General features: G+C 47.1%; 73 protein-coding genes and 2 riboswitches. Of the genes, 58 read left to right on the forward strand and 15 right to left on the reverse strand.

Annotated elements, in window-relative coordinates; translation table 11 throughout:
* The 3 genes from LQV63_RS23135 to LQV63_RS23145 form a co-directional block, all read left to right on the forward strand.
* A partial coding sequence (locus LQV63_RS23135) for a non-ribosomal peptide synthetase (RefSeq protein WP_233698467.1) occupies positions 1-5,974 on the forward strand: 5,974 nt, incomplete at its 5' end.
* A gap of 137 nt (positions 5,975-6,111) precedes the next feature.
* Positions 6,112-7,902 (forward strand): ABC transporter ATP-binding protein, encoded by a 1,791-nt coding sequence (locus LQV63_RS23140; protein ID WP_233698468.1) that lies wholly within the window; start codon positions 6,112-6,114, stop codon positions 7,900-7,902.
* Positions 7,899-9,662, forward strand: a complete 1,764-nt coding sequence (locus LQV63_RS23145) for an ABC transporter ATP-binding protein (protein WP_019421062.1) — start codon at positions 7,899-7,901, stop codon at positions 9,660-9,662. The genes LQV63_RS23140 and LQV63_RS23145 overlap by 4 nt, the downstream gene beginning before the upstream one ends.
* Before the next feature lie 251 nt (positions 9,663-9,913).
* Here LQV63_RS23145 and LQV63_RS23150 read toward each other — a convergent pair whose 3' ends face one another.
* Positions 9,914-10,678 carry an SDR family NAD(P)-dependent oxidoreductase gene (locus tag LQV63_RS23150; protein WP_233698469.1) on the reverse strand — a complete coding sequence of 255 codons (765 nt, stop codon included), beginning with the start codon at positions 10,676-10,678 and terminating at the stop codon, positions 9,914-9,916.
* 175 nt (positions 10,679-10,853) lie between these two features.
* Here LQV63_RS23150 and LQV63_RS23155 point away from each other — a divergent pair, with 175 nt between their 5' ends.
* Positions 10,854-11,414, forward strand: a complete 561-nt coding sequence (locus LQV63_RS23155) for a TetR/AcrR family transcriptional regulator (RefSeq protein ID WP_233698470.1) — start codon at positions 10,854-10,856, stop codon at positions 11,412-11,414.
* Between the two features lie 328 nt (positions 11,415-11,742).
* On the opposite strand, the gene LQV63_RS23160 is transcribed toward LQV63_RS23155, so the two are convergent.
* Complete coding sequence (locus tag LQV63_RS23160; protein ID WP_019421066.1) at positions 11,743-12,096, reverse strand: YxeA family protein; 354 nt, start codon at positions 12,094-12,096, stop codon at positions 11,743-11,745.
* Positions 12,097-12,340: 244 nt separating this feature from the next.
* Here LQV63_RS23160 and tet point away from each other — a divergent pair, with 244 nt between their 5' ends.
* The 3 genes from tet (at position 12,341) to LQV63_RS23175 (ending at position 16,752) form a co-directional block, all read left to right on the forward strand.
* Positions 12,341-14,320 carry a tetracycline resistance ribosomal protection protein gene (tet, locus tag LQV63_RS23165; protein ID WP_233698471.1) on the forward strand — a complete coding sequence of 660 codons (1,980 nt, stop codon included), beginning with the start codon at positions 12,341-12,343 and terminating at the stop codon, positions 14,318-14,320.
* Positions 14,321-14,522: 202 nt separating this feature from the next.
* On the forward strand, positions 14,523-15,563 hold the full coding sequence (locus LQV63_RS23170) for a hypothetical protein (RefSeq protein WP_233698472.1): 1,041 nt from the start codon (positions 14,523-14,525) through the stop codon (positions 15,561-15,563).
* Positions 15,564-15,678: 115 nt separating this feature from the next.
* Entirely contained in the window at positions 15,679-16,752 is a 1,074-nt protein-coding gene (locus LQV63_RS23175; protein WP_325175914.1) for a sulfite oxidase, read from the forward strand.
* 18 nt (positions 16,753-16,770) lie between these two features.
* Here LQV63_RS23175 and LQV63_RS23180 read toward each other — a convergent pair whose 3' ends face one another.
* From LQV63_RS23180 to LQV63_RS23190, 3 genes are all read right to left on the reverse strand, one after another.
* Positions 16,771-18,249 (reverse strand): aldehyde dehydrogenase family protein, encoded by a 1,479-nt coding sequence (locus tag LQV63_RS23180; RefSeq protein WP_233698474.1) that lies wholly within the window; start codon positions 18,247-18,249, stop codon positions 16,771-16,773.
* Between the two features lie 270 nt (positions 18,250-18,519).
* The gene (gene sleB / locus LQV63_RS23185) at positions 18,520-19,167 is read right to left on the reverse strand and encodes a spore cortex-lytic enzyme (RefSeq protein WP_233698475.1); all 648 of its coding nucleotides are present in this window, start codon (positions 19,165-19,167) and stop codon (positions 18,520-18,522) included.
* A 134-nt stretch (positions 19,168-19,301) separates the two neighbouring features.
* Positions 19,302-19,553, reverse strand: a complete 252-nt coding sequence (locus LQV63_RS23190; RefSeq protein ID WP_233698476.1) for an SRPBCC family protein — start codon at positions 19,551-19,553, stop codon at positions 19,302-19,304.
* A gap of 16 nt (positions 19,554-19,569) precedes the next feature.
* Here LQV63_RS23190 and LQV63_RS23195 point away from each other — a divergent pair, with 16 nt between their 5' ends.
* The 7 genes from LQV63_RS23195 to LQV63_RS23225 all read left to right on the forward strand — a co-directional run bounded on the left by LQV63_RS23195 (position 19,570) and on the right by LQV63_RS23225 (position 25,555).
* On the forward strand, positions 19,570-19,743 hold the full coding sequence (locus LQV63_RS23195; protein ID WP_233698477.1) for a hypothetical protein: 174 nt from the start codon (positions 19,570-19,572) through the stop codon (positions 19,741-19,743).
* A 429-nt stretch (positions 19,744-20,172) separates the two neighbouring features.
* The gene (locus LQV63_RS32135; RefSeq protein WP_407672955.1) at positions 20,173-20,382 is read left to right on the forward strand and encodes a GNAT family N-acetyltransferase; all 210 of its coding nucleotides are present in this window, start codon (positions 20,173-20,175) and stop codon (positions 20,380-20,382) included.
* A 2-nt stretch (positions 20,383-20,384) separates the two neighbouring features.
* Complete coding sequence (locus tag LQV63_RS23200; RefSeq protein ID WP_019421074.1) at positions 20,385-21,773, forward strand: TldD/PmbA family protein; 1,389 nt, start codon at positions 20,385-20,387, stop codon at positions 21,771-21,773.
* 3 nt (positions 21,774-21,776) lie between these two features.
* A complete protein-coding gene (locus tag LQV63_RS23205; RefSeq protein ID WP_233698478.1) occupies positions 21,777-23,120 on the forward strand; it encodes a TldD/PmbA family protein in 1,344 nt (447 codons plus the stop codon).
* A gap of 229 nt (positions 23,121-23,349) precedes the next feature.
* Positions 23,350-23,796: a 6-phosphogluconate dehydrogenase gene (locus tag LQV63_RS23210; protein ID WP_233698479.1), complete on the forward strand. Its 447-nt coding sequence runs from the start codon at positions 23,350-23,352 to the stop codon at positions 23,794-23,796.
* 460 nt (positions 23,797-24,256) lie between these two features.
* A complete protein-coding gene (locus tag LQV63_RS23220) occupies positions 24,257-25,174 on the forward strand; it encodes an IS1595 family transposase (protein WP_267934166.1) in 918 nt (305 codons plus the stop codon).
* 147 nt (positions 25,175-25,321) lie between these two features.
* The gene (locus tag LQV63_RS23225; protein ID WP_233698480.1) at positions 25,322-25,555 is read left to right on the forward strand and encodes a hypothetical protein; all 234 of its coding nucleotides are present in this window, start codon (positions 25,322-25,324) and stop codon (positions 25,553-25,555) included.
* 291 nt (positions 25,556-25,846) lie between these two features.
* Here the strand turns inward: LQV63_RS23225 and LQV63_RS23230 are convergent, their stop codons facing one another.
* On the reverse strand, positions 25,847-26,140 hold the full coding sequence (locus tag LQV63_RS23230; RefSeq protein WP_233698481.1) for a YerC/YecD family TrpR-related protein: 294 nt from the start codon (positions 26,138-26,140) through the stop codon (positions 25,847-25,849).
* A gap of 308 nt (positions 26,141-26,448) precedes the next feature.
* On the opposite strand from LQV63_RS23230, the gene hppD reads away from it, so the two are divergent.
* From hppD to LQV63_RS23285, 11 genes are all read left to right on the forward strand, one after another.
* Entirely contained in the window at positions 26,449-27,561 is a 1,113-nt protein-coding gene (gene hppD, locus LQV63_RS23235; protein ID WP_019421079.1) for a 4-hydroxyphenylpyruvate dioxygenase, read from the forward strand.
* Between the two features lie 27 nt (positions 27,562-27,588).
* Positions 27,589-28,200: a flavin reductase family protein gene (locus LQV63_RS23240; RefSeq protein WP_019421080.1), complete on the forward strand. Its 612-nt coding sequence runs from the start codon at positions 27,589-27,591 to the stop codon at positions 28,198-28,200.
* Between the two features lie 26 nt (positions 28,201-28,226).
* Entirely contained in the window at positions 28,227-29,192 is a 966-nt protein-coding gene (locus tag LQV63_RS23245; RefSeq protein WP_233698482.1) for a fumarylacetoacetate hydrolase family protein, read from the forward strand.
* A 24-nt stretch (positions 29,193-29,216) separates the two neighbouring features.
* Positions 29,217-30,398: a homogentisate 1,2-dioxygenase gene (locus LQV63_RS23250; RefSeq protein WP_233698483.1), complete on the forward strand. Its 1,182-nt coding sequence runs from the start codon at positions 29,217-29,219 to the stop codon at positions 30,396-30,398.
* Between the two features lie 22 nt (positions 30,399-30,420).
* Positions 30,421-31,149 (forward strand): CoA transferase subunit A, encoded by a 729-nt coding sequence (locus tag LQV63_RS23255; RefSeq protein ID WP_019421083.1) that lies wholly within the window; start codon positions 30,421-30,423, stop codon positions 31,147-31,149.
* A complete protein-coding gene (locus tag LQV63_RS23260) occupies positions 31,146-31,805 on the forward strand; it encodes a 3-oxoacid CoA-transferase subunit B (RefSeq protein WP_019421084.1) in 660 nt (219 codons plus the stop codon). Before LQV63_RS23255 ends, LQV63_RS23260 begins: the two co-directional genes overlap by 4 nt.
* Positions 31,806-31,833: 28 nt before the next feature.
* The gene (gene hisC, locus LQV63_RS23265) at positions 31,834-32,952 is read left to right on the forward strand and encodes a histidinol-phosphate transaminase (protein ID WP_233698484.1); all 1,119 of its coding nucleotides are present in this window, start codon (positions 31,834-31,836) and stop codon (positions 32,950-32,952) included.
* Positions 32,953-33,034: 82 nt separating this feature from the next.
* Positions 33,035-34,216, forward strand: coding sequence for an acetyl-CoA C-acetyltransferase (locus tag LQV63_RS23270; protein WP_026011027.1), 1,182 nt, complete (start codon positions 33,035-33,037; stop codon positions 34,214-34,216).
* Complete coding sequence (locus LQV63_RS23275; RefSeq protein ID WP_233698485.1) at positions 34,203-34,433, forward strand: hypothetical protein; 231 nt, start codon at positions 34,203-34,205, stop codon at positions 34,431-34,433. Before LQV63_RS23270 ends, LQV63_RS23275 begins: the two co-directional genes overlap by 14 nt.
* Positions 34,430-35,365, forward strand: coding sequence for a metallophosphoesterase (locus tag LQV63_RS23280; RefSeq protein ID WP_233698486.1), 936 nt, complete (start codon positions 34,430-34,432; stop codon positions 35,363-35,365). The genes LQV63_RS23275 and LQV63_RS23280 overlap by 4 nt, the downstream gene beginning before the upstream one ends.
* A 299-nt stretch (positions 35,366-35,664) precedes the next feature.
* Positions 35,665-35,838 carry a hypothetical protein gene (locus LQV63_RS23285; protein ID WP_233698487.1) on the forward strand — a complete coding sequence of 58 codons (174 nt, stop codon included), beginning with the start codon at positions 35,665-35,667 and terminating at the stop codon, positions 35,836-35,838.
* A 71-nt stretch (positions 35,839-35,909) separates the two neighbouring features.
* On the opposite strand, the gene LQV63_RS23290 is transcribed toward LQV63_RS23285, so the two are convergent.
* Positions 35,910-36,710 carry an alpha/beta hydrolase gene (locus tag LQV63_RS23290; protein ID WP_233698519.1) on the reverse strand — a complete coding sequence of 267 codons (801 nt, stop codon included), beginning with the start codon at positions 36,708-36,710 and terminating at the stop codon, positions 35,910-35,912.
* Positions 36,711-37,000: 290 nt separating this feature from the next.
* On the opposite strand from LQV63_RS23290, the gene LQV63_RS23295 reads away from it, so the two are divergent.
* Positions 37,001-38,437, forward strand: a complete 1,437-nt coding sequence (locus LQV63_RS23295) for an MFS transporter (protein WP_233698488.1) — start codon at positions 37,001-37,003, stop codon at positions 38,435-38,437.
* 140 nt (positions 38,438-38,577) lie between these two features.
* On the opposite strand, the gene LQV63_RS23300 is transcribed toward LQV63_RS23295, so the two are convergent.
* Positions 38,578-39,471, reverse strand: a complete 894-nt coding sequence (locus tag LQV63_RS23300; protein WP_233698489.1) for a LysR family transcriptional regulator — start codon at positions 39,469-39,471, stop codon at positions 38,578-38,580.
* A 117-nt stretch (positions 39,472-39,588) separates the two neighbouring features.
* Between LQV63_RS23300 and aroC the strand changes: the two genes are divergently transcribed.
* Together aroC and LQV63_RS23310 are read left to right on the forward strand one after the other, a co-directional pair.
* Entirely contained in the window at positions 39,589-40,647 is a 1,059-nt protein-coding gene (aroC, locus tag LQV63_RS23305) for a chorismate synthase (RefSeq protein ID WP_233698490.1), read from the forward strand.
* A gap of 277 nt (positions 40,648-40,924) precedes the next feature.
* Positions 40,925-41,395, forward strand: coding sequence for a hypothetical protein (locus LQV63_RS23310; protein WP_233698491.1), 471 nt, complete (start codon positions 40,925-40,927; stop codon positions 41,393-41,395).
* A 93-nt stretch (positions 41,396-41,488) separates the two neighbouring features.
* Here the strand turns inward: LQV63_RS23310 and LQV63_RS23315 are convergent, their stop codons facing one another.
* Entirely contained in the window at positions 41,489-42,883 is a 1,395-nt protein-coding gene (locus tag LQV63_RS23315) for a hypothetical protein (RefSeq protein ID WP_233698492.1), read from the reverse strand.
* A 165-nt stretch (positions 42,884-43,048) separates the two neighbouring features.
* On the reverse strand, positions 43,049-43,630 hold the full coding sequence (locus LQV63_RS23320; protein ID WP_267934168.1) for a histidine phosphatase family protein: 582 nt from the start codon (positions 43,628-43,630) through the stop codon (positions 43,049-43,051).
* 391 nt (positions 43,631-44,021) lie between these two features.
* On the opposite strand from LQV63_RS23320, the gene LQV63_RS23325 reads away from it, so the two are divergent.
* Positions 44,022-45,104 (forward strand): DUF418 domain-containing protein, encoded by a 1,083-nt coding sequence (locus LQV63_RS23325; protein WP_233698494.1) that lies wholly within the window; start codon positions 44,022-44,024, stop codon positions 45,102-45,104.
* 101 nt (positions 45,105-45,205) lie between these two features.
* On the opposite strand, the gene LQV63_RS23330 is transcribed toward LQV63_RS23325, so the two are convergent.
* The gene (locus LQV63_RS23330; protein WP_233698495.1) at positions 45,206-45,787 is read right to left on the reverse strand and encodes a TetR/AcrR family transcriptional regulator; all 582 of its coding nucleotides are present in this window, start codon (positions 45,785-45,787) and stop codon (positions 45,206-45,208) included.
* 408 nt (positions 45,788-46,195) lie between these two features.
* Between LQV63_RS23330 and LQV63_RS23335 the strand changes: the two genes are divergently transcribed.
* From LQV63_RS23335 to LQV63_RS23350, 4 genes are all read left to right on the forward strand, one after another.
* A complete protein-coding gene (locus tag LQV63_RS23335) occupies positions 46,196-47,173 on the forward strand; it encodes an aldo/keto reductase (protein ID WP_233698496.1) in 978 nt (325 codons plus the stop codon).
* Between the two features lie 379 nt (positions 47,174-47,552).
* Positions 47,553-47,651: riboswitch (glycine riboswitch) on the forward strand.
* A 150-nt stretch (positions 47,652-47,801) separates the two neighbouring features.
* Positions 47,802-49,151: an alanine/glycine:cation symporter family protein gene (locus LQV63_RS23340; RefSeq protein ID WP_325175915.1), complete on the forward strand. Its 1,350-nt coding sequence runs from the start codon at positions 47,802-47,804 to the stop codon at positions 49,149-49,151.
* 251 nt (positions 49,152-49,402) lie between these two features.
* A complete protein-coding gene (locus LQV63_RS23345; RefSeq protein WP_233698498.1) occupies positions 49,403-51,022 on the forward strand; it encodes an AraC family transcriptional regulator in 1,620 nt (539 codons plus the stop codon).
* A 117-nt stretch (positions 51,023-51,139) separates the two neighbouring features.
* A complete protein-coding gene (locus LQV63_RS23350) occupies positions 51,140-52,111 on the forward strand; it encodes an ABC transporter substrate-binding protein (RefSeq protein ID WP_233698499.1) in 972 nt (323 codons plus the stop codon).
* Between the two features lie 71 nt (positions 52,112-52,182).
* Here LQV63_RS23350 and LQV63_RS23355 read toward each other — a convergent pair whose 3' ends face one another.
* Complete coding sequence (locus tag LQV63_RS23355; protein WP_019421106.1) at positions 52,183-52,629, reverse strand: hypothetical protein; 447 nt, start codon at positions 52,627-52,629, stop codon at positions 52,183-52,185.
* A gap of 253 nt (positions 52,630-52,882) precedes the next feature.
* Between LQV63_RS23355 and LQV63_RS23360 the strand changes: the two genes are divergently transcribed.
* From LQV63_RS23360 to LQV63_RS23370, 3 genes are all read left to right on the forward strand, one after another.
* Complete coding sequence (locus LQV63_RS23360; RefSeq protein ID WP_233698500.1) at positions 52,883-55,120, forward strand: hypothetical protein; 2,238 nt, start codon at positions 52,883-52,885, stop codon at positions 55,118-55,120.
* Positions 55,113-56,132 carry an NAD(P)/FAD-dependent oxidoreductase gene (locus LQV63_RS23365; RefSeq protein ID WP_019421108.1) on the forward strand — a complete coding sequence of 340 codons (1,020 nt, stop codon included), beginning with the start codon at positions 55,113-55,115 and terminating at the stop codon, positions 56,130-56,132. The genes LQV63_RS23360 and LQV63_RS23365 overlap by 8 nt, the downstream gene beginning before the upstream one ends.
* Before the next feature lie 153 nt (positions 56,133-56,285).
* On the forward strand, positions 56,286-58,295 hold the full coding sequence (locus LQV63_RS23370; RefSeq protein WP_233698501.1) for a M36 family metallopeptidase: 2,010 nt from the start codon (positions 56,286-56,288) through the stop codon (positions 58,293-58,295).
* A 166-nt stretch (positions 58,296-58,461) separates the two neighbouring features.
* On the opposite strand, the gene LQV63_RS23375 is transcribed toward LQV63_RS23370, so the two are convergent.
* Positions 58,462-59,445 carry a DNA-3-methyladenine glycosylase family protein gene (locus tag LQV63_RS23375; protein WP_233698502.1) on the reverse strand — a complete coding sequence of 328 codons (984 nt, stop codon included), beginning with the start codon at positions 59,443-59,445 and terminating at the stop codon, positions 58,462-58,464.
* A gap of 146 nt (positions 59,446-59,591) precedes the next feature.
* Here LQV63_RS23375 and LQV63_RS23380 point away from each other — a divergent pair, with 146 nt between their 5' ends.
* The 4 genes from LQV63_RS23380 to LQV63_RS23395 are packed head-to-tail and all read left to right on the forward strand — an operon-like array spanning position 59,592 to position 62,332.
* Positions 59,592-60,251, forward strand: a complete 660-nt coding sequence (locus LQV63_RS23380) for a bifunctional transcriptional activator/DNA repair enzyme AdaA (RefSeq protein ID WP_407672956.1) — start codon at positions 59,592-59,594, stop codon at positions 60,249-60,251.
* Entirely contained in the window at positions 60,235-60,783 is a 549-nt protein-coding gene (locus tag LQV63_RS23385; RefSeq protein WP_019421113.1) for a methylated-DNA--[protein]-cysteine S-methyltransferase, read from the forward strand. Before LQV63_RS23380 ends, LQV63_RS23385 begins: the two co-directional genes overlap by 17 nt.
* Positions 60,776-61,489, forward strand: coding sequence for a 2OG-Fe(II) oxygenase (locus LQV63_RS23390; protein ID WP_233698503.1), 714 nt, complete (start codon positions 60,776-60,778; stop codon positions 61,487-61,489). Before LQV63_RS23385 ends, LQV63_RS23390 begins: the two co-directional genes overlap by 8 nt.
* A gap of 24 nt (positions 61,490-61,513) precedes the next feature.
* Complete coding sequence (locus LQV63_RS23395; protein ID WP_233698504.1) at positions 61,514-62,332, forward strand: SPL family radical SAM protein; 819 nt, start codon at positions 61,514-61,516, stop codon at positions 62,330-62,332.
* Positions 62,333-62,639: 307 nt separating this feature from the next.
* Here LQV63_RS23395 and LQV63_RS23400 read toward each other — a convergent pair whose 3' ends face one another.
* Positions 62,640-63,173, reverse strand: coding sequence for a ClbS/DfsB family four-helix bundle protein (locus LQV63_RS23400; RefSeq protein WP_233698505.1), 534 nt, complete (start codon positions 63,171-63,173; stop codon positions 62,640-62,642).
* A 269-nt stretch (positions 63,174-63,442) separates the two neighbouring features.
* Here LQV63_RS23400 and LQV63_RS23405 point away from each other — a divergent pair, with 269 nt between their 5' ends.
* The 12 genes from LQV63_RS23405 (at position 63,443) to LQV63_RS23460 (ending at position 75,278) form a co-directional block, all read left to right on the forward strand.
* The gene (locus tag LQV63_RS23405) at positions 63,443-64,015 is read left to right on the forward strand and encodes a hypothetical protein (RefSeq protein ID WP_233698506.1); all 573 of its coding nucleotides are present in this window, start codon (positions 63,443-63,445) and stop codon (positions 64,013-64,015) included.
* A gap of 24 nt (positions 64,016-64,039) precedes the next feature.
* A complete protein-coding gene (locus tag LQV63_RS23410; RefSeq protein WP_019421118.1) occupies positions 64,040-64,486 on the forward strand; it encodes an RlpA-like double-psi beta-barrel domain-containing protein in 447 nt (148 codons plus the stop codon).
* Between the two features lie 313 nt (positions 64,487-64,799).
* Positions 64,800-65,012 carry a Ger(x)C family spore germination C-terminal domain-containing protein gene (locus LQV63_RS23415; RefSeq protein ID WP_267934170.1) on the forward strand — a complete coding sequence of 71 codons (213 nt, stop codon included), beginning with the start codon at positions 64,800-64,802 and terminating at the stop codon, positions 65,010-65,012.
* Positions 65,013-65,292: 280 nt separating this feature from the next.
* Positions 65,293-65,499: a CD3324 family protein gene (locus LQV63_RS23420; protein ID WP_407672957.1), complete on the forward strand. Its 207-nt coding sequence runs from the start codon at positions 65,293-65,295 to the stop codon at positions 65,497-65,499.
* A gap of 177 nt (positions 65,500-65,676) precedes the next feature.
* Positions 65,677-66,486 carry a GNAT family N-acetyltransferase gene (locus tag LQV63_RS23425; RefSeq protein ID WP_233698508.1) on the forward strand — a complete coding sequence of 270 codons (810 nt, stop codon included), beginning with the start codon at positions 65,677-65,679 and terminating at the stop codon, positions 66,484-66,486.
* Positions 66,487-66,645: 159 nt separating this feature from the next.
* On the forward strand, positions 66,646-68,718 hold the full coding sequence (locus LQV63_RS23430) for a serine hydrolase domain-containing protein (RefSeq protein ID WP_233698509.1): 2,073 nt from the start codon (positions 66,646-66,648) through the stop codon (positions 68,716-68,718).
* Between the two features lie 163 nt (positions 68,719-68,881).
* Positions 68,882-69,056: riboswitch (M-box (ykoK) riboswitch) on the forward strand.
* 354 nt (positions 69,057-69,410) lie between these two features.
* Complete coding sequence (locus tag LQV63_RS23435) at positions 69,411-70,115, forward strand: response regulator transcription factor (protein WP_019421131.1); 705 nt, start codon at positions 69,411-69,413, stop codon at positions 70,113-70,115.
* A 4-nt stretch (positions 70,116-70,119) separates the two neighbouring features.
* Positions 70,120-71,505 (forward strand): sensor histidine kinase, encoded by a 1,386-nt coding sequence (locus LQV63_RS23440; protein WP_233698510.1) that lies wholly within the window; start codon positions 70,120-70,122, stop codon positions 71,503-71,505.
* A gap of 92 nt (positions 71,506-71,597) precedes the next feature.
* Positions 71,598-72,149: a hypothetical protein gene (locus LQV63_RS23445; protein ID WP_233698511.1), complete on the forward strand. Its 552-nt coding sequence runs from the start codon at positions 71,598-71,600 to the stop codon at positions 72,147-72,149.
* A 127-nt stretch (positions 72,150-72,276) separates the two neighbouring features.
* Positions 72,277-73,413 carry a putative lipid II flippase FtsW gene (gene ftsW / locus LQV63_RS23450; protein WP_233698512.1) on the forward strand — a complete coding sequence of 379 codons (1,137 nt, stop codon included), beginning with the start codon at positions 72,277-72,279 and terminating at the stop codon, positions 73,411-73,413.
* A 10-nt stretch (positions 73,414-73,423) separates the two neighbouring features.
* Positions 73,424-74,551, forward strand: a complete 1,128-nt coding sequence (locus LQV63_RS23455; protein WP_019421135.1) for an FtsW/RodA/SpoVE family cell cycle protein — start codon at positions 73,424-73,426, stop codon at positions 74,549-74,551.
* A 52-nt stretch (positions 74,552-74,603) separates the two neighbouring features.
* On the forward strand, positions 74,604-75,278 hold the full coding sequence (locus LQV63_RS23460) for a phosphatase PAP2 family protein (protein ID WP_233698513.1): 675 nt from the start codon (positions 74,604-74,606) through the stop codon (positions 75,276-75,278).
* 87 nt (positions 75,279-75,365) lie between these two features.
* Here LQV63_RS23460 and LQV63_RS23465 read toward each other — a convergent pair whose 3' ends face one another.
* Positions 75,366-76,034 carry a DJ-1/PfpI family protein gene (locus LQV63_RS23465; protein WP_233698514.1) on the reverse strand — a complete coding sequence of 223 codons (669 nt, stop codon included), beginning with the start codon at positions 76,032-76,034 and terminating at the stop codon, positions 75,366-75,368.
* A 148-nt stretch (positions 76,035-76,182) separates the two neighbouring features.
* On the opposite strand from LQV63_RS23465, the gene LQV63_RS23470 reads away from it, so the two are divergent.
* The 6 genes from LQV63_RS23470 (at position 76,183) to LQV63_RS23495 (ending at position 81,589) form a co-directional block, all read left to right on the forward strand.
* Positions 76,183-77,079 carry a LysR family transcriptional regulator gene (locus LQV63_RS23470; protein WP_233698515.1) on the forward strand — a complete coding sequence of 299 codons (897 nt, stop codon included), beginning with the start codon at positions 76,183-76,185 and terminating at the stop codon, positions 77,077-77,079.
* A gap of 185 nt (positions 77,080-77,264) precedes the next feature.
* Entirely contained in the window at positions 77,265-77,756 is a 492-nt protein-coding gene (locus tag LQV63_RS23475) for a cation:proton antiporter regulatory subunit (protein WP_019423094.1), read from the forward strand.
* 1 nt (position 77,757) lies between these two features.
* Entirely contained in the window at positions 77,758-78,987 is a 1,230-nt protein-coding gene (locus LQV63_RS23480) for a cation:proton antiporter (protein ID WP_019423095.1), read from the forward strand.
* 433 nt (positions 78,988-79,420) lie between these two features.
* Positions 79,421-80,713 carry a helix-turn-helix domain-containing protein gene (locus LQV63_RS23485; RefSeq protein WP_233698516.1) on the forward strand — a complete coding sequence of 431 codons (1,293 nt, stop codon included), beginning with the start codon at positions 79,421-79,423 and terminating at the stop codon, positions 80,711-80,713.
* Between the two features lie 210 nt (positions 80,714-80,923).
* Entirely contained in the window at positions 80,924-81,208 is a 285-nt protein-coding gene (locus LQV63_RS31850; protein WP_233698517.1) for an aspartyl-phosphate phosphatase Spo0E family protein, read from the forward strand.
* 195 nt (positions 81,209-81,403) lie between these two features.
* Entirely contained in the window at positions 81,404-81,589 is a 186-nt protein-coding gene (locus LQV63_RS23495; protein WP_233698518.1) for a hypothetical protein, read from the forward strand.
* Positions 81,590-81,676: the final 87 nt, after the last annotated feature.

The raw sequence follows: 81,676 nt of genomic DNA on the forward strand, positions 1-81,676 counted from the left end.
AGATTTGAGCCGCAATCCGCTGTTCGATACGATGTTTGCTTTGCAGAATATGGACGACAAGGATCTGGAGCTCGCAGGGCTTCGCTTGAAGCCGTACCCGGCTGAATACAAGGTGGCGAAATTCGACCTGAGCCTGGACGTGGCGGAAGGCGCGGAAGGGATGGCGTGCAGTCTGGAATACGCCACCGCGTTATACCGACCGGAATCGATAGAAAGAATGGCGAAGCATTTCGGGCGGCTGCTTGAAGCCGTTGCGCACGAGCCGGAGGCGCGGCTGGCTTCGCTCGGCATGCTCACGGAGGAGGAAGAGGAGCAGATTCGGCATGTGTTCAACGATGCGGAGGCAGGGCGTTCGCAGCAGAACACGGTGCCGGAACTGTTCGAGGAGCAGGTGGAGCGCACGCCGGATCGGATTGCGGTCGTGCATGAGGACAAGCAGCTGACGTACCGGGAGCTGAACGAACGGGCGAACCGGCTGGCGCGCACGCTGCGGGCCGAGGGCGTGAAGCCCGAACAGCTGGTCGGCATCATGGCCGATCGCTCGCTGGAGATGATCGTGGGCATTATGGCCATCTTGAAATCCGGCGGCGCCTATGTGCCGATTGACCCGCAATATCCGGAGGATCGGATTCACTATATGCTGGACAATTCGAACGCGCAAGTGCTGCTGGCCCAGCGCCATCTGCAAGCGCGGGCCGCATTCTCCGGCAGAAGGATCATGCTGGATGAAGAAGCGTTCTACGGCGCAGACGGTTCCAATCTGGAACGGGTGAATCAGCCGGAGCATCTGAGCTATGTCATCTATACCTCGGGAACGACGGGCAAGCCGAAAGGGGTCATGATCGAGCACAGACAGATGGCAGTCTTGTCGGCCGCGTGGGAGCGCGAATACGGCTTGCAGGAAGAGAGCATGCGCTGGATGCAATGGGCGAGCTTTTCATTCGACGTCTTCTCGGGAGACCTGATCCGCGCGCTGCTGCATGGGGGAGAACTTATTCTATGTCCGGAGGATGCGAGGGCGAACCCGGCTGAAATCTATGAGCTCATTCGCAAGCATCGGATTCAGATGTTCGATGTCACTCCGTCGCTCGTCATTCCGCTGATGGAATATGTATACGAGAACAAGCTGGACATCAGCAGCATGAAGCTGGCAGTCGTGGGGGCGGATCATTGCCCGAAGGAGGAATTCCAGAAGCTGCTGGAACGATTCGGTTCGCAAATGAGGATCGTGAACAGCTACGGGGTAACGGAGACGACCATCGATTCCTGCTACTTCGAGCAGGCGAGCACGGAAGGGCTGCGAACGGTGCCAATTGGCAAACCTCTGCCGGGTGTGACGATGTACATTCTGGATGAACACCATTCTTTGCTGCCGGTCGGAATAACGGGCGAGCTCTATATCGGCGGACCTTGCGTAGGCCGGGGCTATTGGAAGCGGCCGGACCTGACGGCGGAGAAATTCGTCGACAATCCGTTCGCTCCGGGCGAGCGAATGTACCGGACAGGCGACTTGGCCCGGTGGCTGCCGGACGGCAACGTCGAATATTTGGGGCGGATCGACCATCAAGTGAAAATCCGGGGCTACCGGATCGAGATCGGCGAGGTGGAGACCCAACTACTCAAAACGCCGTTCATCCGTGAAGCGGTTGTCGTCGCGCGGGAAGACGTTAGCGGACAGAAGTCATTGTGCGCGTACTTCGTCGCCGAACGCGAGCTGACGGTGAGCGAGCTGCGGAGAGCATTGGCCGCAGAACTTCCGGGGTATATGATCCCATCGTATTTCGTCCAACTGGAGCGGCTGCCATTGACGCCGAACGGCAAAATCGACCGCAAAGCGCTGCCGGCTCCAGAAGGAAGCGCACATACTGGAGCAGAGTTCGTAGCTCCGCGCACGTCGCTGGAAGCGCAGCTGGCCCGAATCTGGCAAGAGGTGCTGGGTCTGCCGGACGTTAGCGTGAAGGATAATTTCTTCGATTTGGGCGGGCACTCCTTGCGCGCGACGACCTTGGCAAGCAAGGTGTTCAAGGAAATGCACATCAATCTGCCGCTGCGGGATGTGTTCAGGTACCCGACGATTGAGGAGCTGGCCGAACTGATAGCCGGGATGAAAAAGCAGGAATATGCCGTGATCCCGCTGGCTGAGGAAAGAGACGTCTACCCGTTGTCTTCGGCCCAGAAACGCCTGTATATCGTGAGCCAATTGGAAGGGGCCGAGCTGAGCTACAACATGCCGGGAGTCATCACCCTCGAAGGACCGCTGGATCGCACTAGATTCGACGGGGCTTTCCAGCAGCTGATTGCGCGGCACGAGGCGCTGCGCACCGGCTTCGAGATGGTGAACGGAGAACCGATCCAGCGGATACATCGGGATGCGCGCTTGACAGTGGAGTACGTGCAGGCGGACGAAGAAGAAGCAGAGAAGCTCGTACAGCGCTTTGTCCGCAGCTTCGATCTGAAGCTGCGGCCTCTATTGCGGGTAGGACTTATCGAAATAGAGCGGGAACGGCATATTCTGATGTTCGATATGCATCATATCATTTCAGATGGCGTTACGATGGGGATATTGGTGGATGAGTTCGCTAGGCTCTATGCGGGCGAGGATTTGCCGCCGCTCCGCATTCAGTATAAGGATTATGCGGTATGGCAGCAATCCGAAGATCGCAGCGGGGAGTTGCGGCGTCAGGAAGCGTACTGGCTGGAGCGTTTACAAGGAGAATTGCCGGTACTAGAGCTGCCGACTGATTATGTGCGCCCCGCTGTTCAAAAATTTGATGGAGACGTCGCGTCATTCACGATCGATCCGCATCTGAGCGAACAATTGCGCCGACTGGCGTCAGACACGGGTTCCACCTTGTACATGGTGCTGCTGGCAGCCTACACTACGCTGCTGCATAAGTATACGGGACAGGAAGACATCATCGTGGGGACACCGATTGCGGGCAGAAGCCATGGCGATCTCGAGCCGCTCATCGGGATGTTCGTCAACACATTGGCGGTTCGCAATTATCCCGCAAGCGAGAAGGCATTTCTGTCGTACCTGGCGGAAGTGAAAGAAACAACCTTGGGCGCCTTCGAGCACCAGGACTATCCATTCGAGGATCTGGTAGAAAAGGTGCGCGTATCGCGGGACTTAAGCCGGAATCCACTGTTCGACACGATGTTCAGTCTCGAGAATGCAGAGCAGGGGGGCATCGAAATCGAAGGCCTCCAATTAAAATCATATCCGAATGAACATATGACGGCCAAATTCGACCTGACTTTCCATGCTGAAGAAGGAGAAGAAGGCATCCTATGCGGCTTGGTGTATGCAACCGCTTTGTACAAGCGCGATACGGTGGAGCGGATGATGCTGCATTTCAAGCAGTTGCTAGCAGCAATTGCACATGACCCCCGCGCGCAACTTTCAACATTGAACATGATGACCGCTCAAGAAAGAGAAGAGATTATCGGGGTGTTCAATGACACGGGGATGAAATATCCGCGCGAGAAGACGATTCAGCATCTATTCGAGGAGCAGGTTGAACGGACTCCTGACGCAGCGGCTATTGTGTACGGAGACGAGCGAATGACGTACCGCGAATTGAACGGGCGGGCGAACCGATTGGCAAGGACATTACGAACCAAGGGAGTGCAAGCAGATCGCTTGGTAGGTCTTATGGCTGAACGTTCTCTGGAAATGATAGTTGGAATTCTGGCGATTCTAAAAGCCGGGGGAGCATACGTGCCGATCGACCCGGAATATCCGGAAGAGCGCGTCCGCTACATGCTGGAGGACTCCGGGACCCAAATCATACTGACGCAACATGAACTGAAGTCGAGAATCCCGGTGCAAGCCTCGTTCGTCCTGTTGGATGACGAACACTCTTACAGTGCGGACGATTCGAATCTGGAACAGAATAACGGTCCTGCCGATTTGGCCTACGTCATTTATACGTCGGGGACGACAGGCAAGCCAAAAGGGAATTTGGCGACGCATCGCAACATCGTGCGGGTCGTGCAAGGCACGAGCTACATTGATTTTAGCGAACGGGACAACGTGCTGCAGTTATCCAATTATGCTTTCGACGGATCGACCTTTGATATGTACGGTGCTTTGTTAAATGGAGCCAAGCTGGTCCTCATCCCGCAGGAGACGCTGTTGGAGGTAGGGAAGTTGGCAGGCTTGATCGAACGCGAGCGCATTTCGGTGATGTTCATCACAACGGCGTACTTCAACATCCTCATTGACATGAAAGCAGACTGCTTGCGCCATATCCGCACCATACTGTTCGGCGGGGAGCGCGTGTCCATCTCTCACGTCCGCAAAGCGCTCTATCAGCTAGGACCGGGCAAAATCAAGCATGTGTACGGGCCAACGGAGAGCACGGTATTTGCCACATGCCACGATGTGAATGAAGTGGCAGAGGATGCCGTGACCGTTCCGATCGGACGCCCGATCAGCAACACGACCATTTATATCGTCAATGCTCAGAACGATCTGCAGCCGATCGGAGTGGCTGGGGAGCTGTGCATAGCAGGAGACGGACTGGCCCGAGGCTACTTGAACCGTCCCGAATTGACGGCAGCGAAGTTCGTCGACAATCCATTCGCGCCGAGGGAGCGGATGTACCGGACGGGCGACCTGGCAAGATGGCTGCCGGATGGGACCATCGAGTACGTGGGGCGGATTGACGATCAGGTGAAAATACGCGGCTACCGGATTGAGCTTGGCGAGGTAGAAACACATCTATTGAGAGTGGAGCCCATTCAGGAGGCGACCGTGATCGCCCGGGAATCCGACAGCGGTGAGAAGCGGTTATGCGCCTACTACGTGGCGGAGCGACCGCTGCCGGCCAACGAGCTGAGAGGCATCCTAGCGCAAGATCTTCCAGGGTACATGATTCCGCTGCACTTCGTTCAACTGGATCGGATGCCGCTGACACCTAACGGTAAGGTAGACCGCAAGGCGCTGCCTGCGCCTGAGGATCACTTGATGACAGGGACGGAATATGTGGCCCCGCGCACAACGCAGGAAGCTCAGTTGGCGCAGATCTGGCAGGAGGTGCTGGGCATCGAGAAAATCGGCGTGCAGGACAATTTCTTTGAGTTGGGCGGACACTCGATTAGCTTGATGCAGCTGATACATCGAATCTACATCGAATTGGGCGCGGAAATCGCTCTCCATAGCGTGTTTCAGCGCCCGACAGTGGAAGCGATGGCCTATGAGATCGTAAAAGTCGAGTACGAGGAGAAAAGCAGCAGCCAGTTCACGAAATTAAATGAAAATGGTCTTGTAAACGTATTTTGCTTGCCTCCCGGCTTCGGGTATGGGTTAAGTTACTTGGAACTGGCGAAGCAAATGGAAAACAGCTGCATCCTATACGGAATTGATTTCATTGATGATGCCGAATCTTACGAGGACATGCTGGACCGGTATGTGGACGCGGTCGTTGCCATTCAGTCTCAGTCCCCTTATGTGCTGCTCGGATATTCGCTGGGAGGCAATCTGACGTTCGAAATTGCCAAAGCAATGGAAAAGAGAGGGTACCGCGTATCGGATATTATTATGCTCGACTCCACGCGGAAGCTGGCCGCTCAGACGGTGGACGAGTTCGAAAGCGATATCGATCAAATGCTTGAAGCGGTGGGTGAACAGGAGATGCAGCTGCTCAGCAATCCTCTGATTCGTGAACGGGTCAAGCATAAGATGCGCGCGTACTGGACGTATGGATCTCAGCTCGTGAATACGGGCGCGGTTGAGGCGAATATTCATGCATTGATTGCGGAGGATTCCGATGCAGACAGACCGGATAATGTTACTTCTGCATTATGGGATGGGGCAACCCGGCAAGCCTATTGCGAGCATCGACTCATTGGTGTCCATGAGGATGTGCTGCTTCCTGGATTCATAGAGCATAACGTGAAAGTGATTCACGCGGTCGTCCATCAAATCATCGAGCAAACGCGCGGCGTCCACGAGGTGTTATCGCGATAGCAGCGATGTTGCTTGTACAACGTAACCTATAATACATGTCATCCTCATATACCGCCTGCACACATGCGCATGTTGATGATGCAGGCGGTTCGTTGGGGAGTTCCGTCACGACTATGGTTTAAAGGGGAGACAAATGAGTGGCACTGCGAAAACGAAAAGATGTGTTGACCCTATGGAAATCAGCCCGCTGGTTATCGTCATTCGTGAAACCCCATATGGGCTGGATGATCGTCGGAATCATCTCTGCTGTTGCGGCCGCGATTATTGAGATATGGACCGGCAGCTTAATCGAACAATTAACGACCAATGCCGGCAACGGGGACGGGCAGTTGGTCGCCCGCATTGTATATACCGTATTTATCGTCATTGCAATTGGAGTTCCCGCGAAATATTTCATGGTGTACGGCATCGAAAAAAGCAGCGCTCAAGCCATGAGGGACCTTCGCAACCAGATGATGAAGCACATCGGCAAATTGCCTGTTCATTATTTGGAAAAGAAACACTCGGGCGATATGGTGTCAAGGGTGACTAATGACCTCCAGATCATCAATCAATTTATGATTCGCGATGTGGCGGAATGGTTTTATCATCCCCTGCTTTTTATTGGCTGCTTTGGCTACTTGCTGTGGATCCGATGGGAGCTTGTGCTGCTCAGCTTGTTGCTTGTTCCCGTTTCCTTGTTCGTCTCGCAATGGGTAGGCAAGCAGCTGCAGCGCCTCACGGAAGAAGCACAGGAAAACATGGGCCAGATGAATGTCATTTTACAGGATACATTGAGTGGCATGCCGCTGGTCAAAAGCTATTTGCTGCAGGGAATCCTGTTCCGATCGTATCAATCCCTGCTTCTGCTGACGCTGAAAAAGAGGTTGGCCGTAAATAAACGCGAGGCGATAGTCACTCCCGTGCTGTTCACGCTCATGATCAGTCCGATCGTATTCGCTATTCTATACGGAAGTTATTTGATATCGAAAGGATTGTTCAGCACGGGAGAGCTGATTGCCTTTCTTTACTTGCTGAATTTGTGTTTGGAGCCATTGCAGAACATCCCGACGCTCATTACGAATACGTTTGAGATGACCGGAGCTTTAAAACGAGCGGCCCAAATCATGAATCAACCCATCGAGAATGAAGAGGGACATTGCATTGTGAGAACTGATCAGCCTCCCATCGCGTTTCACAACGTCAATTTCGCATACGAGAATAGCGGTTCCCCTCTGCTGCGCAATCTGAGCTTCACGGTAGCGGAAGGGCAGACTGTAGCGTTGGTGGGAGCCAGCGGCGGGGGGAAGAGCACCGTGATAAAGCTGCTCTGCGGATTTTATCCACTGCAGGCTGATGGCGGGAAGATCGATGTATTTGGCCAATCGATCCGCGACTGCAATCCGAAGGAGCTGCGTTCCCATTTGTCGGTCGTTACCCAAGATTCCTATTTGTTCAGCGGGACGATTGCAGATAATATTGCTTACGGGCGGGAGAATGCCTCGATGGATGAAGTGATCGAAGCTGCAAAATCAGCCAACGCGCACTCCTTTATTATGGAGCTGCCGGAAGGATATCAGACTGACGTGGGGGAACGGGGAGCGCTGCTATCCGGCGGGCAGCGTCAGCGTATCACCATTGCGCGCGCACTGCTCAAGGATGCCCCCATCCTGCTGTTGGACGAGCCCACTTCCGCATTGGACACGGAGTCTGAATCATTGGTTCAGGAAGCGTTGAACGTTCTTATGAAGGAGAGAACGACCATCGTCATTGCGCATCGGCTGTCTACTATTCAGAATGCGGATGAGATCTGGGTCATGGAGGACGGACGGATCGAAGAGGCAGGGAATCATGCGAAGCTGCTGGAGAAAAAGGGCTCTTATGCCCGTTTGTACCATCAGGAATTCGAAACGGATCGAATGGGAAGCAAGGAGGTGGCCTATACGTGAAAACCGCCGGGATGTTAGCTTATGTGAAGGAAATCAAGTATATGATGGACTTTATGAGCACACGACGCAAAGTTGAGTATTATGTTGGCATGATTGCAGGCGGGCTCGTTAACACCTTGTTTATCCTGTCATTCACCTTGGTTGTCCAGAGTTTAGTAGATTTTGCAGGGTCAAGAGATACTTCCCTTATGTTTCAGGCGCTATATATTTTGGGAGGCTCCATCTTGCTGTTGAACCTGACTTCACCCGGATTCACTTATTTGTTTCGTCGCAGCGTGGAACTGACGATCGTCGACATCAGGGAACGTCTCTATCATAAGCTGTGCAAGCTTCGGGCCGATCATTTGGAGCGGACGCATAATGGAGATTTCCTATCACGGATAAATAACGATGTATCCACCCTGGAAGTGACGTATTGCGGAATCTTTTTTGCTCTGCTGCTGGATATCATGATTAGCATTGGATCCATCATTATGATGTTTATCATTCATTGGCAGTTTGCTTGCGCTTCCCTTTTGATTTTGCTCGTTTCCTTTTATATAAGCACGCGTTTTGTGCGCTCCGTTCGCGCGATGTATGATCAATCTCTTCATTCTATAGCCAAGCTGACAGAGAAATTTTCAGACTTTATCGCGGGCATCCAGCTTGTGAAATTGTTCCACATTAGTCCGGTATATGCTCAGTATGGAGCCATGAACGAGAAGCTGACGCAGCTTTCCCGCCGCATCGCCCACAAAAAAGGCGTACTGGCAGCCGTCAATCATTTTGTAAGCTACATTACATTTTGCGGAATCATTGTCATTGGCAGCTTGCTGTATAGCTATGGCATCATTGGCATGGGGGCCGTTGCAGCCCTGGCCGTCTTGCAAATTCATTTGACGCATTCCTTCATGAACATTGGAACAACCATGTCTTTGATTCAAAATTCGTTGGCAGGAGCGCAGCGGATTCAAGAAATGCTGGAGGAGCAGGAGGAGCCGCAACGGATCGGCTCTGTGGCAAGCGACCGTGATTCGGAGGCAATGGTGGAATTCGATTGCGTTGAGTTTGCCTATCAATCCGACAGCCCGGTGCTGTGCAATTTGTCCCTGCAAGTGCTCCCCGGGCAAGTGGCGGCTGTTGTGGGTGCAAGCGGCAGCGGCAAAAGCACCTTGATTAAATTGTTGCTGGGCTTCTATCCCGTTGACAGCGGCGAGATCTTAATCCAAGGCAAGTCGTTCGGACATTATACCTTGGAAGAGATTCGTCAACGGATTGCTTATGTGCCGCAAGAAGCTTTCTTGTTCAGCGGAACGATTGAAGACAACATCCGTTATGGCAATCCGCAAGCTTCACAGGAGGAAGTGATTGCCGCGGCTCAGGCTGCTTATGCCCACAATTTTATTCAGGAATTGCCCGAGCAATACCAGACGCAAGTGGGTGAGCGCGGAGCGTCTTTGTCCGGCGGACAGCGGCAGCGGATTGCGATTGCCCGGGCATTGCTCAAAAATGCTCCGATATTGCTGCTCGATGAGGCAACATCGGCATTGGATGCCGAATCAGAGTACTGGGTACAGCAAGCCTTGAATCAATTGATGAAAGGCCGCACGACCATTCTGATTGCCCACCGCTTGAGCACCGTTGAGAATGCCGATGTGATATTTGTCATCCAACAAGGATCAGTTGTGGAACAAGGCACCCATCAGAGCTTGCTTGCATGCAGATCCTACTATGCAGGTATGTATGGACAGTCTGGCCTGGCTCTTGCCGAACAAGCTTGACAGAAATTTGACAATGCGGATCATTTTTATATACGATCCCAGCCATCCATGGAAATACTTCAGGCCAAGTGGACGTATGGTTTCACACTCTGGGGAGCTCATCATGAGCTCCCTATTATTTTTGTGATTTGTGCTGACACCTCGACAAGTAAGAGAGGAACTATGCCGTATATCCAGATATTAAAGACTTGGATCTTTTTTATTGAAAAAATGGGGGTGGTGAACCGGTTCTATTTTTAGGGGATTAGATGCTACCTAGCGTTAAATCCACCATCTATGTTTAAAATGGAACCTGTGGTAAAAGATGCTTCATCCGAACACAACCAGACGATACCGTTGGCGATTTCTTGAGGATACCCCATACGCATCATCGGATGCATACGATTAATCATATCTTCATTAAAGGTGCCGTGGTCAATGGATTTCGCGATGATATCCGTCTTAATGGCCCCTGGGGCTACCGCATTCACTCGAATATTATTGGTTGCGTATTCAAGAGCTGCAGTCTTAGTCAGACCGACGACTGCGTGTTTGGTTGCCGTATAGGGACCTGTGTAAGGCATACCATGCAGACCTGCAATAGAAGCCAGATTGACAATGGCCCCTCCTTGGTCTTGCTGTAACATTTGTTGAATTCCATATTTCATGCCATAGAAAACACCCATCACATTCGTCTGCAGCATCTGCTGAAAGTTATTTCCGTCTGCCTGGGCAAGCGGCACAGTTTCTAAGCTGATCCCGGCATTATTGACTAGAATATTCAATTTCCCGTACTGAGAAACCGTTGTTTCTATTAATTTCTGAACTTCTTCTTCCTTGTTGACATCGCAAAGGACAAACAAAGCATCTCCACCCTGAGCAACGATTTCCTCCATGACTTCATTCCCTGATTCAGCCCGACGACCGCTGATGACGACCTGCGCGCCCTTACGTGCCAGTGTCATAGCTGTCGCTTTCCCGATTCCTCCTGTTGCGCCTGTAATTAATGCTACTTTGTTTTTTATCGTGTCTGTCATGCTCTGTTTTCCCCTCTCAAATATAATGAACAACTGTTGATTAATCAATTTATGTCTATTATTATAGATTCATGCATGACATATTCAATCGTCAAATCATTTACTCTTGTTCATTAGGGAACAATACGATGGAAATGTGTTTGTTACTTTTTCTAGGAAGTGTGGTGACCTCGGCATGTCCAAAGTAGATCGAAGAATTCTTAAAACTCGGGAAGCGGTTACGAGCGCATTTATTGAACTGATGTCAGAAAAAAAATTCGAGGACATTACGATCCAAAATATTTCGGACCGGGCGAATATGAACCGAGGAACGATCTATCTTCATTATGTCGATAAATATGATTTATTGGATAAATGTATCGCAGCTCAGCTTGAAGAACTCTTAGAAGTATGTTCAGCGTCAGATCAGGAGCAAGGAAGCATTGAGCTGATGGATTCTTTTCTGCCTGTGTTTCAATACTTCGAAAGGAATTATTTATTCTACTCGACTATGTTAGTGAATCAGGGAACTTCATATTTTCATGAACGATTCCTTCATGTTATCCTCCAAGGGCTGCATGAGGAAGTGAAGATAGACGGTGCAATAAATAAGGGGTTAAACAAAGATATCGTCATTCCATTTGTTGGTTCAGCTTTCGTAGGTTTGGTGGAATGGTGGATTAAGGAAGGAATGCCTTTTCCGCCGCAACTAATGGCTGAGCATGTGAAGATTTTGCTAGGAAGGCATCTGCTATGAACATCCGAGTGGGGGCACATCAACATCCCAACATTTCATAGTGTTTGTTTCCTTTGCGCTTTACTGTAATAAGCAAACAGTTTTCATTGAACTGTAAAACAACTGACGACAAGGAGCAGACGGAATGAAAACACCTGCTGGGCGGACTTCTGGAGACAGCAGAGGACGATATCGAAAATTATTTGAAATCATTTCTTCCGCCGAAATGAAAATGCAGGGATGAGCTTGTATTCACCAAAACGGGGTAGTAATATACAACACTGAAAAGAGACAGTTGGACATACTCTCTAAAGAGTAGACTCACTCTGTCTCTTTGTCGTTCTTTCAACTATTCGGACTCAAGCTTCTCTTTCACTTTTGCAGGCAGATCGTCCTTCTGCACTTCTTCCCAGGAGGTTACGCCCTTCTTGCTAGAGTAGTACACACGCAAATATGCTTCTTTACGCAAGTTTTTTTGCGCCGTAAATTCCATTGTTTTTTCGGTTCCTTCTTCGTCAAAGGCAGGCAGAGAATATTTATAGGTTGTAAATGGATTGTCTTTATCGTCTGTAGTCTCTTCTTTTTGTCCATCCATTGTAATCTGAACATAATAAATATCTTTCCCCATGCGTTGAAAGTTGCAGCCGGCTAAAATGGATGCAAATACGACTAAAATAACTAGCATTGCGATACTTCGTTTCATGTCATCACCTTTTTGTGTTGTATTGTTTGATTCCATTATAGTGGGTTGTTGCTCAAGACAACATTCAATTAGGTGATAGAACTCTTACATCATTGTAAGGGTTCCGTGCAGTCATCTGTGACAACTATAAGTAGTTTGTTATATAATGGGTGTAAATAAACTGATTGGAGCGTGATTGGTATGCGGCAATGCAACATAACACGAGAGGAGCTTACTATGAACAGAGAAAAGAGGATTTTAATTCATGAAAACAATGAATATAGGAATTGTTGCGCACGTAGACGCAGGAAAGACGAGCCTGACTGAACGTTTACTCTATGTAACGAATGTCATAGATGAAGTTGGCCGAGTTGATAAAGGGAATACCCAAACCGATTCGATGGAGCTGGAGAGAAGAAGAGGGATCACGATCAAGGCGTCAGTCGTTTCGTTTTTCGTGAACGATTTGAAGGTCAATCTTATTGATACGCCTGGACATGCGGACTTCATCGCGGAAGTAGAGCGTTCCTTCAGCGTCCTTGATGGAGCGGTTCTGGTCATATCGGCTGTGGAAGGGATTCAAGCCCAGACCAAAATTTTAATGTCGGTGTTAATGAAGCTGCAAATTCCTGCGATACTGTTCGTGAACAAGATAGACCGGAGCGGTGCGCAATCCGACGGGATCATGAAGAGCATTCAAGAAAAACTGACAGCGAACGTGATCCCTTTATACAGAGCTGAAAACATCGGCACGAAGCAGGCGTTCATTGTTGAACACTGCTTTAACAACGATACGGATCCAGATTTTATGGAGCGATGCATCGAGCTGGCTGCTTGGAATGATGAAGCTTTGCTTGAGTCTTGCGTGAACGGGGAGCAAGTATCGGAAGAGCAAGTAAAACTAGCCTTGATGCGGCAAATTAGGGATGCGAAGCTTTATCCGGTCTTTTTCGGATCTGCCATGACGGGAATTGGCGTGTCCGAACTGTTGGCGGGGGTGGCAGAGCTGTTTCCGGTGAATGAAGCCAGAGAAGCTGCGCCCTTATCCGGGGTCGTCTTTAAAATGGAGAAGGAACCATCGGGAGAAAAGATCGCCTACGTCAGAATATTTTCAGGAAGAATGAGCGCAAGAGAATATGTGAATATAAGCCGGAAAAACAAGGATGGCACGATCGAAACGCACGCAGACAAAATCAAAAAGCTGTACCTATTCAGTGAAGGGAAGTCCATTCCGTCACAAACCGTGGAAGCCGGCGATTTTTGCAAAGTATGGGGATTGAAAAATATTAAAATCGGGGATGTTGTGGGTGAGCGGTCTGACAAAATCAAAGATATCCATTTCGCCTCCCCGCAGCTGGAAACCCGCATCGAAGCCATGCAGAATGAACAAGAGCATCGATTATTTCAAGCTCTTGTAGAATTGTCAGAAGAAGATCCGTTAATCGAAGTGTTGAAAGACGACTTCCATCATGAGATCTATATCCGCCTGTTCGGGGAAGTGCAAAAAGAAGTGATTGAGACAACCCTTAAGGAAAAATATCGGGTGGACGTCTCGTTTTCAGAGACAAGAATCGTCTGTATCGAAAAGCCAAAAGGAACGGGACAGGCTGCAGAAGTGATGGGAGCGGCAGAAAATCCTTTTTATGCTACAGTAGGCTTCCAAGTGGAGCCCGGCGTAACTGGTAGCGGAGTGACCTATAGACTGGGCGTGGAACTTGGTTCGCTGCCCTTGGCGTTCCACAAAGCCATCGAAGATACCGTATGTGCAACGCTTGCACAAGGTTTATACGGGTGGGAGGTCACTGATATTGTCGTTACGCTGACACACTCGGGCTACTGCAGTCCGGTAACGGTAGCCGGAGACTTCAGGAAGTTAACGCCGCTTGTGTTAATGGAGGCACTGTCCCAAGCAGGCACTGACGTATATGAACCGATCAACGAGTTCGAACTGAGTGTTCCCGAACATGCGATCAGCAAGGCGATGCATAAATTGTCAGGTCTAAAGGCCATATTCAGGGAACCGCTCCATCATAAGGATACCTTTCTGTTGACAGGGACGCTTCCAGTGGCTGTGACGGAGGATTTCAAGCGAAGTCTTCATTCGTTCACGGAAGGCGAAGGCTTTTTTATGGCGAACCCGTACGGATTTGAAAAAATAGAGGGCGAATATCCAACGAGAAAGCGGGCGGACTACAATCCGTTGAACCGAAAAGAGTATATGCTCCATATCCTGCGTGCTTATTGATTATGAACCGGGCCCTGAGACAGGTATCTGTCCCAGGGCCCTTTGTTATGCGAAAAAGGGCGGAGATTACACCAAGAATAAATCAAATAAGCGAAAAGCGAATGAAAATCCGTATAAAAATATCCAGTTGGACAGGGAACCGGAGGAAGGGTTGCCCAATCTAATCAGGGAATAGGCAATTGCCACAAGGAGGAAGAATCAAATGAAAACGTACAAAACGATGATTGCATCCACTGTTATTGCCGGACTGCTGCTGTCCGCTTTCCCGCTGCTTCCCGGACATGCGCCTGCATATGCGGCCAGTCAAGCAGAGATTGAAAAAGAAATGAAAGAGATGGAGGAGCGGTTCCAGCAGGCCTTCAAGAAGCTGGATTCGAAAATTATCGAGCAAGCGACTCAGGCGCTGCAGAAGTTCGACCCGGGACAAGAAGTGAAATTAGTCAGCATAACGGGAGAAAGTGGTGTTGGTGCAGATAAAGGCGAGTGGACGCTGACTTCCGGGCAAGGGCATCATGTAAAGGTTGACAAGCAAACTGGAGAAATTAAAGGTATGTCAGCAAACAGAACATATAAGTTCGAGGAGTCGGATAAAGCTTTACAGGCAGATATCCAAGAAAAGTGGGCGCTTCTGGAACTGAAGGGTGAATTCACGCCCCCTAACTTTATTTCTTACACGAAAGATGATCGGGGACTTGAAACGTTTAGCTTTTCCGGCGGAGAAACGGAGGACGACGATTACTATGGCAACATCGATCTAAAGACAAAAAAGGTCAGTTCTATGGGGAAACTGATAACGTCCGATCAAGTCGACCAAAAAATTGTCAAAGCGGCGGAAGAAGCGATGAAGAAGCTGCCGGGCGCATCCAAGCTGCGCAAGCAGGTACATGTCAGCCTCTACGATTACAACCAGTTCAACAAGACGATCGATTTTCAGGATCAGGCTGGTTCCCGAGTCGGGATCGACAGTTCGTCAGGGAAGCTGAGATCTGTCACCTATGATAAGCTGCTGAACAAATTTTATGCGCCGAAAGATGTCCAGAAAGCGTTCGCCAAACCATATTACACGAAAGAGAAGGCGATCAGCGCCGCTAAACCGATGGCGAAAAAGCATTTCGATCTGGATCTGACCGGCTATGAAGTGAAAGTCAAGCATTGGGAATATACATTTACGAAAAAGGGACGGCCGACGGTAACTGCTTATATTAATGAAAAGGGACAATTTTGGGAAATGAGAGTCATGTAATAGTAGCTGGCTAGGCACTCTGTCCGAGGGGAACCTCGGACATGGGTGTCTTTTTTTCACGAATAAAACAAGACCTCAAGTCTATATACATGAACACTACCCATATATTTGGAAGGTGATTGCCTTGCGCTGGCCGCATATCGAGCCGCATCTTATTACCCGGTCCTTGGTGCCGGAAAATCAGGAAAGTCCGATCCATTTCTTTTCGTTGGCAGCCGTTACGCCGGAAGGCTTCTTTTATATAAGAAATCATTTTTCTTATCCCATGTTGTCGGAGGAATCGTTTGCGGTTACGATTGACGGAGAAGTCCGGAACTCGCTGACGTTCCATTATCGAGATTTGTTAAGCATGCCGTCTAAAGAGATAGCCGTTACGTTGGAGTGCAGCGGCAACAAACGGGCGCGCTTCAAGCTCAAGGTGTACGGAATCCAGTGGGAAGAGGGGGCGATTAGCCAGGGAGTGTGGAAAGGAGTCCCTTTGAGAGACCTGCTGAATTATGCTGGTTTGAAGCCGACGGCCAGGGAGGTTGTGTTCGCGGGACGAGATTGCGGGACCCGGACAGACATGGCAGGCACGTATCCGTATGCCCGGAGCCTTCCGCTGGATAAGGCATTGCACCCTGATACGTTAGTCGCCTATGAACTTAACGGACAGCCGATTCCTTATAAGCACGGGTATCCGCTAAGGCTAATTGTTCCGCAATGGTACGGGATGGCCTCGGTCAAATGGCTGCGGAGCATTACCGTCCTTGATGCGCGCTTCACCGGGCCTTTTCAGGTTGTCGATTATGTCTATGAACCTGGCACGGACAGCGATGATGGGAAGTCCCCCGTTACGCTGGTCCATGTCAACTCCACCATTCAATTCCCTATGGATCGGAGTCTGCTTGACACCGGAACCATCCAAATCTGCGGAATCGCATGGACGGGAACGGGATTCATTACTGATGTCGAGCTTAGCCTTAATGGCGGGGAAAGCTGGGTCAGTGCGGACGTGCATCGATTGCCCAACCAGCCCTATGCCTGGATCCTGTGGACTTATAGATGGGACGTCTCTCAACAAGGAGAGTACGCGATTCTATGCAGGGCGAGAGATTCGTATGGAAACATCCAGCCTGCGGCAGCAAGCTGGAATAAAAAAGGATATGGCTACAATGCCATATCCAGCATTAATGTGAAGGTGGAATAAGAGTAATAAGTGGAGTGACTAGTCCATATTCACCCACACGGTCTTCACTTCGGTATAGTTGTCAAGCGCGTAGGAGCCCATTTCCCGGCCAAGGCCAGATTGCTTATAGCCGCCGAACGGAGCGGCCGCATCGAACACGTTGTAGCAGTTCACCCAGACCGTGCCCGCTTTCAACTTGCTTGCAAGATAGTGCGCCTGTTTCAGATTTTGCGTCCACACCCCCGCAGCCAAGCCGTAATCAGATTGGTTGGCCTGCTCAATCAGATCGTCGAGCGTATCGTACGGCAACGCAGCCACGACAGGGCCGAAGATTTCTTCGCGAGCGATCGTCATCTTCGGATCGACGTGCGCGAATATCGTCGGTTCGATGAAGTAGCCTTGCTCGCGCGGGACTCTGCCGCCGGTCACCAATTCCGCGCCTGCCGCTTTCCCTGCTTCGATATAACGTTGGACAACGTCATGTTGCTCGGACGATACGAGCGGCCCCATCTCCGTATCCATATCAAGGCCAGTGCCCACTCGGATGCGCTGCGCCTCCGACACCATATCCGCAACCACGTTGTCGTACAATTTCTTCTGCACGTACAGCCGCGAGCCTGCCGAGCACACCTGCCCTTGGTTGAACGTAATGCCGCGCAGGGCGCCAGGCACCGCTCGGGACAGATCGGCGTCTGGGAGGATGATGTTCGGCGATTTTCCGCCCAGTTCAAGCGTCACTTTTTTGACGGTGTCCGCAGCTTGCCGCATGATGGATTTGCCGACGATAGTAGAGCCGGTGAAGGCGATCTTGTCGACTTGCGGATGCCGCACGAGCGGAGCGCCCGCCGTCTCCCCGAAGCCGGGGATGACGTTGATGACGCCTTGCGGGAATCCCGCTTCCTGTGTCAATTGAGCCAGGTACAAGGCTGACAACGGCGTCTGCTCCGCCGGCTTCAGGACGACGGTGCAGCCGGTGGCAAGGGCGGCGCCCAGCTTCCAAGCCGCCATGAGAAGCGGGAAGTTCCACGGTATGATCTGACCGACGACCCCGACGGCCTCATGTCTTGTGTAGGTGAGGAAGTTGCCTGCAGTAGGAATGGTTTGTCCGACAATTTTGGTCGCCCAACCGGCATAATAACGGAAATGCTCGATTGTGAGCGGAAGATCGGCTGCCAACGTTTCCCGCAGCGGTTTGCCATTATCCAGCGTTTCCAGCTCGGCCAGCTCTTGCTTGTTCGCCTCGATCAAGTCGGCTAGCTTATAGATGAGGCGGCTGCGATCCGCGGCGCTCATCCGCGACCATTCGCCTTGATCGAATGCGTCGCGGGCGGCTTTGACCGCCCTGTCCACATCTTCCTCCCGCGCTTCGGAGACAACCGCGAGCACTTCTCCCGTTGCCGGATTGATGGACGAGAATACGTTGCTCTGGACGGACTCGACCCACTCACCATTAATAAACAGCTTCTTGGTGCCTTGCAAAAACGCTTCTACTTTCGGACTGATTTGAACTCGTGACAAAGCGCAATCACTCCTTTGTTAGATTGTCATTTACATCGGCTAAATAGGCCTTAAAGAGATATGTATTCTTATAGGAAACGGATCATTCCCGTTAGGGGACAAGTTGTTGTGCAGAGTCCGACCGGGAAGATGTGCGTAAGGTAAATGGGACAGGTCGGATAAGGTTGAAAAGAAAGGGGCGGGCCGATCCGCCAATAATTCGAACCAGCCCGCCCCCAAGACAAGAGGATGCATCCGTTATGAGAGATGCGGAATCATATATAATCGCACTTAAACGGCGAAGATGTGTTTGCCGATTTTTCCCGTCTGCTGACGGGTCCAGATCCACGCGGAAGTAGCGGTATCCGGGTTGAAATAGTAGAGCGCGCCGTTGGTCGGATCCCAGCCGTGCACGGCATCCCATGCCGCGGCATAGGCGGATTCATCAGGATTCAACCAGTATTGGGCATCGTCAACCGCCGTAAATGCCCGCGGCTGAAAAATGACGCCAGCCACCGAGTCAGGGAACAGGGGAGACTGCATGCGATTCAATACAACCACCGCAACCGCCACTTTACCGGTATAAGGCTCGCCGCGCGCTTCGCCGTGCACGGCTCGGGCCAGCATGGTCAATTCATCGGCATTGACCGACACCTGTTTCAACATCCGCCACGTCTGCGGACCGGCGATGCCATCCGCTTTTAACCCGTAATCTCGTTGAAATTGGCGTACGGCTTGCGTTGTAGCGTTACCGAACCTGCCATCCAACGATTGGTTATAGTAACCTAGCATTTGTAAACGAAACTGGATATCCCATACGTCACCACTATTATTTCCGTATTGGATCGTAGGGGCAGGGGCTGCAACGGCCATCGACGCCGGCAGAACGGCTGTCAAGCCAATTGCGGCCAACAGAAAAGGCAGTAGAATTTTTTTCATTTGCGTTCTCCTCCTTTCCTTTGCCATTATAGAGACGCTTAACAGTGGTTTCAATACCATCATATTGGAAACAAAAATGGAAAACCTTGCTCGGCTTAGTCTGTTTTCTCCGCATGGCACGTCATAGCTTCAATTTATTTGCAACAAAGCACTCCGTTATCTGATTCCATGTTGGATTTTAAGCTTGCTAACATTTGTTCCCAAGCCTGAATGTGCCATTCTTTTGCGGCTAGCCATTCCTCTGAATCTTGCCAACCTGCGTGTTTGAGCGTAACAATCGTGCCATTACTGGCAGGCTCAAGTTCTACGTCGACCATTTCCTTTTTGGGTTTAATAGCCAAGCAGTTGAACCGATCAGGAGAGTATGACGAGACGGAACTTCCCAATGAACAGGCATCTCCCATGGAAGCCGTATTAAAAAAAGGAGTCCGAGGTACTGGCGTCGGTGATGTCTCTGGACATCAATTATCGGTCGGTCATTATTCTTTAGCGGGTGTCTCCAACCTTCGCCGAGTTGGTGAAAACGCGAAATCACATGGCGTGAAGATTAACTCTGCACGGGATGTTTATATTTAACGATGTTTACGAAATATGAAGGAATAACAAAGTTTATAACGAAATTTTATAGAGCTATATGTCAAACGGTGACGATTCCTTATTACGAGTACTAAGATTACTCCGTTCTTCCATGAAGCTGCGACAAGGGAGCTTTGTTTTAATGTCTACGGCAAAAACAAAGGAATCATTAACCATATTAATAGGTTAGGCTTTTCACCGGATTTGGCGGGATTTCATCTTACATACAACAAGGACAAAGAGGCTAGTCAGCCACAAACTATATTTGTGGAAAAGGGATTTACAGACGATATGCTCGAACAGTTTACTCATTTATTCGATAGCGCCTATTACGAGTTAAACAAAGAAAATGGTTGGAGAACTGACTAATATCACAGTCAGCCTGACGAGTTCAGGGGAGAACTTCGTCATTATGATGCGAAGGGAGGGGTGCGTTCATTTTGGCTTGATCAAAATTTAATTGGTGCTTACATTATAAGCGGAACGTACATACGTGATATGGTAGTGGATCCGGATTATCAAAATCGCGGCTATGGAAGCATCATTCTGGACCATTGCATCAATCATTTATTGAAATTTCTTGTTTTGTTGAACATACGTATGTTCCAAAACAGAATCACCATTAAGCTAGGAGGATGAATATGCTGCATCCAGCGTTAATCGAGAATATGTTGACAGCCGCATTGGCAACAGGCGGGGATTTTGCAGAAGTATTTGTGGAGGACAAAACAGCCAACAGCTTGGGCATGATTGGGGGCATTGTGGAAAGCGCCCTATCAGGCCGTGATTATGGTGTAGGCATTCGAATTATTAACGGTTTATTCGCCGTATATGCTTATACGAACGATTGCAGCGAGGACAATCTGATTAAAGTCGCCACATCCGCGGCGCAAGCGATTCGTGGACAGGTGAAGGATATAACGATTGATTTGCGAAGAACGACGATTCCGAATCGGCACGTCATTCAATTCAATCCTAGCGACTTCGCCAAAGCCCGCAAAATAGAGTGGATGAGACGTGCGCATTCTGCAGCGAAGGATTATAGTCCAGTCATTTCGCAAACATCCATCACATTAACAGACTCAGTGCAAAACGTATGCATCGCTAATTCTGAAGGCTTGCTTGTCGAAGATTGCCGTACCTATACACGTATGGGATTCAATGCAATCGCGGAAGCTGGTGCAACGAAGCAATCCGGCTATCTGGGACCTGGCGCATACGCCGGCATGGAGTTTATCGAGACAATGGACATTGAGCGTTATGCTCGGGAAGCGGCCCGTATCGCGACGACGATGGTTAATGCCAAGTACGCGCCAAGCGGCAAGCTGCCGGTCATTATCGACAACGGCTTCGGCGGTGTCATTTTCCATGAGGCGTGTGGACATGGATTGGAAGCGACATCCGTGGCGAAGAAGGCTTCCGTGTTTGCAGATAAGCTGGGTGAGCAGGTGGCGTCGCCGCTCGTGACAGCGATTGATGATGGAACGATACCGAATGCTTGGGGGTCATTAAATATCGATGACGAGGGAGCTCCCACGCAGCGCAATGTGCTGATTGAGAACGGGATTTTGAAGAGCTACTTGATCGATAAATTGGGCGGCCTCAAAATGGGAATGGCATCCACGGGTTCCGGACGGCGCCAGTCCTATCAATTTGCGCCTACCTCTCGAATGAACAATACGTTTATTGCTGCGGGGGACTCCACAACCGAGGAGATTATCGCCAATACCGAATACGGGCTGTATGCGAAGCACATGGGCGGCGGATCTGTAAATACAGCGACCGGCGAATTCAACTTTGCCGTCAATGAAGGGTATATCGTTCGCAACGGGAAGATAGAAGAGCCAGTTAAAGGGGCGACGTTGATTGGAAAAGGAATGGAGACCCTGCAAAAAATCGATATGGTAGGCGATAATTTGGATCACGGACAAGGCATGTGCGGATCATTGAGCGGCAGCATTCCGGTGAATTGCGGTCAACCGATGATACGGGTGTCCGAAATGACCGTTGGCGGCAGAAAGGGGGAGTAGGACATGGACGTTACACAATTTCAACAGCATTTATTTGCAAAAGGAATCGAGTCCGGCTGTTCCAATATGGAAATCTATTATGAGCAAGTCCGTTCTACTACGGTACGGGTGTCAAAAGGGGAAATTGACGCATATACGATTAAAGAGAGCGGCGGTCTATCGTTTCGCGGCGAATTCGCGAGCAAGATGGGCTATGCTTATTCCGAACAGATCGATGAGAGAGTGATTGATTATTTAATAGAAGAAGCGCGCAACAATGCGGAAGTGATGGAGAGTGAAGAGAACGACGAATTGTTCGCAGGCTCCGCAAGCTATCCCGAATTAACCACGTACTCGGAACGTCTGACTCACGTTGCTCCGCAAGCGTTGATAGATGCCGCTCTTGAGATGGAGTCGGTCGCCGTGGAAGCGGATTCGCGCATTGCTATGGTGCGCAGCTCGTCTGTAACGATCTCCGAGAGCGAGGTCCTGATCGCCAATACGCGGGGGCTGGATTGCCGGGCCAAGTACAGCTCAGCAGTCGGCAGCATCTCTGTCGTAGCCAGAGACGCAGCCGACACGACGACGGGCGAGTGGTACGATTTTTCACTGCAAGACTTTGATGAAATCAATTTTGCGGATATCGCACGCAAGTCGGCACACGAAGCTGTGTCGAAGCTGAATGCCGATACGATTGCATCGGATAATTATCCGGTTATTTTCCGCAATGATGCAGCGAGTACGCTTTTGAACGCCTACACCACTATTTTTTCTGCGGAAGCGGTAGATAAGGATTTTTCTCGTTTAAAAGGAAAGCTAGGCGAGCAGGTAGCCGGCAGCAATATTACGATCGTGGACGATCCGCTCATGCCGCACGTTCCTGCCCAATGTGCCTTTGATGCGGAAGGACACGCGACGCGGCGCAATGAAATTATAAAAGAGGGCAAGCTGCTTACCTTTTTGCATAACGGGAAGACTGCGAAAAAGTCCGGAATCGATTCAACAGGACACGCTTCTAAAGGCGGCTACCGCGGCAAAATCGGGATTGCACCACATAACTTATATGTAGAGCCTGGCACAGTCACCTTGGAGGAAATGATTGCAGACACCGGACGAGGATTAATGATTGTGCAGCTTCAGGGACTTCATGCGGGCACCAATGCGGTCTCGGGTGAGTTTTCGTTGTCTTGCATCGGCTTCTTGATTGAAGCCGGGAAAGTGAAGCGGCCGGTCAATCAGGTTACCGTTTCCGGCAATTTATTTAATGTGTTAAATGAAATCGAAGAAGTCGGCAACGATTTGCGCTTCACAGGCAAGTGCAATTCACCATCGCTCAAAATAAAGTCGTTAACGATTTCTGGAGCGTAACAAGCTCTGAAGGAAACATTAAAAATTGTATTTGCTCAGATCCAGCAGTTCTTAGTAACTTGCTGGGTCTTTTTTTTGTTTGAAATCACAGAAATCATAGATATCTAGATAATAAAATGTCTATTATGTGAAAATAATGTGTCAAAATTGTTAATCTATATGGTATAATAAGGAACAAAGGTTCACATGTATCAATTTGTAAATGAAACAGATTGGGGCGGATATGAAAATGAAGTATCGAATTAAATATCCTACGCGAACAAAAATGATTATGGCGGTATCCGTATTATTTAGTGTTGCGATGCTTCAGGTGGCCATGATGGCCGAGCGGACATTTCCTGTTCTGTTTTTCATGCAGCTGGCTGTAATGGCGATACTGGTTGTTTCGCTCGTGATTGAAGCATTCGTGAGATTAGGCAAGCGTACGTTGGAAATACGAGATGGGTCCGAAACATTAAACATTAACGGGTATCAATTGGATGCCAATCAAATTCAAATGATTAAAGTAAAGGGATATCAACACGCCGCCATCGGCTTGCAGCTCAAAGGAAAGAAAGCGGTTTCAGCAAAATGCTGTTTTAAGTTCGTGGACGCTAAGCACACTCAAGAACTACTCAAATGGGCCGAACGCAACAAAATTCAGGTCACAAATACTTATTTCATGACTTGGGTGTAACGAACAGCGAATGAGTATGCGTGTTCATTGCAAGCTTGCTCGGAATCATTGTGGAAGGCATCGCGGTCTGGAAGACGTGATGCCTATTTTTTGTTTTCTCCAATGAATCCCAATCCGTCCCATCGGTATGAGTTTGAATAATGCAGGTTCCCTCTTCCGTGTGCTCCTTCTCAATACTAGCTGGTGTGGTCCTCGCCCAATGACTCAGATTGAGCAAGGAAAGGTTCGTAGAAGTGCTCTTTTGTTCACTCTCCCACTAACTCAGATTGGCAAGGGAAGGTTCGTTGAAATGTTCTTTTGCTCACTCTCCCAATAATTCAGGTTGCGTAATGAAAGGCCCGGTACTGAATGAAATGATAGGATAGATGCAGATGTGAAGCGTCCTACTTGAAACCTCACTATTTGTTTGTTATAATTTGTATATAAAGAACAAACGTTCTCTTTTTGAGGAGGTGGGAATATGACGGGGCAGCTGTCATTTGAGAGTTTGGAGGAATTATTTGCGTATTTTCATTCTGAGGATAGGTGCGTAGAGGAGATATTTCAGAGAAAGTGGCCTCATGGTTTCGTCTGTCCTCGCTGCAACCATGGGGAGGCGTATACGATACGTTCGCGCAGGCTGCCGCTATATGAATGTCGCTCCTGTCGTCATCAATGCTCTCTTATTGCCGGAACTGTGATGGAAGGAAGCCATACGGCTCTCTGGAAGTGGTTGGCTGCCATCTGGCTTATTTCAAGAACCGAAGAGGGGATTAATGCGGTGAAGCTAAGTAGGATCATCCAAGTGACGTACAAGACGGCTTGGGCGATGCTGCATAAGCTTAGAGCGGTCATGGGCGCTGCAGATGCCGAGTGTCCGTTTGATCATGACGTTCGTGCCGCTTTGACATACTATGGGCCGGATCACACTCCTTTATTTGAGCTGCACCCTAAGGAGCATCCTTATCTCATTGCTGCCTCCGTACACGCGGATAACAGCCCCACCTATGTGAAAATGAAGCAAGTATTGCGCAATCATTTGTCGTCCGACAAGAGCCTGTTGACTGCCGGGCGGACGGCCTTTGTTTCACAGCACGTATCTTCGATTACAAGCAAGATCGACATCATGAAGCACCATTTCCGTTTTCGCCGACCAGATGTGCTCCGCTATATCGCCGATCACGTTCAAGCCTGGATAAATAAGACGTTTCACGGCTTGGGCGGAACTTATTTGCAAGCTTATTTGAACGAGTATTGCTACCGCCGCAATCTCGAATCGCAACAGGTATCCATTTGGGAGCGGTTAACTGAACAATGCCTGTCAATGAACACCTTTACAGCATTAGCATGGAGACGCTGCAGAAGAACATGTAGAAAGATAATGCCCCTTGCTGCCTGAGACCGTAGCTTCTTTTCTCTAAACTATCGTTTACGTGGAGGCTGGTTATATTTGAACATGAAGCCACTCTATCACACGGGTACTGTCTGCATTTTTATGGGGGCGTTTACATATTGCAGATAGGAGCAATTCGAAAGAAGACGAGCTATGGCCAAGTGCATGGTGAACAGAGTCAAGTTGACCGGTGTTGCATCGGATGATGCATCGTTGGATCCATACGAAATTCGAGATCATCTTTATTCAGATGGTCTGCTTTTGCAAATGCATAAGCTATGGGAAGCGTGCTGTGTAGTTCAGCAGATACTCGGTGATGACCAGATAGAGCTAGGGAACAAGGTGTGCAAAAAGAACGGTGTTACGGGTGGAGGGCCGATTCTGTAAACGTAAAGTAGGGGCTGAGTCCTCCAAATAAGAGCAATTGGACTCTGCCAAATGGTCGTTCGATAGGGTTCGCAATTTTCTGAATAATGGGGTTAGTGGGCAAAAGGGCTTTTTGACGAACCCTTCTTACATAAAGGTTGTTCAAAGAGCCCCTTTTGAGCACGCAGCTCCCCAAGATGTCATTCGACATCGAATCTTGCTGACACTCTCGCGAACGGAACATTTCGTTCATGACGAAGAGTCAATGTATGGCGAACTGACAGATGGCCCCGGAACGCATTGCATTCCGGGTTATTGCTGTTCCAGCCTGCTCAGCATGAGCCGATAGCTGCCGTTGCCGTGATGCAGGCTTCGCTTGACTCGCGAAATGATGGCCGTGCTCGCGCCGGTTTCCGCTTCAATTTCCATATAGGTGCTTCCATTCAACAGCATTTTGGCGACTTCAAGCCGTTGGGACAACGTCTGCAGTTCTTTCGGAGTCGCCAAGTCCTCAAAGAAACCGTAACACTCATCCATATCTCGTAACTTCATAATAACCCCTAGCAATTGCTCGATCGTCGGATCGCCTGATCGTTTGGCATGCATAACTATCAACTCCAAAAATTAGAAATGAATACCGCGAATGAGTGTGCATCTATCTTTTTTGACATCGTCGGCCAATCTCCTGCTATTTTGTTCAAAAAATATTCACATTTAAGAGGTTGTCATTGCAGTAAAGCAACATTGTATTTATGCATGCCTGCGATAGTGTTCTTATGCGTGTATGTACAAATGCGTTTATACACGCATGCGATTGAGCAGGTTCGCGTTCGAGCACGCTTTTGCTAGTTATTGGTATTCGTCATATACTTTCAATAGTAAGAAGCCAATGATGCCAAGTAGGAGGATGTTCCATGAAAAAACAAGCGATAACCGAACAAACGGCGCAAGAAGTTTTCCCGATTCAGGACATTGATTACATTGAATTTTATGTAGGAAATGCAAAACAAGCGATGCACTTCTTTGTCAAAGCATATGGATTTCGTCCCGTTGCCTATTCCGGGTTGGAAACAGGAAATCGGGAGCAGGTGTCGTATGTGCTGGAGCAAAACAAAATCCGTTTCGTCTTATCCGGCGCACTCTCCGACAGCCATCCGATTGCCGAATTCACCAAATTGCACGGTGACGGCGTCAAAGATGTCGCATTGCGGGTAAATAATGTTGAAAAGGCTTACAAAGATGCGGTGTCGCGCGGAGGAATCGGCATTATGGAACCGGCCGAATATTCGGACGAACACGGCATGGTGAAAAAAGCAGTTATCGGCACTTATGGCGATACGATTCATACCTTAATAGAACGGGACAATTATAGCGGTTTGTTCCTGCCTGGTTATCAGACGGTGGAAGATGTCATTCCTTTCCAACCATCGGGACTCATTGGCATCGATCATGTTGTGGGTAACGTCGAGGAAATGGAAGAATGGGTGACTTACTACGAAAACGTCATGGGCTTCAAACAAATGATTCATTTTGATGATGAAGACATTAGTACGGAATACTCTGCTCTGATGTCCAAAGTGATGCACAACGGAGGAAGAATTAAATTCCCGATCAACGAGCCGGCAACGGCCAAACGAAAGTCGCAAATTCAAGAATATTTGGAGTACTTTAATGGGCCGGGCGTCCAGCACCTTGCCTTGCTCACCAATGATATCGTAACGACGGTAAAGGAATTGCGCGAGAACGGAGTAGAATTTCTCAGCACACCGGATTCCTATTATGAAATGTTGTCAGAGCGGGTAGGACGCATTGATGAAGACATCGAAAAACTGAAAGAATTGAAAATATTAGTTGATCGCGATGATGAAGGATATTTGCTCCAAATCTTCACGAAGCCGCTTGTTGATAGACCAACCTTATTTTTCGAGATTATTCAACGCAAGGGAGCCGTCGGTTTTGGCGAAGGCAATTTCAAAGCGCTGTTCGAGTCGATCGAACGGGAACAGGAGCGCCGCGGCAACTTGTAGCACGGCTGCGGGAAGGAGTAATTCCGAATGCAAATCGCACCGCACGAACTGCACTGGAAAGATGCTTACAAATTGTTAATCGGCTCCATCCTGCCGCGTCCGATTGCCTTCGTCTCTACAATAGACGGGGAGGGCACGGCTAATCTTGCCCCGTTCAGCTTTTTTACGGCCATTTGCGCGGAGCCGATGTTGGTCTGCTTCGCGCCGATGCGCAGAGGGACGGACGGCAGCAAGAAAGACACGCTTGCGAACATCGAAGCGACCGGTGAATTTGTCGTGAACATCGTCGGGGAACGCATCGTTGAGCCGATGAATGAGACTGCCGCCGAATACAGCCCCGACGTCGATGAATTTGAAGCGGCGGGGCTGACGAAGGTTCCTAGTGAGATCGTTCGTCCTTACCGGGTGAAGGAGAGCGACGTCCACATGGAATGCGTGCTCCACGATATCATCACCTTCGGCGAACAGCCGGGCGCGGGCAGTCTGGTCATCGGCCAAGTAGCGTTCATGCATATTAACGACGAGCTGTACGCCGACGGGAAGATCAACGCCGAGAAGCTGCTTCCCATTGGGCGCATGGCGGGCCACGTGTACACCCGGGCCGTGTCCGACACGTTCGTGCTGGAAAGAAAAAAGTAGACCTTGAGCGGGGGACGGAAGAGCCTATGAAGTTTGTGACCTTTGACAACGGCTCAGGGGAACCGCGTTCCGGCTGGCTGAAGGATCATGTCATTATTGATATGCACGCCATAAGCGGAGGCCGGCTTCCTAGAGATTTGCTGGATTTTGTGCGCCAGCAGGAGCATATGGCTGACGTTGTTCGGATTGATCAAGATCTTGGTCATGATGTAGAGGAATTGTCCGCCCATGAAGCCGTTTATGCGTTGAAAGACGTTATATTGTGCGCGCCTATTCCGAAGCCGCCGAGTGTGCGCGACTTTTACGCGTTCGAAGCGCATGTGAGAACGGCAAGACAAAGACGGGGGCTGGATGTCGTTCCAGAGTGGTACCGGTTCCCGGTTTTTTATTTCACCAATCATCAGGCCATCATCGGTCCGGGTGAGCAGGTGAGACGGCCTCTTGCATGCACCTCGTTGGATTATGAATTGGAAGTTGCCTGCGTAATTGGAAAAGAAGGCAAAAACATCTCAACTAGCGAAGCGGAATCCTATATTTTTGGCTATTGCATCATGAATGACTGGAGCGCGCGCGATATTCAAAGGGAAGAAGTGAAGGTGGGACTCGGTCCGGCAAAAGGCAAAGATTTCGCCACGTCGCTCGGCCCGTACCTCGTCACCGTAGACGAGTTGGAACAGCACCGAGCGGGTGAGCGGTACGATCTGACAATGACGGCCCGCGTCAATGGCGTGGAGCTGTCACGCGGCAACTTCCGCGACATCCATTATACCTTCGGGGACATGATAGCAAGGGCGTCGGCGGATGCAACGCTGTACCCTGGTGATGTCATCGGGTCGGGGACAGTCGGAACGGGGTGCATTCTGGAACTTGGGACGGAAGTGCATCGCTGGCTTGAACCCGGTGATGTCGTCGAACTTGAAGTGACGGGACTTGGCGTGCTGCGCAACGTCATCGGAGAATCGTCGGTGTGCGGTTTGTCAGATCGGAGTTGAATGGAAGAGAGGAGGGCGTGTTCGATGGCCTATTATCGTCAGATGGGAGAAATCCCAAAGAAAAGGCATACGATGTTCCGCAAGGAAGACGGCACCTTGTATCGCGAGCAAGTAATGGGTACGAAAGGATTCTCGGGCATCCAATCGATATTGTATCATCATCATCCGCCTACGGCTGTTAGCAAAGCGGAAGTACATGCGAAATTCAACATCGAATTCGAGGAACAAGGAGCACTGCGTCACCGGCATCTGCTGACTGGGGGATGCAAGGAAACGGGCGATGCCGTTGATGGAAGACGCTATATGCTGGGCAACGAAGACGTGCTCATCGCCGTTGCGAATGCGAACCAATCCATGGATTATTACTACCGCAATGGGGACGGGGACGAGCTCTTGTTCGTGCATGAAGGAACAGGGATCGTCGAAACCATGTTCGGAACGCTGCATTACCGTCCAGGGGATTATATTAACATCCCGATAGGAACTATTTACAGGATCATTCCAGATGCAGGAGAATCCAAGCTGCTGGTAGTGGAAACGAACAGTTGGATTACAACCCCCAAGCGCTACCGCAATTCGCATGGACAGCTGCTCGAACACAGTCCTTTCTGCGAACGGGATTTTCGCGGACCCGAGAAGCTCGAAACCCATGTGGAATGCGGAGAGTTCGAGGTAAGAACGAAATCTAGAGGCTTTATTCATGCACATACCTTCAACCATCATCCTTTCGATGTCGTAGGTTGGGACGGTTATTTATATCCATGGATTTTTAATATCGGGGATTTCGAGCCAATTACGGGGCGCATTCATATGCCGCCGCCAATCCATCAGACATTCGAAGGCAACAACTTTGTCATTTGCTCCTTCGTTCCCCGCTTATACGACTACCATCCGGAGGGGATTCCCGCTCCTTATTTTCACAGCAACGTAGACAGCGACGAAGTGCTGTATTATGTCAAAGGCAACTTCATGAGCCGGAAGGGAGTAACGGAGGGATCCATCACTTTGCATCCATCGGGAATTCCCCATGGCCCGCATCCTGGCAAGGTTGAAGATAGCATCGGTAAAAAGGAAACGTTGGAGCTAGCGGTGATGATCGACACCTTCCGCCCGCTTCGTGTCGTGAAACAGGCGCTGCAGTATGAGGATCCCCAATATATGTACAGCTGGTGCGCAGTATCGCCGGAAACAACGCCTACCGTGTAAGCTGATGAAAGGGGCGCATGCAATGAACAAGGGGAAAGTGGTACATTCCGCCGCAGAGGCGATTCAAGACATCCGGGACGGCGCTACCTTGATTGTGGGGGGATTCGGCTTATGCGGAATCCCTGAACAAGCGATATTGACCTTGCGGGACAAGGGAGTGAAGGATTTAACCATCGTCAGCAACAACTGCGGAGTGGATGACTGGGGGCTCGGTCTCCTGCTAGCCAATAACCAAATCAAGAAGATGATCTCCTCCTATGTGGGGGAGAACAAAATCTTTGAACGGCAATTTCTTAGCGGCGAGCTCGAGGTAGAGCTCGTTCCGCAAGGCACGCTGGCCGAGCGGATAAGGGCAGGCGGAGCTGGCATTCCGGCCTTCTATACGGCAACGGGAGTCGGCACATCGGTTGCGGAAGGCAAGGAGCATAAACAATTCAATGGCCGCACATACATTATGGAAGAAGCGATTGTCGGCGATTTTGCGTTTGTAAAAGCGTGGAAGGCAGATACGCTCGGTAATCTAATCTATCGGAATACGGCCCGGAACTTTAACCCTTTGGCTGCGGCCGCAGCCAAAGTTACGATTGCCGAAGCGGAGGAGATAGTCGAGACAGGACAATTGGATCCGAATCACATCCATACGCCTGGCATTTACGTGCAACGGCTGCTGCTCGGAACCGGCTATGAAAAGCGGATCGAACGGCGCACCGTTCTTCGAACCGCCTCACAGGGAACGGAGGGAGTGAGATGAGCGACGCTCGTCTGGTCATCGTCAAGCGTGCCGTGCTGGAAATCGCGGACGGCATGAACGTGAATCTGGGAATCGGCATGCCGACGCTCGTCGCAGGTGAAATTCCGCCGGAGTTCAGCGTCATGCTTCATTCCGAGAACGGCTTGCTCGGAATCGGTCCTTATCCGTTGGAAGGAAGCGAAGATCCGGATCTGATCAATGCGGGCAAAGAAACGGTAACCGCCGTGCAAGGCGCTTCCTACTTCGACAGTGCCGAATCGTTCGCCATGATCCGGGGAGGTCATATCGATGTCGCTATCTTAGGTGGAATGGAAGTATCGGAACAAGGCGATCTCGCGAACTGGATGATACCCGGGAAAATGATTAAAGGCATGGGCGGAGCCATGGATCTGGTGAGCGGCGCCAAGAGAATCGTAGTCATTATGGAGCATGTGAACAAGCACGGCGAACCCAAGATTAAACGTCAGTGCAGTCTGCCGTTAACGGGCAGGCGGGTCGTTAACCGATTAATCACCGATTTGGCCGTATTTGATTTCACGGAGGAAGGCATGGTATTGATTGAAACCCAGCAAGGAGCCAGCGTAGAAGTAATTCGGCAAAAGACCGAAGCTTCATTTACGGTCAGCCCCGATCTGAGGACGGCAAATACGTTGTGACGGTACTATTGTATAGGAGGATGTTCTCATGCATGTTTCGGTCAAAATTCCGACCCGGAAAGAGATTGAGCATCTGGGCGTTTACGTTCCAGGCAAACCGATTGAAGAGGTAAAAAGGGAGTTCGGCCTTACCGACATCGCCAAGCTTGCGTCGAACGAAAATCCATACGGCTGCTCGGATCTGGCGAAACGAGCCGTCATTCGTGAAATGGATAAATCGGCCTTGTACCCGGAAGGAACAGCCCCCGAATTAGCGGCGAAATTATCCGTTCACCTCGGGATCGAGCGGGAGCGCATTATTGTTGGCAACGGCTCTGACGAGATTATCCGATTGCTGACGCGGAGCTACATTTCAGCAGGCGATGAAGCGATTATGGGCAATGTCACCTTTTCGCGCTATGAGACCAACGTGCGCATCGAAGGAGGCGTACCGATAACTGTGCCGCTGATCGACGGCGTGCACGATCTTGCCGGAATGCTGCAGGCCGTCGGTACGAACACCAAAATGATATTCGTGTGCAATCCGAACAATCCCACGGGAACGATTGTCGGGCGCAGCGAGCTGCTTTCTTTTATCAAAGAGGTACCAAGCCACATTTTACTCGTTATCGACGAAGCCTATTGCGAATATGTGTCAGACCCCGCGTTTTTGCAAACCATTCCGCTGCTCGCGAGTCATCCGAACCTGGTCATTCTGCGCACGTTTTCTAAAATATACGGTCTAGCCGCGCTGCGCATAGGTTACGGCTTGATGCATCCGTCCGTTGTTCAAGAACTTATTAAAGTAAAAGAGCCGTTTAATTCGAACCGCTTGGCTCAGGCTGCCGCCATCGCATCACTGGACGACGCTCCATTTGCGGCGGACTGCGCGCGACGCAACGAAGAGGCTAGAAACGGTTTGCAGCACGAACTGGAACAAATGGGGCTGTCCTGTTTTCCTTCGCACGCCAATTTTTTGATGGTGAAGCTAGGAAAATCCGGGGATGATGTGTTTCAAGCTTTACTCGCGCAAGGCGTCATCGTGCGTTCAGGCAGTCTGCTCGGATATCCAGATACCATCCGTGTGTCGGTCGGAACGGACCAAGAGAACCACGCCTTTATTACAGCGCTCCAACGGGTCATCAACGATGGGGATGAACCACGGTGAACCGGGGATAAACGGGGATAGCAAGGATTAGCCCAAGCCCAGGAAAAGTGATTTACGCTAAAAAAGCGGGGGAGGTGATGGTCTGACTGACGTCGTTATTGCGAGCGCCGTGCGAACGCCGATTGGCTCGTTTATGGGAGGATTGAGTCAAGTGCCGGCCGTTGATCTGGGCGCATTGGTCATCAAAGAAACGCTGGAGCGAGCGGGAATCCCCCTTGATGCAGTACAAGAGGTCGTAATGGGGAATGTGCTGCAGTCCGGTCTCGGTCAAGGACCCGCCCGTCAGGCTGCAGTCCGATCAGGCCTATCCTATGAGGTGCCGGCGGTTACGGTTAATAAAATATGCGGTTCAGGCCTGAAAGCGGTCATCATGGCCGCGCAAGCCGTCAAGGCGGGGGACGCCGAACTGATCGTAGCAGGCGGGATGGAAAATATGTCGCTGGCTCCTTACTTATTGCAGCAAGGCAGATCCGGCTACCGCCTAGGAGATGGGACGATTGCGGATAGCATCATGAAAGACGGGCTTACATGCGCCATTTACGACATTCATATGGGGATGACAGCGGAAAACATAGCAGAGAAATATCAAATCACAAGAGAACAGCAAGATGCGTTTGCGTTAACAAGTCAGCAGCGTGCCCAACAGGCATGGAAACAGCAGCGATTTGCCGATGAGATTGTAAATGTGGCGTTGCGGGACAAGAAGGGCCATGTAACCATGATGGAATCGGATGAACACCCTCGACCGGATGTAACGGCGGATGCGTTGGCACGATTGAAGCCTGCGTTCAAGCGAGACGGCACCGTAACGGCCGGGAACGCTTCCGGCATCAATGACGGGGCGGCAGCGGTTGTGGTCTGCTCATCGCGCAAGGCGAAGGAGCTCGGGCTCACCATACTTGCACGCATCCGCTCTTACGCATCCACAGGCATTGATCCGTCGATTATGGGCATGGGGCCGGTCTCTGCTGCGCAGGCGGCTTTACAGAAGGCGGGAATGTCCATACAAGATATTGATCTGGCGGAATTAAACGAAGCCTTCGCCGCACAGTCGATTGCGGTAATGCGCGAACTAGGACTCGATCAGGCTATCGTAAACGTAAACGGTGGCGCCGTTGCGTTAGGACACCCGATTGGAGCAAGTGGAGCGCGCATTCTGGTTACGCTGCTGCATGAAATGAAGAGAAGGCAGGCGGCAGCGGGTCTCGCTGCCCTATGCGTAGGCGGTGGTCACGGAGTCGCTGTCATCGTTGAACAAATATAATGCAACAGATGTCAACTTTATGGCGCTGCAGAACGCGCTTGACGGACAATCTGCTCCTGAATGGATTGCCCACATCTATCTGGGCCTTCGACAGGAAGGTCTATTTATTTTCACTCAGATATGGAAGGCATTGCGGTCTGGAAGCCGCAGTGTCTTCTTTGTTTGTCATACTGGCGTAACAAAGCCGGCTTATGATAAACGCGAGGTGAGAAGATGAATCACAACATCAGCGTTAAACGCACGAAACGCACGCTTATTGGATTGTTGGCAAGCTTGCTGCTTACTGCAGGCACACTATTCTATAGCTATGACATGGAGCCTAAAACCTTAACGGTGACCAGACATCATATAACAAGCCCTACTATTCCTCATGGCTTTGACGGAAAGACAATCCTTCAATTTTCAGATGTTCACTTAGGAAAAAACTATACGCATAACCAGCTCCGTACATTAGTGAATCGAATCAATCAGGAGCAGCCGGATATCGTGGTGTTTACAGGTGACTTGATAGACAACTTCAATCAATACGGCTCTCAAAGAAAAGGCGCCCAGCCAATATTAGCTCAGATTCAAGCCCCATTGGGCAAGTATGCGGTGTTCGGCAATCATGACCGTGGAGGCGGGGGAAGCAGGCTGTACAAGCAGTATATGGAGGGGGCCGGATTTACGGTTCTCGTGAACGAAGCAAGAAAAATTACGGCTGATGACGGGGAGAGCATTACAATCAGCGGTCTGGATGACTTTTTATTGGGCAATCCTGATATTCCCCAAGCCCTTCAACCGCTGCAAATGGAGGATTTTAACCTCCTTCTGGTGCATGAACCGGATATTGCGGACCTTATTATGAGCTATCCAGTTGATCTCCAGCTCTCCGGCCATAGCCACGGCGGACAAGTCCAAATTCCGTGGTTCGGCACGATCTATACGCCGCCGTTGGCCAAAAAATATGTGGAAGGGTGGTATGCTGTAGACGATGCGAACACGCAAAATAAACCGCTACGGCTCTATGTCAACCGCGGTATCGGCACAACGGAATTGCCCTTCCGCTTTCTGAGCGCGCCGGAACTGACGGTAATCCAACTCCAGCACAGGAAGTCTTTAATTGACTCCTCCAATCCCAATTCGTTGCCGGCCATTCCGTCCTATTAATCGAGCATGATCCCTATGTATTGTCCTATTGCGATTATTTGATTGAATTAGGACCGGCCGGAGGTAATCAAGGCGGTGAGATTGTCGCTAGCGGTACGCCAGAGGAACTAAGAAAGGATGCTTGATCGGCGATTGGCTCGTTTTTAGCTGAAGATAAGAACTCATAAAATAAGAATAGGCTGTCAAACTACTCTGCAAATTTTCCATATGTCCATTCTCCCATACCGTCAGGAAGGATGACGACGGGGATGATATCCCTGCCAATTCGTATATACCAGGCCATACAGCGGTCCCTCATAATGACTGATAACGAGAGTCGCCCTTGGGCGCGTCGCCTCCTGAAGGATGGGGAGAATGAAGCAAAGGGGTGGATGAAGCGAATCACCGTCAGTCTGAACGCACTTGCACGAACGGAGCATTTCGTTGATGATGAAGAGTTAATGTATTGCTTGTTGAGAGATGGTACGCCTTAAGGCGTGTCCGTCCCGGCCAGCTGCTCGACCTCGAACAGCAGCGGGGACGGATGTGGATGAGTGCTGAACTTCTAATCGCGGCCTGCTTCAACCAGCTTCTGCGCTACCATCGTCGGATTGGTATGGAAGGGAGTCATATGGTCGCCTTTTGCGGTAATCAAGCGGAACAGACCGAGGCAGCTCGACATGTGCGGATGCCACCCATACTGCTCGCCTTGCGGCACCGCCGTGTCTTCTGTGAGGTAGAAGTAGCTTTTAGGGATGTCGAGACGGTAGAACTTTGTTAAATCAAGTTTCTCGAACAACGGACCAGCTGGCTCGGGCGTAACCGTATTATAAACCTTTTGCGCCAGATCAAGGCTGGCCGTATTCATGAACGTTTCACGCCAGATTGGAAAGGGCAGCATAATCGTGTTGTCTTTCGATTTTTTCGCAAGATCAGCCCATAAAGCTTTGCCTTGCGACGGAATCTCGTCCGCAGCGCTATTTCCGTCTGCAACGACAAACGCATCCATAAACACGAGACGCCTAATGCGGCTAGGAATCCGTTCCGCCACTTTGGAAATGACCGTGCCCCCAAAGCTATGGCCTACAAGGACAATATTGTTCAAATTTCTTTCTGTTATAAAGTTTACGACGGCATCAACGTAATTGGTATGGGTCACTGCTTTGTTCGGATCTTTGCCGTGTCCCGGCAGGTTGGGGGTGTACACTTTGTTGCCTGTATTGCGCAGTCTCTCGGCCGTCATGTTCCAATAGCTGGAGTCGCCCCACGCGCCGTGGACAAGGACAAAGGTAAGCGGCCTTTCTATTCTCACGGCTAGTTCTAGGGATTCTGCATATACGGGCTCGGTTGGGGACGTAACGGCCATGCTCCTCATCGCCAAGTGCGAGCAAGGATGCAGAACGGTTACGGGATAAGGGGAGTAAGTATATGGCCGAAAGTAAGGAGGTTGATACGGGTAATGATACATGTTTCATTCACCTTCTCATCATTTTTGTGCATCTGCCTATACCATATGCCGAAGACGGGAATATTGCGCCGATCTGACGCTGTTGACAGCATTAATGGCTATGATTATAATGGTCGTAGCAACTATGGTCACATCTATTAAAGTGAGGTCTAATCATTTGACAACTATGGTTGCGATAAGTATAGGAGGTGACAAAAACAATAAACTCTAAAAAGATTGGGATTTTCGACGTTCAGTACAGGGCATTGACCATCGGTATTATTTTGACCCTTACTACCGTAGCATTTGAAGGATTGGCCATTACGACGATAGCGCCTAAACTGGCACAAAGTTTACATGGTATCCATTTATATGGATGGATATTTAGTGCCTTTCTGTTATCTCAAATCATAGGCACCATGGTCATGGGACAACAGATTGATAAGCACGGTGTTTTCAAATCGATCATCTCATCTTTTATTATCTTTGTTATAGGTATCATTATTGCGGCTGTTTCATTTCATATGTACATGCTTATTGCAGGAAGAGCCTTCCAAGGTTTTGGTGCAGGCGCCCTCATAACTTGTGTATACTACAGCGTTACATTAAGCTATCCTGACTCTCTCAGAACTAAAATTCTAGCTGCATTTTCAATCGCATTTGTTCTACCTGCATTAATTGGCCCCTATGTGGCAGGACTTATAGCTGCTTATGTGTCATGGAGATTCGTCTTCTGGATTGTTCTTCCTTTGATTGTCCTAGCGTTAAGCTTAACGCTTCCTTCCTTTCGCAACATACCAACTAAAAACACATCAGCTAAAAAAGGCAGTTATAAAGAAATATACGCCATATTACTAGCCATTGGAACGGGCTTGCTGCTATCCGGATTAGGATTTATATCCGATTGGAAAGGAATTGCGCTTTCTGTTGTTGGAGTTATCATCATGATTCAGCCTTTGCGAAAGCTGCTTCCAGCAGGCACCTTTTTAGTTAAAAGGGGTTTGCCGGCAACCATTGTTTCTAGAGGGTTATATGTTGCATGCTACTTTGCTACCGAAAGTTTCGTTGTCTTGGCTCTAACCGAAGTTAAAGGTTTATCGGAAGAACTTGCAGGTTTGATTGTAGCTGCAGGAGCATTAAGTTGGTCAGCCGCAGCGTGGCTGCAATCCCAGCTCGACGAACGAGATCATGGTCAAGGAAGAAAAAAACGGGTGATTTTCGGTATAGGGATTATGATCGTTGGGGTAACACTCGTGATAACAGCCATCGGATTTCCAGGCGGCGGGATTGCAATCGCATTGATTTCACAAATCATTACAGGATTTGGTGTAGGATTAGCCAATCCAACTACGGGAGCGATTGCACTGCAGCATGCTCAGGCAGGGAAGGAAGGAGAGGTATCCGCAACGATTCAATTCATTGATTCGTTTAGTATTGGATTGAGCATTGGATTAAGCGGCGCTCTCATAGCCCTAAGCGAGACATTTCAATGGGGGATATTCACCGGAGTAATGATGGCTTTATCTCTCCAGTTATGTTTCGTGCTTTTAAGCTTGGTGACTTCTTTCCGCATTACAACTCAGATTCACGAAGTGTCTCATCCGCTTTGCGATGTGAAAGGTTCCGATGTAACGGCTTCATCGTAGTTGATGTTTAATTTATCGGAGGTAGAAAATTTTATTGTAAAGCCATATATTCCGCAACTCGAAGTGCTGCAGCGGGCATTGCCGTGGATAAAAACAAGTTGACGCCTGATGCTTTGAGATCTGCACTATTAGAGGTAATGTTATCTCATATCGTCAAGCGACGCGGTGAGCATATTCAGAAAATGATTGGCCGTTATGGATAAAGAAATATCTCGGCGCGTCGCGACCGCGATCGAACGCTCCGGGATCGGGTCTGTCAATCGAAGTTCATATAACTTTTCTTCCTTCAATTCTTGCTTAATGAAGGAGCGCGTCACGAAAGCAGTTCCATAACCGCGATGAGCCAATTCTATTAACATATCCATGCTGCTGAGCTCAATGTCCACTTCGGCAGTGACTCCAAGTGAGAAGAGCCATTCTTCGACGTAGCGTCTGGTGCTGCTTCCCTTAGAGAGCAAAAGCAGCGGTATTTTTATTAATTCCCGGGCAGTAACCGGATGTTCCAGCAGATGTCGATAGGAATGGCCTACAACGAAACAATCTTGAATGGTTGCGAGATGCTTCACATCGAGCTCATGGTCAGACATTGGGAGATGGACAAATCCCAAATCAATTTGACCGTTTTTTAGCTGTTCTCGAATCTCAGCGCTTCTGCCTTGCGAAAGACGAATCCGGACTCCTGCATATTGAGCATGAAACTTATCAAGGGGCGGTACTAAAAGGTGCTTGATGATGGGGCCGCTTGCGCCGATTCGAAGTTCTCCCGCGGAAAGGCGCTTGAGGGAATGCACTTTATCTTCTCCGGCTTGCAGCAACGAGAATGATTGTTCCACATATCCCAGCAATGCCGCACCTTCGGGTGTCAGCTTCACCCCTTTGGAGAGGCGATCGAACAATTTCACTCCCAAGGAGGCTTCCAATTGCTTAATTGCATAGCTAACCGAAGGTTGAGTAATATGAAGCTCTTGCGCTGCCTTTGTTAAATTCCCCGCTCTGGCCGTGTATAGGAATATGCGATACCATTCCATATGCATATGATATTAATCCTCTCTATGACAAGACTAGTATATTTGAATTTCATTTATTTCACTGCAGAAATTATAATGAAATCACATGATGGATGTCAACGTAACTATGGGAGGCTCATTGCTATGTCTGGAAATTCTTTTGGCAATATATTTAAAATCACTACTTTTGGCGAATCGCATGGAGAGGCTGTCGGGGTAGTCGTTGACGGTGTTACTCCTGGCGTGGAAATAGACGAGCATTACATTCAAGCACAAATGGATCGCAGAAAACCAGGGCAATCTTCCGTTACTACTCCAAGGAAGGAATATGATATTATCCAAATTCTATCTGGCGTATTCGAGGGAAAGACAACGGGAACCCCGCTTTTTATTATGCTTCACAATAAAGACATGAGACCCGAAGCCTATGATGATATCAAATATGCATTCCGTCCCGGACACGCTGATTTTACTTACTTAAAGAAGTACGGCATCCGGGATCACCGGGGCAGCGGGCGAGCTTCCGGCCGAGAGACGGCCGGAAGGGTAGCCGCGGGAGCTGTGGCGCGCAAATTGCTCGAACATCGAGGGGTGTCTGTCGTGGCCTACACCAAGGAAATCGGCGGTATCAAATGCGATGCATTTATTGAACGTGAGATTGAACAAAACGCGGTCAGAGCATGCGATCCGGCGGCCGCTCGCAAAATGATCGAGAAAATTCATCATTTGGCCTCCGTTGGCGATAGCTGCGGCGGGATTGTGGAGTGTAGAATTAGAGGGGTGAATCCCGGTATAGGCGAGCCAGCGTTCGATAAATTAGACGCGGAGCTTGCTAAAGCAATGCTATCCATCGGAGCAGTTAAAGGCATAGAGTTCGGCGCCGGTTTTTCAGCCGCGGAAATGCTGGGGAGCGAGCATAACGACCAGATGGACTCCTCCGGTTTTTTGAGCAATCATTCGGGCGGGATTATTGGAGGAATAAGCACGGGCAATGAAATTATTTTTAGAGTCGCCGTGAAACCCACTTCTTCGATCTCTCTTCCCCAAAAAACGATGAATGTGCATGGCGAAGAACAATTGATCGTGACAGAGGGCAGACATGACCCCTGCATATGTCCAAGAATCGTACCTGTTGTGGAAGCAATGGCTTGTCTTGTCGTTGAAGATCAATATAAGCGTCAAGCTGCCTTGATTCATGCATGACAGGATTTATTCCGGAAACTGAACTTGTAATTGTGCAGCAGTAGTCCATACATGCCATCCAGTCAAATGCTGGGTGGCATTTTTGCCGTGACCTTATAAGGTTGATACAGCTCTCAGGCGATGCCACGTCATCCTGTGCATCAAGTCACTGTGATGATGGAGGGACTGCTGCGAATTGTAAGGGGGATATAATATGGAATTGTACATAGACAATCACCCAATTCAATACACAGTGAATAAGATATCTTAGAGTATATTTAAATTGGAGGAATAAGTGATGACTATGTGCAGACATGTATACCCTTATTACGGCGTGAGTCCATCAACAGAACCATATTTATATCCGAGCACCGAACAGATAACTGAAACAGAATCCCGTGTTGCCAGCCTGCCTGTTTTATCATTTAGTGTCGTTGCTAATGGTTATAGAGGCCTTTTGCAAATTCAAAATATTGGCAATGACGGGACTGTTACCGGAACTATATTTGGAGAACCGCTTATTGGTTTTTGGGACGAAAATTCACTTAAGCTCACATTTCAAAGATTGACTACAAGCAGTCCGACTCCCCAAAACCCTTATCAAGTTCTCAATGCTACTGCAATCCAAATCTATACGGGTTACCTGTTTACGGATGTTACAAATCGATCGCTTTACACGCTGGCAGGGTCGTTTGAGGCTTTTCATGGTACTGGAGGCACGGCGTCAAAAACCGTGTTCGGATGGTTTGCTCAAGCCCTACGATCGTAACAGACTTCCAGCACATAGGCCAGAAGTCCCATCAAGCAGAAAGCTCCTCCACCGAGACCAGCTCGGGTGAGGAGCTTCCTATCGTTTTTTGGATCAGTCTTCCTGGTATACGCGATGGCGCACGATATCGCCGGGATGCAAAACAAGCAGAGGTCCCCACGATGGATTCTGATCATGCATCGATTTTAACAGAAGTATCATCCGCTGAAAAATCATGTCGATTTCCGCATGCTGCACCAAGGCGCCCGTCACGGCGGCCGCGACCACGTGAGCTGCGTAGAATCCAGACCGCATATGTTCAGGCAGCGGACCCGCGGTGCTCAACAAAGCTCGTAATTGTGCAGTAAGGGACTCGTCCCGATTTCTCCAATTCTGAATTTGGTCCAAACTGTGATTTTCCAGCGTATGCAGCTTCGTCGTCATGATGGCGGCGGCCACGATCTTTGCAGACAGCTTGGCTTCCTCAGCGCCGACAACTTTTCCTTCCAGACGGATGTGGGTCAGATCTTTGTCCGTTTCTGTCTCGATGAGCTGCTCCCAGATATTAGCCTGGTCGAATTGCAGGATACCTACGGCATAGGCGGCTAAATATCCTCTCAAAATGTCAGCTGGATGGACGTCAGTCTCCGAACCGATATTTTTGAGCGCGGGAATTCCCGAAGTGGCCGCCCGGATTCCACGGAAATAACCAATCAAACCGATCCCTGCCGCAGGTCCCAGATTGAGTACCCCTAGGATGTCTGATGCCGTCTCGTCTATACGATGAGCCCAATATTCAGCCAAATCATCTCCGAGATTGTTCGCAAGAAGAGCCGCTCGTACCGTATCCGCTAATTCTTCAAGCAGTCCCGTATCGGCATGCAAAATATCATGCCCGCCCGTTTCGTGGCCCAAGCTGGACCAGGCCAGCAGGCCCCGTTGGGCATGAGCGGGAGGAAGACTTACGATACCCGTTTTCAAGCCTATCTGGGCTGTTCCGTCAATCGGGATGGTATACGGACCGAATTCCGGCTTCCCCCACTTAACGAGCGGCGGTATCATGCTCAAGTCTGGACGTTTCACTCTCGCTCTGTCTTCAGCGCTTAAAAAACCGTCGTACAGATCGCTTACCATCTCCTGAAAAGCTTCAGTGGCATCCGCATTGTAGCCTTCACCGTTCTGCAGTATGGTTTGTGCGACATCGAACAGCAGAAAGGCTGGTCCTTCGCGACGGGGATCGTGAATTAAAATATCGGTGAACCCTTCTGGACCCAGTTGATCCAGCGCTCTAAGGAATGGTTCGACGACTGCGTCCCGGTACAGAACAGGCAGCTTTCTGCGTACTGCTTCCAATCTGCCGCGCAGTTGGTGGTAATCCGTCGGGTCAGGCGGGCCGGGAATATTGGAAACGACGGCCTTTCTGACATCTTCAACACATTGCGGAAGGTTCCTTATATCGGGTTCGAACGTAACTTCTCCGTTCGTGAGCACATCGTTTCGTTCAAGCATCGTACATCCTCCGTTATATAAGTTTATTTACATATGTAACTTATCCCACATAAATAAAGTTATCCCTAAAAACAGAATACTAGTACAAATATGTAACAGTGAACAAATAGAGTTGTGCAAATCTCATATCGTCTGCAATGAAACGAATAAAAGTTTTCAGCCGTTTTAGGTCCAAATATGCCGTATTTGTTGTACCTCTCCATCTGCAAATTCAATCAAGAAAACATCAGGATTCGTCAGTTCCATGCACGTCTCGAAACCGAATCGAGCATCGTAACGCTGCAGCAGCAGTGTCATTGTAATCTGGTGGGTAACCAATAGATGCGTTTGTTGTTCACCGCCCCGTAAAAGTTGATCTACCAGTTCGCTAACTCGCTGCTGCACCTCGTGATTTGACTCTCCCTGGGGAAATTTCTTTTCCGGGTGTTCGAAATGCACACGTAATTCGGCCAGGATGGCCCCTATATCTTCATTACGGCTGACATTACCCAAATTCAGCTCCTTTAATTTGTCATTGATAGACACCGAAAGCTGTAATTTTTCAGCGATGATGTTCGCCGTTTCACACGCACGACGGTAGGGACTAGAGAGAAGGTTATCTGTACTTCCTACACCTTGGCGCTGTAAAAACTCACCTAGCAGCTTCGCCTGTTGAACACCTTCTCGCGTAAGAGGCGTGTCGGGATCATTCAATGTCAGGCCCTGTTGGGCCCTACAATGGCGTATGACATATAGCTTGGTTGACATCAGGTATTTAGCCACTCCTCTATTTGAAATAAGTATCGTGCTAGACCTATTTTAGACTTGGAGCAGTTATTTATTCACGATATATATGTTCGACAATGAGAAAGACGTCAGCAGCGGACTTGGCATGATTGAGACGGCCAATCCTTCAGTTGTTAAAGGATAATTTCAGATGGCTCATGGCGTTGTTTATGATCGGAGGCATCGGCATGTTTATGCTGTTTGGGCTGTGATTTTGTTGCCGATGATATTGCGAATTCGAATCCGCGGTTGTTGCTGGTTCGTTTTTGGTATTTTCATTATTATGCATGCCACTTGATTTTGCTTTGCTTTGCGTGTAATATTTACTTACCGGTAGGTAAGTGAAATTTGATTCATCAGAAAGAGGGATTACATGAGCGCACCTTCGTCAAGAATTGTTGGATTTGACATAGCAAGGGCATTCGCGATGCTAGGCATGATGATTGTGAATTTTAAGACAGTAATGAATGCAGGCGAAAATGGACCCGGTTGGCTTATTGCCTTTGCAGGCTTGTTTGAAGGAAGGGCATCTGCTGTATTTGTCGTGTTAGCAGGGGTTGGAATTTCATTAATGACTAGGAAAGCAAGAACCTCTAATAATCCTTTACTCATTCAAGATTATAGACAAACCATCTGGAAGCGTTCTTTGTTTTTATTCAGTGTAGGAATGCTGCTGTACCTCTTTGGTTGGAGCGGAGACATTTTACATTATTACGGCCTGTATATGCTGATTGCCTCCTTTTTCATCTTGTCCTCGAACAAGACGATCCTTACAGCTTTTCTGGGTTTTCTGTTCACCGCTCAACTTATGCAGATCGCGCTTAATTATTGGCAAGGCTGGAACCCGTTGCTGCCATTTATGGATTATTTGGATTTTTGGACAATCAAAGGATTCCTTCGCAATTTGCTGTACAACGGATATCATCCGCTGTTTCCATGGTTCTGCTTCTTCCTGCTTGGCATGTGGTTGGGGAGACAGAATGTAATGGACCGTGCTTACCGCAAAAAAATCGTATGTTACTCGATAATAACAGCTGTCGTCTTGGAGGCTCTTGCTTTTTATCTCATCAAGGTTTCCAGCTCGGCCATCGGACTCGATGCAGCACAATTTCTGTTTTCAACCAAGACTTATCCGCCTAATCTATTTTATATATTATCCAGTTCAAGCACAGCGGTAGCAGTGATTGTTGTCTGTATCTATTTCGCCGAAAAATTCACCGATCACTGGTTTACCATCACGATGGTCAGGACTGGTCAGCTGGCGCTGACGCATTATATAAGCCATGTATTTATAGGGATAGGTCTATTGGCACTCCTAGGAAAGTTAGAAAATCAGACACTCGCGTTTTCGATCCTTTATTCGCTCGCATTCTTTTCCGCAAGCGCTTTGTTATCGTACATTTGGAGAAGCAGATTTACACGAGGGCCGCTTGAAGCCTTGATGAGAAAAATCTAACGAAACAAAAAGCGGGGGAGTCCCTTAAGTAGAAAAACTACTTTTGAGACTGCCCCTGCGCTTTGCAAATGACATTTTAAACGATGCTCTGGCTATCGAGATTAATCTTCACTTTTGAGCACATTATGGACGGCTTCAGCCCAAATCTCATTGTAATCGATTTTGAATCCCATGAGCATATAATTGCCGATGTTATCAATAACCATCGAGAGTAATTGTGCCTTGGTTGTCAGCTTCTCATTCGTAACGACTCCGAATTGCGCACCTTTCGTTAATAAGTCAACGAACCCGTTCATGAACCCTTCTGTTATGCTGTAAAACGTTTGGCGATATTTTTCATTTCGGATGGAAACCAAGATATACTCGTTAATGACCCGAGAGAAAAAAGCATCATTCTCTTGATCCTGAATCATTTTAAAGCCATCGGACAACAACTTCGCTTGGAAATTATTTTTCGTATATGCTTCAATCGTAAAACACTTTGCAAAATCGATTTCTTTACATATTTCCTCGAACAGAAAATCCACTAGTTCTTCTTTAGAGCTAAAATAATAATAGACGGCCGGTTTGGTAATACCTACTTCCTTGGCAATCATGGCCATACTTGTCTTATCAATCCCATGCTCGGCAAAAAGGGCGTAGGTGGTGTCTACGATTCTTTTGTAAGTCTCCGTATTGTTCACAGACTGGGCTCCTTCTTCTTCTGTTAATACTTACCGGTAAGTAAAGAATACAAAAAATAAAAAACAAACGCAAGTTCAGAGCAATCCCTTCCTTTATGGAGAAGGTGGCGGATGAGTCCGGATTGGGGAAGCTTTTTATGAGAACGACAGGTCTGACTCCTCTGCAATATTCCAATCAGACAAGATGAAACTAAGGCCGCTTCCCGGAATTTTAACCAGGGAACGGCTTTTTTGCAATCCATACATTTGTCGGGGAATTATAGAAACGCCGTTCGCTCTGCAAGCAACGAATGGTTGCTCAGCCTAAGCAAGTTCAACGTCCTTTCTCCAATCGTAAGTTTGTTCCATTATGGTATAATTGCTACATATAAACAGCACTATGAATATTAAAAAGAGGAGCTGGTTATCATGAATTTTCGCCGCCTTGGCAATAGCGGGTTGAAAGTGTCTGCATTAGGATTAGGGACGAACGCATTCGGGAAACGTTCCGACAAACAGACCTCGATCCGAATTATACATAAGGCTTTGGATCACGGGATCAATTTCATAGACACGGCCAATATTTATGCGAATTCCGAATCAGAGCGAATTATCGGACAGGCATTGGAAGGAAGACGTCATAACGTGGTGTTGGCGACAAAAGCCGGGTTAGTTCGCGGGGAAGGTCCGAATGATCGCGGGTCGTCACGCTACCACTTGCAGCAAGAGCTGGACAACAGTCTGATGCGGTTGAAGACGGATTATGTCGATCTTTATCAAATCCACACGTTCGATCCCCATACACCGCTGGAAGAAACGTTAAGGGCGTTGGACGACATGGTTCGTTCGGGAAAAGTACGTTACATCGGGGCGTCGAATTATGCGGCTTGGGAGTTGATGAAGGCTGTAGGCATGAGCGAGCACCTTGGATTGAACCGCTATGTGTCCATTCAGACAAGCTACTCTCTCGCCGATCGGACTCCAGAGCAAGAGCTCGTCCCTCTATGTCAGGATCAGGGGATTGGAATCATCCCGTATTTTCCGCTTGCCGGTGGTATTTTGAGCGGGAAATACAGTTCTACGGAAGCGGTACCGGAAGGTTCGCGGGCGGAAACCGATCCTAATTTTAGTAAGTTCCTTAATGATGACCGCATTGCTCTGAGCAGAAATATTAGCAGTGTTGCTCACGACTTGGGCTGCACTCCCGGTGCGCTTTCCCTGTCTTGGCTCATTCACAGACCTTCCGTGTCAACCGTTATCGTAGGTGCTACAAAGGTTGAACAACTAGAGGAGAATCTGCACAGCATATCGATAAAGCTGGATGCGAATCAACTGGAAGAGCTGGATCAAATCAGTTATCCTTTCCGCTATGGAGAGCCGTTCGCTGTTTACCGATTGCCAGAGTGAAAAAAATTTCCTAATTCGATAAAATGAATGGCACCGCGGGTTCATCTCGTCTCTTCATGAGACGAGATTTTTTAATTATCCTGGGGGCCCATATCATAATGCTCTATAGGCAGAAAAGGGAGAAATACGCATAATGTACATTTTCATTGCATATATTCATGAACGTGCATAAGTGAAGGCTAAAGAGAGCCTCAGGGGATATATTACCATTTAATCAGCCTTGCGAAATGATAGTCTGTTCTCTATAATGTAGTATAAAACTTTATAGCTGGATGAAGTTTACGGGAGACAGGCAGCAGTCTGGCCGAAGGGGTAAAGCTCTCAGGCGCTTGAATTATCGAATGAAGAATTCGAATGCAATGCAAGCAGGACCGTAGATGGACAGGACTCTGGAGAGACTCCGTCATGGAGCACCGAAGGGGCAATACGGGTGATTTCACACGTTAAAACTCTCAGGTAAAAGGACAGGGATTGCAGAAGTGCAGGCATCGTTTTGCGTTGGAATTGTGACTAATTTCACTTTTTCTCGTATTTGCTATTCTGCAAAAATGTCCCCGGAGTCAAATCAACCGATTTGGCTCTTTTTCATGTCGTTCGGCAATAAATAAAGATCATGAGGGGAATTTCTATGCACATGTTAGAACAATGGTTAGGCAGCGTGAATCGTTTTGTATGGGGGCCGCCGCTTCTTATTTTGTTGGTAGGAACGGGAATTATATTTACATTCCGCCTTGGATTGCTGCAGGTGATTCGTCTGCCTCTTGCCCTGAAGCTTGTGTTCAAAGCTAAAAATGAAGGCGAAGGTGACGTAACCAGCTTTGGTGCGCTGGCTACCGCTTTGGCGGCAACGATCGGTACGGGCAACATTGTCGGGGTAGCTACTGCGATTAAAATAGGTGGACCTGGTGCGTTATTTTGGATGTGGATGGCGGCGTTCTTTGGAATGGCAACCAAGTATGCAGAAGGACTATTGGCCGTAAAATTTCGGAAGATTGACGATAATGGACAGATATCGGGCGGCCCTATGTATTACATTGAAAAAGGTTTGGGCATTAAATTTAAACCGCTTGCCGTTTTCTTCGCCGTGAGCGGAGTATTGGTTGCACTGTTTGGAGTGGGCACCTTCCCGCAAATCAATGCAATCGTGTCTTCCGCGCAGTCAAGCTTGGGCATCCCCGTAGTTGTTACGGCGGGTGTTGTGACTCTGTTGACAGCATTGGTGACAATTGGGGGGCTCAAGAGCATCTCGCATGTAACGACCAAAGTCGTACCTGTGATGGCCATTATTTATTTGATAGCGAGCAGCATTGTCCTTATTGTTTTTGCGGATCAGATTCCTCATGCGCTGTCGCTCATATTACATGGCGCCTTTAACGCGACAGCAGCAGGGGGCGGATTCCTCGGCGCAACGGTCATGATGGCGATTCGGAATGGTATCGCAAGAGGTGTATTTTCCAATGAATCTGGTCTGGGCAGCGCTCCGATTGCGGCAGCTGCGGCAAAGGTGAAGTGGCCTGCGGAGCAAGGGCTTGTATCCATGACGGGCACATTTTTCGATACGATTATTATTTGTTCTCTGACGGGATTGACATTGATTATAACCGGGGTTTGGAACGGCTCGACTGATGGGGCAGAGATGACCCAAGCGGCGTTTGATGCAGCTATGCCGTATGGATCCATCATTTTGATGTTTTGCCTTATACTGTTCGCTTTTACCACGATTCTAGGCTGGAATTATTACGGCGAACGTTGCATGGAATATTTATTTGGAGTCAAATCCATTCTGCCTTACCGCATCGTGTTCATCGTCCTGATCGGTCTGGGCGCGTTCATCAAGCTTGAGCTGATTTGGCAGCTCTCGGACATTGTGAATGGCTTAATGGCTCTGCCGAACCTCGTCGCGCTGCTAGGTCTATCCGGTGTGGTTGTGACGGAAACTCGTCTTTATCTGAAGCATATGAAAACACATAAAAAGTGAGAGGATGAAAGGTTGGAGCTGCTTCTTTTGTTGTTCAATCTGTTATCAAGAGTGCTACCGTGAGTTCATCTCGTCTCTTAGGGAGACGAGATTTTTTTATGTAAATCAAGGCATCTTTGTTAATTCTGTGCTGTGAACATTGGACAGATGGAACCAAGCATGAGAAAATAAGAACCTGACATTGAGAATCATTCTTACTCATATGGAAAAATCATTATGTTTAGATTTAGATGAAGCTGGAGGAAAGAGAAGTGGACGAAGGGAAACATCATATTTTTTTACATAAATCATTGCTTCAAATCAAACAAATCGAATGCATAGCAGTCGATGCTACGTCGGGCTGGGAGAGACATGAGCTTGCTTCTCATACCTTATTGTTCGTGACGGAGGGTCACGGAAAACTATACATGAACGATGAACTTCAACCGATAGATCTATCACGGAAATCCGTTTATTTGTTGCCTGCTGGCTTCGTGCTTGCAGCTGAAAGCGACCCGACTCAATGTCTGAGTCTGTGCAGAATTGCGTTTGACATGTTTCGCGTTACGGAATGGACCGAGCTGAGAAGAGTGTATGAGAAGGAGTTAACGCTTCCCGAACATGGGGAAATCCGGGTCAAGCAGTACCAACGCGTTCGGCATCTGATTCAATTATTGACTAGGGGAAGAGCTTCTCTAAACGAAATGGAAGATTCACGCAAGCAATTGTACTTGCATGAGCTGCTGTGCGTACTATTGGATAACAAAGCAGCGCCTATTTCCGAGCGCACCGAAAAATCGCTGGAAGGCACGATTCAGTACATGCAGCAGACTTATCATACGGATATCACCCTAGGGAAGCTGGCGGACATGGCGGGTATGCACCCCTCGTACTATTCCCAGCTTTTTAAACAAAAAATGAAGAAAAGCCCAATCGAGTATTTGACCGATTTGCGTATGAACCAGGCAAAGGAGCACCTGCTGGTATCGCGCGAGAAAATTCGTGACATCGCCCGTGATGTTGGATATAAAGATGAGTTTTATTTCAGCAGGAGGTTCAAAGTGTACAATGGCATAGCGCCAACCGTGTACATTAAGAAACATCATAGCAATATCGTATCTCTTTCGCATCCTTATACAGATCATTTATTAACGCTAGGCGTAAAGCCATTCGCAACACACATCGATAAGGAATCGCCATCCATGACCAAGCCGGTCTATGATCGGGTATGGGAAGACTTCAGGCAAACTTTATTGAAGCAAAAGCCTGATTTGATTTTATGCAAGGACCACATTTCGCTGCAAATGAGAAAGTATATAGGTGACATTGCACCGGTTGTGACGATTCCCTGGACGCGATTGGACTTGTTCGGACATTTGCATGAAATAGCCCGGCTTGTGGGCAAAGAACAGGCAGCTCGAGAGTGGATAGAACGCCACGAACAGAGAGCGGAACGCGAGCAAAAAAAAGTAAAAGCGGTTATCGGCGATGGAACGGTCGGGCTGCTCACGCTTGTCGATAACAAAGTGAAGCTTTACGGCGCACGCAACATCGGGCATGTGTTTTATCGTTCCTTGCAGTTAACCCCCCCGGATCGGATACAAAAAGAAATGGATAAGCATATGCCTGGTACGGTCTTTAATTGGACGTCTGCAACCACAAAAAATCTATCTGATTACGAAACCGATCATCTTTTCATCGTGGTCAAGACGGAAGGAGAGGCAAAAAGCAGATTAAAAGAATGGCAAGCGAGTGAGAGCTGGAACCAGCATCCGGCCGTCAAGCATAATCGGGTATATGTGTTGGATTGGGACAAATGGATGGTATACGCTCCGCGTTCTATCGATCAGCAGTTGGACGAAGCGGTGACGCTGCTCACGGCATTAAGGTGAAGATAATCCAAATTCAAATCTAAAGATATGACATGGATTTTTCAGAGGAATGTTGTCATAATAATGATTATCATTATCATCTTACATAATAATTCAACTCAAAGGGGTTTTTTCGAAATGTTTACACGCCATCGGACCATGATGTTTACTTTCATATGTTGTTTGCTAGTAATGGTTGTTACGGCTTGCAGCGAGGCAGCGTCGACGAATACACAGGGCGGAACGGATCAAGCAACACTTTCTCAAGCTGATGCCATCGATAATAAGCAGGATGCCAAAGCAGCAGGATCAGACAAACGGATTGCGGTGCTATCCATTCCTTTTACGAGCGATTTGCTTGCTTTGGGAATTACTCCTGCAGGTGCTGTCACCCAAAAAGGAAAAGAGTTTCTCCCTCATGTAGCTGATCTCTTGAACAACACACAAAATTTAGGCAATTCTCAAGAGCCCAACCTTGAAGCAATCGTGAGCATTGAACCAGAACTTATTATTGCACAGGAGGAGCTTATACAGGGGAAAAAGGAGGAGCTTGAGAAAATTGCTCCAACGATTGTGCTTAATTTTAGAAATTCGACCTGGCAAGATCAATTGTCGCAGCTCGGCAAGGCGACAGGACGGGAAAAAGAAGCTGACGCGTTTATTTCCAACTATAATCAAGAAGCCGCCAGTGCGAAAGAAAAGGTTAAGCAAGCTCTTGGAGATGAAACCGTAATGGTTCTGCGCGTGCTCAAAAAAGAATTCAGAGTATATGGGCTAGACCGTAATTACGGCTCGTTGCTTTACGAAGACTTGGGGATTAAACCTGCCAAAGGATTGGAAAACATGGGACAAGGAAAGGAAGGACCGCAAGCCATATCCAGAGAACTGCTGCCGGATTTCGATCCTGATCATATCTTGCTTGAGGTTTCCGCCGACGCTGCCGCACAGCAGCTGTTCAAAGAGTTGGAGGAGAGTGCTATCTGGAAAAATATGAAGGCCGTCAAAAATGGCAATGTGCATGCGATTGAACAACAGCCATGGTTGGATTATTCGGCGATAGGCCAGCTTAAATCTTTGGAAGAAGCGGTAAAGCTATTTACCCAAAAATAAGAGACGGGAATCTCAGTAAAACAAGCGCCATCCATATGAGGATGGCGCTTGTTGATTGTAATACACTTCTGTTACACTCCCTGATAATGTATCCAGTGTCCTAGCCGAAAAGGCATACCCGTAATTTGTATCGTAGATTGTTTTGCGTTTTGCAAATGCGCTTCAGCGTAATCCTGCCACAGTATAATGTTTTCGATTACGGGTTTGAAAGAAGCAGGGGCGGCATCCCTCATGACAAATAAACCGGAATGCACGTTGCGATCCAACTGTTCGGCATTTTGAATGCAGGCAACCAATGTTTCAACAATGGAAGGTGCACTTTCACCATTCAGCAATCTTTGGGCGGAACCGGTTGCCGTCACCCGATGATAAGATGCCGGGACGAGACTTGCATGCATTTCTGCATTTCCTTGTAAATCTGTCGTCTCGGGGATATGAAATAACTCCGAGCTAATGGAACAAACCATCTGTTCACTATACAGACTATTGTATAATTCGGTTACAACAGGCTGCCACATTTCGTTTTGCCTCAATAACAACACCTACTTGACATTTTTGGGCTGATCTCCTGCTTCATCTTATGTCGTATCTAACGATTTGCTACATTAATCACTTGAAATTGATTGAAACGCAAGTATGGTTGCACAACGGCACAAACATCGTACATTCCCTACACTTAATATAGTTTTTTGTATAGAATAACAAATTTGGGTTTACTCTATATCTCGTATTGTTCGACTGCAAGAGTGAATGAAAGGACGGTTAGCCGTTATGTCTATAATTGGCGATGTAAAACAAATATGCGACCGATTAGAAAATGGTGGATGGAAGGATTTGTTTCTCAAGCACGGTATGGATATCTCCTCGCCCGATCTAAGAGGGGAGCTGCTAAGAGAACTGCCGAATATCGATAGAACTATTCCCGGGTTCGAAGATTTTGCATTCGAAGGCATAAGAGGTATCGAACCAGGAATACCCGCAAGAAGTCTTTTCTATCATGCACTCGCTTCATCTAATGTCGTGGACGGTTTGACTATCTTCCCTACATTAGCGGATCTTGAAACAGTGGAAAATCTGGTGTTTGGCATACAGCCCCCTTCATTGAACGAGATACGGCTTCGAGGGCAGAATCATTCGTTGGCGCTGGTCGTTTTTGCTGCTGAATATCGTCCTGCCTCGGAAACTGTTCATGAGAAACACGCGGATATGTGCTTTTCTCGTACAGGAGTGGCTCGAATCGGAACGTTGAAAGCAAAATATGATGATTCGATCCGGGGATTTCTTCCATTCGTCGATGAAGAACCGCACTCTATTCGAGTATTGCCGGCACGATACTCCTTGTATATCGCTGCCGAACGCAAAGGCGAGGCAAGCACGTTCGGACCGATGCGGTTTCAGCCAGAAGACAGCGAGCATACATTCTGGGTTCCTATTCATAAATTGTTCGACGGAACAGAATGCATTCGTGATTACGATCTCAATGTGGACTTTAAGGCGCACCATGTCAATGAAAAGCTGCGGCGCATCCATCTCGAGTTGGGGAAAAGATACAATACAGGGTGGTCCGCTCCAGAAATAAACGAGCCGCCATTTATTTTTCACGAAGATATAGCCGATTGGTCACATGAGCCAGCGTATGGTAAAGGAATGCTTGTTCCTGCCGTTCATGCCGCATTGGTCGAAGAGGCAAAGTATAAGGGCAATACACTCACTTTCATAGTACCGCAAGGCCATGAAAAGTTCTCCACCAGTCTTGAAATTTCTCCAGAAAACGGACGATGGCGACAAGCTCCGGAATATGTTCACATTCGCCATCGATTAGAGCAGGACGGTACAATTACTAACCTCAATGATAAACATGATCTTGCCCAAATCATAGACGAGGGTGGATACAGAGCGGTGCATTATATTGATTATACAGCGGACGGATGTATCGAAGCTGCATGTCCCGAACTGGCTTTCGAATTTCCTAGATCGGAGGCGGCTTACTCTTTGGTTACGGCGCCTGATTTCTTCCCAAGCTGCGAGCAGGGTGAACTGACAAAATGGTGGATACAGTCCGTGCCGAATGAGCTTCAAGACGAACTGTGGGAAACGCCTCCATATCCGTTGTCCGATCAACGAATAGCTGCCAACCTTGAATTCAAGACTCCTGACAGGCAAGGTGGAAGAACCATATTTTCGAAAGACGACAAGACGATGACGGCCATCGTCTCGCTTTTTTATAACTCTCCCGTGCAGCGTTCGACTCATCTTAGTGATTCGAAAACAACTCGTCACTCTTACTTACCTGATGCAGCATCAGGTATCTTCGCTCCGGGCTGGGATGTAAGTCGCGATCGTGCAAATGATGGAACAGAGTTTCTGTCCTCTTATGGACTTGGAAGTCCGTTTCCCGAAGATTCCAAGTTATGCGCAGCGTTGAGTACGTTCTGGCCCGCAGTTTCACCCGACGCAGCACGCACATTTGAACCATTTTGGCCGACTGTCAGTCCATTGACGGATGAGGAAATCGGACAAAAAGGAAACCTGCCGTGGGACGGCGTTCCAGGGCCAAAGCAAATACCCGAGAGTAAATTGGTCGATTACCATTCGCTGGCTTATTCGGACTATGTCGATCATGCGTTGGATAATAAATTTACGATGGCGCTCACTGGACGGATAGATGCGTCGGAATATAAGGCAAGAGTTCTATCGATGGCTTATGCATACCGAGCACTTGATATAACGAATACGGAAAAACGATTATGGAGCGTGCTTTCTTTCCAGAAAGTCGCGTCAAACGATGAAGAGCTGCAAACTGCCATCGAGCAATCCCGACATCATCTAGGAGGTACCATTTATCGCTTCGTTATATATCGAAGAGGGAGTGACAATATTGCTCATCCTGATGATTTTCGTAAAATTCGAATCGAGATGCAGGAAGAAGCAACATTATTCGTAAACGGTATCGATGTTCTGCTAAAGCGAAACAATGGCAATTGGACGCACGTTAGGCCACATGAATAGAGTCGATGTCGCTATTATTGGCGGCGGCCCGGCGGGGGCGGCGACGGCAATCTTTTGCGCCGAATCGGGATTAAGCGTCGCGATAATCGAGAGTGCTTCGTTTCCGCGTGATCGGCCTGGAGAATCTCTTCATCCCGGGATTGAACCACTTTTGAAACGGCTTGGTGTAGACGGAAAAATTCGTGAAGCGAATTTTGTCCGGCATGAAGGGCATTGGACAAAATGGGATGCGGATTGGTGTTTCGTCCCATTCGGAGCGGACGATACCGGGCCATGGCGCGGCTTCCAAGCTTGGCGAGCCGACTTCGATGCTATTATGATTCAAAGGGCCGCTGAATTGGGAGTTCAAATGTATCAACCTTGCCGTGCCATTCGTCCTATCGTAGAACGGAAACGTGTGTCTGGACTCGTGACTTCTGAAGGAGAATTAAGGTCGTCCTGGGTTGTTGATGCTGCCGGGGGTCATCATTGGCTTGCACGGAAATTGGGACTGCCAATTAAGAAATATTCACCTCGGCTAATCGTCAGGTACGGGTATGTAACAGGGCAATGCCCTACTCGCGATCACGCACCAGTCATGGAGTCAGACAGTAGAGGGTGGACTTGGACCGCCAAGGTGCGTCCGAATGTATACCAATGGACACGGCTTGACTTGGTTCAAGACTGTGCAAGCGAACAAGTCGCTATCCCTAAGGAATATGAAGGCATGAGTGTCTTGGGACGGATTAAAGGAGTGGATGTAACATGGAGAAAGGTGAAAAAGCCTGCCGGGCCCGGGTATTGGCTCGTCGGTGATGCAGCTTTCATACTTGATCCTGCCTCTTCGCACGGTGTCTTGAAGGCCATCATGTCCGGCATGATGACTGCTCATCATATTACAGGGATTGCTACAGGCTCTTTTGATGAAAAAACGGCCTTTCGTGCATACCAGCACTGGTTGGGGGATTGGTTTCATCACGACAGAGATCGACTGGAGGAGTTCTATCGGTTGCTGCCATGCTATTCTAATTGAAAAGAACTGAATGATAGCGATAGGACTAGGGAATTTGGAAAGAGAAAACGAACCATCGCTAAATCATGGAAAATCAGTTGCCTCTATACATATTCCAACTATGTATTGGTGATCCTAAGAATAAATTCAAAATAAGAAAGGAAGCAGGATCTAATGATTCGAGAAGTTGACAAAAGGAACTACAGTTATAACAACAACGATAACGAACGAGTTCGTCTAATTAACGGATTTGCCGAAGCTATTTCTGAAAACATACCAGACACAACCAGTATTAATATATCCAACATAAACCCTATAACTGGTAGTCCGGCTATGGTCACTATCAATAATAATGAAGAATCTGATGGTAGATCTTTTATTACTAGAGCTATTGATTATATGCAACATACTTCAGCGGTTTTAAGTTTCTCTCCGGAAACAGGAGTAGCAACAGAAGCGGAATTTGTTCCGGATCCGAATGTCATAACAACAAGTGCAGGAGTATCAATCGTACATTTACACCAACATTACCGCGGGATCCCTATATTTCAAATGTCGAGAACCGTACGTTTTTCTGGAAATGGTACGGTTGAAGACATCGTGGGCGATAATGTCATTTTTAATGAAGAAATAAATGTGATGCCTGAAATAGATGTTAACTCAGCGATAAAAAAGGCTAATGAGTATATGAACTTACATCATCAGGTGGATGAGGACGCGAAAGACGGCTGGGGGCAACCCATTCATCATACGGATTTAAACACTTCCAGTTATGAACCGAAAATTTTGGTAACTTTTCCTACTGTTGCACGTTATACGGTACTTGATCAAGGTGAATTCGGAGATTATATCCCCGCCAATCTCGTCATATTTCACCAAAACCCAAACTCAAGGCTAGCTTGGCGTTTTATTATTTCCCTTAAGGAAATGGTTGCACAGTATGAAGTAATTGTTGCAGCTGATAATGAACAACCTGGCGAAATTCTTTATTTTAAGCAAATTAGCCGCCACATAAAAGCAAAAGGAAATATATATGAAACAAACCCTGGGGATGGCAGAACTATGGTCCTTTTTCCGAGACCGTTAATGGACTACCCAGTAAAACCTGTTACGGAATTACCAAGTGATTTCCCCAAGGATTGGGTTAATGAAACAGAGACTATCGGAAATAGCACTGAGGCTGTATTTTGCGATTCAAATTCTTCAACCTTACAAGTTTGCTCTCCGGCAACACACCTAAATGGCAATGTCGTAAACGGGATGGTGACATTTGACCCTTCTGATGCAACAGGTAATGATCAGAAAATCTTAAATATTTTCTATTTTTGCAACTACATGCATGATTTCTTTTACATGCTTGGCTTTGATGAGAAGGCAGGAAATTTTCAAAAAATCAATTCCTCAGGTATAGAAAACGCAGGAGATAGTGTTAGAGCCCGCGCGTATAGTGGGCCTGTATTTGGCACAGCCAATATGAGCACTCCTGTAGATGGCCAAAGCCCAATCATGAGAATGGGTATAGTTGCTTCGAACAATCGACATACTGCTTTTGATGCCGATGTAGTGTTCCATGAATTTACTCACGGAGTAACAAATAGGCTGGCTGGAGGGCCCCTCGATTTTGGGTCGTTGGAACAACCACAATGCAATGGGATGGGTGAGGGCTGGAGTGATTACTTTGCACTTACCATTCAAAATTATAGCAGAAATGTAGAAAAAGTTGTGACGGGTGCCTGGGTTTCGGGAAATCCGAACGGAATTCGTCATTTTAAATACGATGATAATTTCCCTGACCATTTTGGAAAGCTTGGAACTGGGCGGTATCGCGAGGGGAACGAACACGAAATCGGGGAAATATGGTGTGCAATACTCATGTATATGAACCGTAGATTTGTTGAAAAGTTTGGCAAGGATAAAGGTTATAATTTAGCATGGAGAATCGTCGTCGATGGATTAAAACGCTCTCGCTCAAATCCAAGTTTTCTTGATGCGCGGAGCGACATACTAAAAGCTTTGGAGGACCTGAAGAATGCAGGAAAAATAAGTGCAGAAGACTATAGTGCAGCACGTCATAGCGCCTGGAAAACTTTTTCAAAGTTTGGCATGGGACCCAATGCACGCAGCGCTGGAGCTTCTCTTGTTGGCATTGTTGCAGACTTTGAACTGCCAGAAGACTTGCATTGAAGGAAGAACTCTCGTCTGCGGCAGTGCTTATCATGCAAACCTGAAGATTCGACCGGAAAGGCCTCGCTCGGTTCCTTTTCGGTCGGGTTCCAGGTCTGCTTGTTGGACAAAAATAAATCGATTGTTGCAAATTTCCCTTCAATAGCACTCTTGCACGCTGCATCCCCTAATAAAGGAATCTCCATAAATAAAAAGTGGCATAGGACTCCCAATTTGTCCATGTTGAAGATAGCTGCAAGATCTCTTCTTTGGTTGGTTTCTGTTCGGTGCCCATAAGATGTTTGATTGCATTGTGCAGACCGACATCATCAATGGGAAACGCAGAAGGAATTCTCAGACAGCGCATCAGAACATAGTTAGCTGTCCACGGTCCGATTCCCCGGATACTTACTAGCATCTTTTCCGCTTTTTTATAGTCCCCTGTGGCCAGCAATCGTTTTTTAGTCAGTTTCCCTTCGGCGATCAGTTGGGCTACCCCAATGAGATATTCGCTTTTCTTGGTTGTCATTTGCAATACAGCCAAATCGCTAACCGCCAATGCCGCGATTTTATGAGGGGAGGGGAAGATCCAATATTGCTCTCCATCCAGCTCTACGCTACGACCGAAGTTTTCTACGAGACGCCTTTTTAAGGTATAAGCAAAGGCAAGGTTAATTTGCTGTCCGATGATTCCCCAACATAATGCCTCGAATAGATCGGGAATTCCGACATTGCGCAGTCCATAAAACTCACTGACCGCTCTGTGCAGCAATAAATCATTTTTGGCCAAATCATAAAACGGGCGCAAATCGGTCTCCAAATCAAACCACTCGCTTACATAGCCCGCCACCGCGGCACGAACCTCTTGGCGAGAAGGCGTTGTATTCCCAAAAAAACGGATGGTAATCACGTTTTCATGTTCCGCGCTAATTTCAATGATTGGCGTTTCCTGACCGATCGGGACAGCTTTGTAGATCCTATGATCCTTAATATGAAACAAGCATTCATTAGGGGCGTTAGACAGGTATTTCATATTTTCGGAAAAGCTGAATTCTTTCGGCACAGACAATTTTAATTGTTGCCCGTTATCTTCCCAGGAGCCTTGCGGAAGACTGGGCACGTCTATTAAATATGGGTCATCCCACTGCGGATTTATCGTATTCCTTTTCATAAAAATCCTCCCATTCATATCAATAACATTACACTCTTAGTTGTAACACAAAATGATTTTATGCAATTTTGATATCTTGCTTTTATATTCTTAGAAGCGTACATACGGCCATCATTGGGGTTATACTGTGTGTGGAGGCGAACACGATGAAGAATCAAACAGGGCATGAGTATATGCACATCGCAACTCAAATCGCAAATACTGCAGGTACAGGCGAGGAACGCATAACGGATGAAATGTGGCAAGCCATAACGCGAAACGATGCGTCCTACGATGATAAGTTTTTTTACGCCGTAAAGACCACGGGTATTTTTTGCCGGCCGTCTTGCAAATCCAAGCCTCCTAATATTGAAAATGTACGTATATTTCAAAGCGCCCAGCAGGCCATGTCAGAACATTTTCGCCCCTGCAAACGATGTAAACCGAGCGGACAACGATTGCCTGATGATGACTGGGTGGCTCAAATCACGCAATACATTGACATGAATTACAGTGAAACTTTAACGCTGGAAACACTGGCGGATGTGTGTCATGGCAGTCCCTATCATTTGCATCGCACCTTCAAGCGGATCAAGGGAATAACTCCGGTTGAATATATTCAGCGGACGAGAATTGCGAAGGCCATTGAGTATCTTGCCACTACGGATAAAGCAATCGCGGAGATTGCCCTCCATGCAGGCATCCCCAACACAGCTTATTTTATAACTTTGTTCAAGAAGAGAACGGGGCATACGCCTACAGACTATCGCAAATTAAACTGTAGCAAAATAACCACGGAGGTGCTGGACAATGAAAGCAAAAAATAATGCTGCGATTTATTGGACTTTGCTTGTTCATGAACAATGGCACATGCATATCGCTGCAACATCAAAAGGGCTTTGTTACGTAGGTTCTCAGAATAAGCCATATGAAGAGTTATCCCATTGGGTTAAGAGCCGTTTTCCGAACAGCGTTATGGTGCAGGATGATGAGAAATTACAACCGTATGCGGCTGAATTAATCGAGTATTTCCAAGGGAAGCGCAAGACCTTTTCAGTGACATTTGATTTTTACGGCACTTCGTTTCAATTAGCCGTATGGAACGCGCTGTGCGAAATTCCGTACGGGCAGACCCAGTCCTACTCCGACATTGCGAATCACATCCAAAAACCGGCTGCGGTACGTGCTGTTGGAGCTGCTATTGGCGCCAATCCGGTATTAATTACAGTCCCTTGCCATCGGGTAATCGGTAAAAACGGCGCGCTGACCGGTTATCGGGGCGGTCTGGAAATGAAGACGCAGCTGCTGCAGCTGGAATGTGAAAGCTCGCTCATCGAAGGGAGTCCGCTGCATGCCTAATCGTCTCGCAGAGCGCATTGCTTCTATGGACTGGAATTCGCTGCAGCTCTCGCTGGACGAGAAGGGTTATGCTGCACTTCCACCTCTATTGGACAAAGAGCAGTGTCGTGCAATTATAGATACGTATGATGAGGAATCCAATTTTCGAAGTACAATAGATATGGCCAGATACCGGTTCGGAAGTGGGGAATACAAGTATTATCGAGAGCCTCTTCCCGGGTTGTTGCAACAGCTTCGTGTAAGCTTCTACCTTGAACTCGCCAAAACGGCTAATCGTTGGCTGGAACAGCTCGGGCGTGACGCCATCTATCCGGCCGAGCTGCCAGAATTTCTTGATCAGTGCCGCCAGCAGGAGCAGCTGCGCTCAACACCGTTGATTCTTAAATATGAAGCAGGCGGATACAACTGTCTGCATCAGGATTTGTATGGAGAAGTTTTCTTTCCATTCCAAGTCGTATTTGCATTGAATCAGAGAGAGACGGATTACACTGGCGGGGAATTCCTGCTGATGGAGCAAAGGCCGAGGGCGCAAAGCAGGGGACATGTTATTACACTGGAACAAGGAGCAGGGCTTATCTTCCCGACGAATCATCGTCCTGTTTACGGCTCGCGCGGGTACTATAGAGCTACGCTTCGACACGGCGTCAGTACGATTACATCGGGTATTAGGTACAGTCTGGGTATCATTTTCCACAATGCAAAATGAGTGTATTCGCAGGGGGATTCGGGTGTGAAGAGTGAATTTTTTTACAAATATCCAAAGACGCTTCTTAATAAAGGAACAGGGTTTCTGTCCGATTATAGCCACTCCCTGAATCCATATACAGGCTGTTCATTTGGTTGTTCATATTGCTATGTGCGTCAAATGCCTGTTTCGATATTCCGTAAGGAGGAATGGGGGACTTGGGTGGACATCAAGCAGGAAGCGGCCAATATTCTGCGCAAAGAGCTTCGCAGAGCGAAGGAAAAAGGGAAGGTGACTATCTTCATGTCATCCAGCACTGACCCATACCAACCCATTGAGCATAAGGAGAAAGTCACCAGATCCTTGTTGGAAGTAATGGTTCAAGATCCACCGGATTTTTTATTTGTGCAGACTCGAAGTCCATTAGTCCGGAGAGATATTGATCTATTACTTCTATTAAAGGATAGAGTGCGAGTGAGCATGACCGTTGAAACAGACCGAGAAGATATACGTAAACATTTTACGCCGGGCGCCCCGCCGATTAGCGCAAGGTTAAAGACACTGCAGCTTTTGACAGATGCAGGTGTGCCGGTACAAGCAACCATAGCCCCGGTGTTGCCCAGCAGTGAACAGTTTCCGGAAAAATTAAAGAGACTGGTCAGCCGCGTCTGTGTGGATGATTATTTCATGGGAGACGGCAGCGGAGGAAAAAGAACTAAGAATCTAGGTATATATTCAATGTACGAAGGAATTGGTCTGGAAAAATGGTACGATCCTTCCGCATATCGTATTGTATATGAAAGATTGCTAAAGGTGTTTTCCAAAGATCAAGTCTATTTGAGTCAGAAAGGCTTTGCGCCTTAATAAAAATTGTATCACCCTATTCAGGCTGCGTTTTAACACTATCCTATCAGGATGGTGTTTTTCATTTATTACGTAATACAATATCGGCCTCCGTGAAGCTATCTACTGAAAATAATTCTTTTTGGGTACATGAAACTACGAATCGGGTATGGAGCCCTGTTGGTGTCCGCAGTATACTTTTGAAAACAAGCGCTACGCAGCATCATTAATAATCTGGTTGCATGACTGCGGACAAATGGGTGGAAGAAGAGCCGGTATTGTGGTCGATAGGCAGAGATCATTTTGGAAGAAAAGAATGGTTCTAAGGTCAAGGAAGAAGGTTCACTTTCGCATGGTTCTTTTTCCACTTGCGAATCTTGGCTCTAAAAGACGTAAATGGTGCAACTGAATTAATATGAATCCATCTAATCATTGGCCAGTTCGGATTATCACCGGTCCATTTATGAACACCTTGTGTATAGAGTTCATCGTCACTTAAATTATCAATCCAATCTAACCATTTCTTTTCTAAATCGCGAAATAAATGACGCAATTCAGTTAGAGTGCAATCCGAATAATTTTTGTAAAACGATTGATACAATTCGCCCAACTGATTCCATTTATAATCAGGAGAAGGCATCTGCACCACTTCCCCCTCTTTTTCGTTTTTGTCCCAACTCATAACAAGATTGAGCCAACCTAATTGGTAAGCAATAATTTCTGCTGGTGTTCTATCTACTTCAGGCAGTCTGATGTCTTTTTGACTATCATCAATATCGTTATACTCGCCATCTAATAATAAATATCTTTTGTGAATCTCTTCTTTCAAATCCGTCTTGCTTGCATAAGCATACGTCGCCATACATTCAGCTCCTGTCATTCAATTGATTGTATTATGGCATAAATAACATGACAACAGTACGTCATATTTATATTGATTTGACCGAAACACGTGAAGGAAATAAAGCGGGGGTACTCTAAGATAAATAGTATAAAAGAACTATTTTGATGTAATGACATAATAAGTCATTTTTAGCTATTGCTGATATATATTATCATCTGATAGATTTAAAATAGTCTATAGGCAACGTACTAGAGTTTACTAAGTAGATGTAGAGAGGTATTCGAAATATGAAGAAAAAAATCTACACTTTGTTAGGCATTGTCATCATATTTGCTTGTGCTTTCGTTATTCAAAGGAATATAGCCGATTCCAAAGCTATCCATTTCGATCCACAACAATTAACTGTAATGGAAGCCTTACATGCAGGAATGCTTGAAGCACAAAAATGGGATTCAGGCGCTGTACCGCTTTATTTGACAAGTGTAGATGATGAGCTTGGAAAAAAAAGCGGGCAGGACGGCAGGAGGAGGAGGTGGAACTTACAAGTCAGTACTCCAGATCATAAACGGGCAGTCGTGTCCATACGCGATGGCATTGTGGAAAAGGTGTATCCCGGAGTCGGCCCTTATATTCCTGAAATGGTCGTCTCAAGTGAAGAAATCAATATTGATAGTCCTCAATTAGTAATAAAGAGTAAACAAGAACGTAACCTATTGCCTGGTATCGATTGGGCTAATGGCTATCATTTTGTTCTTCAAGTATTAAATGGCCAATCTACAATTACAGTGGTCGGTCTTGATAACTCAACAAAATTACAACAAATCATTTATGACTCTTCTTCAGGAGAGATCATGAATTAATAGATTAAATAAGGAGGAATGACTATGAAAAAATCGCTTTTTACAATGTTAATTTCTGTTGTATTAGCTTTTACAACCTCCTCAGCGGCTTTTGCAGATACCACTTATACCAATCAAGACTTTACAGCATATACCGGAGCCTCTGGAGACAATAGTCCTGTATTCGCAAGTGGTAATGGCGCATATATTGGCGGGATTGCTGTTCACCCATCTTCGTGGGGCAGCAGCAATTGGAATAAACCTATATATCGATTTGGAGCAATGATTGTATTGAATAATAATCAACGGATTACGATTCCTGGAGGATACTCTTTAAATACATTCATTGTTGAAGATACCGGCGATCTTAATAATGCCGGAAATCTTACCTATCGATGGATCGATGTTTATTTTGGAAAGTATAGCGCAGCAACACATCAAGCAGCTATCAACTTCGGCAAAAAGAAATTCAGCTACACGGTCATCTCCTGAATCAAGTCTCGGGCCGCCCTTGGGGCGGTCTTTTACTATTAAAAACACGGGTATTGTTTTGCTGGAAGGGGACGGCTTAGGCTGTCTCTTTTTTTCTGTTTGAAGGATAAAGGCGTTGGTTGCATCATCTGCAGTTTGGATAATGGAGGCGGTCAAGCGATGACGCTCTACGCCGATACGTTACGGGAAAAGCTGCTTGCGCAATTCCACGATAGTGCCGATTTAGTTGTCCGCTCCGTTACACTGGGCATAGCTGTTTGTTACTTCGCCGAACTTATCGACAACGCCGAATTGAGTAAGTCCGTTTTTCCCCTTGACCATAAGCGCTGCGCTTTCGAAAGAAATGGATCAATTCATCCGAAAGCTACAGCGTTTCAACTCCGATGCCGTTGGATTCGGCGAAGTGTACCGCAGTTCCGTAAGACATTCCAATCTGAACCAGGAAAAATGGCATGCCCTGTTTCCCGAGGCAAAGATTGAGTCCCGCGTTCAGGTCAATCTGGTACGCACAGGCACGATTGAATAAGTAAGGCATGCCGCTGCCGGCTAATCATATTGGATAGAAGGAATCATCCCCGATTACATTTATGGTACAATTGAGTAATTATGAATAAGGGGAGGTGAGTACATGTTTTTTCCTTCGGCTATTATCTTCACGGAACTCCATGCAACGTCTGCACGATAAACAAATGGCGATGGTTGCATGGAGATAAATAAATGATCGCCGACATTCATTCTGACTGTCTACCTTGTTTAGAACGCAGACTTGCATTCCTTAAATCAATATTTTTAAGGAGTGAGTTGGAATGAAATATAAGAATGCCAATGACGTATTGCCGAAAGAATTGTTATCGGAAATCCAAAAACATATCAATGGCGAGATCCTATACATCCCCAGACCGCGCGTTGCCCGCAAAAAATGGGGTGAAACATCAGGATATCGGCTTTATTTAATAGAAAGAAATAAAGAGAAAATTCAAGGCGGGTTGTTCCATTCAACAACTTGCAATTGAATACAGCCTTTCATATGACAGCATACGGAAAATTGTTTATGTAAAAGAATAATAAAAAGCTTCTTTTGGGGCTGTTCCTGTGTGTTAAGAATAGTTGTAAAGAATAAAAGGGATAGAACTTTGGCCATTTTATTATATGCTGAACTTAGGAAACAATAAAATGTTGTGGAGGTTCACATGAACGATCAAAAAATGGCTGCAATGATTCAACACAACTTTTCATACAAGGTTTCGTATGTTGCAAGTAAAAGCACAGGAATGTCCATCAAAGAAACGGATGAATTCTTATATGTGGATTGCGGCATGCCGGCAGATACGTTCAATATCAGTATCTTGTTCAAAGATAGCGCAGATGATAAGCGTCTGCTTCATGAAACGGTGGACTATTTTACGGATAAGAATTTCCCGATGTCTTTATGGTGCTGGGACAATATAAGAGATAGCACCTGGCAAGCAATCGTGAAGCATGGCTTGCTTCTCGCCGAAGTCAATGCCGGCATGTATGCATATACATCGGACTTGCATCCTGCAACGGAAATGCCGGATGGCTTTTCGGTCAGACAAGTCAGTTCACCGATGGAAGTAAGACAATTTGGTGCCGCCTTGTCCTCTTTATTCGGGAATCGTATGGAAGGCATGTACGTGAGAAAGTACTATGATTGCCTTTCAGAATCAACTCTATACAATCATTCGGATCTGAAATTGTTTATTGGGTTACTTAATGAAAAGGTAGTATGCATAGGATCTGCAATGTATTCTAACAGCAGCGTTGGAATTTATGATATAGCGACGCTGCCAGAGCAGCGGAAAAAAGGGCTGGGCTCCGCCATGTTCAACTCTATTTTATCAGAGATCAAGAACAGCTATGACGGGCTATGTGTGCTGCAAGCGTCAGAGGCAGGCGCAAACCTGTATCGGCGAGCCGGATTCAGAGCGGTGTGCAATATCTCGGTGTATGAGAATAGAAATATGTTGAAAGTTCAATGACATGGAGTCCGCTTGTATGCTGGGCTTTCAGCGTGCAACCTTGTATCAAGAGATGCAAAGGTTGCACGCTTTTTTTTGTTATAAGCCAGTAATTGAACGATTGGCGCACATTATTCGTAATATAGATGATTAACACAATGAATACTGGGAGGCAACAAAATGAGAAAAAGACTGGCAGTGACACTGGCAGTGACGCTGGTGCTATCCATGCTCGCTCCGATGATGTCGATGGCGGCAAGCAACAACAATGAACTTGGCTACGACCGAACCCGGAAAATAGCTGCTGAGAAGGCCGCGCTTTTAACGGAGACATACGGTATCACAAGCGTGCAGTACGCACTCATTGATAACGGCAATATCGTCGTATCAGGCCATTCTGGCACGAATGATAAAGAGGGGAACACGGGACTGACTGCTGATACGATGTATGGGGTAGGATCAACGAGTAAGATGTTCGCCGCGGCAGCAGTGATGAAGCTGGTGGATGAAGGAAAGGTGAATTTGGATGCGCCGGTAGCAAGTTATATATCCGACTTTAAAATGAAAGACGATCGTTACAAACGAATTACTCCGCGCATGTTGTTGAACCATTCCTCCGGTCTTGGCGGAGCTACGCTTGGGAATGCCATGTTGTTCGACGATAACGACACCCATGCGCATGATGCATTATTGGAACAACTGGCTGTTCAAAGCCTAAAGGCAGATCCGGGCGCGTTCTCGGTGTATTGCAACGACAGCTTTACGTTAGCTGAGATTCTGGTTGAGAGAGTAAGCGGCATGGACTTCACATCATTTATACACAAGTATTTTACAGCGCCTTTAGGCATGACCAATACAAAGACGCCACTGGAACAGATAGATCCAGCCAGGATGGCAGGACTCTATTATCCAACTTATGAAGGGCAGCTTCCAAGAGACACCGTAAATGTCATCGGAACGGGCGGCATTTATTCAACAGCCGAAGATATCGTTTCGTTTGCAAAGATCTTCACGGGGCAAGCAGACGGCATTCTTTCTGACAAATCGGTAAAGGCAATGGAGCAAGAAGAGTACAAAAGAGGCATGTGGCCGAAAGATGCCGATTCGTCAGTCGGGTTCGGGCTCGGCTGGGATAGTGTGAACATGTTCCCATTCAGCGATTACGGCATTAAGGCGCTCACGAAAGGCGGCGATACGATACTGTATCATTCATCGCTGGTCGTTCTGCCGGAGCATAACATGGCCGCAGCCGTTCTCTCCTCGGGCGGCGACAGCATGACCGATCAATTATTGGCGAATGAGATGCTGCTAAGCGCGCTGCAAGAGAAGGGCGTTATTAAAGAACGGAAACCGGCGAAGTCGCATGGCGTGCCCGTAAAGGCAAACATGCCGCAGGAAGTTGCGAAGAACGCAGGCATTTACGGCGCTTTCAACCAATTGGCCAAGATAGAAGTCAGCGCTGATGGCGAGCTGTCCGTGTCCATGATTATGCTGCCTGAATACCCCGTTGCGAAATACACGTACACCGCTGATGGCTCTTTCGTTAATGCGGATGGAAGCGAAAAGGCCAGCTTTGTTACAGAGGACAACGGACGGACCTATTTATGGGTTAGAACGTATTCCGCCTTGCCGGGCCTTGGACAGACGGCGCTGTCGCAATATACTGCCGAGAAGCTTGAAGCCAATCCATTATCGGCAGATGCGGCTGCGGCATGGGCGAATCGTGAAGGCAAGAAATATTATGCAGTCAACGAAAAATATACATCGATGTGGTATTACATCTCTATGCCTTCCATCCAAGTCTCTACCGTTACAGATGCTTCTGGGTATTGGGCGAACAAAAAGATAAAAGGGGCGGACAAAGCGGTCAGCGAGCTGCAAATCCCGTTTTTGGGCAGCAGAGATGCGATGGAACACAATTTTTATATGAAAAATGGCATTGAATATTTGGATGTAGCCGGCAGCCTGTATGTTCGCGAAGAGGCTGTAAAGCCGCTCTATGCGGGCAAGCAATCTTCTGTTACCGTCCAAGCGGATGGATATGCCAAATGGTACAGCATTCCTGCGGCAGCCGCAGGAAAGACGATGCTGGTTGATATGCCGGAAACCGGCGCCTTCGTTGTATACGATCAAAAAGGCGCGTGCGTGAACGATACGGTCGTCAGCGGCAAGAACGAGATCGTGCTGCCGCAAAGCGGCACAGTTGTATTCGCAGGCGAGGCTGGCGCGAAGTTCGGAATTTCACTGAAATAATTTCATCATGCAGCAGGTTTGCGCGGCGGCGCTGAACCCGCTTTTATTAAGGGAAGTGGGGAGTTCCACTAGAGAAAGATTTACTCACTTGGTCAAATCGTTATGATTTTCACCTTGGCTATTGACAATTGCAAGCGATAGGGATACGATCCAGAAGTAATAAATATGTCCTCGTTAGGTGAGGCTCCTATACAAATACAGGCCACTGCCCGGAAACATCGAAAGATGCCAATGGGTAGAACAGGGATTGCCGGATTAAGGCTTTTCATAACGTGGCTAAGAGATTAATGATTCTCTTTACGTTGTATAGTGCCAAAACTCGGCTTGGGGGAACGGATGTTTTTTTGTGTGCATTCATTACACCCTCTAGTCATACTAGAGGGTTTTTCATTTTATTTAGAAAAGGGGGGAACTTCCGAATGGACAGTCTTCCGAGTAGTGAATCATATAATCATCAGCACTATGCAAAAAGGGAGAACTGTGTTCTCTTCGCTCTCCAATGTTTCCCTTACGTATATTCCCGGCGGCTCTAACTGGTAGGGCAGGTCTATTTAAATATGCGTATTTGACTAATGAGCGAATGAGATAACACATACAACAGTCAGCTCTCCCTGATGCCAGGGAGAGCTTTTTTGTGATCGTTTATTTCATTATTAGCCCAATGAATTGGATTGGGCTTTGGGGAGGCAGCTATGGAATCTTTACACCGCAACCATGTGCTCATCGTTGAGGATGATGACAATATAAGACGTTTTGTATCGATTAATTTGGAAAGAAACGGATTCACAGTCACTGAGTCTGCACTTGGAGCGACGGCTTTACAGAGTCTCGCCGCAACTCGGCCGGATGTAGTGGTTCTGGACATCATGCTTCCCGATATAGATGGATTTGAGTTTTGCAGGAAGCTAAGAGAAATCGATCCCTATATCGTGATTGTCTTTCTCACTGCGCGCGGACAAGACTTGGACAAGATCAGGGGGCTTGAACTTGGTGCTGACGATTACATCGTAAAGCCGTTCAATCCGTTAGAGCTTATCGCGAGAATCAGAACGGTGCTGCGCCGTACCCAGCATGCGGGGGGACCTCCACGCAAGGTGCTCGAGTCTGGCGCGATCCGGCTTGATCTGGATGCTAACAAGTTATTTAAATCTGACTGTTTAATCGATTTAACGCCGAAAGAATATCAAATGATTAAGGTGTTTTTGGAATATCCCGATAAAGCCTTATCCAGAAACGACCTTCTGAATCTGATTTGGGGAGTAAATTTTGTCGGAGATCCCAAGACCGTAGATGTTCACGTTCGCAAGCTGAGAGAAAAGATTGAAGACGACTGCTCCAAGCCGCGGCTGATCGAAACCGTCTGGGGACGGGGATACCGTTGGAGAAAGGAAGAATGAAATTTTGGGCATCCAAAAAAGATTAGTGGGAAGTTATTTTGCCGTCATTTTAATTACAGTATGTATTTTGGAAATTTTTCTAATTGCGTCGGTTAACTATTATTACTATCACAATGTTGAACGAATCCTGGTGAATCAAGCGGAAATATCCGCTTCTTTTTTTCATCAATATTTTGCCGAGGAAGAATTAGAGAAGCAGTCCGAACGGCTATTAAACGGATTTTCTCAAAATACCGCCGCACAAGTGCAGATTATTAGTTCTTCCGGGCAGCTTCTTCAGGACTCTGCGGGAGCTCAAGACGGGAAAAATATGATCGATTATCCAGATGTGCAAGAAGCATGCAGCGGAACCGTCGGAATCTGGAAGGGACGTGAGCCATCCGCGCATGACACTGTATTAGCCGTATCTTATCCGCTGCAGGCTAAGGATATGACAGTGGGGGCAGTCAGATTTGTCACTTCTCTAACCGACACGATGGCAACCATCCGCTATATTTCTGCCATATTTATTTCCGTCGGTCTAATTGTTGTTGCGATTGTTGCCGTTCTCGGCATTTTCCTGTCCAGGACAATTACGGGTTCAATTACGGAGCTAAAGCTGGCAGCCGAACAAATGGCTGAAGGCGATTTCACGGCAAGAGCGAAAAAACGGTACCAGGACGAGCTGGGAACGCTCGCGGATACGTTCAATACGATGGCAGCCAAAATACGGCGAAACGAACAGCTCAAAAACGATTTTATTTCATCCGTCTCCCATGAGATTCGCACCCCGTTAACGTCCATTAAAGGGTGGGTAGTAACCTTAAAAACGGAGCCGAAGGACGGTACGGCTATGCTTGCAGACGGGCTTGAAATCATTGAGTCGGAAACCGACAGGTTAACCGTGCTGGTGGACGAATTACTGGATCTCTCTAAGCTGGACAATGGACGAATTGTGCTATCCCGCACCCCGCTTCATCTAGCGGACTTGCTTCGGCATATCGGTAAGCAGCTGGCTCCAAGAGCTGCCAGACAGAGCATTTCGCTGGAGGTGCAGGCAGACGATACATTGCCCGTCATTCACGCTGACGAAAATCGGTTGAAGCAAGTGCTCATTAATCTATTAGACAACGCACTTAAATTTACTGGCCCTAATGGAATCATTAAAGTGCGTGCCCACTCGTCTCAGGAACAGGTTGTCATTACCGTCGAGGATACGGGAGCGGGAATTGCGGAGGAGGACATCGAGCATGTCTTGCAAAAGTTTTACAAGGGGAATACCAGTGCTGCCGGGAGCGGCTTGGGATTATCCATATGTTATGAAATCGTCAAGCTGCACCAAGGACAGTTAAAGATCGACAGTCAGGCAGGACAGGGAACTAAGGTTTATATTTATCTTCCACGCAACTAACAAAGGAACTTTAACTTTTTCATAACCTCTTATTTTTTGCAGCCATATAAAATAGAGAGTAGAACAATGACAAGCGAGGAGCCGGGAACAGAATGTTGGGTAAGCAGATGTGGACAGGACTCATTGTGACTACGTTGTTGTGGATTGGCGGGTGCAGCATGCCTGCTACCCCCATCGATTTGATTAAGTCTCCATTGTCTGAAGAGAATCTCCATAGCGACATCCTTCGAACTTTACTGCCTGACGGAGCTAGGTTGTTAGTCTCGGCCCATGGTGAAGGGAGCAAAGGCATTTCATTCGGAGATGTGGATGGAGACGGCATCGATGAGGCTGTCGTGGTATATGAAGAGAGCTCTCATAACGAAAGGATACGAAAGGCTGCGTTGTTGAAGCAGCAGGATGAAGAATGGCAGATCGTCTGGGATACGAAAGGCTTCGGCTACGGCTTGGATTACGCAGGGATTGCGGATGTTAACGAGGACGGACTCTCCGACATCATTCTGGGATGGACCTTGGGGGCAGGAGAAAAAGGGCTGGATGTTTACGTGTGGAGGGATAACGCTATGACACTATGGGGCAAAAAAGGATACCGCGGCCAATTTGATCTGGACGGGAGCGGGTTGTCTATCCAATTGCACAGGTGATATCCGCAAGCTCTCTCTTACAGGAGGGCTTTTTTGTTTTGATCATCCACGAAAACCGATGATAAGGCAGGGTTCCATGAAGGATTAAGTCCAATCGGCCACGCTTTTTCAGGAGGTGTTTTCCGATTTGAAAGGTAAAATAAAAGGCCGTCCGGATTTTTTGCTGCTTTTTTTAACGGTTTTACTGGTCTGCTTTGGTTTGGCTATGGTTTTTAGCGCCAGTTCGTCCATCGTCACCTTTAAGCATGAAAGTCCGTGGTATTACGCATTAAGACAGAGCATATTTGCTTTCGCCGGACTCGTTATCATGCTCTTTTTTATGAGCATTCCCTTTCCAATGTGGAAAAAGGTTGCGCCATTCCTTCTGCTTATGTCGTTATTGCTGCTTGTACTGGTGTTGATTGGCGGTGTTAACATCAATGGAGCAAAAAGATGGTTTTTTGTGGGCGGCTTTACTTTTCAACCGGCTGAATTCACCAAGTTATCACTCATCGTATACTTATCCGCTTTGATTAGCAAAAAAGGAGAACGGATCCGGGATTTCAAAAAAGGAGTGCTGCCCCTATTGGTTATGGTTGGTTTCATCCTCTTGCTTATCATGATGCAACCGGATTTCGGCACCGTGTTAATTTTGTTTTTTATTTCAAGCACGCTCATTGTGATCGGCGGTATTGATTTGCGTCATCTTTTCATGCTAAGTCTGGGGCTTGTACCGATTTTTATTTATCTTGCGTTCAGTAAAAGTTACCGGCTCCAGCGAATCAGCTCATTTTTAAATCCGTTTGATGACCAGTCTGGCTCCGGGTATCAGCTGATTCAATCGTTCTATGCTTTAGCGCATGGGGGGTTCACGGGCACAGGATTTGGACGAAGTGTCCAGAAGCTTTTTTATTTGCCAGAAGCGCACACGGATTTTATTTTCGCTGTTATCGGAGAAGAATTCGGATTTGTCGGCACATCTTTGCTCGTATTTGTTTTTTTTCTGTTTCTTTGGCGAGGCTTTACTGCGGCGATCAGGAGTAATGACCCATTTGGGGTAATGCTGGGAATGGGAATCGTAACGATGATATTCATTCAATTCCTGCTGAACCTTGGAGCTGTAACCGGGAGTCTGCCCATTACGGGAGTTCCGCTTCCTTTTATCAGCTATGGTGGCTCCTCTTTAATATTGTGTATGGCAAGCACTGGAATTTTACTGAGTATATCCCGGGATAACAATCGAAGGTGGCAAGAACGAAATAACAATTCACAAGAAATGAAATAGAGGTTTCTATATGATTTTTATCGGCAAACTCAAAAAAATAGATATATTGACTTTACTCATCATGGTTTGTCTAATCGCCATTGGCACTGTAGCTATTTACGAAGCCACTTCGGGTACCAATTTGAATGGTCTTCATATGAACAATATAGTGTTATTCGGTGTGTTTTGCGTTCCGATGCTGCTTGTGGCGGTATTCGATTACAACATATTGATTGGAAAGCTGTCCTATATATTGTATGGCATCGGAATTGGCCTGCTCGTTCTAGTCATGTTCACAGGAGAGAACATTAACGGAGCGGTTCGTTGGTTGAGTATTGGAAGCTTTCAGCTACAACCTTCCGAAATGATGAAGCTAGCTACGGTTTTATTAGCCGCTCATCTGCTGCAGAAGCGGGCAGGTGAACAACTTCGGCTGGTTCAAGACATATTTCCTATTTGCATCGTTTTTTTAGTTCCCATTATCATTATTATGAAGCAGCCTGATTTAGGCACTGCGCTGGTCTTTGTTGGAGTATTACTAAGCATGCTATGGATGGGCAACATACGTGCCCTTTATATGTTGCTGTGCTTCAGTGTGATGGCACTTTTGATTGGGGCCATTTGTTGGTTGTACTATGCGGATCACGATTTGTTATCCAAGCTTGTGCAGCCTCATCAAATGTCGAGAATACAGACTTTTCTCGACCCAACCAGCGATCCCGATAAGTCATGGCATGTTAAAAATGCAATGAGTGCGATAGGTTCAGGCGGATTAAGCGGGGACACTGGATTTTTTCTGCGGCGCGGGTTTATTCCATACGCCTATTCGGATTCTATCTACGTCGTAATTGGCGAGAAATATGGATTTCTGGGCTCTGCGATACTCTTGCTGCTGTATTTTATGCTAATTTATCGGCTGGTTCTCATCGTAAAAGAGAGTAGGGAGTTAGCGGGCTCTTACCTTGTTCTAGGGCTTTTGGGCATGTTAGTCTTTCAGATTTTTGTGAATATAGGGATGCATATCGGATTGGTTCCCTTAACGGGTATTTCCTTGCCTTTCATAAGTTATGGAGGCAGCTCATTGCTTACCAATATGATTTCAATTGGACTGGTCTTAAGTGTCCATATTCATAAAGACGAAATTATTTTAGAAATATAGGTTTTTTTGATTACTATCTATAGCGATCTTTTAAACGAAAGAGGGACACAAATTGAGATATAAGCAGAGAAAACCCCGATCGAATCATTATACGATGTTCTTTGGTTTTTTGCTTCTGTTGGGCTTTGGCGCGTTGGCCATTGCAATCAACCGTCAGCCGCTAAACCCATTTGATCTGAATATTGCCGCATTCGTGCAAAGCTTTGAATCTCCGAGTCTAACCAAAATAATGGAACTCTTCACTTCCATAGGTTCAACCAAGTATGCCATTATAATTGCTGTGTTAACGCTGGTTTTTTTATACTTCGTGCTCGGGCACCGTATGGAATTGATTTTCTTGATCGCCGTGTTAGGCGGATCTGCGGGAATGAATCAATTATTAAAAATGGTTATCCATCGGGAACGCCCAATCGTCCACCGCTTGATAGAGGAGACCGGTTACAGCTTCCCTAGCGGCCATACCATGGGAGCAATCGGGTTATATGGGGCGCTTGCATTTCTATTGTGGCGTCATATCGCTTCGCGTCCAGGACGTATTTTGCTGATTGTGTCTAGTTGCGTCATGATTGCCATGATCGGTGTAAGCCGAGTGTATCTTGGCGTGCACTATCCAAGCGACATTATCGGCGGATTGATGGCGAGCGGGTTCTGGTTGGCCCTTATGATATGGGTGTTCCAATGGTATATGGAACACCGCCATACTAGACTATCTTCATATGATAATTAAATGCCGCCGCCTAGCTTTCATTCAAAACGGCGCGGCATTAATAAAGAGACAAAAGCCGTCCTTCATCTCGGACGACTCTTGTCTCATTTATTTTCCAACTTGAGTGAAATACTCTATATCATCTTTGTAAATGTTGTACGCTGCTGAATACTCCATCACCCTGGCTACATCCGCGATGAAGGTGTCATCATAACCGGCACGTCTCAACAAATGGAACCCCATTTCCATGCCGGATGCGATACCGGCTCCAGTAATCATTCTGCCGGTATCGACAATTCGGGCTCTGCTGATCGTACAAGCGGGTGCGATTTCGGCAAGGCGATCTATCGGCACCTTGCCCATATTGGATGCTTCCAGCCGATCCGGTTCTTTCCTGCTAGTAGCGGGAAGACCATCCAAAAGCCCCATTTGTCCATATATCCAAGATCCCGTGCAAACGCTGGTTAGTAAAGTTGTTTTCGGCAGAGATACGATAAACTGATGCAATCGTTTATTATATGTTTCCTGGCGAGTTCCGAAACCTCCAGGAATCAGAAATGCATCCATATCCGGCATTTCATTGAAGCTGTAATTGGGATGCACAGTGAACCCAGCTTGTGTCTGGACTGGTCTTAAAGAATCAGCGACAAGAAATGCATCCAGTTCAGGATCCAACCTCCGTGCGACAGAGAATACTCCGTGAGGCGCTGCATAATCAATGATTTCAGCATCTTTGAAAATATAGATTCCCAGTCTAAAACCTTGCTTTTTACTCATAAAAATTCCTCCTGCTTTGATATCGAATTTTCGAATCTATTTCTTACGTTATTACATAAATTATGATAGCATGGTATCAGATATCGTAGTTATGATATAAAGCGATACGATCCATTTCATTTCATGATATCAGGAGGGGGAAGTTCTTGTGATTGAGTTATTGGAAGGAAGATTCTTTAAAACCTTTATTGCAGTGATGGAAGAGAAAAGTTTTAGCCGGGCCGCGGATAAACTGGGGTATGTTCAATCCACAGTGACAACGCATATCCAGTTTTTGGAGCAAGCGTGCAAGCAGAAATTGTTCCATCGATTATCACGGGGCGTAAAACCTACAGATGCTGGTGAAAAACTCGTGAAATTTGCATATCAATTTGTTCATTTAGGGGCTTCTATCGAAGAAGCTATGAATGAGATAGAACAACCTCGAGGCACGGTTTACCTTCGTATGCAAGAATCCTTCTTTTTGACACGAATCTCTTCAATTATGAAGCATTTTGTTGCGGAATACCCAGAAGTGAAATTGCGGGTTGAATCAGGCTTCCATCAAGATATATTAAATCAAGTGCTTGAACATGCGATAGATTTTGGAATCGTGCCGCGTGATCCGCAGCGTAATGACATTTTATTTTATCCATTAGTTGAAGAAAAGTTAATATTTATCGCATCAAATGCCTTGATGAAGGAAGTAGAGACTGAAGGTCTGAATCGATTAAGCAGAGAAGTAATGATCAGCTTCGGAACCATTTGCTTGTACCATACACATGCCAGCAAAGTGTTGCAGGAGGCAGGTATTTATGTGAAGGATGCGCTTGAACTTCCTAGTCTTGAAATGATTAAGGAATCCGTTACATGTGGAATTGGTTTTGCGTTGGTCCCAGAAATCGGTGTGAAAAAAGAACTCGACGAAGGCCATTTTAAAGTGCTCCCCATCAGTCCGGATAGCTATTCCATGCATGGGTTAATTATTCATAAAAATAGAGAATTAAGTTATCCTGCAAAATTGTTTAAATCGGAATTGATAAAGAGATTAACTCCGCCAATGTAAGCATAATCGTGGCCGTATTGACGATGCTGCTAATTGAACGCCTTGTCTGAGACGCTTGTTGCTTATCCCGATCAACTAATTTCATGCTCTCTGTGTATAAGCAGCCAATAATCTGGTAAAACTTTGTCAAACACATTATTGGCTATTGTCGCATGCCTATTTACGGTTTAAGGGAGAATACATCCATGAATATTAGAGAAATTGACTTGCCGGGTATCGGCCACAAATATCAGGTTACGACACGTGGAGGAGACAAGCTCGTCATCATCGTGCATGACGACGGTCGAAGAGAGATGTATCACTTCGAATATGAAGACTCGGACGACAGCATCTCAATGGTAACGCTGGATGACGACGAGTCACGTCAAATCGCGGCCATTGTCGGCGGCATGACCTATAAACCTAAGGCACTGGAGACCGCCGAAGTCGTATTGGAAGACCTTACGATTGAATGGTACAAAATAAATCCTGCTGCGAAGTGCATCGGCAGGACCATTGGTGAATTGGATGTTCGGCAGAGCACGGAAACCACGATCATTGCCGTGGTTGAAAAAGATAGTAAAAGCATCAATCCGGGACCCGATTATGTGCTTAAACCAGATTCCATCCTAGTCGTAGCCGGAGAACGCCCCCACATCAGTGCATTGAAAAGATTGCTCTTAACCGGGGGGGAGTAGTATGGATCATCTCGTTCTCGAAATCGGACTTGCGGTTCTGCTCATAGCCGTTGTAGGCATTTTTTCAACCAAGCTTAGATTTTCCGTAATCCCTTTCTACATCTTGATCGGCATGGCAGTCGGACCGCATGCGCCCAAGATCGGTGTATTTGATTTCCGTTTTATCGAGAGCGCGCCGTTCATCGAATTTCTCGGTCGACTGGGTGTCCTGTTCTTGCTGTTCTACCTGGGACTAGAATTTTCCATCGGAAGACTGATCAAATCCGGACGTTCGATCGCCGTCGGCGGCACAATTTACATTGTCATCAATTTTACCCTTGGCGTTATTTATCCTTTGGCCCTGGGATTCCCAATCGAAGAAACGCTTGTCATGGCCGGCATCACAACGATCTCATCCAGTGCCATTGTGGCCAAGGTTCTGGTTGACTTGAAACGAACGGCCAATCCGGAGACGGAGATGATCCTCGGGATCATTATGTTCGAGGATGTTTTCCTTGCCGTATACATTTCCATTCTGTCCGGCCTTGTACTAAGCGGCTCCACTTCGCTTGGCGGCGTCCTGCTATCTGCCCTATACGCGCTCGGTTTTATGCTCGCCTTTCTCATTATCGGCCGAAAGGCGGTTCCACTCCTTAACCGGGTGTTGAATATGCGCTCCAATGAGTTGTTTCTGCTTGTCATTTTCGGCTTTCTGTTCGTCACAGCGGGATTCTCGGAGACGATTCATGTCGCAGAGGCAATCGGAGCGCTGCTTGTTGGTCTGGTGCTTGCGGAAACGGAACACCTAAAACGGATCGAGCACTTTATAATACCGTTCCGGGATTTCTTTGGCGCCTTATTTTTCTTCAGTTTTGGCCTCACAATCGATCCGTTTACACTCGGAGGCGCCGTCTGGCTTGCCTTGGGTGCCGTTCTTATTACCCTGTTCGGAAATTATTCCGCCGGACTGCTTGCAGGCAGGTACGCTGGACTGTCCCCCAAAGCATCCACCAACATCGGCCTGACCATTGTATCGCGCGGAGAGTTCTCTATCATCATGGCAAATATCGGGCTTGCCGGCGGTCTGCTTCAGATCATTCAGCCGTTTGCGGCGTTGTATGTCTTGATTCTGGCCATCTTGGGTCCACTGCTCACCAAAGAGTCCAAGACGATATACAAATACGCCAACAAGCTGCTAAGGCTTGATCGAGGAAAGATGGCCGTCCAGAAGAATAATCCAAATGAAACTTGACAGAACGGAAGGAAGGTGTGCAAGCAGTCCGGCCTGCCCCATTACATGCGTCAATTGTTCAGCCATGTACCTAGGAGTGCTGTTGCGTATCTGGCTTTAATACCGATCACTGGTACTTCAGAGCGACCATGGCGACTCGCTATCGTCTGCGCGGGTGCTCATGGTAAGGTTCTGACCGTTACTACGCTTATATATGGTAAATTAAGGAAAAATGGTGATATTGTTATTGTAAACGTTATAGCAAAGGATAAATACAGGCAAACTATGAGCAGATTGCACAAAGGACGGAATACCTTTTAAGGTATCTGTCCTTTTTTATTTTGCATAACCTTTGCGTAAAATGGTTAATTTGTTGATAAATGTTTATATTTCGCATCAAACATGGTAATATATAGGTGGTCAATTATTGATATAGGGAGAAGGTGCGTATAGGGTGGCACAAGTATTGTCCATTGGGAAATTAATACAACGCTACAGACAGAATAGGGACATGACTTTATCGCAATTAGCTGAATTGACAGGCTTACATAAAGGTACGATATCAAAAATCGAAAACGGGGACGTTAAAAGGCCGGAATATATGACCATCCGTCCGCTTGTAGACACCTTGGAAATACCCCTAGAGACTTTGGTCGAACTGCACATGAATGTTGACAAAAGGGCAGACACCCTCTTATTTGTATTGCAGGACGTGATTCAGCATTCGGGTAATGCTGATCTTGTACGAAAAGTAGGGACAAAATTTTTGGAGTCACCTAGTGACGATAGTCAGTCCTTGACTGAAAGGTTATATGCCTTCGTGGACAGTGTTGAAAATAAGGAAATTAGATTAGCCTTGTATCAACTAATCGTTGACTATTCTCGTGACCATGGAATCATGCCATTTCTGGCAAAGGGGCTATACCAAGTTTACCTCATCGAACGAGACGACTTTACCAAGCTTAGGGCCGTTTACGATAGTGGAAAGCATTTAGTTCAATACACAAATTTTTTAAGTAGTGAAGAAAGAATTGCTCTGTACTACAAGTTAGCTATCCATTCATTCAATCTATTTCTCTATACCCAAAGCATTGATCTCTGTCTAAATGTTCTTCAAGAAGCAGATGTAGAGGATTTGTATTACGTAAATGCACTTGGCATATTGGCCGACTCTTATTTCTATATTGAGGACTACGAAAAGTCTGAATATTACCTACATCTTTATACGCGATATGAATATCCTCACATCAAAACCAATGTAGTGCTTATGGAAGCATTACTCAACGCGAAAAAGGGAAACTTAGATTTAGCTATCGCAAAGCTTAGATCATTTCTTGAAACTTGCAGCGAAGATGCATCCCTTCCTGCAATAAATCAGCTTATACAATTATTTTTAAACCAAAATAGATTAGATGATGTAAAATTGTTACTTGAGCGAAACATATCTCCATTATCAATTAGCAATAGTAATCCGTACATAATCGCAAGATTAGCCGAATATTATTATCATAAAGGTGAGTACTTCGTTGCGGTTGGCGACCTTCATAAAGGAGTATCAGATCTATTAGAAAGTGCATGGCACTTTTCTAGAATAAATGATATTGACCATGAAAAAGAATGCATAAACAAAATAGTAAGCAGCCATTTGCAACAAAACATTACAATGACTATATCAACATTAGAAAAACTGAATAAGTATTATGAACGCAGCGCAACTAAAGATGGTAAACTGGAGGGATTTATGTGAAGCGTTTAAAGGCAAAGCTGTACAGCGGTCTTTTTTGTTCAGTAATCATCGGGATTTCTATGGTAGTGGCGGAAATAGGAAATAATAATGGCGGCATACATCCGTGGTAAGAGTACCTATATGGTACTCTTTTTTTGTTACTATTCCCTTCGTTTCCTGTAATTCTATTTAATGGGATTTCTACGACTCATAATATAATAATCGTAAAGAGTGGGTGCCCACCATTTAAGCTGTTATAAAATACGAAAGGGTGTTCCAACAATAGAACCATTTTATTTTTGCTATGTAAAACATGATTATTTACTTGAAAGAATCGAAAGTATCCGACACCAATTAATAAAAAAAGCCAATGAAAAAAAAAGCTTTACAGACGTAACTGTTGTTAGATTGAGCCAAGAGCTAGACATGTATCTTTTTGAGTTTCAGAGAAGGAGTGAGGCAAAGTACAAAAAGATAATTTTTAAGAAATCAAGTGAAAATTTTATGAATCTATGATCTGCTAAATATAACCAGATATGGTAGGGGAACGCTAGGAAAGATACCCTTCATATCATCAATAGAAAGATAGTGTATCATGCATTACATATTAATGGTTTCCTCCGCATAAAGACGTGATGCAAAGTCTGCTTTCAATTTTGAGGAGTATCTTCCCTAAACAATTTCAAGGAGGAGATTTGTTAGAGAAGATGATTGATTGCATCATTATTAAGTGTAAGTATGGCGTTTGCAGCATTCACACCAATGGCTTTTGCTGCATCAGAACCAGAACCAGCACAAGAGGAGTTAAATCAAGGACACACAATTGAAATTGGGAAAGATGAATTTTCAACGAAAGTATTAAATGCAATTCCAACCATGAATAATTACAGAAATTAGCTAAGAAAGCCCTTGCCTTTAGGCTTGGGATGAATTGTCCTACAGTTTTCCATGTTTTTGTTGCAGTCTTGTATTTAAACTAATACA

It is taken from the genome of Paenibacillus profundus, from assembly GCF_021369635.1.
GTDB classification, from domain to species: domain Bacteria; phylum Bacillota; class Bacilli; order Paenibacillales; family Paenibacillaceae; genus Paenibacillus_B; species Paenibacillus_B profundus.

Excerpts from the sequence above, each read along its gene's own strand:
- LQV63_RS23350 (WP_233698499.1), top strand. The coding sequence starts at position 51,140 with ATGTTTACACGCCATCGGACCATGATGTTTACTTTCATATGTTGTTTG.
- LQV63_RS23355 (WP_019421106.1), bottom strand. The coding sequence starts at position 52,629 with ATGTGGCAGCCTGTTGTAACCGAATTATACAATAGTCTGTATAGTGAA.
- LQV63_RS23150 (WP_233698469.1), bottom strand. The coding sequence starts at position 10,678 with ATGACAGACACGATAAAAAACAAAGTAGCATTAATTACAGGCGCAACA.
- LQV63_RS23435 (WP_019421131.1), top strand. The coding sequence starts at position 69,411 with ATGGAATCTTTACACCGCAACCATGTGCTCATCGTTGAGGATGATGAC.
- LQV63_RS23240 (WP_019421080.1), top strand. The coding sequence starts at position 27,589 with ATGCAAATCGCACCGCACGAACTGCACTGGAAAGATGCTTACAAATTG.
- LQV63_RS23370 (WP_233698501.1), top strand. The coding sequence starts at position 56,286 with ATGATTCGAGAAGTTGACAAAAGGAACTACAGTTATAACAACAACGAT.
- LQV63_RS23360 (WP_233698500.1), top strand. The coding sequence starts at position 52,883 with ATGTCTATAATTGGCGATGTAAAACAAATATGCGACCGATTAGAAAAT.
- LQV63_RS23340 (WP_325175915.1), top strand. The coding sequence starts at position 47,802 with ATGCACATGTTAGAACAATGGTTAGGCAGCGTGAATCGTTTTGTATGG.
- LQV63_RS23220 (WP_267934166.1), top strand. The coding sequence starts at position 24,257 with ATGACGGGGCAGCTGTCATTTGAGAGTTTGGAGGAATTATTTGCGTAT.
- LQV63_RS23300 (WP_233698489.1), bottom strand. The coding sequence starts at position 39,471 with ATGCATATGGAATGGTATCGCATATTCCTATACACGGCCAGAGCGGGG.
- LQV63_RS23290 (WP_233698519.1), bottom strand. The coding sequence starts at position 36,710 with ATGGCCGTTACGTCCCCAACCGAGCCCGTATATGCAGAATCCCTAGAA.
- LQV63_RS23200 (WP_019421074.1), top strand. The coding sequence starts at position 20,385 with ATGCTGCATCCAGCGTTAATCGAGAATATGTTGACAGCCGCATTGGCA.
- LQV63_RS23155 (WP_233698470.1), top strand. The coding sequence starts at position 10,854 with ATGTCCAAAGTAGATCGAAGAATTCTTAAAACTCGGGAAGCGGTTACG.
- LQV63_RS23375 (WP_233698502.1), bottom strand. The coding sequence starts at position 59,445 with ATGAAAAGGAATACGATAAATCCGCAGTGGGATGACCCATATTTAATA.
- sleB (WP_233698475.1), bottom strand. The coding sequence starts at position 19,167 with ATGAAAAAAATTCTACTGCCTTTTCTGTTGGCCGCAATTGGCTTGACA.
- hisC (WP_233698484.1), top strand. The coding sequence starts at position 31,834 with ATGCATGTTTCGGTCAAAATTCCGACCCGGAAAGAGATTGAGCATCTG.
- LQV63_RS23255 (WP_019421083.1), top strand. The coding sequence starts at position 30,421 with ATGAACAAGGGGAAAGTGGTACATTCCGCCGCAGAGGCGATTCAAGAC.
- LQV63_RS23310 (WP_233698491.1), top strand. The coding sequence starts at position 40,925 with ATGACTATGTGCAGACATGTATACCCTTATTACGGCGTGAGTCCATCA.
- LQV63_RS23225 (WP_233698480.1), top strand. The coding sequence starts at position 25,322 with ATGGCCAAGTGCATGGTGAACAGAGTCAAGTTGACCGGTGTTGCATCG.
- LQV63_RS23410 (WP_019421118.1), top strand. The coding sequence starts at position 64,040 with ATGAAAAAATCGCTTTTTACAATGTTAATTTCTGTTGTATTAGCTTTT.
- hppD (WP_019421079.1), top strand. The coding sequence starts at position 26,449 with ATGAAAAAACAAGCGATAACCGAACAAACGGCGCAAGAAGTTTTCCCG.
- LQV63_RS23205 (WP_233698478.1), top strand. The coding sequence starts at position 21,777 with ATGGACGTTACACAATTTCAACAGCATTTATTTGCAAAAGGAATCGAG.
- LQV63_RS23315 (WP_233698492.1), bottom strand. The coding sequence starts at position 42,883 with ATGCTTGAACGAAACGATGTGCTCACGAACGGAGAAGTTACGTTCGAA.
- LQV63_RS23285 (WP_233698487.1), top strand. The coding sequence starts at position 35,665 with ATGACTGATAACGAGAGTCGCCCTTGGGCGCGTCGCCTCCTGAAGGAT.
- LQV63_RS23365 (WP_019421108.1), top strand. The coding sequence starts at position 55,113 with ATGAATAGAGTCGATGTCGCTATTATTGGCGGCGGCCCGGCGGGGGCG.
- LQV63_RS23320 (WP_267934168.1), bottom strand. The coding sequence starts at position 43,630 with ATGTCAACCAAGCTATATGTCATACGCCATTGTAGGGCCCAACAGGGC.
- LQV63_RS23405 (WP_233698506.1), top strand. The coding sequence starts at position 63,443 with ATGAAGAAAAAAATCTACACTTTGTTAGGCATTGTCATCATATTTGCT.
- LQV63_RS23160 (WP_019421066.1), bottom strand. The coding sequence starts at position 12,096 with ATGAAACGAAGTATCGCAATGCTAGTTATTTTAGTCGTATTTGCATCC.
- LQV63_RS23380 (WP_407672956.1), top strand. The coding sequence starts at position 59,592 with ATGAAGAATCAAACAGGGCATGAGTATATGCACATCGCAACTCAAATC.
- LQV63_RS23455 (WP_019421135.1), top strand. The coding sequence starts at position 73,424 with ATGATTTTTATCGGCAAACTCAAAAAAATAGATATATTGACTTTACTC.
- LQV63_RS23245 (WP_233698482.1), top strand. The coding sequence starts at position 28,227 with ATGAAGTTTGTGACCTTTGACAACGGCTCAGGGGAACCGCGTTCCGGC.
- LQV63_RS23385 (WP_019421113.1), top strand. The coding sequence starts at position 60,235 with ATGAAAGCAAAAAATAATGCTGCGATTTATTGGACTTTGCTTGTTCAT.
- LQV63_RS23475 (WP_019423094.1), top strand. The coding sequence starts at position 77,265 with ATGAATATTAGAGAAATTGACTTGCCGGGTATCGGCCACAAATATCAG.
- aroC (WP_233698490.1), top strand. The coding sequence starts at position 39,589 with ATGTCTGGAAATTCTTTTGGCAATATATTTAAAATCACTACTTTTGGC.
- LQV63_RS23430 (WP_233698509.1), top strand. The coding sequence starts at position 66,646 with ATGAGAAAAAGACTGGCAGTGACACTGGCAGTGACGCTGGTGCTATCC.
- LQV63_RS23400 (WP_233698505.1), bottom strand. The coding sequence starts at position 63,173 with ATGGCGACGTATGCTTATGCAAGCAAGACGGATTTGAAAGAAGAGATT.
- LQV63_RS23210 (WP_233698479.1), top strand. The coding sequence starts at position 23,350 with ATGAAGTATCGAATTAAATATCCTACGCGAACAAAAATGATTATGGCG.
- LQV63_RS23170 (WP_233698472.1), top strand. The coding sequence starts at position 14,523 with ATGAAAACGTACAAAACGATGATTGCATCCACTGTTATTGCCGGACTG.
- LQV63_RS23195 (WP_233698477.1), top strand. The coding sequence starts at position 19,570 with ATGGAAGCCGTATTAAAAAAAGGAGTCCGAGGTACTGGCGTCGGTGAT.
- LQV63_RS23445 (WP_233698511.1), top strand. The coding sequence starts at position 71,598 with ATGTTGGGTAAGCAGATGTGGACAGGACTCATTGTGACTACGTTGTTG.
- LQV63_RS23425 (WP_233698508.1), top strand. The coding sequence starts at position 65,677 with ATGAACGATCAAAAAATGGCTGCAATGATTCAACACAACTTTTCATAC.
- LQV63_RS23390 (WP_233698503.1), top strand. The coding sequence starts at position 60,776 with ATGCCTAATCGTCTCGCAGAGCGCATTGCTTCTATGGACTGGAATTCG.
- LQV63_RS23260 (WP_019421084.1), top strand. The coding sequence starts at position 31,146 with ATGAGCGACGCTCGTCTGGTCATCGTCAAGCGTGCCGTGCTGGAAATC.
- LQV63_RS23420 (WP_407672957.1), top strand. The coding sequence starts at position 65,293 with ATGAAATATAAGAATGCCAATGACGTATTGCCGAAAGAATTGTTATCG.
- LQV63_RS23280 (WP_233698486.1), top strand. The coding sequence starts at position 34,430 with ATGAATCACAACATCAGCGTTAAACGCACGAAACGCACGCTTATTGGA.
- LQV63_RS23250 (WP_233698483.1), top strand. The coding sequence starts at position 29,217 with ATGGCCTATTATCGTCAGATGGGAGAAATCCCAAAGAAAAGGCATACG.
- tet (WP_233698471.1), top strand. The coding sequence starts at position 12,341 with ATGAAAACAATGAATATAGGAATTGTTGCGCACGTAGACGCAGGAAAG.
- LQV63_RS23325 (WP_233698494.1), top strand. The coding sequence starts at position 44,022 with ATGAGCGCACCTTCGTCAAGAATTGTTGGATTTGACATAGCAAGGGCA.
- LQV63_RS23230 (WP_233698481.1), bottom strand. The coding sequence starts at position 26,140 with ATGCATGCCAAACGATCAGGCGATCCGACGATCGAGCAATTGCTAGGG.
- LQV63_RS23335 (WP_233698496.1), top strand. The coding sequence starts at position 46,196 with ATGAATTTTCGCCGCCTTGGCAATAGCGGGTTGAAAGTGTCTGCATTA.
- LQV63_RS23465 (WP_233698514.1), bottom strand. The coding sequence starts at position 76,034 with ATGAGTAAAAAGCAAGGTTTTAGACTGGGAATCTATATTTTCAAAGAT.
- LQV63_RS23480 (WP_019423095.1), top strand. The coding sequence starts at position 77,758 with ATGGATCATCTCGTTCTCGAAATCGGACTTGCGGTTCTGCTCATAGCC.